At 67.8% G+C, this 113201-nt stretch carries 104 protein-coding genes and 1 pseudogene (2 of these 105 cut by a window edge); 57 read left to right on the top strand and 48 right to left on the bottom strand.

All coding sequences use genetic code 11. The features are described from left to right. From rapZ to kdsD, 10 genes are all read right to left on the bottom strand, one after another. On the bottom strand, window positions 1-253 hold the 5' portion of the coding sequence (gene rapZ, locus QZM35_RS20860; protein WP_069248889.1) for an RNase adapter RapZ. It extends 656 nt beyond the left edge of the window; the window shows 253 of its 909 coding nt (coding positions 1-253); the start codon lies at window positions 251-253; its stop codon lies off the left edge, out of view. Between the two features lie 74 nt (window positions 254-327). Continuing rightward, window positions 328-1296 (bottom strand): HPr(Ser) kinase/phosphatase, encoded by a 969-nt coding sequence (hprK, locus tag QZM35_RS20855; RefSeq protein ID WP_011353227.1) that lies wholly within the window; start codon window positions 1294-1296, stop codon window positions 328-330. 129 nt (window positions 1297-1425) lie between these two features. Beyond that, on the bottom strand, window positions 1426-1965 hold the full coding sequence (locus QZM35_RS20850; protein WP_089426657.1) for a PTS sugar transporter subunit IIA: 540 nt from the start codon (window positions 1963-1965) through the stop codon (window positions 1426-1428). Window positions 1966-2133: 168 nt separating this feature from the next. Next, entirely contained in the window at window positions 2134-2493 is a 360-nt protein-coding gene (raiA, locus tag QZM35_RS20845; protein WP_006477786.1) for a ribosome-associated translation inhibitor RaiA, read from the bottom strand. A gap of 159 nt (window positions 2494-2652) precedes the next feature. After that, on the bottom strand, window positions 2653-4158 hold the full coding sequence (locus QZM35_RS20840) for an RNA polymerase factor sigma-54 (protein WP_089431697.1): 1506 nt from the start codon (window positions 4156-4158) through the stop codon (window positions 2653-2655). A 159-nt stretch (window positions 4159-4317) separates the two neighbouring features. After that, window positions 4318-5094 carry an LPS export ABC transporter ATP-binding protein gene (gene lptB, locus QZM35_RS20835; protein ID WP_011353224.1) on the bottom strand — a complete coding sequence of 259 codons (777 nt, stop codon included), beginning with the start codon at window positions 5092-5094 and terminating at the stop codon, window positions 4318-4320. Continuing rightward, complete coding sequence (lptA, locus tag QZM35_RS20830; RefSeq protein ID WP_089426349.1) at window positions 5091-5756, bottom strand: lipopolysaccharide transport periplasmic protein LptA; 666 nt, start codon at window positions 5754-5756, stop codon at window positions 5091-5093. Before lptA ends, lptB begins: the two co-directional genes overlap by 4 nt. A 20-nt stretch (window positions 5757-5776) precedes the next feature. Beyond that, a complete protein-coding gene (gene lptC / locus QZM35_RS20825; RefSeq protein WP_089426348.1) occupies window positions 5777-6391 on the bottom strand; it encodes an LPS export ABC transporter periplasmic protein LptC in 615 nt (204 codons plus the stop codon). A gap of 3 nt (window positions 6392-6394) precedes the next feature. Next, complete coding sequence (locus QZM35_RS20820) at window positions 6395-6931, bottom strand: HAD family hydrolase (RefSeq protein WP_089426347.1); 537 nt, start codon at window positions 6929-6931, stop codon at window positions 6395-6397. After that, window positions 6931-7914 (bottom strand): arabinose 5-phosphate isomerase KdsD, encoded by a 984-nt coding sequence (gene kdsD / locus QZM35_RS20815; protein ID WP_039345999.1) that lies wholly within the window; start codon window positions 7912-7914, stop codon window positions 6931-6933. Before kdsD ends, QZM35_RS20820 begins: the two co-directional genes overlap by 1 nt. Window positions 7915-8039: 125 nt before the next feature. On the opposite strand from kdsD, the gene QZM35_RS20810 reads away from it, so the two are divergent. The 5 genes from QZM35_RS20810 (at window position 8040) to purU (ending at window position 13184) form a co-directional block, all read left to right on the top strand. Continuing rightward, a complete protein-coding gene (locus tag QZM35_RS20810) occupies window positions 8040-10046 on the top strand; it encodes a monovalent cation:proton antiporter family protein (protein WP_089426656.1) in 2007 nt (668 codons plus the stop codon). Window positions 10047-10128: 82 nt separating this feature from the next. Continuing rightward, a complete protein-coding gene (locus QZM35_RS20805; protein WP_301776713.1) occupies window positions 10129-10695 on the top strand; it encodes an adenine phosphoribosyltransferase in 567 nt (188 codons plus the stop codon). A gap of 43 nt (window positions 10696-10738) precedes the next feature. After that, window positions 10739-11353, top strand: coding sequence for a LysE family translocator (locus QZM35_RS20800; RefSeq protein ID WP_059233178.1), 615 nt, complete (start codon window positions 10739-10741; stop codon window positions 11351-11353). Window positions 11354-11359: 6 nt separating this feature from the next. Beyond that, window positions 11360-12226, top strand: coding sequence for an NUDIX hydrolase family protein (locus tag QZM35_RS20795; protein ID WP_089426345.1), 867 nt, complete (start codon window positions 11360-11362; stop codon window positions 12224-12226). 73 nt (window positions 12227-12299) lie between these two features. Further along, on the top strand, window positions 12300-13184 hold the full coding sequence (gene purU, locus QZM35_RS20790; RefSeq protein WP_089426344.1) for a formyltetrahydrofolate deformylase: 885 nt from the start codon (window positions 12300-12302) through the stop codon (window positions 13182-13184). Window positions 13185-13294: 110 nt separating this feature from the next. Here purU and QZM35_RS20785 read toward each other — a convergent pair whose 3' ends face one another. Together QZM35_RS20785 and uvrA are read right to left on the bottom strand one after the other, a co-directional pair. Continuing rightward, window positions 13295-14380 carry an AI-2E family transporter gene (locus QZM35_RS20785; RefSeq protein ID WP_174973068.1) on the bottom strand — a complete coding sequence of 362 codons (1086 nt, stop codon included), beginning with the start codon at window positions 14378-14380 and terminating at the stop codon, window positions 13295-13297. A 248-nt stretch (window positions 14381-14628) separates the two neighbouring features. Then, the gene (uvrA, locus tag QZM35_RS20780; protein WP_301776712.1) at window positions 14629-17514 is read right to left on the bottom strand and encodes an excinuclease ABC subunit UvrA; all 2886 of its coding nucleotides are present in this window, start codon (window positions 17512-17514) and stop codon (window positions 14629-14631) included. A 274-nt stretch (window positions 17515-17788) separates the two neighbouring features. Here uvrA and QZM35_RS20775 point away from each other — a divergent pair, with 274 nt between their 5' ends. The 9 genes from QZM35_RS20775 to QZM35_RS20735 all read left to right on the top strand — a co-directional run bounded on the left by QZM35_RS20775 (window position 17789) and on the right by QZM35_RS20735 (window position 25622). Next, complete coding sequence (locus QZM35_RS20775; protein ID WP_089426342.1) at window positions 17789-18976, top strand: MFS transporter; 1188 nt, start codon at window positions 17789-17791, stop codon at window positions 18974-18976. A 101-nt stretch (window positions 18977-19077) separates the two neighbouring features. Next, on the top strand, window positions 19078-19638 hold the full coding sequence (locus tag QZM35_RS20770) for a single-stranded DNA-binding protein (RefSeq protein WP_175016519.1): 561 nt from the start codon (window positions 19078-19080) through the stop codon (window positions 19636-19638). A gap of 120 nt (window positions 19639-19758) precedes the next feature. Next, window positions 19759-20307, top strand: coding sequence for a G/U mismatch-specific DNA glycosylase (gene mug, locus QZM35_RS20765; protein WP_089426341.1), 549 nt, complete (start codon window positions 19759-19761; stop codon window positions 20305-20307). Continuing rightward, a complete protein-coding gene (locus tag QZM35_RS20760; protein ID WP_301776711.1) occupies window positions 20294-20917 on the top strand; it encodes a DNA-3-methyladenine glycosylase in 624 nt (207 codons plus the stop codon). The genes mug and QZM35_RS20760 overlap by 14 nt, the downstream gene beginning before the upstream one ends. Before the next feature lie 102 nt (window positions 20918-21019). Then, window positions 21020-21784, top strand: a complete 765-nt coding sequence (locus tag QZM35_RS20755; protein ID WP_039345972.1) for a ParA family protein — start codon at window positions 21020-21022, stop codon at window positions 21782-21784. Window positions 21785-22286: 502 nt separating this feature from the next. Next, window positions 22287-22871, top strand: coding sequence for a TIGR01841 family phasin (phaP, locus tag QZM35_RS20750; RefSeq protein ID WP_089426339.1), 585 nt, complete (start codon window positions 22287-22289; stop codon window positions 22869-22871). Window positions 22872-23164: 293 nt separating this feature from the next. Further along, on the top strand, window positions 23165-24346 hold the full coding sequence (locus QZM35_RS20745; protein WP_301776710.1) for an acetyl-CoA C-acetyltransferase: 1182 nt from the start codon (window positions 23165-23167) through the stop codon (window positions 24344-24346). Between the two features lie 217 nt (window positions 24347-24563). Then, window positions 24564-25307: an acetoacetyl-CoA reductase gene (gene phbB, locus QZM35_RS20740; protein ID WP_041492959.1), complete on the top strand. Its 744-nt coding sequence runs from the start codon at window positions 24564-24566 to the stop codon at window positions 25305-25307. Window positions 25308-25415: 108 nt separating this feature from the next. Then, entirely contained in the window at window positions 25416-25622 is a 207-nt protein-coding gene (locus QZM35_RS20735) for a hypothetical protein (protein ID WP_089426338.1), read from the top strand. Window positions 25623-25709: 87 nt separating this feature from the next. Here QZM35_RS20735 and QZM35_RS20730 read toward each other — a convergent pair whose 3' ends face one another. The 10 genes from QZM35_RS20730 to QZM35_RS20685 form a co-directional block, all read right to left on the bottom strand. Continuing rightward, window positions 25710-26057, bottom strand: a complete 348-nt coding sequence (locus QZM35_RS20730) for a hypothetical protein (protein WP_089426337.1) — start codon at window positions 26055-26057, stop codon at window positions 25710-25712. After that, window positions 26041-26520, bottom strand: coding sequence for a hotdog family protein (locus QZM35_RS20725; protein ID WP_301776709.1), 480 nt, complete (start codon window positions 26518-26520; stop codon window positions 26041-26043). The genes QZM35_RS20730 and QZM35_RS20725 overlap by 17 nt, the downstream gene beginning before the upstream one ends. Next, window positions 26520-27335 carry a beta-ketoacyl synthase chain length factor gene (locus QZM35_RS20720; protein WP_301776708.1) on the bottom strand — a complete coding sequence of 272 codons (816 nt, stop codon included), beginning with the start codon at window positions 27333-27335 and terminating at the stop codon, window positions 26520-26522. The genes QZM35_RS20725 and QZM35_RS20720 overlap by 1 nt, the downstream gene beginning before the upstream one ends. Before the next feature lie 8 nt (window positions 27336-27343). Continuing rightward, window positions 27344-28555 (bottom strand): beta-ketoacyl-[acyl-carrier-protein] synthase family protein, encoded by a 1212-nt coding sequence (locus QZM35_RS20715; RefSeq protein ID WP_301776707.1) that lies wholly within the window; start codon window positions 28553-28555, stop codon window positions 27344-27346. A gap of 63 nt (window positions 28556-28618) precedes the next feature. Continuing rightward, window positions 28619-29512, bottom strand: a complete 894-nt coding sequence (locus QZM35_RS20710) for a polysaccharide deacetylase family protein (protein ID WP_301776706.1) — start codon at window positions 29510-29512, stop codon at window positions 28619-28621. After that, window positions 29509-31986: an MMPL family transporter gene (locus QZM35_RS20705; RefSeq protein WP_301776705.1), complete on the bottom strand. Its 2478-nt coding sequence runs from the start codon at window positions 31984-31986 to the stop codon at window positions 29509-29511. Before QZM35_RS20705 ends, QZM35_RS20710 begins: the two co-directional genes overlap by 4 nt. After that, window positions 31986-32642 (bottom strand): outer membrane lipoprotein carrier protein LolA, encoded by a 657-nt coding sequence (locus tag QZM35_RS20700; protein WP_301776704.1) that lies wholly within the window; start codon window positions 32640-32642, stop codon window positions 31986-31988. The genes QZM35_RS20705 and QZM35_RS20700 overlap by 1 nt, the downstream gene beginning before the upstream one ends. Then, window positions 32639-33622 carry an acyl-CoA synthetase gene (locus tag QZM35_RS20695; protein ID WP_301776703.1) on the bottom strand — a complete coding sequence of 328 codons (984 nt, stop codon included), beginning with the start codon at window positions 33620-33622 and terminating at the stop codon, window positions 32639-32641. Before QZM35_RS20695 ends, QZM35_RS20700 begins: the two co-directional genes overlap by 4 nt. Continuing rightward, a complete protein-coding gene (locus QZM35_RS20690; protein WP_301776702.1) occupies window positions 33619-35361 on the bottom strand; it encodes an acyl-CoA synthetase family protein in 1743 nt (580 codons plus the stop codon). The genes QZM35_RS20695 and QZM35_RS20690 overlap by 4 nt, the downstream gene beginning before the upstream one ends. A 50-nt stretch (window positions 35362-35411) precedes the next feature. Then, window positions 35412-36074 carry a hypothetical protein gene (locus QZM35_RS20685; RefSeq protein WP_301776701.1) on the bottom strand — a complete coding sequence of 221 codons (663 nt, stop codon included), beginning with the start codon at window positions 36072-36074 and terminating at the stop codon, window positions 35412-35414. A gap of 572 nt (window positions 36075-36646) precedes the next feature. On the opposite strand from QZM35_RS20685, the gene QZM35_RS20680 reads away from it, so the two are divergent. The 5 genes from QZM35_RS20680 (at window position 36647) to QZM35_RS20660 (ending at window position 40987) form a co-directional block, all read left to right on the top strand. Beyond that, window positions 36647-36907, top strand: coding sequence for a phosphopantetheine-binding protein (locus tag QZM35_RS20680; protein ID WP_039360173.1), 261 nt, complete (start codon window positions 36647-36649; stop codon window positions 36905-36907). 111 nt (window positions 36908-37018) lie between these two features. Next, the gene (gene fabG / locus QZM35_RS20675) at window positions 37019-37735 is read left to right on the top strand and encodes a 3-oxoacyl-ACP reductase FabG (RefSeq protein ID WP_089426328.1); all 717 of its coding nucleotides are present in this window, start codon (window positions 37019-37021) and stop codon (window positions 37733-37735) included. Window positions 37736-37822: 87 nt separating this feature from the next. Continuing rightward, complete coding sequence (locus tag QZM35_RS20670; protein WP_174973041.1) at window positions 37823-39121, top strand: endoribonuclease L-PSP; 1299 nt, start codon at window positions 37823-37825, stop codon at window positions 39119-39121. Window positions 39122-39246: 125 nt separating this feature from the next. After that, a complete protein-coding gene (locus QZM35_RS20665; RefSeq protein ID WP_174973039.1) occupies window positions 39247-40029 on the top strand; it encodes a glycosyltransferase family 2 protein in 783 nt (260 codons plus the stop codon). Between the two features lie 196 nt (window positions 40030-40225). After that, entirely contained in the window at window positions 40226-40987 is a 762-nt protein-coding gene (locus QZM35_RS20660; protein WP_089431686.1) for a M48 family metallopeptidase, read from the top strand. Window positions 40988-41087: 100 nt separating this feature from the next. Here QZM35_RS20660 and QZM35_RS20655 read toward each other — a convergent pair whose 3' ends face one another. From QZM35_RS20655 to QZM35_RS20640, 4 genes are read right to left on the bottom strand one after another with little or no spacing between them, the layout of a single operon-like run. After that, window positions 41088-42800, bottom strand: a complete 1713-nt coding sequence (locus QZM35_RS20655) for a lactate permease LctP family transporter (protein ID WP_301776700.1) — start codon at window positions 42798-42800, stop codon at window positions 41088-41090. Window positions 42801-42850: 50 nt separating this feature from the next. Beyond that, window positions 42851-44296 (bottom strand): LutB/LldF family L-lactate oxidation iron-sulfur protein, encoded by a 1446-nt coding sequence (locus tag QZM35_RS20650; RefSeq protein WP_301776699.1) that lies wholly within the window; start codon window positions 44294-44296, stop codon window positions 42851-42853. Further along, the gene (locus QZM35_RS20645) at window positions 44293-45027 is read right to left on the bottom strand and encodes a lactate utilization protein C (protein ID WP_301776698.1); all 735 of its coding nucleotides are present in this window, start codon (window positions 45025-45027) and stop codon (window positions 44293-44295) included. Before QZM35_RS20645 ends, QZM35_RS20650 begins: the two co-directional genes overlap by 4 nt. Continuing rightward, window positions 45024-45821: a (Fe-S)-binding protein gene (locus tag QZM35_RS20640; RefSeq protein ID WP_174973029.1), complete on the bottom strand. Its 798-nt coding sequence runs from the start codon at window positions 45819-45821 to the stop codon at window positions 45024-45026. Before QZM35_RS20640 ends, QZM35_RS20645 begins: the two co-directional genes overlap by 4 nt. Window positions 45822-45955: 134 nt before the next feature. Between QZM35_RS20640 and QZM35_RS20635 the strand changes: the two genes are divergently transcribed. From QZM35_RS20635 to QZM35_RS20610, 6 genes and pseudogenes are all read left to right on the top strand, one after another. Further along, window positions 45956-46672 carry a FadR/GntR family transcriptional regulator gene (locus tag QZM35_RS20635; protein ID WP_069248848.1) on the top strand — a complete coding sequence of 239 codons (717 nt, stop codon included), beginning with the start codon at window positions 45956-45958 and terminating at the stop codon, window positions 46670-46672. A 225-nt stretch (window positions 46673-46897) separates the two neighbouring features. Then, window positions 46898-48523: a phospholipase D family protein gene (locus QZM35_RS20630; protein ID WP_301776697.1), complete on the top strand. Its 1626-nt coding sequence runs from the start codon at window positions 46898-46900 to the stop codon at window positions 48521-48523. Window positions 48524-48721: 198 nt separating this feature from the next. Further along, a complete protein-coding gene (locus tag QZM35_RS20625; protein WP_006497398.1) occupies window positions 48722-49495 on the top strand; it encodes a class II aldolase/adducin family protein in 774 nt (257 codons plus the stop codon). Window positions 49496-49862: 367 nt separating this feature from the next. Beyond that, entirely contained in the window at window positions 49863-50297 is a 435-nt protein-coding gene (locus QZM35_RS20620; protein ID WP_046544429.1) for a CHRD domain-containing protein, read from the top strand. 17 nt (window positions 50298-50314) lie between these two features. Then, window positions 50315-50494 (top strand): annotated as a pseudogene (locus tag QZM35_RS20615) (zinc ribbon domain-containing protein); the annotation flags it as partial. A 137-nt stretch (window positions 50495-50631) separates the two neighbouring features. Next, window positions 50632-51594, top strand: a complete 963-nt coding sequence (locus tag QZM35_RS20610; protein ID WP_089426319.1) for an alpha/beta hydrolase — start codon at window positions 50632-50634, stop codon at window positions 51592-51594. Here the strand turns inward: QZM35_RS20610 and QZM35_RS20605 are convergent. Further along, window positions 51564-52406 (bottom strand): EcsC family protein, encoded by an 843-nt coding sequence (locus tag QZM35_RS20605; RefSeq protein ID WP_046544431.1) that lies wholly within the window; start codon window positions 52404-52406, stop codon window positions 51564-51566. The genes QZM35_RS20610 and QZM35_RS20605 overlap by 31 nt on opposite strands. 107 nt (window positions 52407-52513) lie before the next feature. Here QZM35_RS20605 and QZM35_RS20600 point away from each other — a divergent pair, with 107 nt between their 5' ends. Next, window positions 52514-54109, top strand: coding sequence for an MDR family MFS transporter (locus QZM35_RS20600; protein WP_089426317.1), 1596 nt, complete (start codon window positions 52514-52516; stop codon window positions 54107-54109). 26 nt (window positions 54110-54135) lie between these two features. Next, the gene (locus tag QZM35_RS20595) at window positions 54136-54582 is read left to right on the top strand and encodes a MarR family winged helix-turn-helix transcriptional regulator (RefSeq protein WP_039360135.1); all 447 of its coding nucleotides are present in this window, start codon (window positions 54136-54138) and stop codon (window positions 54580-54582) included. A 79-nt stretch (window positions 54583-54661) separates the two neighbouring features. On the opposite strand, the gene QZM35_RS20590 is transcribed toward QZM35_RS20595, so the two are convergent. Beyond that, window positions 54662-55243, bottom strand: coding sequence for a DJ-1/PfpI family protein (locus QZM35_RS20590; RefSeq protein ID WP_021161332.1), 582 nt, complete (start codon window positions 55241-55243; stop codon window positions 54662-54664). A 166-nt stretch (window positions 55244-55409) separates the two neighbouring features. Continuing rightward, window positions 55410-56690 (bottom strand): amino acid deaminase, encoded by a 1281-nt coding sequence (locus tag QZM35_RS20585; RefSeq protein ID WP_089431679.1) that lies wholly within the window; start codon window positions 56688-56690, stop codon window positions 55410-55412. Between the two features lie 132 nt (window positions 56691-56822). Here QZM35_RS20585 and QZM35_RS20580 point away from each other — a divergent pair, with 132 nt between their 5' ends. From QZM35_RS20580 to QZM35_RS20565, 4 genes are all read left to right on the top strand, one after another. After that, entirely contained in the window at window positions 56823-57761 is a 939-nt protein-coding gene (locus QZM35_RS20580; protein WP_089426315.1) for a MurR/RpiR family transcriptional regulator, read from the top strand. Window positions 57762-57763: 2 nt separating this feature from the next. Continuing rightward, window positions 57764-59245: an amidohydrolase family protein gene (locus tag QZM35_RS20575; protein WP_301776696.1), complete on the top strand. Its 1482-nt coding sequence runs from the start codon at window positions 57764-57766 to the stop codon at window positions 59243-59245. Window positions 59246-59321: 76 nt separating this feature from the next. Beyond that, window positions 59322-59708: a RidA family protein gene (locus QZM35_RS20570; RefSeq protein ID WP_011353171.1), complete on the top strand. Its 387-nt coding sequence runs from the start codon at window positions 59322-59324 to the stop codon at window positions 59706-59708. Between the two features lie 176 nt (window positions 59709-59884). Beyond that, window positions 59885-60304, top strand: a complete 420-nt coding sequence (locus QZM35_RS20565; protein ID WP_089431888.1) for a VOC family protein — start codon at window positions 59885-59887, stop codon at window positions 60302-60304. 124 nt (window positions 60305-60428) lie between these two features. On the opposite strand, the gene queF is transcribed toward QZM35_RS20565, so the two are convergent. Together queF and ilvA are read right to left on the bottom strand one after the other, a co-directional pair. Then, window positions 60429-61253 carry an NADPH-dependent 7-cyano-7-deazaguanine reductase QueF gene (queF, locus tag QZM35_RS20560; protein ID WP_301776695.1) on the bottom strand — a complete coding sequence of 275 codons (825 nt, stop codon included), beginning with the start codon at window positions 61251-61253 and terminating at the stop codon, window positions 60429-60431. A gap of 11 nt (window positions 61254-61264) precedes the next feature. After that, window positions 61265-62788 carry a threonine ammonia-lyase, biosynthetic gene (ilvA, locus tag QZM35_RS20555; protein WP_089426311.1) on the bottom strand — a complete coding sequence of 508 codons (1524 nt, stop codon included), beginning with the start codon at window positions 62786-62788 and terminating at the stop codon, window positions 61265-61267. 575 nt (window positions 62789-63363) lie between these two features. Between ilvA and QZM35_RS20550 the strand changes: the two genes are divergently transcribed. The 18 genes from QZM35_RS20550 to QZM35_RS20465 all read left to right on the top strand — a co-directional run bounded on the left by QZM35_RS20550 (window position 63364) and on the right by QZM35_RS20465 (window position 85454). Then, complete coding sequence (locus QZM35_RS20550; protein WP_089426309.1) at window positions 63364-67398, top strand: DUF3683 domain-containing protein; 4035 nt, start codon at window positions 63364-63366, stop codon at window positions 67396-67398. Between the two features lie 85 nt (window positions 67399-67483). Beyond that, complete coding sequence (locus tag QZM35_RS20545) at window positions 67484-67927, top strand: HIT family protein (RefSeq protein WP_089426308.1); 444 nt, start codon at window positions 67484-67486, stop codon at window positions 67925-67927. Continuing rightward, window positions 67924-68337, top strand: a complete 414-nt coding sequence (locus QZM35_RS20540) for a gamma-butyrobetaine hydroxylase-like domain-containing protein (RefSeq protein WP_089426307.1) — start codon at window positions 67924-67926, stop codon at window positions 68335-68337. The genes QZM35_RS20545 and QZM35_RS20540 overlap by 4 nt, the downstream gene beginning before the upstream one ends. A 53-nt stretch (window positions 68338-68390) precedes the next feature. Next, window positions 68391-69122: a bifunctional demethylmenaquinone methyltransferase/2-methoxy-6-polyprenyl-1,4-benzoquinol methylase UbiE gene (ubiE, locus tag QZM35_RS20535; protein WP_039360112.1), complete on the top strand. Its 732-nt coding sequence runs from the start codon at window positions 68391-68393 to the stop codon at window positions 69120-69122. Window positions 69123-69163: 41 nt separating this feature from the next. Continuing rightward, window positions 69164-70198: a Tim44 domain-containing protein gene (locus tag QZM35_RS20530; RefSeq protein ID WP_071335064.1), complete on the top strand. Its 1035-nt coding sequence runs from the start codon at window positions 69164-69166 to the stop codon at window positions 70196-70198. Between the two features lie 163 nt (window positions 70199-70361). Continuing rightward, a complete protein-coding gene (locus QZM35_RS20525; RefSeq protein ID WP_069248831.1) occupies window positions 70362-70988 on the top strand; it encodes an SCP2 domain-containing protein in 627 nt (208 codons plus the stop codon). A gap of 13 nt (window positions 70989-71001) precedes the next feature. Further along, entirely contained in the window at window positions 71002-72579 is a 1578-nt protein-coding gene (ubiB, locus tag QZM35_RS20520) for a ubiquinone biosynthesis regulatory protein kinase UbiB (protein ID WP_301776694.1), read from the top strand. 17 nt (window positions 72580-72596) lie between these two features. Further along, a complete protein-coding gene (locus QZM35_RS20515; RefSeq protein WP_301776693.1) occupies window positions 72597-73223 on the top strand; it encodes an SAM-dependent methyltransferase in 627 nt (208 codons plus the stop codon). Window positions 73224-73318: 95 nt separating this feature from the next. Beyond that, window positions 73319-73666: an FmdB family zinc ribbon protein gene (locus tag QZM35_RS20510; protein ID WP_089426304.1), complete on the top strand. Its 348-nt coding sequence runs from the start codon at window positions 73319-73321 to the stop codon at window positions 73664-73666. A 61-nt stretch (window positions 73667-73727) separates the two neighbouring features. Continuing rightward, window positions 73728-74378 carry a DUF502 domain-containing protein gene (locus QZM35_RS20505; protein ID WP_069248829.1) on the top strand — a complete coding sequence of 217 codons (651 nt, stop codon included), beginning with the start codon at window positions 73728-73730 and terminating at the stop codon, window positions 74376-74378. A gap of 67 nt (window positions 74379-74445) precedes the next feature. Further along, window positions 74446-76248: an aspartate--tRNA ligase gene (gene aspS / locus QZM35_RS20500; RefSeq protein ID WP_059820390.1), complete on the top strand. Its 1803-nt coding sequence runs from the start codon at window positions 74446-74448 to the stop codon at window positions 76246-76248. A 157-nt stretch (window positions 76249-76405) separates the two neighbouring features. Beyond that, complete coding sequence (gene nudB, locus QZM35_RS20495) at window positions 76406-76900, top strand: dihydroneopterin triphosphate diphosphatase (protein ID WP_089426303.1); 495 nt, start codon at window positions 76406-76408, stop codon at window positions 76898-76900. Continuing rightward, window positions 76897-78171: a cardiolipin synthase ClsB gene (gene clsB / locus QZM35_RS20490; RefSeq protein WP_089426302.1), complete on the top strand. Its 1275-nt coding sequence runs from the start codon at window positions 76897-76899 to the stop codon at window positions 78169-78171. The genes nudB and clsB overlap by 4 nt, the downstream gene beginning before the upstream one ends. 201 nt (window positions 78172-78372) lie before the next feature. Continuing rightward, a complete protein-coding gene (locus tag QZM35_RS20485) occupies window positions 78373-78972 on the top strand; it encodes a TetR/AcrR family transcriptional regulator (protein ID WP_006751498.1) in 600 nt (199 codons plus the stop codon). Window positions 78973-79029: 57 nt separating this feature from the next. Further along, complete coding sequence (locus QZM35_RS20480) at window positions 79030-80817, top strand: acyl-CoA dehydrogenase C-terminal domain-containing protein (RefSeq protein WP_124580733.1); 1788 nt, start codon at window positions 79030-79032, stop codon at window positions 80815-80817. A 113-nt stretch (window positions 80818-80930) separates the two neighbouring features. Beyond that, on the top strand, window positions 80931-83366 hold the full coding sequence (locus tag QZM35_RS20475) for a 3-hydroxyacyl-CoA dehydrogenase/enoyl-CoA hydratase family protein (RefSeq protein WP_301776692.1): 2436 nt from the start codon (window positions 80931-80933) through the stop codon (window positions 83364-83366). Between the two features lie 27 nt (window positions 83367-83393). Then, window positions 83394-84593 (top strand): acetyl-CoA C-acyltransferase, encoded by a 1200-nt coding sequence (locus QZM35_RS20470; protein ID WP_039360089.1) that lies wholly within the window; start codon window positions 83394-83396, stop codon window positions 84591-84593. A gap of 93 nt (window positions 84594-84686) precedes the next feature. Then, a complete protein-coding gene (locus QZM35_RS20465; RefSeq protein WP_089426299.1) occupies window positions 84687-85454 on the top strand; it encodes an enoyl-CoA hydratase in 768 nt (255 codons plus the stop codon). A 59-nt stretch (window positions 85455-85513) separates the two neighbouring features. Here QZM35_RS20465 and fdhD read toward each other — a convergent pair whose 3' ends face one another. Further along, a complete protein-coding gene (fdhD, locus tag QZM35_RS20460; RefSeq protein ID WP_089426651.1) occupies window positions 85514-86350 on the bottom strand; it encodes a formate dehydrogenase accessory sulfurtransferase FdhD in 837 nt (278 codons plus the stop codon). A 123-nt stretch (window positions 86351-86473) separates the two neighbouring features. Between fdhD and QZM35_RS20455 the strand changes: the two genes are divergently transcribed. Then, complete coding sequence (locus tag QZM35_RS20455) at window positions 86474-86956, top strand: nitrate reductase associated protein (protein WP_089426298.1); 483 nt, start codon at window positions 86474-86476, stop codon at window positions 86954-86956. Between the two features lie 44 nt (window positions 86957-87000). Here QZM35_RS20455 and QZM35_RS20450 read toward each other — a convergent pair whose 3' ends face one another. Beyond that, window positions 87001-87396, bottom strand: coding sequence for an acyl-CoA thioesterase (locus QZM35_RS20450; protein ID WP_041492954.1), 396 nt, complete (start codon window positions 87394-87396; stop codon window positions 87001-87003). Window positions 87397-87571: 175 nt separating this feature from the next. Here QZM35_RS20450 and QZM35_RS20445 point away from each other — a divergent pair, with 175 nt between their 5' ends. Next, entirely contained in the window at window positions 87572-89443 is a 1872-nt protein-coding gene (locus tag QZM35_RS20445; protein WP_046546241.1) for an ABC transporter ATP-binding protein/permease, read from the top strand. 199 nt (window positions 89444-89642) lie between these two features. Here QZM35_RS20445 and murU read toward each other — a convergent pair whose 3' ends face one another. Both murU and QZM35_RS20435 read right to left on the bottom strand, forming a co-directional pair. Continuing rightward, window positions 89643-90362: an N-acetylmuramate alpha-1-phosphate uridylyltransferase MurU gene (gene murU / locus QZM35_RS20440; RefSeq protein WP_301776691.1), complete on the bottom strand. Its 720-nt coding sequence runs from the start codon at window positions 90360-90362 to the stop codon at window positions 89643-89645. A gap of 31 nt (window positions 90363-90393) precedes the next feature. Then, a complete protein-coding gene (locus tag QZM35_RS20435; RefSeq protein ID WP_089426295.1) occupies window positions 90394-91443 on the bottom strand; it encodes an aminoglycoside phosphotransferase family protein in 1050 nt (349 codons plus the stop codon). Window positions 91444-91666: 223 nt separating this feature from the next. Between QZM35_RS20435 and QZM35_RS20430 the strand changes: the two genes are divergently transcribed. The 4 genes from QZM35_RS20430 to rsmA are packed head-to-tail and all read left to right on the top strand — an operon-like array spanning window position 91667 to window position 97315. After that, a complete protein-coding gene (locus tag QZM35_RS20430) occupies window positions 91667-94027 on the top strand; it encodes an LPS-assembly protein LptD (RefSeq protein WP_089426294.1) in 2361 nt (786 codons plus the stop codon). 51 nt (window positions 94028-94078) lie between these two features. Next, complete coding sequence (locus QZM35_RS20425) at window positions 94079-95437, top strand: peptidylprolyl isomerase (protein ID WP_301776690.1); 1359 nt, start codon at window positions 94079-94081, stop codon at window positions 95435-95437. Between the two features lie 11 nt (window positions 95438-95448). Next, a complete protein-coding gene (pdxA, locus tag QZM35_RS20420) occupies window positions 95449-96438 on the top strand; it encodes a 4-hydroxythreonine-4-phosphate dehydrogenase PdxA (RefSeq protein WP_089426292.1) in 990 nt (329 codons plus the stop codon). 49 nt (window positions 96439-96487) lie between these two features. After that, complete coding sequence (rsmA, locus tag QZM35_RS20415) at window positions 96488-97315, top strand: 16S rRNA (adenine(1518)-N(6)/adenine(1519)-N(6))-dimethyltransferase RsmA (RefSeq protein ID WP_047852199.1); 828 nt, start codon at window positions 96488-96490, stop codon at window positions 97313-97315. Between the two features lie 95 nt (window positions 97316-97410). Here rsmA and QZM35_RS20410 read toward each other — a convergent pair whose 3' ends face one another. Beyond that, window positions 97411-98346, bottom strand: a complete 936-nt coding sequence (locus QZM35_RS20410) for a DMT family transporter (protein WP_301776689.1) — start codon at window positions 98344-98346, stop codon at window positions 97411-97413. Window positions 98347-98755: 409 nt separating this feature from the next. Between QZM35_RS20410 and gloA the strand changes: the two genes are divergently transcribed. Next, complete coding sequence (gloA, locus tag QZM35_RS20405; protein WP_089426290.1) at window positions 98756-99145, top strand: lactoylglutathione lyase; 390 nt, start codon at window positions 98756-98758, stop codon at window positions 99143-99145. Between the two features lie 113 nt (window positions 99146-99258). On the opposite strand, the gene QZM35_RS20400 is transcribed toward gloA, so the two are convergent. Genes QZM35_RS20400 through glyQ form a run of 5 tightly spaced genes read right to left on the bottom strand, consistent with a single transcriptional unit; the run spans window position 99259 to window position 104701 of the window. Continuing rightward, window positions 99259-100146, bottom strand: a complete 888-nt coding sequence (locus QZM35_RS20400; RefSeq protein ID WP_089431672.1) for a M48 family metallopeptidase — start codon at window positions 100144-100146, stop codon at window positions 99259-99261. A 46-nt stretch (window positions 100147-100192) separates the two neighbouring features. Further along, entirely contained in the window at window positions 100193-100957 is a 765-nt protein-coding gene (locus QZM35_RS20395; protein ID WP_039360052.1) for a 1-acyl-sn-glycerol-3-phosphate acyltransferase, read from the bottom strand. Window positions 100958-101000: 43 nt separating this feature from the next. Then, complete coding sequence (gmhB, locus tag QZM35_RS20390) at window positions 101001-101564, bottom strand: D-glycero-beta-D-manno-heptose 1,7-bisphosphate 7-phosphatase (RefSeq protein ID WP_089426288.1); 564 nt, start codon at window positions 101562-101564, stop codon at window positions 101001-101003. 10 nt (window positions 101565-101574) lie between these two features. Beyond that, window positions 101575-103674, bottom strand: coding sequence for a glycine--tRNA ligase subunit beta (gene glyS, locus QZM35_RS20385; protein WP_301776688.1), 2100 nt, complete (start codon window positions 103672-103674; stop codon window positions 101575-101577). Between the two features lie 22 nt (window positions 103675-103696). Next, on the bottom strand, window positions 103697-104701 hold the full coding sequence (glyQ, locus tag QZM35_RS20380; RefSeq protein WP_011885965.1) for a glycine--tRNA ligase subunit alpha: 1005 nt from the start codon (window positions 104699-104701) through the stop codon (window positions 103697-103699). 321 nt (window positions 104702-105022) lie between these two features. Between glyQ and QZM35_RS20375 the strand changes: the two genes are divergently transcribed. Then, window positions 105023-106678, top strand: a complete 1656-nt coding sequence (locus tag QZM35_RS20375) for a hypothetical protein (protein WP_301776687.1) — start codon at window positions 105023-105025, stop codon at window positions 106676-106678. Between the two features lie 98 nt (window positions 106679-106776). Here QZM35_RS20375 and lnt read toward each other — a convergent pair whose 3' ends face one another. From lnt to miaB, 7 genes are all read right to left on the bottom strand, one after another. After that, entirely contained in the window at window positions 106777-108465 is a 1689-nt protein-coding gene (gene lnt, locus QZM35_RS20370; protein ID WP_301776686.1) for an apolipoprotein N-acyltransferase, read from the bottom strand. Window positions 108466-108517: 52 nt separating this feature from the next. After that, a complete protein-coding gene (locus QZM35_RS20365) occupies window positions 108518-109405 on the bottom strand; it encodes an HlyC/CorC family transporter (protein ID WP_089426284.1) in 888 nt (295 codons plus the stop codon). Window positions 109406-109714: 309 nt separating this feature from the next. Further along, a complete protein-coding gene (locus QZM35_RS20360) occupies window positions 109715-109867 on the bottom strand; it encodes a hypothetical protein (RefSeq protein ID WP_174972906.1) in 153 nt (50 codons plus the stop codon). 58 nt (window positions 109868-109925) lie between these two features. Further along, complete coding sequence (locus QZM35_RS20355) at window positions 109926-110558, bottom strand: gamma-glutamylcyclotransferase (RefSeq protein ID WP_089426283.1); 633 nt, start codon at window positions 110556-110558, stop codon at window positions 109926-109928. 12 nt (window positions 110559-110570) lie between these two features. Next, window positions 110571-111347: an rRNA maturation RNase YbeY gene (gene ybeY / locus QZM35_RS20350; RefSeq protein WP_089426282.1), complete on the bottom strand. Its 777-nt coding sequence runs from the start codon at window positions 111345-111347 to the stop codon at window positions 110571-110573. Window positions 111348-111494: 147 nt separating this feature from the next. Continuing rightward, window positions 111495-112541 (bottom strand): PhoH family protein, encoded by a 1047-nt coding sequence (locus tag QZM35_RS20345; RefSeq protein WP_089426281.1) that lies wholly within the window; start codon window positions 112539-112541, stop codon window positions 111495-111497. 29 nt (window positions 112542-112570) lie between these two features. Beyond that, window positions 112571-113201 carry the end of a tRNA (N6-isopentenyl adenosine(37)-C2)-methylthiotransferase MiaB gene (gene miaB, locus QZM35_RS20340; RefSeq protein ID WP_089426280.1) on the bottom strand. 743 nt of this gene lie beyond the right edge of the window, so only the last 631 of its 1374 coding nucleotides appear in the window; its start codon lies off the right edge, out of view; it ends in the stop codon at window positions 112571-112573.

Below are 113201 nucleotides of genomic sequence, written 5' to 3'. Positions count from 1 at the left end.
GGAACAGCACGCGCACGTCGTGCTCGCGCGACAGATCGCGGATCAGGCCGGGCATTTCGTCGAGCGACGCGCTCGAGCGCGCGTCGATCGCGACCGCGAGCCGGCGCTTGCCATCCTCGGCGAGGTAGCGGGCGAGTTCGGGAAGCACGTGCGGCGGCAGGTTGTCGACGCAGTAATAGCCTGCGTCTTCGAGCGCGTTCAGCGCGACGGACTTGCCTGAGCCGGAGATGCCGGTGATGAGGACGATGCGCATGGGAAGCAGAGAATCCTGACGTTTCATCATAGCACCGGCTCGACGCGTCGGCGTTGCGTGGCCGGCGCGTGCGGTTACACCAGTTTGCCGGGGAACTGACTGTCGGGATCTTGCATCGCGAGTCGTTGCCGATCCATGAAATCGCGCAACGTGTCGATTCCGCGCAACTGCAGGATCGTGTTCCGGACAGCAGCCTCGACGAGCACCGCGAGGTTGCGGCCGGCCGCGACCTGGATCGTGACCTTGCTGATCGGCAGGCCGAGCACGTCGACCGTCTGGCTTTCGAGCGGCAGGCGCTGGAATTCGCCGTCGGGGCGCCGCACGAGCTGGACGATCAGCTTCAGCTTCATTTTTCGCCGCACGGCGGTTTCGCCGAAGATCGTCTTGATGTCGAGCAGGCCCAGACCGCGCACTTCGAGCAGGTTCTGCAGCAGCGGCGGGCAGCGCCCTTCGACGAAATCGGGGCCAAGTCGGACGAAATCGACCGCGTCGTCGGCGACGAGGCCGTGGCCGCGGCTGATCAGCTCGAGGCCGAGCTCGCTCTTGCCGAGGCCCGAATCGCCGGTCAGCAGCACGCCCATCCCGAGGATGTCGATGAACACGCCGTGCAGCGTCGCGCGCGGCGCGAGGATGCGCGACATGTAGAGCCGCAGGCTGTCGATCACCGCGGCGGCCGACATCGGCGTGGTGAACAGCGGCGTCGACGAGCGCGTGCAGCGCAGCACGAGTTCGGGCGGCGCCGCGGCGCCGCCGGCGACGACGAGGAACGGCGGCTCAAGCGCGATCAGCTCGGCCATGTGGCGCGAGCGGTCTTCGTCGGTTTGCCGCTGGTAGTAGTCGATTTCGGCTTCGCCGAGCACCTGGATCCGGTTCGGGTGGATCAGGTTCAGGTGGCCGACCAGGTCGGCGCTCGAGGTTGCATTGCCGACGGTGTCGGCCGAAAAACCGCGCTCCCAGCCTTCATGCCCCGTCAGCCAGCTCAGTTTCAGCGTGGCCGCGTTGTCGTCGAAGATGCTCTGGGCGTTGATGCTGGACGTATCCATGACTCTCGTCACTCCAATGGGCCGGTGCGTGCGCGCGGCGACGGACGTCGCCATGCCGGGCCGGTGCCGGGCGGCCCTGAACGACGGCGTGTGCCGCCGCGTACGGGAAAATATTCCGCCCGGATCAACTCAAGGTTGCCACTGAGTGAGCAGGCGATGCAACTCGGCGATATCCGTTTCGTTGTGCAGACGCTCGCGTGCGTCGCGATCGGACAGCAGTTGCGCGATTTCCGACAGGATCTCGAGGTGCTGCTGGGTGGCTTGCTCGGGCACGAGCAGGAAGATCAGGAGACCGACCGGCTGGCCGTCGGGGGCTTCGAACGGGATCGCATCGGCGAGCCGGACGAACGCGGCGAGCGGGTGCTTGAGCCCCTTGATGCGCCCGTGCGGAATCGCGACGCCTTCGCCGAGCCCGGTCGAGCCGAGGCGCTCGCGCGCGAACAGGTTGTCCGTGACGGTGCTGCGGGCGATGCCGTTCTGATTCTCGAACATCAGCCCGGCTTGTTCGAACACGCGTTTCTTGCTGGTGACTGAGAGGTCGATGACGACGTTCTCTATGGGCAGGATTTTGGCTAGGCGATTCATGTTGGCAGGCGATTGGGCGGCCTGGGGTCTCCTTGCGGCGGCAGACTGACTATCCATGTTCGGCGATATCAAGGCGTTCGGCATCGGCAACCTGCAAGGCAGCTACCGCATCCAGCGCCCCCCGGCGATAACCGGAACATTATAGAGCACAGCCGCGTGCGTGGCGCAGCGCGGACGGACCGGTTGCACCCCTGCGCGGAGTCGCAAAAAAAACGCCCGGCGAACCGGGCGACGTGTGTGTTGCGGTGAAGGTTACTGCGGCGGCAGTTCGATCTGGTCGATCGACGGTTGAAGCTTGATCGGGTCGTGCGCGTGCGTTTGCAGACGCTCCATGTGCTTGACGACCTGGCGATCCAGCTTGTCGATCAGCAGGTCGATCGCTGCATACAGGTTACCGTTCGCGCTTTCGACGAAGATGTCCTTGCCCTTCAGGTGCAGGTTGATTTCCGCGCGCTGCTGCTTGTCCTTTTCCTTGTGGTTGTCGACCGAGAGGATCACAGTGCCATCGATCACCTGATCGCTATGCCGTAGCACCCGGTCCAGCTTGGTGATCACGTATTCGCGAATTGCAGGCGTGACTTCGAGATGATGTCCACTGATCTTCAGGTTCATAGTGCTTCTCCAAGCGAGTGACCACCCGGCCGCATCGAGGCGGCGCTCCGGTCGACTTGCCCGTGCCGCATGAAGGCGGCGTATCGCGGACAGGTCGCCCGGCCTGTTCCCCGTGTGCGCGGTGGTCGGGACACGCCTGCCGCCGGGCAGGCAGCAGGCTTAAAGAGACTTGCGCAGATTCACTGCCGGGATCTTGAGGGCTTCGCGATACTTCGCAACCGTGCGGCGCGCGACCACGAATCCCTGTTCTGCCAGCAGCTCGGCAATGCGGCTGTCCGAAAGTGGCGATTTAGGGTCTTCAGCTCCTATCAGTTGCTTGATGAGGGCTCGGATGGCTGTCGACGAAGCGGCGCCACCGGTGTCGGTCGAGACGTGAGATCCGAAGAAGTACTTAAATTCAAGCGTCCCGAACGGGGTCAGCATGTACTTCCCGGTTGTCACACGGCTGACAGTCGACTCGTGTAGGCCCAGCGTATCAGCAATTTCCCGCAAAACCAAGGGGCGCATGGCAATTTCACCGTGCGCAAAGAAGTTCTTTTGACGCTCGACAATGGCCTGCGCGACACGCAGGATCGTGTCGAAACGCTGCTGGATGTTCTTGATCAGCCAGCGTGCTTCCTGGAGCTGCTGCTTGAGCGAACCGGCCGACGGATCGCCGCGGCTGTTGCGCAGGATGTTCGCGTAAAGGTTGTTGATCCGCAGGCGCGGCACGACCTCCGGATTGAGCTCCGCGAGCCATCCCTGGCCGGCCTTCTTCACGATGATGTCGGGCACGACGTAGTCGGCCTCGGCCTTGCCGTATGCGGCGCCGGGGAACGGCTCCAGCGAGCGGATCAGCGTGTGCGCGTCGCGCAGCGCGTCGTCGCTCGCCTTCAGATGCTTGCGCAGCCGCGTGAAGTCGCGGGCGGCGAGCAGCTCGAGATGCTGCGACACGATCTCGAGCGCGAGCGTGCGTGTCGGGGACGGATCGAGGCGCAGCAACTGCAGCTTCAGGCATTCGGATGCCGAACGGGCACCGACCCCGGCCGGATCGAAGCTGTGCAGCAGCGCGAGCGCCGCGTTCAGTTCGTCGCAGTCGATCTCCAGCTCGGGCGGCAGGTCGGCGAGCACTTCATCGAGCGTGGCGGTCAGGTAGCCGTCGTCGTCGAGCGATTCGATCAGGAACATCACGAGCGCGCGGTCGCGCGGGCCGGCCTGCGTGACGCGCAACTGCGCGGACAGGTGGTCGCGCAGCGACGTCGCCGCTTCCTGCACCTGCAGCGGCGGGAGGTCGTCGTCGTCGGATGCGCCGCTCGAGCGGCCGTATTCGTCGAGGTTCCACTGCGGGCCGTCGTTGCCGTCGCCGGATGCATAACCGTCGTATTCGTCCGCGCCGGCCGGCTCGTCGCGCTCGGCACGATCGCTCGACGAACTGCTGCCGTTGGTCGCTGCGGGCTCGGTGTTCTGCGCGGGAGGCGTCTGCGCGATCAGCGATCCGTCCGCAGCGACACGCAGCGGGCTCGCGATCCATTCATCCTCGTTCTCGAGCAGCGGGTTCTGCGCGACGGCCATCGCGACTTCCTGCTGCAATTCGAGCGTCGACAACTGCAGGAGCCGGATCGACTGCTGTAGCTGGGGCGTCAGCGCCAGATGTTGCGACAGGCGGAGTTGAAGGCTGGCTTTCATGGCAAGGAGGGAGTCATACCGGCAGTTTGCCACGACCCAGGCGCGTTGAGCCATCCGCGATTACGCGCGGCGCGCCGCCCGGCCGCGGGCATGGCCGCGAAGCGGGGCGCGGCCCCGCGCGGCGACGCCGGACGGGGTGCAGCCAGCCACGAGGAGGAGTTACATCCGGAAGTGTTCGCCGAGGTACACGCGGCGTACGCTTTCGTTTTCGATGATTTCGCTTGGCGCGCCGGCGGCGAGCACCGAGCCGTCGCTGATGATGTACGCGTGGTCGCAGATGCCGAGCGTTTCGCGGACGTTGTGATCGGTAATCAGCACGCCGATGTTGCGCTGCTTCAGGAACTTGACGATCTTCTGGATCTCGAGCACCGCGATCGGGTCGACGCCGGCGAACGGTTCGTCAAGCAGGATGAAGTTCGGGTTGGTGGCCAGCGCGCGCGCGATTTCGACCCGGCGCCGTTCGCCGCCCGACAGCGACAGCGCGGGGTTCTCGCGCAGGTGGCCGATCTGCAGCTCGTCGAGCAGCGCTTCGGCGCGCGACGAGATCGCGTCCTTCGACAGCCGCTTGCCGTCTTCGCCGTGCTGCAGTTCGAGCACCGCGCGGATGTTCTCCTCGACGGTCAGCTTGCGGAACACGGACGCTTCCTGCGGCAGGTACGACAGGCCGAGCGACGCGCGCTTGTGGATCGGCAGCAGGCTGATCGAGCTGCCGTTCAGCGAGATCTCGCCCGCGTCGAGCGGCACCAGGCCGACGATCATGTAGAACGACGTGGTCTTGCCGGCGCCGTTCGGGCCGAGCAGGCCGACGACTTCGCCGCTCTTCACGTCGAGCGACACGTCCTTGACGACCGTGCGCGAGCCGTAGCGCTTCTTCAGGTTGCGGACGACGAGCGAGCTCGTCGTGCCGGCCGGCTGGCGGTTCGGTAGCGCGTTCATTGGCCCGGCGCCCCCTGGATCGTGGTCGACGGCGACAGCTTTGCGGGCGCGCCGTTCAGCGGCGCGGGGCCGCCGTTCTTCGGCGACAGCATCGCGCGCACGCGGCCGTTCGGGTTGCCCGGCGCGGCGACGTCCTTGCCGCCCTTCGCGGTGTAGAAGTCGCGCTGGCCGTCGTACGTGATCACGCTGCCGTGCACGGTATCGGCGACGGTCGACGTACCCTGCAGGCGGCGCACGGTCGCGGCGGTGGTCAGCGTGGTCAGGTCCTGCTTGCCGTCGTAGTCGATGCGCTCGGCGTCGCCGTCGATGTACTCGTCGAGGCCTTCGCGCTTCTGGCGGAACGTCGCGTGCTTCTTGCCGCTGCCGAACGAAGTGGCGTACTGATAGCCTTCCGGGTCCTGGCGCACTTCGACGCGATCGCCCTTGATGATGATCGTGCCCTTCGTGATCACGACGTTGCCGGTCGCGACCGTGACCTGCTTCAGGTCGTCATAGGTCAGGTTGTCGGCCTCGACGTTGATCGGCTTGCCTTGGTCGGCCTTCTCGGCATGGGCGAGCGGCGCCAGCCCGACCAGCGGGAGCGCCACGAGCGTCGCGGCAAGCGCGGCGCGGACGGCGCGCGCAGCGCCGCCGGAAATCTGTCGAGGGAACGATTCGTTCATGCAGTCACGTGAGGGATGCGTCACTTGGGTTGAGCTTTCGAGCCGCCGGACGTGTCCTGCGCGGCGATCGTGCCGCGCACGTTGCCGTAAAGCTCGATGACCCGGGTGACGTTGTTGTACTTCATGCCGTCGGTCGCGTTGACGAGCGACAGGCCGCGCTGAAGTTTAACCGGCTTTTCGGTCTGGATCACATCGTCATTGACGAAGATCCGGAAATGCTGGGAATCAGCCTGCATCTGCGGATCGCCGCCGCCGGCCGCGCGCAGGATGCGCGCGTCGTCGTACAAGTCGACGATCGACACGTCGCCGTTGACGGTGCCGCGCTTCGAGGTGGTCGTCACGACCGGCTTGCCGGGCTGGAACGCGCGCATGGCCGGATCGGTCAGATCGCTGTCTTCGGTGTCTTCGTAATGGATCAGCTTCGCGGCCGTCAGCCGGTACTGGGTCGCGCCCGACTGGTCGAGCTCGGTGACCGAGAAGTTGTCGGCGAAATAGTCGGGCGTGTGGCGCTTCGGCTGCACGGTGCCCTCGCCGGGCGGCGGCAGCGTGGCCTGCAGCAGCCACCAGGTGATGCCCGCGAGCGCGGCGACCGCGACGAGCGGCAGCAACTGGGTCCAACGGAAATGCGTGTTCATCCGTCAGGCTCCGCAGGCGGCCGCGAGCAGCGCGTCGTAGCGGCGCTGCGCGCGCAGGATCGCGTCGCAGACTTCGCGGACGGCGCCATGGCCGCCGCGGGCCTCGGCCACCCAGTGCGCGCGGGCGATCACCTCGGGATGCGCGTTCGCGGGGGCCGTCGCGAAGCCGCAGCGCAGCATCACGGGCAGGTCGGGCCAGTCGTCGCCCATGTAGCCGCACTGGTCGGCGGTGAGGCCGAGCGAGGCGATCAGGTCGGTGAACACGGTGAGCTTGTTTTCGACGCCCTGGAACAGGTGCGCGATCTTCATTTCCTTCGCACGCGCCGCGACGATCTCCGAGCGGCGGCCCGTGATGATCGCGGTCGCGATGCCGGCTTCGCCGAGCAGCTTCACGCCGTGGCCGTCGAGCGAATTGAACGACTTCATCGCGTCGCCGGCCGCGGTAAACAGCAGGCCGCCGTCGGTCAGCACACCGTCGACGTCGAAAATCATCAGCTTCACGCGGCTCGCGCGTTCGGCCGCAGTCAGCGCTGCACTCATCAGATCACCTTCTTCGAAAACAGGTCGTGCATGTTCAGCGCGCCGATCAGCACGCCGTCGGCATCGACCACCAGCATCTGGTTGATCCGATGGCGCTCCATCAGTTCCACGGCCTCGACCGCCAGGTGATCCGGTGCAACCGTGCGCGGGTCGCGCGTCATCACGTCGGTGATCGGCAGCGTGCGGAAGTCGCCGTCACGCGCGAGCACGCGGCGCAGGTCGCCATCGGTGAAGATGCCCGCAACCTTGCCGCCGGCGTCGACCACCGCGGTCATGCCGAGGCGCTTCGCGGTGATCTGGAACAGGGCGTCCGACAGTGTCGCGTCGAGCCCGACGGACGGGACGTCGTCGCCCGAGCGCATCACGTCGCGCACGTAGGTGAGCAGGCGCCGGCCGAGCGCGCCGCCCGGGTGCGAGCGCGCGAAATCTTCCGAGCCGAAGCCGCGCGCGTCGAGCACCGCCACGGCGAGCGCGTCGCCGAGCGCGAGCGCGGCGGTCGTGCTCGCGGTGGGCGCGAGGTTCATCGGGCAGGCCTCTTTCGAGACCGCGGCGTTCAGGTTCACGTCGGCGAGCGTGCCGAGGCTCGATTCCGCGCGGCCCGTGATCGCGATCAGCTTCGCGCCGATCCGCTTCACGAGCGGCAGGATCGCCACGAGTTCTTCGGATTCGCCGGAATAGGAGATGCCGATGAAGACGTCGTCGGAGGTGACCATCCCGAGGTCGCCGTGGCTGGCCTCGGCCGGGTGGACGAAGAAGGCCGGCGTACCGGTGCTGGCCAGCGTGGCCGCGATCTTGCGGGCGATATGCCCCGATTTGCCGATACCGGACACCACCACGCGGCCGCGGCAGCCGAGCAGCAGCGCGACGGCCTGGACGAAGCCGCCGTCGAGCTGGTCGCGCAGCGCGCGCACGGCGTCCGCCTCGATGTCGAGCACGTCGCGGGCGAGCGCGAGCGCCCGGTCATCATTGATTTTCGCTATCATGCGCGGAGTATAGCAAAGGCGTTTGTTCGCCGCGCCGGGCCTTCGGACTCGTCCGAGGTTGCCTGACCACCGCCACCACCCGCGCCCGCATTGCCGTGGCCCCGACGAACGAGGACGCTTCGCCCGTGATTTCCCCGCTCGAAATGACCCTGCTGCTGCTGCTGGCCTCAGTGGTGGGCGTCGTCGTATTCCGCTCGTTGAACCTGCCGCCGATGCTCGGCTACCTGACCGTCGGCATCCTGGTCGGCCCGCATGCGTTCGGCATCGCGGCGGATCTGGAGCGGGCCGAGCATCTCGCGGAATTCGGCGTGGTGTTCCTGATGTTTTCGATCGGCCTCGAGTTCTCGCTGGCGAAGCTGAGGGCGATGCAGCGGCTCGTGTTCGGGCTCGGGCTGCTGCAGGTTGTCGCGACGCTCGTGCTCGCGCTCGTGCTGGGCATGCTGTTCGAGCACTGGGTGCACATCACGTGGCAGGGCAGCATCGCGCTCGGCGGCGCGCTCGCGATGTCATCGACGGCGATCGTGTCGAAGATGCTCGCCGAGCGGCTCGAGATCGAGACCGAGCACGGCCGCAACATCTTCGGCGTGCTGCTGTTCCAGGATCTCGCGGTGGTGCCGCTGCTGATCGTGATCGCCGCGTTCGGCGCCGAATCGTCGAAGGACCTCGCGATCACGCTCGGCTTCGCGGCCGTCAAGATCGTGATCGCGCTCACGCTGCTGCTGGTCATCGGCCAGCGCTTCATGACACGCTGGCTCAACGTCGTCGCACGGCGCCGCTCGCAGGAACTGTTCGTGCTGAACCTGCTGCTCGTCACGCTCGGCGCCGCATTCATCACCGACCGCTTCGGCCTGTCGCTCGCGCTCGGTGCGTTCATCGCGGGGATGCTGATCTCCGAGACGCCGTTCCGCCATCAGGTGGAGGAGGACATCAAGCCGTTCCGCGACGTGCTGCTCGGCCTGTTCTTCGTGACGACCGGGATGCTGCTCGACCCGCGCGTGATCTGGGAGCACCCGTTCCTCGTGCTCGGTTTCTTCGTCGGGCAGATCCTGTTCAAGGGGACGATGATCGCCGGGCTCGCGCGGCTGTTCGGCGCGACACCGGGTGTGGCGATGCGCACCGGCATCGGGCTCGCGCAGGCCGGCGAATTCGGCTTCGTGCTGCTGAACCTGATCCTCGACCGGCATCTCGTCGATTCGACGCTGCTGCAGGCGATCCTCGCGTCGATGCTGCTGTCGATGCTCGCGGCGCCGTTCCTGATCCAGAACGCCGACCGGATCGTGATGCGGCTGTCGTCGACCGAATGGATGCAGCAGTCGCTGCAGATGACGCGGATCGCGACGCAAAGCCTCAAGCAGCGCGGCCACGTGATCATCTGCGGCTACGGCCGTGCAGGGCAGAACCTGGCGCGGATGCTCGAACAGGAAGGCATTTCGTACGTCGCGCTCGACCTCGACCCCGATCGCGTGAGCGCGGCCGCGGCGGCCGGCGAATCGGTCGTGTTCGGCGACGCGGCGCGCCGCGAGTCGCTGCTCGCGGCCGGTATCCACCGTGCGGCGGCGGTGGCGATCACCTATGCGAACACGCCGTCCGCGCTGCGCGTGCTGCATCACGTGCACGAACTCGAGCCGACGCTGCCCGCGATCGTGCGCACCGTCGACGACGCCGATCTCGAGAAGCTGCTTGCGGCCGGTGCGACCGAGGTGATTCCGGAGATCGTCGAGGGCAGCCTGATGCTCGCGTCGCACACGCTGGTGCTGGTCGGCGTGCCGATGCGCAAGGTCGTGCGGCGCGTCGAGGAGATGCGCGACGAACGCTACAGCCTGCTGCGCGGCTATTTCCGCGGCGCGGACGACGCGGACGACGACGACCACGAGCAGGTGCGGCTACAATCGGTGCCGGTCGATGCGCGCGCGGACGCGGTCGGGCGTTCGCTGGAAGAACTGGGGCTGTATGCACTCGGGCTCGAAGTCACGGCGATTCGCCGGCATGGTATCCGCGGCGTCGAACCCGATCCGCAAACCAAGCTGCGCGCGAGCGACATCGTCGTGCTGCGCGGGCTGCCCGAGGCGCTCGCGCTCGCAGAGGAGCGGCTGTCGCGCCATCGGCGCGAACCGCCAGCCGCGGCCGCCTGAGCCGCGCCTGGTTTGATAACCTGACCCGTATTTATTCGAAACGGTGCCCGATCTTCGCGCACCGTTTTTTTCGGAGAGTTTCATGCCGCATTCGTCGTCGGGCGCACCGCTCGATCCGGTCGCCTTCATTCACAGCCAGATCCGCACGGTGCCCGACTGGCCGCAGCCGGGCGTGATGTTCCGCGACATCACGACGCTGCTGCAGAGCCCGAAGGCGCTGCGCATCCTCGTCGACCTGTTCGTCGAGCGCTATGTCGATGCGAAGCTCGACTATGTCGCGGGCCTCGATGCGCGCGGCTTCATCATCGCGCCGATCGTCGCGTACGAACTGAGCGTCGGCTTCGTGCCGATCCGCAAGGTCGGCAAGCTGCCGTACAAGACGCGCTCGGAATCGTACGACCTCGAATACGGCAGCGCGACGGTCGAGATCCATGAAGATGCGTGCCGCCCCGGCGACCGCGTGATCATCATGGACGACCTGATCGCGACCGGCGGCACGATGATGGCGGGGCGCAACCTGCTGCAGCGGCTCGGCGCGGAAGTCGTCGAAGGCGCGGCGATCATCGACCTGCCCGATCTCGACGGCTCGGCGCTGCTGCGCAATGCGGGACTGCCGGTTTATACCGTCACCGAATTCGCCGGCCACTGAACGCCGGCCTGCCTGAGCTTCCACGTTACGCAGCGAGGTCACGATGCCCAACTTCATGCTGTTTCTCGCCACGTCCATCGCGATCACGTTCGCGCCGGGGCCCGACAACCTGCAGGTACTCGCACGCGGCATCTCGCAAGGCCGCGCGGCCGGCTTCGTCGCCGCGCTCGGCTTCACGGCCGGGATCCTGTTCCACACGACGCTCGCGGCGCTCGGCGTCGCGGCCGTGCTGCGTTCGTCGCCGGTCGCGTTCCAGATCCTGAAGCTCGCGGGCGCCGCATACCTCGTGTGGATCGGCATCAAGGCGCTGCGCAGCCAGGGGCTCTCGAATGCGCATGCGCGCCCGCCGCAGCCGCTCGGCACGATCTTCCGGCAAAGCGTGATCGGCAACCTGATGAACCCGAAGGTCACGCTGTTCTTCGTCGTGTTCCTGCCGCAGTTCGTCGATCCGCACGGCGCGCAGAGCGTCACGCTGCAGATGTTCGAACTCGGCGCGCTGTTCATGCTGCAGACGGCCGCGGTCTTCTCGCTGTTCGGCGTCGGCGCGGGCATGATCGGCGCGTGGCTGAAGCGCCGCCCGAAGGCCGGCGTGTGGCTCGACCGGATCGCCGGCGCGACGTTCATCGCGATCGGCATCCGCGTGGCGCTGAAGGACTGACCGACGATGACGTTTCCGTGCATTGCGGCCGCGCGCCGCTTCGATCCCGCTGCGCACCTGCGCTTCGAGATTGCCGGCCAGGCAGTCGGCTGGGTGCGCCGCCAGGACGTCGCGATGCTGGCGCGCTGGCCCGACGTGTTCGAGCTGGCCGATGAGCGCGTCGTGCTGTCGGCGCGCTACGATTCGGTCGACGCACGCAGCATGGCGCTGGCGAGCGCGATCGGCGCGCTCGCGGCCGAAGGCGCGATTCCCGGCTGGCGCGACGAGATCTACGCGATCCGTAACCGCTTCGACGATCCGCCGCTCGCGTACATCGAGCGCGCCGCATCGCGCTTCTTCGGCACGCAGACTTACGCGGTGCATCTGAACGGCATCGTAGAATATGCGGTTGCGCCGGGCGAGCCGTCCGCCGCGGCCGTCCCGCAAATGTGGCTCGGCCGCCGCAGCGAGACCAAGGCAACCGACCCCGGCATGCTCGACAACGTCGTCGCCGGCGGAATCGGCTGGGGCCTGGGCGTTCACGAGACGCTCGCGAAGGAATGCTGGGAAGAGGCCGGCATTCCGGCCGAACTGGCCGCGCGCGCGATCGCGGGCCGCGCGGTGCAGGTGCTGTGCTCGCTGCCGGAAGGCACGCAGTCCGAACTGATCTTCGTGTACGACCTGCCGTTGCCGCGCGACTTCGCGCCGCGCAACCAGGACGGCGAAGTGGCCGAGCACCTGCTGGCCGGCGTGCCCGAGGTGATCGGCTGGCTGCGCGCCGGCCGCGCGACGATGGATGCGAGCCTCGCGACGCTCGACACGCTGCTGCGCCACCGCTGGATCCCGGCGGCCGACGCGGCGGGCATCGACGCCCTGTTCGCACCGGCCGCGTGACGCGTGCCGCGCACGCAGCCTGGCGGCGCGAACGGGCAATTTGACGAATACGGAAACGAAGGGAGTAGCGGTCATGCCGACCGATCACAGCTTTATCTTGAAACTGTCGTGCCCCGACCGGCACGGCATCGTCCATGCGGTCTCGGGCTTCCTGTTCGAGCGCAGCAACAACATCCTCGATTCGGCGCAGTTCGGCGACAGCCGCACCAGCGAGTTCTTCATGCGCGTGCACTTCGAGCAGGACGGCGGCGGCGCGGATGCCGCGACGGCGCTCGACACGCTTCGCAAGGAATTCGCGCCGCTCGCCGAGCAGTTCTCGATGCGTTGGGAAATGCATGACGCGGCCGTGAAGCCGCGCGTCGTGATCATGGTGTCGAAGATCGGCCACTGCCTGAACGACCTGCTGTTCCGCTATCGCACCGGCCAGCTGCCGATCGAGATCCCGGCGATCGTGTCGAACCACAAGGAGTTCTACCAGCTCGCCGCGAGCTACAACATCCCGTTCCATCACTTTCCGCTGATCGGCGGCTCGTCCGATGCCGCGAAGGCCGCGCAGGAAGCGCGCGTGCTGGAAGTGATCGACGAGCACCAGGCCGATCTGGTCGTGCTCGCGCGCTACATGCAGATCCTGTCGCCGAACCTGTGCAAGCAGCTCGCCGGCCGCGCGATCAACATCCACCATTCGTTCCTGCCGAGCTTCAAGGGCGCGAAGCCGTACTACCAGGCGTTCGATCGCGGCGTGAAGCTGATCGGCGCGACCGCGCACTACGTGACGACCGATCTCGACGAAGGCCCGATCATCGAGCAGGAAGTCGAGCGCGTCGACCACAGCATGACGCCCGACCAGCTGACCGCGATCGGCCGCGACGTCGAATGCGTGACGCTCGCGCGTGCGGTGAAGTGGCACGTCGAGCACCGGATCGTGCTGAACGGGACGAAGACGGTCGTGTTCCGCTGATGTGTTGAATGCCGATTGCCGGCCGTCGGCTGGCGGGCAATCACAGACAAAAACGCCGCGCCCTTCACGGGGCGCGGCGTTTTTTTATCGCTGTTGGCGGGCGGGCTGCTTCAGATCAGCCGCAGCAGGTACAGCTCGCGCTTGAGATACGCGTAGAAGATCGGCGCGGCGATCACGCCCGGCAGCCCGAACGCGGCCTCCATGATCAGCATCGCCAGCAGCAGCTCCCATGCGCGCGACTCGATCTGGCCGCCGATGATCTTCGCGTTCAGGAAGTATTCGAGCTTGTGGATGACCACGAGGAACGCCAGCGACGCGATCGCGGTGCCCATGCTGACCGACAGCGACACGGCGACGATCAGCGTGTTCGAGATCAGGTTGCCGATCACGGGCAGCAGGCCGACGATGAACGTGACGAGCACGAGCGTTTTCGACAGCGGCAGCCGCTGGTGGAAGATCGGCAGCGCGACGAGCAGGTAGATGCCCGTGAACACCGCGTTGATCGCCGAGATCTTGATCTGCGCGAACACGATCCGGCGGAATGCGTCGGCGAAGCGCGACACGCGCGTGACGAGCGCGGTGGACAGCGGCCGGCGTACCTTGCCGTGCTCGACGCCGATCGCGATCATCGCGCCGATGATCATCCCGAACAGCACGTGGCCGAAGCCGCGCGCGACGCTCTTGCCGCTTTGCTGGAGCTGGTCCATGTGCGAGTGCATCAGCACGGCGGCCTTCGTCTTCATCTGCTCGACGTCGACCGGCAGCAGGTTCGCGATCCAGGCCGGCGTGCGGGCGCGGGTCTGCTCGACGATCTGCATCAGCTGGTCGAGCAGGCTTTGCAGGTTCGGCACCGTGCGCTCGAAGTGTTCGATGATGCCGATCGTCAGGCCCGTCAACGCGCCGACGATCGCGATCGACAGCAGCACGACGGCGACCCAGCGCGCGCGCATGCTCGTGGTGTGGCGTTCGATCACGGGGGCGATCGTATGGATCAGCTGGTAGACCAGCAGGCCGGCCAGCAGCCCGCCGAGCAGCTTGAGTTCGATCACGAGCCACATCGCGAGGATCGCGAACGCATAGCTGCCGATCTCGAGCGCCGACAGCTTCGGCAGGCTGAAGTCGCTCGTCAGCCGCACGCTGCGCAGGTGCGGTTCGCGATTCTGCGCATCGCGCGACGAGTCTGGTTGCTTCTCCATCGTGGATTCCTGTCGTTCGTGTGTCATGCCGCGGAATGCGCGGCAGAGCCGTGTTCGCCCGACGCCGCACCGGATTGGTGCGTACGGCGAACCTTACGACCGTAAAGTATAGCTGCCATTATGGTCCGCAACGGGGCCGTTTGGCGCATGGTGTAAACGCCGGAGGGAAAACGAGAAGGGGCCGGTTCGGCGGGGCGGAAGGGCGCGCGGCCGGGCGGCCGCGCGGGAGGGAAGGCAGGCGGGACGCGTCAGCCGGCCGCGACCTTGCGGGCCGTGCGCTTGAGCAGCGGCGCGAGGTATTTGCCGGTAAAGCTCGCCTTCGTTTTCGCGACCTGCTCGGGCGTGCCCTGCGCGATGATCTGGCCGCCGCCGGCACCGCCTTCGGGGCCGAGGTCGATCACCCAGTCGGCCGTCTTGATCACGTCGAGGTTGTGCTCGATGATCACGACCGTGTTGCCCTGGTCGCGCAGCCGGTGGATCACTTCCAGCAGCAGGGCGATGTCGTGGAAGTGCAGGCCGGTGGTCGGCTCGTCGAGGATGTACAGCGTGCGGCCGGTGTCGCGCTTGGAGAGTTCGAGCGACAGCTTCACGCGCTGCGCCTCGCCGCCCGACAGCGTCGTGGCCGACTGGCCGAGGCGGATGTAGCCGAGGCCGACGTCGAGCAGCGTCTTCAGCTTGCGCGCGATGACCGGCACCGCGCTGAAGAATTCGTACGCGTGCTCGACCGTCATGTCGAGCACTTCGCTGATGTTCTTGCCCTTGTATTGCACTTCGAGCGTTTCGCGGTTGTAGCGCTTGCCGTGGCACACGTCGCACGGCACGTAGACGTCCGGCAGGAAGTGCATTTCCACCTTCAGCACGCCGTCGCCCTGGCACGATTCGCAGCGGCCGCCCTTCACGTTGAACGAGAAACGGCCCGGATCGTAGCCGCGCTCCTTCGAGGTCGGCACGCCCGAGAACAGCTCGCGGATCGGCGTGAACAGGCCCGTATACGTGGCCGGGTTCGAGCGCGGCGTGCGGCCGATCGGCGACTGGTCGACGTTGATCACCTTGTCGAAGTGCTCGAGGCCCTCGATCGCCTCGTGCGGCGCCGGCTCGGCCGACGAGCCGTACAGGTGGCGCGCGACCGCGTGATACAGCGTGTCGTTGATCAGCGTCGACTTGCCGGAGCCCGACACGCCGGTGATGCAGGTCAGCAGGCCGACCGGCAGCTCCAGATCGACGTGCTTCAGGTTGTTGCCGTGCGCGTCGACGATGCGCAGCATCCGCTCCGGATCGGGCGCGAGCCGCTCGTCCGGGTACTCGATCATGCGTTTGCCGAGCAGGTACTGGCCGGTGAGCGACTGCGGATTCGACTGCACCTGCTTCGGCGTGCCCTCGGCCACGATCACGCCGCCGTGCTCGCCGGCACCCGGGCCCATGTCGACGACGTAGTCGGCGGTGCGGATCATGTCCTCGTCGTGCTCGACGACGATCACCGAGTTGCCGAGGTCGCGCAGGTGCTTGAGGGTCGCGATCAGGCGGTCGTTGTCGCGCTGGTGCAGGCCGATCGACGGCTCGTCGAGCACGTACATCACGCCCGTGAGGCCCGAGCCGATCTGCGACGCGAGCCGGATGCGCTGCGCCTCGCCGCCCGACAGGGTTTCCGCGCTGCGCTCGAGCGACAGGTAGTCGAGGCCGACGTTGTTCAGGAAGGTGAGGCGCGCGACGATTTCCTTGATGACCTTGTCGGCGATCTCGCGCTTCGCGCCGTCGAGCGACAGACCGTCGAAATAGCCGAGCGCGTCGCGCAGCGGCCAGCCGCTGATTTCGAAGATGCCGCGCGCGTAGTCGCCCGTGCCGATCCGCACGTGGCGCGCTTCGCGGCGCAGGCGCGTGCCGTCGCACGACGGGCACGGCTGATTGTTCTGGTACTTCGACAGCTCTTCGCGCACCGCGACCGAATCGGTCTCGCGGTAGCGGCGTTCGAGGTTCGGGATGATCCCTTCGAACACGTGCTCGCGGATCGTCGTGCGGCCGCGCTCGTTGATGTACGAGAACGGGATCGTCTGCTTGCCCGAGCCGAACAGCAGCACCTTCCGGATCTTTTCCGGCAGATCCTCGAACGCGGCGTCGATGTCGAATTCGTAGAACGCCGCGAGACTCTGCAGCATCTGGAAGTAGAACTGGTTGCGGCGGTCCCAGCCTTTCACGGCGCCGGCGGCGAGCGACAGCGACGGGTGCGCGACGACCCGCTTCGGGTCGAAGAACGTGATCTGGCCGAGGCCGTCGCATTCCGGGCACGCGCCCATCGGGTTGTTGAACGAGAACAGGCGCGGCTCGAGCTCCTGCAGCGAGTACGAGCAGATCGGGCACGCGAACTTCGAGCTGAACAGGTACTCGCGGTCGGTGTCCATCTCGAGCGCGATCGCGCGGCCGTCGGCGAGGCGCAGCGCCGTCTCGAACGATTCGGCGAGGCGCTGCTTCATGTCCGGGCGCACCTTGAGACGATCGACGACGACGTCGATCGTGTGCTTGTCGTTCTTCTTCAGCTTCGGCAGCGACTCGACCTCGTAGATCTTCGCGACGCCTTCGTTCGCGGCGCCGCCGCCCGAGCGCACGCGAAAGCGCACGAAACCCTGCGCCTGCATGTCCTCGAACAGCTCGGCATGCTCGCCCTTGCGATCCGCGACGACGGGCGCGAGGATCATCAGCTTGGTTTCCTCGGGCAACGCGAGCGCCGCGTCGACCATCTGCGACACGCTTTGCGCTTCCAGCGGGATGTCGTGGTCGGGACAGTACGGCGTGCCGACACGTGCGAACAAAAGTCGCAGGTAGTCGTGGATTTCCGTGACCGTGCCGACGGTCGAACGCGGGTTGTGGGACGTCGCCTTCTGCTCGATCGAGATCGCCGGCGACAGGCCTTCGATCAGGTCGACGTCGGGTTTCTCCATCAGCTGCAGGAACTGGCGGGCATACGCGGACAGGCTTTCGACGTAGCGGCGCTGGCCTTCGGCATAAAGGGTATCGAACGCGAGCGACGACTTGCCCGATCCGGACAACCCGGTAATCACGACCAGCTTGTGGCGCGGCAGGTCGAGATTGACGTTTTTCAGGTTGTGGGTACGCGCCCCACGGATGCGGATCTGTTCCATGAACCTGGCGAAAATGGAGGGAACCAAACCTGCTACTATAACGGCTTTTCGAGGCCGTCGTTTGGGGTCCCCAGCCTTAGCAGCAGGTGGCAGCAAGATGGCGCCTGCGCCGGGAAAAGTGGCCGCAGCGGCCGCGCCGCGCGGTTCCGGGCTGCCTGCGGGCTGCCTGAATCCTGCCCCGACGTGTTGCCGGCCAAGCCTCCCGGGCCGCTGGTCCTGATCTTCCGCCGCCCGGTGTCGGGCGGACATTCCGATCATTCGAAATTCATTCCCGATGTCCAATCCGTCTGCCACGTCTTCCCGCATGACCGCGCCCGAATTGCGCGCGACCACGTCGCTCGCGGCGATCTTCGCGCTGCGCATGCTCGGCCTGTTCATGATCATGCCGGTGTTCTCGGTCTACGCGAAAACCATCCCGGGCGGCGACAACGTGCTGCTCGTCGGCATCGCGCTCGGGGCTTACGGCGTCACGCAGTCGCTGTTCTATATCTTCTACGGCTGGGCGTCCGACAAGTTCGGCCGCAAGCCGGTGATCGCGACCGGCCTCGTGATCTTCGCGATCGGCAGCTTCGTCGCCGCGTCCGCGCACGACATCACGTGGATCATCGTCGGCCGCGTGATCCAGGGGATGGGCGCGGTGTCGTCCGCGGTGCTCGCGTTCATCGCCGACCTGACCTCCGAGCAGAACCGCACGAAGGCGATGGCGATGGTCGGCGGCTCGATCGGCGTGTCGTTCGCGGTCGCGATCGTCGGTGCGCCGATCGTGTTCCACTGGGTCGGGATGAGCGGGCTGTTCGCGATCGTCGGCGTGCTGTCGATCCTCGCGATCGGCGTCGTGCTGTGGATCGTGCCCGATGCGGCCAAGCCCGTGCACGTGCCCGCGCCGTTCGCCGAGGTGCTGCACAACGTCGAGCTGCTGCGCCTGAACTTCGGCGTGCTGGTGCTGCACGCGACGCAGACGGCGCTGTTCCTCGTCGTGCCGCGCCTGCTCGTCGACGGCGGCCTGCCGGTCGCCTCGCACTGGAAGGTCTATCTGCCGGTGATGGGGCTCGCGTTCGTGATGATGGTTCCGGCGATCATCGTCGCGGAAAAACGGGGCAAGATGAAACCGGTGCTGCTCGGCGGCATCCTGGCTATCCTGATCGGCCAATTGCTGCTGGGCAGCGCGCCGCATACCATCCTGATTGTGGCGGCGGTTCTTTTCGTCTACTTCCTCGGCTTCAACATCCTGGAAGCGTCGCAGCCGTCGCTCGTGTCGAAGCTCGCGCCCGGTTCGCGCAAGGGCGCGGCCACGGGCGTTTACAACACCACGCAGTCGGTCGGGCTCGCGCTCGGCGGTATCGTGGGCGGCTGGCTGCTGAAGCACGGTGGGGCCAATACGGTCTTCTACACGTGTTCGGGGCTCGTTGCCGCGTGGCTTATAATCGCGGCCAGCATGAAAGCGCCGCCGCGCAAGGCCTGAACTCATTTCGGGCAGGCCCCGGCGACTTTCGCCGGCTTGCCCGGCGGGCCGCACCGACAGCATGAGCGGGCGGCCCGGCATCGAATTTACTGGAGAAACACATGGCATCCGTCAACAAGGTCATCCTCGTCGGCAATCTCGGCGCCGATCCTGAAGTCCGTTACCTGCCGAGCGGCGACGCGGTTGCGAACATCCGTCTCGCGACGACCGACCGCTACAAGGACAAGGCTAGCGGCGATTTCAAGGAAATGACCGAGTGGCATCGCGTCGCGTTCTTCGGTCGTCTGGCGGAAATCGTCAGCGAGTACCTGAAGAAAGGTTCGTCAGTCTATATCGAAGGCCGCATCCGCACGCGCAAGTGGCAGGGTCAGGACGGCCAGGATCGTTACTCGACCGAAATCGTCGCCGACCAGATGCAGATGCTCGGCGGCCGCGGTGCGGGCGGCGGCGGCGGTGGTGGCGGTGACGAAGGCGGTTACGGCGGCGGCTACGGTGGTGGCGGCGGCGGTGGCCGTGGCGAGCAGATGGAGCGCGGCGGTGGCGGCGGCGGCGGTCGTGCCGGCGGCGCAGCGCGTGGCGGTGCAGGCGGCGGCGCGCAAAGCCGTCCGAGCGCACCGGCAGGCGGCGGCTTCGACGAGATGGACGACGATATTCCGTTCTGATCGGCAAGTCGGCATCCCGCATCACGATGGGCCCGAACGTCCGAGTCAAGCCAGTTGCTTGGCCCGGGCCTTCGGGCCTTGTTTCGTTTACGTCGATGTTCCTTGCGTGCCAGGCAAACCGTGGCTGACGAACTTCCCGACCTCATCGCTCCGCATCTCGACGTGCTGTTTTGCGGGATCAACCCCGGCTTGACCGCGGCCGCGACCGGGCATCACTTCGCCGGGAGAGGCAACCGCTTCTGGCGCGTGATCCATCTCGCGGGCTTCACGGCGGCGGAAATCTCGCCGCAGGACGATCATGCGATTCTTCAATATGGCTGCGGCCTGACCGCGGTGGTGAAGCGGCCGACCGCGAGCGCCGATCAGCTTTCGCGCGCGGAATTCATTGCCGCGGCTGCCGAGTTCGACCAGAAGCTGGCGCGCTACGCGCCGCGCTTCGTCGCCTTTCTCGGCAAGGCGGCGTACTCCGCGCTTTCCGGGCAGCGAGAAATCGAGTGGGGGCTGCAACCGGCCCGGATGCAGGGGGCGAGCGTCTGGGTGCTGCCCAATCCGAGCGGGCGAAACCTCGCGTTCAGTCTCGACGATCTGGTCGACGCATACCGTCAGCTTCGTCTGCAGGCGAGGGCCGTTTCCGGTCTCCAACTGGAGGGGCAGGATGCGGCGCGGTGAACCCTCGCCCCTGTGGCCGGGCACCGTGCTGCCCCGCGCATTCTTCGACCGAGTCGCCACCGACGTCGCGCCGCAACTGCTGAACAAGATCCTCGCGGCCGCGGACGGCCGTGCCGGGCGGATCGTCGAAGTGGAAGCCTATGCCGGTGCGATCGACCCGGCTGCGCATACCTACCGCGGCAAGACGCCGCGCAATGCGACGATGTTCGGGCCGCCGGGGCACCTGTATGTCTATTTCACGTATGGCATGCATTGGTGCTGCAACTGCGTGTGCGGCCCGGATGGCACGGGAACGGGCGTGCTGATCCGTGCGCTCGAGCCGCTGCACGGGCTCGAGCAAATGCGTGCGGCACGGCCGCCGCGGACGCGCGATCGCGACCTGTGCCGGGGGCCGGCGCGGCTGGCTCAGGCGATGGGGATCGGCGGTGCGCAGGACGGTGTCGACCTGATCGGTGCGCACGAAGGGTTCGCGATCGTCGACGATGGCATCGCGCCGCCCGCCGATCTGGCGGGCGGCCCGCGCATCGGCATTCGTGTCGGCACGGAACTGCCGTGGCGCTGGAGCGTCCCGGGCAACCAGTACGTCTCGGGGCCGGTGACGCGCCGCTGAGACACCCCGTGCCAGAATGCGCACAATTCGACCTGCGTCACGCGACCGCCATTATTGACCGGCTAAGCTTGCCTTTTCGACGTATTCGATCGAGGAGACACAATGCGGCGGGTCGTATTCAACCAGAAGGGCGGCGTGGGAAAATCGACGATCGTCTGCAACCTGGCGGCGATCAGCGCGAGCGAAGGGCTGCGCACGCTCGTCATCGATCTCGATGCGCAGGCGAACTCAACGCGCTACCTGCTCGGCGACGCCGCAGCCGACGCGCAGCCGGGTGTCGCCGATTTCTTCGAAACCGCGCTGACCTTCAACTTCCGCCCGGTCGACGTCGCGTCGTTCATTCATCCGACCCCGTTCGAAGGGCTCGACGTGATGCCCGCGCATCCGGAACTCGACACGCTGCACGGCAAGCTCGAGTCGCGCTACAAGATCTACAAGCTGCGCGATGCGCTGAACGAGCTCGACACCTACGACGCCGTGTACATCGACACGCCGCCCGCGCTGAATTTCTATACGCGCTCGGCGCTGATTGCGGTCGAGCGCTGCCTGATCCCGTTCGACTGCGACGATTTCTCGCGTCGCGCGCTGTACACGCTGCTCGAGAACGTGAAGGAAATCCAGCAGGACCACAACGCGGCGCTCGAGGTGGAAGGGATCGTGATCAACCAGTTCCAGCCGCGGGCGAGCCTGCCGCAGCGGCTGGTCGACGAACTCGTTGAGGAGGGGCTGCCGGTGCTCGCGTCGAGGTTGTCGGCGTCGGTGAAGATTCGCGAGTCGCATCAGCAGTCCAAGCCGGTGATCCATCTGGAACCCGGGCACAAGCTCGCGCAGGAGTTCCTCGCGCTGCATCGCGAACTGGCCGGCTGATTCCGCACCTGCCTGACGAATCCGCGGCCGCATCATGCGGCCGTTTTTTTATTGCGACCGTAATTCATCCGATCATTGATTTCGTCATTAATAATCCCGAAAACGATTTCATAATAAATCCAGAAAAAACGATTACATAAGTGACCGCTACATTTTCAATGCGCCCCGGTTTTCTAATAAACGGAATAATGGATTGGTAAATGTTGCGCGACGTCATGATCCGTTATCCTGTAAAAAGGTAAAAATGCATTGCGGGACCGAGTGAGGTGCGGGCATCGTCTGCGATGTCGGCGCATCACGGGTTCCAGCGGTCGCCTGGATGGAAATAAGGGTTTACACCTAGCATTAATGCCATTTAATTGACAATTAATCGATCTAGAATGGGCTCCTTCAACTTCCCGCACTCAAATAAGTGCCGGGTTGTCAATAAGGAAGCCTGCTGTCGATCCGGCTTCCAATTTTCTTTACGTCGTCTCTCGCATTGCTAACAGGAGCGTGCCCGATGTCCGTATTTGCCCCCGAAAAAATCAACGCCGAATATCAATCCGGTATTGCAGCGTGGTTCGCAATTGCCCGTCCGGCGATCCAAGGTTTCGAGGCTGTCGTCGAACTCAACCTGCAAGCGGCCCGGACGGCGCTCGAGGAATACGAGGACAAGCTGAAGAACGCATTCAACAGCAGCAACCCGGCCGTGGGCTTCGCGCAGCAGGTCGCCGCACCGCAGGAAGCGGCCGGCAAGGCCGTGTCGTACGGCCGCCATCTGTTCGACATCGCGGTGTCGACGCAGTCCGAATGGGCGAAGGTCGCGCAAGCGCAATACGAACAGAACGACAAGCGCCTGAAGGACGTGCTCGGCGAACTGTCGAAGCATGCGCCGGCCGGCTCGGCACCGGTGGTAGCCGCGCTGAACTCGGCGCTGTCGGCGGCGACCGCCGCAGCCGATTCGGTGCGCGCCGCGACCGGCCAGGCGATCGAAGCCGCGCAAAGCGGCTTCGATGCGGTCAGCGAAACGGCCACGCGTGGCGCGAAGCAAACGGCTGCCGTCGCACGCAAGGACGCCGCGGCCGCACGCGAATCGGCTGCGTAATCGCGTAGCCACGCAAGCACGTGTCGCGCACGGGCGCGACACGAATTGATCGGCGCCGGATGGTGCCGGACGCCGCGTGTGCCGCGTGGCGTCCGGCAAGTGTCCGGTTTGCCGCAAGACGCCGGTGAACCGGCGAGCCGTACCGGTGTGCCGCCCGTTCGAACGGGCGCCGCGCGCCCTACGGCGGCGTGCGATCGCTATCGCGCCGAATGGCCCGGGATGCGCGATCGCCAGCCGAGGCCGGCACGCGCCGGCGTCAAAACGACGAACTGATTTCGATGCAGGAACTGGACATGACGGATGTAGTGATCGTATCGGCCGCGCGGACCGCGGTCGGCAAATTCGGCGGTTCGCTTGCGAAGATTGCGGCGCCCGAGCTGGGCGCGACGGTGATCCGCGCGGTGCTGGAGCGTGCGGGCGTGAAGCCCGAGCAGGTCAGCGAAGTGATCATGGGCCAGGTGCTGACGGCCGGTTCCGGGCAGAACCCGGCGCGGCAGTCGCTGATCAAGGCCGGGCTGCCGACGGCAGTGCCGGGAATGACGATCAACAAGGTGTGCGGCTCGGGCCTGAAGGCCGTGATGCTGGCCGCGAACGCGATCGTCGCGGGCGATGCGGAGATCGTGATCGCGGGCGGCCAGGAGAACATGAGCGCGTCGCCGCACGTGCTGCCGGGCTCGCGCGACGGGTTCCGGATGGGCGATGCGAAGCTGGTCGACACGATGATCGTCGACGGCCTGTGGGACGTGTACAACCAGTACCACATGGGCATCACGGCGGAGAACGTCGCGAAGGAATACGGAATCACGCGCGAAGAGCAGGACGCGTTCGCGGCGCTGTCGCAGAACAAGGCGGAAGCCGCGCAGAAGGGCGGCCGCTTCGACGACGAGATCGTGCCGGTGGCGATTCCGCAACGCAAGGGCGAGCCGCTGCAGTTCGCCACCGACGAATTCGTGCGTCACGGCGTGACGGCGGAATCGCTGGCCGGGCTGAAGCCGGCGTTCTCGAAGGACGGCTCGGTGACGGCGGCGAACGCGTCGGGGCTGAACGACGGCGCGGCGGCGGTGCTGGTGATGTCGGCGCAGAAGGCGGCGGCGCTGGGCCTGACGCCGCTGGCGCGGATCAAGGCGTACGCGAACGCGGGCGTGGATCCGAGCGTGATGGGGATGGGCCCGGTGCCGGCATCGCGCCGGTGCCTGGAGCGCACGGGCTGGACGCCGGGCGACCTGGACCTGATGGAGATCAACGAGGCATTCGCGGCGCAGGCGCTGGCGGTGCACAAGCAGATGGGCTGGGACACGTCGAAGGTGAACGTGAACGGCGGAGCGATCGCGATCGGCCACCCGATCGGCGCGTCGGGTTGCCGGATCCTGGTGACGCTGCTGCACGAGATGGCCAAGCGCGATGCGAAGCGCGGGCTGGCGTCGCTGTGCATCGGCGGCGGGATGGGTGTCGCGCTCGCGGTCGAGCGCGCCTGAGCAGGGTCTGACGACTCGTCCCGCGGGCGGCAGCGGCCAGCACCGCACGCGGGCGAAGCGGTTTTCGCGCACGACAAGCAGTCAACAACAAGCGCGAGGTGCCGGTGCGTGCCGCACCCGCGACGCGGGCGGCTGCGCATCGAAGCGGTGGGGCGGCAGCGTGAGCGACGCCGCCGCTCCGCCTTGATCGATTACTTTTTTGTCGGTAATTAATAGGATGACTAAGCGAATTGCAGTAGTGACTGGTGGAATGGGCGGCCTCGGCGAAGCGGTCAGCATCAGGTTGAACGACGCGGGCCACCGGGTAGTCGTCACGTATTCGCCGAACAACACCGGCGCGGACCGCTGGCTGACCGAGATGCATGCGGCCGGCCGTGAGTTCCACGCGTACCCGGTGGACGTGGCCGATCACGATTCGTGCCAGCAATGCATCGAGAAGATCGCTCGGGACGTCGGCCCGGTCGACATTCTCGTGAACAACGCGGGCATCACGCGCGACATGACGCTGCGCAAGCTCGACAAGGTCAACTGGGATGCGGTGATCCGCACCAACCTCGATTCCGTGTTCAACATGACGAAGCCGGTGTGCGAAAGCATGGTCGAGCGCGGCTGGGGCCGCATCGTCAACATCTCGTCGGTGAACGGTTCGAAGGGTTCGGTCGGCCAGACCAACTATGCGGCCGCGAAGGCCGGCATGCACGGCTTCACGAAATCGCTCGCGCTCGAGATCGCGCGCAAGGGCGTGACGGTGAACACGGTGTCGCCGGGCTACCTCGCGACGAAGATGGTCACGGCGATCCCGCAGGACATCCTCGACTCGAAGATCCTCCCGCAGATTCCGGCGGGCCGGCTCGGCAAGCCCGAGGAAGTCGCCGCGCTGGTGGCTTACCTGTGCTCGGAGGAGGCCGGCTTCGTGACGGGCTCCAACATCGCGATCAACGGCGGCCAGCACATGCATTGACGCGTGGCGGCCCGGCGGCGTGCGCGCACCTGCCGGGCTGCGTTCCGCACTATCCAGTGCCAGGGCGGCGGCAGGCGCGCCGCTTCGGCTTCGCATTCCGGAGAAGGCATGGGCGATACCTGGATGGGACTTGTGATCGGCGGCACGGCACTGGCCGTCGCGCTGACGATGACAGTCTCGCTCTACTGGCTCGAGCGGCGCCGTGCGCGGCTGCTGCGGAACTTCGATCATCGCGATTGCTCGCTCGTCGCGTACGGCAGGTGCTTCGCACGCGGGCGGGCCCGGCCGGCACGCCGCCTGCGCGGCGCGCGTTGACGGCGGCATCGAGGCAGTGACGCGTCACGCTTGACGAGCGGTCGTGCATCGCGCGCATGCCTCCGGCGATGCGCGCGATGCCCTTGATCAATCGTTCTTTTCGCTCTTCCCGCCCGACTCGCCCGAGTCGTTCTTGTGGAAGATCCGCTTCGTCGTGCGCTTGGTGGCATCCCAGCCTTCGCGCGACGCGTGTGCGACCCCGTGCCCGACCGCCTTCGCGGCGCTCGCGGTCGCGTGGCCGAAGCTGCGGGCCGCCTCGCCGGTCTTGTGCGCGGCTTCCTTCGAATCGCGCTTGATGTCCTGCTTCACTTCCGACATGTCCGCGTGCGCGATCGGGCTGATCAGCGCCAGAACGAGCGCGGTGCCAATGAACTGACGAACTTTCACGACCTGGTTTCCTTCTCTTGAGTAAGCGGCTTCATCGAGGATTCGCATCGCCGGCTGCCAACGCGTCGAGCATCACCGCGGCGCGGCCGGACAGCAGCACGCGATCGCCGCAGCGCAGTGCGAAGCCGTACAGCACCGAGCGGGCGTCGCCGCTCACGCGTTCCGCTTCGACGACGAGCGGCTGCGCGAACGTGTCGAGCCGGTCGACGAATGCGTCGACGTTGCGCACGCTCGCCAGATAGCCGACGCGCGGGCGCGCTTCGTGCGCACCGAGCAGCGCGCCGTGCACGGCCATCGCCTGCGCCGCGTATTCGATCCCGCAGACGGAGGCAAGCCGTCCGTGCGAGCGCAGCGGGTTGTGCGGATCACGGTGGCTCGTCGCGGTGCAGCGGATTTGGGTGGCATCCCAGGCATCGACCGTATCGAGCACGCACATCGCGCCGCCGTGCGGAATGTGCGCGGCGATCCATGCATGGTCGAGCGGCGGCGCGAGCGGGATCGTCGCGGTCATCACGCGCGCTCCGCGAACGTATCCGGCATCGCGACGTCGACCTGCACGCGCGTATCGGCCAGGTAGTCGAGCACGACGCGCGTCGAACGTCGCGCGGCGATGGCGCCGAGCAGCGGCAGCACGCGCGCGGCCGGATTGCCGGCGCGCAGTGCGTCGAGTTCGGCACGCGCGAGCGGCGTGGCGGGCGCGTCGGCGAGCTGCACGTCGATGCGGGCGAGCGCGCGCTCGCTTGCTTCGGGCGCGAGCACGAGTGCCACGCCGAACGCGTCATCGATCGGGCGTACCGCGTGCAGCGGTTCCGGATAGTCGGTGTCGTACGCGATCAGCAGGGTCGGCACGCGATCGACCACGACCTGGCACAGGCTTTCCAGCAGGCCCGCGGCAAAGCTGCCGTCGTGCGCGCACAGCACGTTCGACGTCGCCATCGCGCGGGTCGCGATGCTCCAGTAGCCGGCAGGCGCGTTGTGCACGGAGTTGTGGAAGCGCGTCGGCGACAGCTGGCGATCGTCGCCCGCCAGCGTCTCGCAGATCGCGTGGCAATTCTGGCCGTCACCGCCCGACGCACTGAACACGGTTGCGAGCGTCGCGGCGTCGCGTCCGCTCGCGGCCACCGCTTCGTGGCCGACCGCGAGCGCCACGCGCACGACGGGGCCGGTGCGGCGGCGCTCGGCCGACGGCAGGCCGGCCGGCGGCGGCAGCTCGGTGCGGGCGGGCGCATACGGCACGCGGCCCGCGAGCACGTCGGCCGCGTGCGGCCAGTCGTTCAATCCGGGCCCGACGAGGCCGATGCTTTCGATGAAGGCGGTGAGTGTCATGGCGGGCCTCAACGGCGGGCGTGGTCGGCGCGGCCGAGGATCAGGCTGCAATTCGTGCCGCCGAAGCCGAACGAATTGGACAGGACGGCGCGCACGCGGGTATCGCGGCTCGCGAGCACGTAGTCGGCGGCGAGTGCCGGGTCGGGCTGTGTCGTGTTGACGCCGGCCGGCACGAACTGCTCGCGCAGCGCGAGCGCGGCGACGACGGCCTCGAGCGCACCCGCCGCGCCGAGCGTATGGCCGGTCGCGCCCTTCGTCGAGCTGCACGGCGTGCTGGCGAATAGCGCGCCGATCGCGCGGCTTTCGGCCGCGTCGTTGCTCGGCGTCGCGGTGCCGTGCAGGTTCACGTAGTCGATGTCGGTTGCACCCAGGCCGGCGGATGCAAGCGCCTGCTCGATCGCGACGCGTGCGCCGAGCCCGTCCGGATGCGGCGACGACATGTGATGCGCGTCGCTCGATTCGCCGATGCCGAGCAGCAGGACCGCTTCGGCGTCGAGTGCGACGGGCGGGTCGGGCATGCGTTCGACGAGCGCGAACGCGGCAGCCTCGCCGATCGAGATGCCGTCGCGCGCGACGTCGAACGGCCGGCACGGCTGGCGCGACAGCAGCTCGAGCGAATTGAAGCCGTACAGCGTCGTCAGGCACAGCGAATCGACGCCGCCGACGACGGCCGCGTCGATCAAGCCCGCCTCGATCATGCGGCGCGCGGAGCCGAACACTTTCGCGCCGGACGAGCACGCGGACGAGATCGCCATCGCCGGCCCGCGCAGCGCGAAAAACGCGCGCACGAACGCGGCCGGCGAATACGGGTTGTGCGTCTGTGCGTAGCGGAAGTCGGCGGGCAGCGCGCCGCTCGCCGGATCGCGGCGCTGGTATGCGTGCTCGGTTTCGAGGATGCCGGCCGTGCTCGTGCCGATGAACACGCCGACGCGTGCCGCCCCATAGCGCGCGACGGCCGCCGCGACGCGTGCGTCGAAGCCGTCCTGCGTGAGGCCGAGTTGCGCGAGGCGGTTGTTGCGGCACGCGAAGTCGGCGAGGTCGGCCCGCACGGGCTGCGCATCGACGCCGTCCACCGCGCCGATCCACGTGTCGAGATCCACACCTTCGAAGTGGCAGGGTGTGAGCCCGCCGCGCGCGTCGCGCAGCGCATCGAGGGTCGCATCGAGGCCGCGGCCGATGCAGCTGGTGGCGGTGAAGTGCGAGAGCAGGAGAGGTTTCACGAGGGTCGCATCCGGTGGCCGGAACGGGCGCCGCAGCAGGGCTGGCAGGCGCGCCGTTCGAGGTCAGATTTTATCAAACGGGGGGGCCGAATTGGCCGGCTCACCCGGCCCGCCGGGCGGCTGCGGCGCGAGCGCCGCGCGCAGCGTGGTCCAGTGCAATTGCGCATCGGCGGCCGCGCGCAGCACCGCTTGCAGCACGTCGAGCACGACCGGTTCGCCGCGCGCATCGCGCGCCGCGTGGCCGTCGTGCACGAGCAGGATGTCGCGCGCCGCGAGGCCGTGCAGCAGGCGGCGCGTGACGGTCGCCGCATCGCGCGTGCGTGTGTCGAAGCCGCGCCGCGTCCAGCTCGCCAGCTGCAGGCCGAGTTCGCACAGCACCGGCTCGAGAAACGGGTTGCGCAGGCCGGCCGGCGCACGGAAGAACAGCGGGCGCGTGCCGGAGAGCTCGGTCAGCGTCTGCTGCGCGGCCGCGATTTCGCGCTGCAGCGCGGCAGGCCCCGACAGCGAGAACGTGTGCCGGTGCCGCTGGCTGTGGTTCTCGATTGCGTGACCGCGCGCGACGATCGCCTCGATCCAGCGCGGATGACGGCGCGCGAGATCGCCGATGCAGAAGAACGTCGCGCGCGCATCGTAACGGTCGAGCAGGTCGAGCACGCGCGGCGTGACGTCCGGATCCGGGCCGTCGTCGATCGTCAGCGCGATGCGGCGGCCAGCGTTGGCCGGCAGGCGCGTCCAGTTCGGGCCGAGCAGCGTGCTGCGCGGCCACAGGCCGGCGGCGGTCAGCGCGAGATGCGACGCGACCACGCCGCCGACCGCCCACGGCCATGCGGCCGGCTGAGCGACGACGGCCGCCGCCGCGCCCGCATGCAGCGCGGCCGTGCCCGCGATCAGCGGCGTCGGCTTCCAGCGGCGCGTATCGCCGGGCTGTCGCGACGGGGCGGACGACGGCGCGTTCATGCGCGGCCTCCTCGATGACGGTTGATGGCTATACCGTCAGCCGCGCGCGGCGCGAGAATCGCCGCGAACGCGAGCGCGAGCATCGCGCCCGGGCCGACGGTCAGCCCGAAGGTTTCGAGCAGCGGCACGCGTGACAGCGCCAGCAGCCCGAAGCCGGCGACCGTCGCGAGGTTCGCGATCAGCAGCGACACGAGCGTGTACGGCGTGACGGGCTGCGCGTCGTCGCGCTTGCAGAAGAACAGCGCGTAGTTCGACCCGACCGCGACGATCAGCAGCATCCCGACGAGATGCAGGATCGTCAGCTGCACGCCGGCGAGCGCGAATCCGGCCGTCACGACCAGCACGGCCGCGACGAGCGGCGCGAGCGCGTGCACGACGCGGCGCGGCGAGCGCAGCGCGATCAGCAGCAGCACGGCGATCGCGGCGAAGCCCGCGAGCGACAGCCGGATGTCCTCGTGCACATAGCTCACGTACAGGCGATCGGCTTCGGCCTTCATGTCGACGAACAGCGCATCGGGCACGCCCGCACGGGCGACGGCTTCGCGAATCGGCGTGGCATCGAGGCTCGACGCCGGTTGCGCGGCGCGGGAGGCGTCCGGCGCGCGCAGCGGCAGCATCGCGCTCCAGCGGCCGTCGCGTTCGGTCAGCAGCGCATCGACGGCAAGCGCCATCGACGTGCCGCGCAAGTCCGCGCGCGTCAGCAGCGGTGCGTGGCGCGCGGCCCCGACATCGGTGATGAACGGTGCGAACAGGTCGGGCTTGACCGCGATCGGCTGGTTCGCGACGGCGTCGCGCATCCGCGCGGCGAGCACGTCGGTATCCGGCAGGCTTGCCTGGCGTGCGCGCTGTGCGGCCTCGCTCGGCAGGTAGCGCGCAGGGCTTTCGAAGCCGGCGAGTGCGCCCCGGTCGACCAGCGGCTGCAATTGCGCGGCCACCTTTTCGGCGCCTTCGAGCGCGGCCTGTTCGGTCGATGCGGAAATCACGACGAGATAGCGCACATCGGGTGCGCCGACATCGGCGCGCAGCCGCGCGTCGAGCGCTTGCGCTTGCGCCGGCACGGGGCTGAGCGCGGCGAGTTCGCGGCTCCACAAACCGTCGCGATGCAGCACGAGCGTCGCGACGGCGGCGATCACCAGCACGGCGAGCGGCCAGCGCAGCCGCGGCGCGGCGTCGGCCGCACGCGCGAGCACGGCGCCGACGCGCGACACGTCGCGGATCGCGACATGCTCGCCGCGCAGGTGCGGCAACACGAAGCGCGTGACGAGCGCGGCGGCCGCCAGCCCGACGATCGAATACAGCCCGAGCTGCACGAGGCCCGGGAATCCGGAGAACAGCATCGACGCGAACCCGCACACGGACGTCAGCACGCCGAGCCGGATCGTCGGCCAGTACGCGGCGACCCATGCGCGCGTCGCGTCGGCCGGGCGCGCCGTGCCGCGCGTGCCGGCCTGCGCCGATTGCACGAACAGGTAGATCGAATAGTCGACGGCTTCGCCGATCAGCGTCGTGCCGAAGCCGAGCGTCAGCCCGTGAACCGTGCCGAACGCGAGGCTGACCGCCGCGATGCCCGCAGCGACACCCGTCAGCACCGGCAGCAAGCCGAGCGCGAGCGTGCGCGGCGAACGGTACAGCGTCAGCAGCAGCGCGACGATCAGCACGACGCTCGCCGTCGACAGCCGCTCGACGTCGTGCCGGATCGTGTCGCGCGTGTCGACCGAGAACACGCCGGGGCCCGTCATCGCGAGCGTGGTCGCGGCGGTGTTCGGCACGGCCTGCTTGGCGGCGGCGAATGCATCGCGCACGGTGTGGATCGCGCGGGCCTGCGCGTCGGTGTCGGACCCGGCGGCGGCCGTCTGCACGACGAGCACTGCACGCGTGCCGTCGCGCGATGCCCACACGCCGTCGCGGCTCGCCGGTTCCGCCGCGCTGTCGAACTGGTCGACGAGCGTGGCAACTTCGCCGGTCGGGTCGCGCGGCAGCATCGCCTTGGCCACGAGGCCGGCCGACGAACTCAGCAGGTCGAGGCTGTCGCCGAGCGCCTGATGCAGGCCGGCGGCGCTGAAGCGCTGCGGCGTGACGGCCGGGCTCAGCAGGTAGCGGTGATCGAAGATGAGCTGGCGATCGCGCGCGTCGTTCGCGGCTTCGCCGTTGTGAACGGCCGCGAATTGCGGATCGGTGCGCAGCGCGCCGGCGACGCGTCGCGACAGCGCGGCGCGCGTCGTGGCATCGCCGCCGTCGATCGCGACCAGGATCAGCCGCGACACGACGCCGTCGCGCAACTGGTCGACGAGCACGCGCTGCCCGGCGCTCGGCGCGCTCGGCAGGAACGCGGACAGGTCGGCCGTGAAGTGCGCGCGCCCGATCGCGACGCCGCATGCGACGAGCGCGAGCAGCCACACGAGCACGGCACGCTGCCGCAGCGCGTGCAGGCGGCGCGCGACCCGTGACGCGGGGGGGCGGGTGCGTTCGTCCATCAGTTCGGGTTCGCCGGAACGGGTTGCAGCCGCATCACCGAGCGGTCGCCATCCGCCTGCCGGATCGCGACGCTGCGCAACACGTCGCGCGTGCCGTCGAGCGTGATCGTGCTGACGACCTTCAGCATCCGCGAGTCGAGCGGCGTGAGCGTCAGCGTCCAGTCGTCGCCGCGCCCGGCGAGCGCGACCTTGTACACCTGTTCGAGCGCGAAGCGGTTGCCGGCGAGCGTCGCGCGGATGCTGTCGATGAACGCGCCGAGTTCCGGATAGCGTGCGAGCGCGAGCGTGAACTTGCGGTTGTTGCGCTCGACGGTGAGCATGTCGCCGTCGACGACGAGGTGTTCGGGCTTCGGGCTCAGCGTGTGCTTCTCGAGATGGTCGGGCGCGACGAATACGAGTTCGCCCGACGACTCGACCGGCTGCGTCGCGATCGACAGGGTCTTCGTCTCGGTGAACGTCGCGCGCCCCGACTTGTGTTGCGCAAGCGTCGACATCAACCGGTCGAGGTTCCACGCCGGTGCCGTGTCGGCCGCCTGCGCGGGCGCGGCCGTCAGCGCGGTCATGGCGGCGGTTGCCGCGACGGCGACGGCCAGCGTGCGGACGGTACGACGCAGCGTGGACGGGAGCGTGGGCAGGCAGCGGCGAACGGCGGTCATGCGTCGGAATCCCTCGTGGCGGACAGGCCGGCACCGGCGCACGCAGTGTCGCTGCGAACGGTCACGGTCGCGGCATCGCCGCCTTGCCAGAAGTCGAAATAGTTGAACCAGTTGTACGGCGCCGCGCGGCAGTACCGGTCGAGCAGCGCGACGTAGCGCGCGAGTGCCGCGTCGACGGCCGCCGCGCGCGCGTCGCGCCGCACGTCGGAGAAATCGGCGAGCGTCTCGAAGTGCACATCGTAGCGGTTGCCGTCGCGATAGAGGCCCGTCATGAAGATCACCGGCCGCTTCAACATCGCGGCCATGTAGAGCGGCCCGAGCGGGAACGCGGCCGGCGCGCCGAGCAGCGGCAGCCGCCGCAGCGACGCGGCGGACTCGTCGAGCAGCGTGCGGTCGGCGAGCATGCCGACCATGCAGTTCGCGTCGAGACGCTCGCGCACCTTCAGCATCGAGTCGACCTGCCCGAGCGGAATCACTTCCGGCTGCGCGGCGGGGTTCACCGCGGCGAGCGTCGCGTTGATCTTGCGCGCGTTCTTCTCGTACATCGTCACGACGACGCGCAGGTCCGGGTGCGTGCGGCCGATCGCGCGCACGACCTCGAAGCTGCCGAGATGCGCACCCATCAGGAACGCGCCGCGTCCGCCCGCGAGCGCGTCATCGACGAGCGTCTCGCCGTGCAGCCGGATGTCGAACAGGTCGAAGCGCCCGTTCATCAGGTAGATGCGGTCGTGGATCGTCGCCGCGAACGTGAATACGTGCCGGTACACGTCGCGCCAGCGCGCGGGGCGGCCGAGCACGCGGCGCAGGTAGTCGCGCGACGCCGCGCACGCGACCGGCGAGAACAGCACGAAATACGTCGCGATCAGGTGCAGCACGACACGCGCGCGCGGTCGGCCGAAGCGCAGCGAGATCCACGTCATCGCGCGCAGCAAGCCCGCATTGCTGCGCTCCTGGCGTTCGGCCCACGCGGTGCGCTTCATGGCTGCGCGCCATCCTGCGTGGCCGGCGGCGCGGACAGCACGCCGCTCGCGACCTCGCGCGCTCCGGTGCGCAGCGTGAAGCGGATCGCACCGCCGGCGGCCGGGTCGAACGTGAGTTCGAGCGGTTCGCCGGGGGCGGCCGGGCTCAGGAATTTCGCGGAACCGAGCCGCCACGTGTGCAGCGGGCGGTTCAGCGCCGTGCCGATCGCATGGATCGCGTGATCGAGCAGCACGACGCCCGGCACGACCGGATGGCCGGGGAAGTGGCCGGGCAGTGCCGGGTGATCGGCGGGGATCGTGAACCCGAGCGCGGGCGTGCCGTCCGGGTCGCGCACGGGCGTCGGCGCGGCCGCGGCGCGCGCATGTTGCGCAACGAGTGCGGCGAGCACGTCGCGCGGCAGCTTGCCCGTTTCGTTGCGCGGCAGCGCGTCGACGAACACGAGCGGGCGCGGCATGAACGCGGGATCGATCCGCTCGCGCAGCGCGCGCTGCAGACCGGCTGCCGCGAGCGTCGGCGCGACGACCAGCGCAACGAGGCGCGTGACCGGTTCGAGGCCCGCGTCGGCATGCGCCGGTGCGGCTTCGTCGGGCATGAAGAACACGCCGTCGATCACGTCCGGAATCGCGTTGAGCTGATGGTTCAGGTACGCGAGCGACGTGCGCTTGCCGGCGATGTTGACGAGGTCGGCCTTGCGGCCGTGCAGCAGGAACCGGCCGTTGCCGAGCAGTTCGAGCGCATCGCCCATCGGCACGGGCGCTTCGACGTGCCCGCCCGACACCCAGATCGTCGGCTCGCCGTCGTCGCTCTCCGGTTCGTCGCGCGCGTCGAGCCGGATGCCCGGGAACAACGCCCAGGTCGCGCCTTGCGACGTGCGGCGGGTCGCGATCTGGCCGGTCTCGGTGCTGCCGTAGATCTCGACGAGCGGCGCGTCGAGTGCGGCTTCGGCTTCGCAAGCGAGCTTTTCCGACAGCGGCGCCGTGGCCGACAGCACGAGCGCCGCGGGCGGCAGCGCCTGGCCGGCCGCCAGCAGCGCACGTAGATGGATCGGCGACGTGACGAGCACGCGCGGCTGCGGGATCGCAGCGAGTTCGTCGCGAATGTCGACCGGGTAGAACGGCTGGCGATTGCTGAACGCGAGGCCGCCGATCAGCGCGAGCAGCACCGTCGACTCGAAGCCGTACATGTGCTGCGCGGGCACCGTGCCGATCAGCGTGGCCGCGCGGCCATCGAGCAGCCCGAGGCGGTCGGCTGCCGCGCGCACGCAGCCGACCAGGAAGCCCCAGGTCTTGCGGTGCGGCACCGGCGCGCCGGTCGAGCCGGACGTGAACACGTAGGCCATGATCCGCGCCGCATCGATCTGCGGCACGACGAACGGCGCATCGCTCGCGAGCGCGCCGGGGGCGGCATCGGGGTACGCGAAGCGCGGCAGGTCGATCGCGCAGTCGGGTGCGTCGTGCAGGCAGAACGCGTCGGGCGCGAACGATGCGAGCTGGCGCACCATTTCCGGCGTGTGCGTCGACGGCAGCAGGCTGATCTTGCCGGCAACGAGTGCCGCGCACAGGCTGACCGCGAAGCGGTAACGGTCGCGGCACACGTTGAACACGTGGCCGCCGGCGGGCAGCGCGGCGGCCACGCGCGCGACGTCGGCGACGAATGCGCGCACGGTGACGGGCGCGCCGTCGCGCCAGGCGATCGTCTGGTCCGGCGACGAATGGAAAACCAGCGGGTGAGTCGGCATAAATCGGTCGAAACGGGAGCGAAGGCCGGCGCGGCGCGCCGGCCGTGAATTCATCGTGACGGCTGCGATGCGTGCGTCGTCGCGCGATACGCGCGCACGGCATCGACCATGCGCGGCCGCGGTTCGTGCGGCAGTGCGAAGCGCCGGCACGCATGCTCGGCGGCGAACATCACGGCAACGAGCGGCAGCGACAGGTAGTTCGCGAACGTCGACCACGTGACGATCGGCGCGGTCGCGAACAGCAGCGTCGACACGGCGGCGATCGCGACGAAGAACAGCGTCCACGCAAGCGTGATCTGCCGGGTGTAGCGCGCGACGGCCGGCGTGATCGCGCCGTGGATCATCGTCGCGAAGCGCGTGCAAAGCGGCACCTGGCCGGCGGCGAGCGTGCGGCCGAACAGCAGCGCCATCGCGAGGTTGAAACTCGCGTGTTCCAGATACAGGCCCCATTCGAAATGCCGGGCGAGCGGCACGCGTGCGGCCCACAGCACGGCGGCGGCAAGCAGCCACGCCGGCACGAGCCATGCGCGATGCGGCGAGCGCAGCGCCGCGCCGAGCGCAAGCAGCAGCGGCGGCACCAGCGCCATCGCGAGGCCGAAGCCGTGCGCGCCGGGTGTCGCGGCCGCGTAGTGCGCGCCGGCCTGGTACGCCGCGACGGCGCCGACCGCGGCGATGCCGCGCGCGACAGGCGCGACGGGCAGCAGCCGGCTCATCGGCGGCCTCCGCGCACACGGCGCGCGAACGCATGCCCGGCGGCCGGGCGGCAGCGGGCGGACGGGCGAACCGGAACGGAGCGGAAGGACGGGCGCGGCATGACTGGCGACATCGGGCGGATCGTGGCCGGACGCGGTGGTCGGGCCGTCAAACATCATATGAATGGCGGCCGGGACGCAGGTCCGGGCCGGTGGTCGGGCACGCTCATTTTAGGGCCGCGGCACCGCGTGTTCGGGGCGGGCGCGAACGGGTTTTGTAACCGATTGTATGGCGCGGGACGAACGGTTTCGCGGGGTCGGTCCATTTCCATCCAAAGCGGCTCAAGCGTCTCATGCATTCAGGTCCTGAAACGGGCTGCGGAGCCGGCTCGCCAGTCTGTAACCATTGGCGGTATACGGCCCGATACCCGTTCGTCTAGAATCCGCGTAACTTTTACAAACAATCCCCCAATAAAGCAGGCGGGGAAGCCGGCAGACGCCGGAGGGACGGAGATTCGCACGCGCCGGGCGTGCACGGCGACAGCCGTTTCCGGGCGCCTTCCGCTGCCACGGGCCGCCTGCCCGCACGCATGATGAACGCACTGGAACAAGAGCTCGCCACGCTGATCATCGGCGAACTGAATCTCGAAGACGTCACGCTCGAAACCGTGACGGCCGAGACCCCGCTGTATGGCGAGGGTTTCGGGCTCGACTCCATCGACATCCTGGAAATCGCACTGCTGATCTCGAAGAAATACGGCTTCGAGCTGCGTTCGGACAATCCGGACAACCAGAAGATCTTTGCGACGCTCGGTGCACTGGCGGCGTACGTCGCCGCGCACCGCACGAAGTGACGGTGTCGCGCCACGGGCGCGACGCGCAGATGATGACGGCAGGCGGCCGCAATCGGCAGACGATACGCGGCCGCGTCGATCGAGGGGGAACGCGATGAACGGAGCAATTCGATGCGGGCTCTCGTGACGGGCGGCAGCGGCGCACTCGGGCAGGCGATCTGCACGGCGCTCGCGCAGGCCGGCCATGAAGTGTGGGTGCATGCGAACCGTCATCTCGCGCAGGCGGAGGCGGTCGCGCAGCAGATCGTCGCGGCCGGCGGCACCGCGCACGCGATCGCGTTCGACGTGACCGACGCCGATGCGACGCTCGCCGCGCTGCAGCCGTTCATCGACGATGCGCCGGTGCAGATCCTCGTCAACAACGCGGGCATTCACGACGATGCGCCGCTGGCCGGCATGTCGCGCCGGCAATGGCACAGCGTGCTCGACGTGACGCTCAACGGCTTCTTCAACGTCACGCAGCCGCTGCTGTTGCCGATGATCCGCACGCGGCGCGGCCGGATCGTCAACATCGCGTCGGTGGCCGGCGTGACCGGCAATCGCGGGCAGGTCAACTACGCGGCCGCGAAGGCGGGGCTGATCGGCGCGACGAAGTCGCTGTCGCTGGAGCTCGCGTCGCGCGGCATCACCGTGAACGCGGTCGCGCCCGGCATCATCGAATCGCCGATGGCCGGGCACGCGTTTCCCGCGGAACGCATCAAGCAGCTCGTGCCCGCGCAGCGCGCGGGCCGGCCCGACGAAGTCGCGGCGATGGTCGCGTACCTGGTGTCCGACGCCGCGGCCTATGTGACGGGGCAGGTGCTGTCCGTCAACGGCGGGCTCGCCTGACGAAGCGCGCAGCGTCGGCGTGACGTAACGCAACGCGGCGCAGGCCGCGAGGTTGCGCGGCCTGCGCCGCATAGTGAGGAAATCGAAGTGTCCGTGCATCCAGTCGACGCCGAACGGCGCCCGTGTTCCCTGTCGTCCTCTGCCGCGCCCGTCGTGCGCGGGCAGACAGCGGCCGGGCCGGTCGCATCGCGATCGGGCTTGCCGCTCGCGCATGGTGGCGGCCGCGCACTGCGGCTCGTCCGGATGAGCCATGCGCGGCTCGCTGCGTTGCTGCACGATGCGCGTGGTCGTGGCGAGGGATTCGAGCGCGCGTTTCCCGGCGCGTTGGGTGCGGTGTGCATTGGCGCGGACACGGCATCGCACGCCGAATCACGAGCGGACGCGGCAGCACGGATGCTGGCCGATGTCGTGCCCGACTTGCCGGTCGCCCCGGTGCCGATGACGCTGCTCGGCGCCGGCATCGCGCCGGACGACGCCGTCTGCGAAATCTGGCAATGCCATGCGCGCGACCTGCGCAGCGAACGGCGCGGCGCGCTGCACTATCGGTACAGCGAAACGGCGGGCCTCGTGTTCGGCAGCATCGTCGTGCACGAAGCAGCACTCGAGGCGAACGAATCGCACGACATCGGCACCCCGCTCGAACGCGCGACCCGCGACGCATACCGCACGCTGTTCGACGTGCTCGATTCGCTCGGCATGCCGCATCCGCTGCGCATCTGGAATACGGTGCCGGCGATCAATGCGGTGCAGTTCGGGATCGAGCGCTATCGTCAGTTCAATATCGGCCGCCAGCACGCGTTCGATGCGTGCCGCCGCGCACTGACGGGCGGCGTGCCGGCCGCATGCGCGCTCGGCTCGGTCGTGCCGGTCGCGGGCGATGCATCGCCGGCCGCGCCGCTCGCGATCCATTTCCTCGCGAGCCGCACGCCGGCCGATCCGGTCGAGAACCCGCGCCAGGTCAGCGCGTATCACTATCCGGCGGAGTACGGCCCGCGTGCGCCGACGTTCGCGCGTGCCGCCGCGTGGTCGCAACGCGATGCCGCGCCGGTGCTGTTCGTGTCGGGCACCGCGAGCATCGTCGGGCACCGCACCGTGCATCACGGCGACGTCGTCGCGCAAACGCGCGAGACGGTCGCGAACCTCGCCGCCGTGCTCGAGCAGGCCGCGCGCCAGGGGCACGGCCCGTTCTCGCTCGCCGACCTGAGCTATCGCGTCTACGTGCGCGACGCCGGCGATGCCGCGGCGCTGGCCGCGATCGAGCGCGTGTTGCGCGAGGCGGCCGGCCCCGGCGTGCGGCCGCTCGTCGTTCATGCGGACGTGTGCCGCGACGACCTGCTGGTCGAGATCGAGGCCAGCGCGGGTCATGAGGAGGCATGGTTGTCATGAAGCGGGAAAACCTCACGATCGAGCCACCGGCCCCGCACGCGGGCGACGTCGACGAAGCCTGCCGACGGTCGCCGGCAAGTCATAAACTTTTGTCAGGATCCCCGTCTTCGCAATCGGCCGTTTCCATGTCCAAGCTGCACGCCTCGCCCACCCATCTCGTCCTGATTCCGAGCTACAACCCGGGTGCCAAGGTCGACACGACCGTGCGCAATGCCCGCGCGCAGTGGAATCCGGTGTGGGTTGTCGTCGACGGCAGTACCGACGGCAGCGCCGAACGGTTGCAGGCGATGGCCGAGCGCGACCCGGGGCTGCGCGTGATCGTGCTGCCGGAGAACCGCGGCAAGGGCGCCGCGGTGCTCGCCGGGCTCGACGCGGCGGCCGCGAGCGGCTTCACGCATGTGTTGACGATGGATTCCGACGGCCAGCATCCGGCCGACCTGATTCCCGCGTTCATGGCCGCGTCGCAGGCCGCGCCCGACGCGATGGTGCTGGGCGTGCCGAAGTTCGACGCGAGCGCGCCGCAGTTGCGCGTGCAGGGGCGCCGCCTGTCGAACGCGTGGGCCGACCTCGAGACGCTGTGGGCCGGGATCGGCGATTCGCTGTACGGGTTTCGCGTGTATCCGGTTGCGCCGCTGGCCGCGATCATGCGCCGCCAGCCGTGGATGCGCGGCTTCGACTTCGATCCCGAGGCGGCCGTGCGGCTGTGCTGGGCCGGCGTGCGGCCGATCCGCATCGACGCGCCGGTGCGCTATTTCGGTCGCCACGAGGGCGGCGTCTCGCACTTCCATTACGGCCGCGACAACGCGCTGCTCGCGTGGATGCACCTGCGCCTGTTCACCGGCTTCGCGGTGCGGCTGCCGATGCTGGTCGCGCGGCGGCTGACGCGACGCCACGACCAGACGGCCTGAACTCGCCCGTTTCCCGTTCCGGTCGTCGCCCGGTTGCGGCGATTGCTCCGTTTTCCGTCGTCAATCCCGTGCCGACGCGCCGCTTCGTTCCTGTTCGTTGAGTAATCAACGTGTCATCTGATGTAAACATCTGGTAATTTTCTGCCGGATTATGCAAAATCGCCGCTCCCAAATACAACTATCGAGGGATTCCGGGATGCAACTCAAGAAAGCGGTGGCAGCGTGTGGCGTGGCGTTTCTGTTGAGCGCGTGCGGCGGGGTACAGAGCCTTGACGCGAACAGCCTGACGTCGGCGGGGACCAGCCTGTACAAGGCAGCGACGCTGTCGGACAGCGACATCGCCGCACTGTCGAACGACTCGTGCAAGGCGAGCGATGCCGAATCGAAGATCGCGCCGGCGAACAGCGCGTACGCGAAGCGCCTGACGAAGGTGATGAAGGGCTTCGGCGACATGACGCTGAACAGCCAGAAGATCAACTACAAGGTCTACATGACCAAGGACGTCAACGCGTGGGCGATGGGCAACGGCTGCGTGCGCGTGTACAGCGGCCTGATGGACATGATGAACGACGACGAGCTGCGCGGCGTGATCGGCCATGAAATGGGCCACGTTGCCCTGGGCCACTCGAAGAAGGCGATGCAGACGGCCTACGCGGTCAGCGCGGCGCGCACCGCGGCCGGCGCGGCATCGCCGGGCGTGGCGGCGCTGACGAGCTCGCAGCTCGGCGACATCACCGAGAAGTTCATCAATGCGCAGTTCTCGCAGTCGCAGGAAAGCGCGGCCGACGACTACTCGTTCGACCTGCTCAAGCAGAAGGGCATGAACCAGAAGGGTCTGGTCACGTCGTTCCAGAAGCTCGCGAAGCTGGACGGCGGCAAGAGCTCGATGATGGATTCGCACCCGTCGTCGGCGAGCCGCGCGCAGCACATCGAGGATCGCATCGCGAAGGGCAGCTGATCGCGCAACCGGTCGCCTGCCGCGGCGGGCGATCAACCGGCGACATGAAAAACCCCACGCTCTTCCGGGCGTGGGGTTTTGTTTTTGGGGCGGGCGCCGCTTACGGCACCATCCCCGGCAGCACGTACGCCTGCGCGAGCGTGATCAACCCGACGATCACCGCGAACAGCAGGCTGTGCCGCACCGTGAAGCGGAACAGCTCCGACTCCTTGCCGACGAGGCCCGTCGCCGCGCAGGCGACCGCGATCGACTGCGGCGAGATCATCTTCGCGGTCACGCCGCCCGTCGTGTTCGCGGCCACCGCGAGCGTCTCGGGCACGCCGAGCTGATGGGCCGTGGCCTGCTGCAACGAACAGAACAGCGCGTTCGACGACGTGTCCGAGCCCGTCAGGAACACGCCGAGCCAGCCGAGGAACGGCGAGAAGAACGGGAACGCGGCGCCGGTCGCGGCCAGCATCAACGCGAGCGTCGACGACATCCCCGAATAGTTCGCGACGAACGCGAACGCCAGCACGAGGCCGATCGACAGGATCGGGCGCGTCAGTTCCTTCAGCGTCTCGCCGAACGTGACGAGCGCGTCGCGCGGCTTCATCCGCAGCAGTGCCATCGAGATCAGCGCGGTCACGAGGATCGCGCTGCCCACCGCCGACACGAGATCGATCTTCAGCACCGCGTCGAGCGCCTTCGGCGTCGCGGCGATCGGCGCGGTCTTCACCACGAGCTGGTCGAGCCCCGCCACATGGAACTTCAGCACGGTCGACGCGAGCGCGCCGTGCGCGGCGAACAGCGCCTTGAACGGCGCGATGCTCCATACCGTGACGACGGCCGTCAGGATCAGGAACGGCGACCATGCGCGCACGGTCTGCGCGAGCGTGTACGGCGACGCCTGCCGGCTCGTGCCGGTGCCGAAGCCGTTGCGCGAGCCCGCGCCGCCGAAGCCCGCGAGCGCAGCGCCGCCGCCCGACGCGACGAGGCCGCCGGCCGTCTGCTGCGCGGTGCGCGGCTGCCAGACCTTCAGGAACGCGGCGAGCGCGACGAGGCTGACGAGCGACGACGTGATGTCCGGCAGCTCGGGCCCGATGTGGTTCGACGTGAAGTATTGCGTCACCGCGAAGCTGCCGCCCGCGACCAGCGCCGCCGGCCAGGTCTGCCGCACGCCGCGCAGCCCGTCCATCATGAACACGAGCCAGAACGGCACCGCGAGCGACAGCAGCGGCAGCTGGCGGCCGGCCATCGCGCCGATATGGAACGGATCGATGCCCGTCACCTGCCCGGCGACGATGATCGGAATGCCCATCGCGCCGAACGCGACCGGTGCGGTGTTTGCAATCAGGCACAGTCCTGCCGCGTGCAGCGGCTTGAAGCCGAGCCCGACGAGCAGCGCCGCCGTGATCGCGACGGGCGCGCCGAAGCCGGCCGCGCCTTCGAGGAATGCGCCGAACGAGAAGCCGATCAGCAGCATCTGCAGGCGCTGGTCGTCGGTGATCGACAGCACGGACGCGCGAATGATGTCGAACTGGCCGGTCTTCACGACGATCTTGTACAGGAACACGGCCGCGACGATGATCCACGCGATCGGCCAGATGCCGTACGCGAAGCCGAAGCCGGCCGCCGCGAGCGCCTGCGGCACGGGCATCCCGTACGCGAGGATCGCGACGCCGAGCGACAGCAGCAGCGTGATCGCCGCGGCGACGTGGCCCTTGAGCCGCAGCGCGGCCAGCGCGACGAAAAAGAAGATGATCGGGATTGCGGCGACGAACGCCGACAGCCCGAGGCTGCCGAGCGGCGTGTAGATCTGATGCCAGGCTTGCATGGATGTCTCCTCCATAGGTTTTTGTCGATACGGCTTGAGAAACGAAACGGCTATTCGGGCTGGCCGCGTGCGCGCAGCAGGTCGGACAGGCTGCGCGGCGCCGGTTCGAGCGGCGTGCGGTGCTGCGTCCAGCCCATCTGTTTTGCCGGCGTCAGCGCACGCAGCCGCGTCGCGGTCCAGCGGAACGCTCGGTACGCACGCGGATGCGCGAACGCCCCCGACCAGAAGCGCCACACGAGGTCTTCCGCTCGGTTGTAGTTCGCGCCCTGGCCGCGCAGCGGATGCGCGACGGGCTCGTTAGGCTTGCGGTTCGCTTCGGTGCGCAGCCGCACGAGCAGTTGCGGGATCGGGATCCGCACCGGGCACACCTCGCCGCAGGCCCCGCACAGCGTCGATGCGGTCGGCAGGTCGGCCGTCGCGTCGAGGCCGAGCAGGTGCGGCGAGATGATCTTGCCGATCGGGCCCGGGTAGGTCGTGCCGTAGGCGTGGCCGCCGATGCGCGTATAGACGGGGCAGTGGTTCATGCACGCGCCGCAGCGGATGCACTGCAGCGTCGCGCGCAGTTGCTCGTCCGCGTAGGCCTGCGTGCGGCCGTTGTCGAGCAGCACGAGATGCAGCTCGCGCGGGCCGTCGCGTTCGCCGTCGCGGCGCGGGCCCGAGATCAGGTTGAAGTAGGTCGTGATCGCCTGGCCGGTGGCCGAGCGCGTGAGCAGGCTCGACAGCGGCACGATGTGCTCGAGCTTCTCGACGACCTTCTCGATCCCCATGATCGCGACGTGCGTGTCGGGCACCGTCGTCGACAGGCGGCCGTTGCCTTCGTTCTCGACCAGCCACAGCGTGCCCGTGTCGGCCGCCGCGAAGTTCACGCCGGACAGGCCGATGTCCGCCTCGGCGAACGCGCGGCGCAGCGCGCGCCGGCCGGTCTGGATCAGCTCGTCGACGTCCTCGGTGTAGCGCGTGCCGGGGATGTGTGCCTCGAACAGCTCGGCGATGTCGCCGCGCGTCTTGTGGATCGCCGGCATCACGATATGCGACGGCTTCTCGCCCGCGAGCTGCACGATGAATTCGCCCATGTCGGATTCGATGCAGTCGACGCCGTGCTCCGCGAGGGCGTGGTTCAGCTCGATTTCCTCGCTCGCCATCGACTTGCCCTTGATCACGCGGCGCGCCTTTTTCGCCTGCGCGATGCCGAGCACGATCGCGTTCGCGTCGGCGGCCGTTTCGGCCCAGTGCACGTGCACGCCTGCTTCGGTGAGCTTCGTTTCCAGCCGTTCGAGCAGTGCGGGCAATTGCGCGAGCGCGTGCTGCCGCACGGCTTCGCCGAGGTCGCGCAGCTGTTGCAGCTCGGTGTCGTCGGGGAACTGCGTCGCGCGCTTGCCTTGCAGGAAGTCCATCGCGCCGCGAAAGCTCTTGCGCAGCGCGGGCTCGTCGAGCGCGGCGCGCGCGCGGGCCTTGAAGTCGCCGGGGGCAACGAATTGCACGGTGTGGTCGCTCATTGGGGGAGGTCCTCGCTGGCGGTGGCGGCCGGGCCGGCGGCGGCCGTATCAGTGACGATCACGACCCACAGGCGGCGCGGGCCGTGCGCGCCATAGGCGAGCGTCTGCTGGATGTCGGACGTTTTCGACGGGCCCGATACCAGCACGAGGTTGGTCGGCATGCCGGCGTGCCAGCGCTCCGCGTGCACGGCCGCATGCAGGTCAGGATGCAGCGTGCTCGCGTGAACGAGCGCGACGTGCAGCGGCGGCACCAGCGACACCGTGCGCGGCGTGCCGGCATCGGGTGCGAGCACGACGGTGCCGGTGGCCGCGATGCCCGAGCGCGCAACGGTGAAGCCAGCATCGATCGTGTCGAACAGTTCGGTCTTCCACGCGTCGATCGGCCGGTCGAACGGCACCGGCACGACCGTGTCGGGCAGCGCGTGGGCGAGCGCAGCGGATTCGGCGCGGGCCGGGTCGAGCAGCAGGCGGCGCACGCCAGCCTCGGCGAGCCGCACGGCGAGCTGCGCGGGCCATGCGGCGCCGGTCGCGCGCCAGACGTCCGCGTGCGACGCGGCGAGCGCGGCCTGCATCGTGAGGGCAAGTGCGTGCGGAACGTGTGCCGCTTCGGTTTGCATGCGGCGCATGTCGTAATGCGTGTCGATGCGAGCGTCGAGCGCGGCGGCGGCCTCGGCTGCGACACCCGGGGCGGCGGCGCGCAGCCGCTGGAGGATGGCGTCGCGCGCGCTCATGGCTTGTCTCCGCGCAGCGATGCGGCGCCGGCCGTGCGCCGCCACAGGAAGCTGGCGAGGTGCTCGACCGGCAGCGGCGCGCCGGATTGGTCGGCCGCATGGCCGATGTTCAGCAGGCAGCCGCAGTCGGCGGACACGAGCCGGTCGCAGCCCGTCGCGCAGGCCGATGCGACCTTGTCGCGCACCATCGCGCCGGAGATGTCGGGGTGCTTCAGCGAGAACGTGCCGCCGAAGCCGCAGCATTCGGATTCGCGTTCGTGTTCGATGCGCGTCACGCCCGGCAGCGCGTCGACGAGCGCGACGCCGTGCACACGCGTGCCCATCTCGCGGCGGGCCGCGCACGACGTGTGCAGCACCACGCGCTCGTCGGCGCCGGCCGGCGCGGTGAGTGCATCGAGCCGCACGTCGAGCACGTGTACGAGGAATTCGGTGAGTTCGTAGGTGCGTTCCGCGATCGCCCGCGCCTTGAGGCCGTGGACGGGATCGTCGGCGAACAGCGCCGGCCAATGGTGCCGGATCATGCCGCCGCACGAGCCGGAGGGCACGATCACGGGCCACGGTTCGGCGAACAGGTCGAGCTGCGCGGCCGCGACGCGGCGTGCCTCGTCGGGATTGCCGCTGCTGTAGGCCGGCTGCCCGCAGCAGCTCTGGCCGCGCGGATAGTGGACGGTCAGGCCCTCGCGTTCCAGCAGGCGGACCGCGTCGAGCCCGGCTTCGGGGACGAACAGGTCGACCAGGCAGGTCGCGAACAGGTAGACGTGCGCGGGGGCGGCGGGGTACTGCCGTTGGTTCATGTCTCGCTCCAGAGGCGACGGCCCGGCATGCGGATGCGGGACGACGATTTCGCTGCATAATTCCCGCGACGGCGCCGCAGCTCAAATTGGTTGGGCCAATCGGCGCGGAAGGCATGGCGCAGGGAGACGCGACGATGGCAGCGATGACGGCACGGGGCCGGACCGAAGTGGTGATGCGCAAGATCGAGACGGCGCTGCTCGACGGCACCTGGCCGGCCGGCGCGCGCCTGCCGGCCGAGCGCGTGCTTGCGCAGGAATACGGCGTGGCGCGCAATACGGTGCGCGAGGCGACCCAGCGGCTCGTCGCGCGCGGGCTGCTGCAGAGCCGGCGCGGCGCGGGTGTCTACGTGACGGACCAGTTGCGTGCCGGGATCGCGTCGCCGTGGGGCCAGCTGGTCGCCGATCATCCGGCGCTGCGCGACGACATCCTCGAGTTCCGCCGCGTGCTCGAAGGCGCGACCGCCTATTTCGCCGCGCTGCGCGCCGATGCGAACGACCGGCGCCGGATCCGGGCGCTGCTGCGCGAGCTCGAAACCGCGCACGCGAACGGCGCCGCGGCCGTCGAAGCCGCGACCGACGCGAAGCTGCACGAGGCGATTGCGCTCGCGTCGCACAACACGATGTTCCTGCACCTGCATACCAGCGTGATCGGGATGCTGCGCGAGCATATCTCGATCAACGTGGCGGGCATGACGACGCACGACGAGCAGGCGTCCGAGCTGCTGTTGCTGCAGCACCGCGTCGTGTGCGACGCGATCTGCGCGCAACGGCCCGAGGAGGCGCGCACCGCGATGCAGACGCATATCGACTATGTGCGCAGCCATTTCGAGCGCAGCGGCGATGGAGCATGAAATTGGTTGGGCCGCTTTGGCGCGTGACCCGTCCGGCGGCCGCTTCCGGCGCGGCGGGGCAGCGACGCCCGGCAGTCGGGGGCACGCTTGCTGCTCGAAGCTGCCGGCGCCGACCCGCGCGATTGACCGGTTCATCGGGCGCCCACTAGAATCGGCCGGAACCGCGCGCCAGCCGCGCGCCGCGGCGCATGCGGGCCTTTTGTTCCGCCAGTCGAGGAAGTTTCCGTGTTCACCTCTTTGATCCGGCGCGCACCGGCCGCGCTGTCGTGGCGCGCCGCATGCCGCCCGGCCCGCGCACTGGCCGTCGGTGTGCTGTTGTCGCTCGTCGCCGCCTGCGCGACGCATCCGCCCGCCACCACGCTCGATCGCCCGGTCTCCCACGCGTTGTCGGCCGATACCGCGACACCGTTGCGCGATGCGCTGGTCGCGCCGGAGGCCGCGCATCCGGGGCAGTCGGGCTTCCGGCTGCTGGCCGATGGCGCCACCGCGCTGCAGATGCGCATCGCGCTCGCGCGGGCGGCGACGAAGACGCTCGACATGCAGTACTACATCGCGACCGAGGACACGACCGGCAAGCTGCTGCTCGCCGCAGCGCTGTACGCGGCCGATCGCGGCGTGCGCGTGCGGATGCTGGTCGACGACCTGAACTTCCACGATATCGACCGCGTGATGGCCGCGCTCAACACGCACCAGAACATCGAGATCCGCGTGTTCAACCCGTTCGGCGCATCGCAGCGCGGCATGGTCGAGCGCACGGCCAACTTCTTCACGCGGATCGACAGCTTCACGCGCCGGATGCACAACAAGGCGATGATCGCGGACAACCAGCTCGCGATCGTCGGCGGCCGCAATCTCGGCGACGAATACTTCAGTGCGAGCCCGACACTGCAGTTCCGCGATCTCGACGTGCTGGCCGCCGGCCCCGTGACGAGCGACATCTCGAAGAGCTTCGACGACTACTGGGCGAGCGCGAGCAGCTATCCGTTGCGCGTGCTGAATCAGCAGACATTCGATCCGAAGGATCTCGACGCGATGCGCGACGAGTTGCGCGACCACTGGCGAAAGAATGCCGATCCGTACAACGCGAAGCCGCTGAACGCGACGCCGCTCGCGCGGCAGATCGCGCGCGACGAACTCGAACTCGTGTGGGCGCCGGCCGAATTCAAGGTCGATGCGCCGGACAAGGTCGCGCGGCCGACCGGCACGTACGTGAGCCCGCCGATGCAGCGCCTGGCCGAGCTGACGCGCGGCGCGCAAAAGGAATTCCTCGCGTTTTCGCCGTACTTCGTGCCGCACGACGCCGGCGTGAAGATCCTCGGCGACACGGTCGCGCGCGGCGTGCGCGTCGCGATCGTCACGAATTCGCTCGCGGCGACCGACGCGGTCGCGGTGCAGGCCGGCTATGCGCCGTACCGCGTGCCGTTGCTGCAGCGCGGCGTCGAGCTGTACGAATTCAAGTCGCAGCCGGACCAGCAGCCCGCGCGGCTGTTCGGCTCGCGCTCGCGTGCGAGCCTGCATGCGAAGGCGTACGTGATCGACCGGCAAATCGTCGTGATCGGTTCGCTGAACCTCGACCCGCGTTCCGCGTACCTGAACACCGAGCTCGCGCTCGTGATCCATAGCCCGGTGCTCGCGCAGCAGGCCGCGGCGATCTTCGCGCGCGTGACGCAGCCGGACGAAAGCTACCGCGTCACGCTCGCGAAGCGGACCGACGGCAGCCCGCCCGCGCTCGAATGGACGGGCACCGAAGGCGGTCAGGCCGCCACCTATCACGTCGACCCGCATGCGGGGCTGCTGCGCAACGTGATGACGGGCATCTTCACGCTGCTGCCGGTCGACGACCAGTTGTAAGGGCGGCAACGGCTCCGGCAAAACCCGCGATACCGGTGCGCGGGGAAAGGTGATAAGGTTGTGCGCGCAACCATATATGAATCGTGAAGGGCGCCGCCGGGCCGCTCGCACAATGCGGGTCGGAACGGCGCCGGCAGACGATGGACGATGCGCACCGCCGCTCGCCGTGGCCGCACACCCGCAACCGGAGTTCCCCCCATGCAACGTGTCCCGAACCAGCCGTTCACGCGCCCCGCCCGTTTCTCCGAAGCCGAATGGCAGGCGCGCGTACAGCTCGCGGCGGCTTACCGCATCTTCGATCACCTCGGCTGGACCGAGCTGATCTACAACCATATCTCGCTGCGCGTCCCGGGCGAGGACGGGCATTTCCTGATCAACCCGTTCGGGCTCCATTACCGCGAGGTGTGCGCGTCGAACCTCGTGAAGATCGATATCGACGGCAACGTGATCGGTCATTCCGACTGGCCGATCAACCCGGCCGGCTTCACGTTCCACAGCGCGATCCATGCGGCGCTGCCCGATGCGCACTGCGTGATGCACGTGCATACGACGCCGACGATGGCCGTGTGCTGTTCGCGCGACGGGCTGTCGTTCTCCAATTTCTATTCGGCGCAGCTGTACGGGAAGATCGCGTATCACGACTTCGAGGGCATCACCGTACATCTCGAAGAGGGGCGGCGCATCGTCGAAAGTGCAGGCGGGCGGCCCGTGCTGCTGCTGCGCAACCATGGGCCCGTGACGATCGGCGCGACGCTCGCGCAGACGTTCTCGCTGATGTGGCTGCTCAATCGTGCATGCGAGGTGCAGGTCGCCACGCATGCGATCGGCGACGCGTTGCCGATTGCGCCGCCGGTGCTCGAAGGGTGCGTGCGCGATTCGCTGAATTTCGATCCGAAGCATGGCGCGGGGCAGGACGCGTTCGACGCGCTGCAGCGGATCGTCGATCGCATCGATCCGGGCTATCGCGCGTGACCTGAAGCGGTGCAGTCGCTTCGTCATGCCTGATACGGGGTGAACCGGATCCGACGGCGGCGTGCGCAAAAAAAACGCGGCCGGGCGGCCGCGTGAATACTCGCAGACTCCTTCGGACGAAGGAAACAAGCAACTGTGAGACGAAGTGTAGCGAAAGGCCGCGCGCCGATTCAGTCATCCGGCTGCAAAGGTCCATTCCAGGTTGATGCAGACTGACGCGCCGTGCGCCGCGCGAGCGGGCCGGCCGGGTGCGGTGCGGCGATTCGCTGCATGGCCGTTCGGTCGACTCCCGGACCGGCGGCGATCGACTACCATCCTATCTGGCGCCCCCGCTCGGGCGGCGTACAACGTCGTACAAGGAGAGTCCATGCTCAAGCTGCGTTTGCTCCAGGTCGCGTTACTTGCGGGCGTGCTGGCCGCCGGCAGCGCCGCCGCCGAAACGGTGCGCCTGTCCGCCAATCTCCAGCCGTCGAGTGAAGTGCCGCCCACGGCGACCAAGGGCTCGGGCGACGTCGAGGCCACCTACGACACGGCCACGCACATGCTGCAGTGGAAGGTCACTTACGAACACCTCACGGGGCCGGCCACCGCCGCGCACTTCCACGGGCCGGCGCCGGTCGGCCAGAACGCGGGCGTGCAGGTGCCGATTCCGAAGGAGGAGCTGGCGAGCCCGATCAAGGGCTCGAAGGAACTCACCGACGCGCAGGTCACCGACCTGATGGGCGGCAAGTGGTACTTCAACGTCCATACGAAGGAGCACCCGGCCGGCGAGATCCGCGGCCAGGTGATGCCGGCGAACTGAGTGCCGGCGTTTGATCCGTGAGCGCCGGAAACCGGCAGACGCAGGCGGCATTCCGCTGTGTCGGGTGCGGGCATGAGGGCCATGCCGATGTGGTTGGTGCGATCAACATACTGGCGCGGGGGCACCGCGTTGCAGCCTGTGGAGAGCCGGTGCAGTCGGGCAGCTCCGTGAAGCAGGAACCCGCCGAGGCGATCTGAGACAAGCATCATCGTTTCAAACGCGGTAGGAATCCCGAGCCTTCAGGCGCGGGAGGATGTCAAGTAGAGGCACCTGTCGAGCGGTGCGGGAGCGATCGCACGTACCATCGTCACACTGTGATTACGGAGTGCGTCCGATGAGTTGGCAAAGCAAGTTCGCCTGCTGGCTGCTGCGCTGGCAGTTTCGTCCCGAGACCACGCGTGAGGTACTCGATCCCGCTCGCGCACGGCGCTTTACCGACTTGAGAATGTATGTGCCGCGCCGTGCGCCGTCGGGCTACCGGCTGCGCCAGTGCCATGGCCCGGGCGACGCGCCGCTGCGCGGCGAATGGCTCGAACGCACCGACTCGGTGGCGGGCCGCGGGCCCGGCCGCACGTTGCTGTACTTCCATGGCGGCGGCTATTACTTCTGTTCGACGAAGACCCACCGTCCGCTCGTGTTCGGCCTGACGAAGCGCGCGGGCGTGCGCTCGTTCTCGCTCGACTACCGGCTGGCGCCCGAGCACCGCTTCCCGGCCGCGCTCGACGATGCGCTGGCCGCGTACCGGCAACTGCTGGCGCTCGGCACGCCGCCCGAGTCGATCGTGCTCGGCGGCGATTCGGCGGGCGGCGGCCTCGCGCTCGCGACGCTCGTCGCGCTGCGCGACCGCGGCGAGCCGCTGCCGGCCGGCGCGATCCTGTTCTCGCCGTGGACCGACCTGGCCGCCACCGGCGCGACGCTGCGCACGAACGACGGCGCCGATCCGATGTTCGCGGGCGCGGCGCTGCCGAAGGCCGCGAAGCTGTATCTGGGCGACGAGCCGGGCACGAATCCGTACGCGTCGCCGCTCTATGCGGATTTCGCGGGCCTGCCGCCGCTGTATATCCAGGTCGGCAGCACCGAGGTGCTGCTCGACGATTCCCGCCGCGTCGCCGAGAAGGCCAAGGCGGCCGGGGTCGCGGTGGAGATCGAGGTGTGGCCCGACATGCCGCACGTGTGGCAGCTGTACGCGCCGATGGTGCCGGAAGCGCGTGACGCGCTCGACCGCGCGGCCGCGTTCCTGCGCCGCGTCGCGGTCGAGCGTGCGGTTCAGCGTGCCGGCGAGGCGTCGATCGCCTGATAGGCGGCCTTGACGGCCACCGAGCCGTACTTGCGCTCGAGCCGGCGCACGGTGAAGTGGCCGTGCGCCATCTGCTGGAAGTGGTCGATGAACAGCGTATTGACGGTCGCGCCGAGCACGGCGCCGATCGCCGGAATCGACTTCGCGGCCATTTGCTCGGTCACCTGCACCGAGAAGCGCGACGCCACCGTCTGCACGAGCTTGAACACGGCCGCCGAGCTGTGCGCGGCGATACCCTTCGTCGTGATGTCGGACGACGCCTTCGAAATCGCCTGCGCGAGCGCGCCGCGCAGCACGAAATAGCCGAGATCGGCGTCCTCTTCCTGCTTGTCCGGGTTGCCGCCCATGCCTAGCACGGCCAGGCATTGCAGCTGCGTGTCGACCGAGCCCAGGTCTTCACCCTCGCTGCGCGCGATGTCGCACACCGAGCGGAAGATCAGCGTCGTCGTCACCGGCAGCTCGACCGGCAGCGCGAGAAAGCCGAACGCGCCGCCCGCCGCGCCGGTCGTCGCCACCGCGAGCTTGTGCAGCAGGTTGCTCGGCTTGTCGGGTTCGGCGTCCGGCCCAGGCGGCTTGCCGAGCGTGCGCAGCGCGATGTTCAGGCACTTGCGCAGCGCGAGCTGCGTCGCGTCGTTGATCTTGCCGGTCGCAAAATCCGGCAGCCGGGCGATCATTTTCTCGACCGGCGCGCCGAGCATGCCCGTCAGCTTCATCGTCAGCGACGGGCTTTCCAGCACCTGCTTCGCGCGCCACAGCGCGTCCCGATCCTCCTGGGACAGCGTTGTCGCGGGGGTGATTGAAATCGGTTCCATCTTTCTCCTTGGCGGTCTGGTTCAGTTTGACCGTTGCCAGCCTAGATTACTCCGGCGTGCTAGAATTTTGAGATTATTTGACTCGTCAAAAGTTGCGCCGACAAAAAATGGCCGTCCATACTGCCGCCCACCATTCGAGCGGGCAAGTCCTGCCGTTCCGCGAATCGCTGCTGGCGATGATCGGGATCTCATTTGTCACCATGCTGGTCGCGCTCGACCAGACCGTCGTCGGCACCGCGTTGCCGACCATCGTCGCCGAGCTTCGCGGTTTCGACCTGTACGCGTGGGTCGCGACCTCGTACCTGCTCAGTTCCGTGATCACGGTGCCGATCTTCGGCCGGCTCGGCGATTATTACGGCCGCAAGCCGTTCGTCATCGCGTCGATCGTCGTGTTCACCGGCGCGTCCGTGCTGTGCGGGATGGCGAACGACATGCTGATGCTCGTGCTCGCGCGCGGGCTGCAGGGGATCGGCGGCGGGATGCTGGTCGGCACCGCGTTCGCGTGCATTCCCGACCTGTTCCCCGATTCCGTCGTGCGCCTGCGCTGGCAAGTGCTGATGAGCTCCGCGTTCGGCATCGCGAACGCGGTCGGCCCGTCGCTCGGCGGCGTGCTGACCCAGTCGTTCGGCTGGCGCTCGGTGTTCTACGTGAACCTGCCGGTCGGGCTGCTGTCGCTGCTGTTCGTGTGGCGCTACCTGCCGCACCTGCGCCACGTCGAGCACGATCGCAAGATGCGGCTCGACTGGCCGGGCGCGCTGCTGATCGCGCTGTCGCTCGGCGCGCTGCAGCTGTTCGTCGAATGGCTGCCGAAGTACGGCGTCGCGAGCTGGGCGTCGCTGCTGCTCGTCGTCGCGGTCGCGGCCGGTTTCGGCCTGTGGCACTGGGAGAAGCGTTGCGCGCAGCCGATCTTGCCGTTCGACATGTTCGGCAACCGCGCGCTGTCGGCACTCTTCGTGCTGGCGATCCTCGCCGGTTTCTCGATGTTCTCGCTGCTGTTTTACGCGCCGCTGCTGTTCCAGGGCGGGTTCGGGATGTCGCCGAAGGAGGCGGGGCTCGTGATCACGCCGCTCGTCGTGTTCATCACGATCGGCAGCATCATGAACGGCCGGGTCGTCACGCGCATCCGCAACCCGAACGCGATGCTGCACGTCGGCTTCGTGCTGTTCGCGATCACCTGCGCGGGCATCGTCGTGTCGACCCACACGACGCCGAAGTGGCTGCTGATGGCGCTGATGGTCGCGGGCGGCATCGGGCTCGGCTTCGTGCTGCCGAACCTCACCGTCTTCGCGCAGCAGACGGCCGGCCGCGAGCATCTCGGCATCGCGACGGCGTTGCTGCAGTCGCTGCGGATGGTTGGCGGGATGGTCGGCACCGCGCTCACCGGCACGCTCGTCAACCAGATGTATTCGAGCGGCGTGCGCAATGCGCTGTCGGCCGACCAGGCGATGCAATGGCATGCGCGGCTCGCCGATCCGCAGATCCTGATCGATCGCGCTGCGCAGGGTGGTCTCGTCGCGGAGCTGACGCGCGCCGGGCATAATGGCGCGCTGCTGCTGGAAGCGGCCCGCGAATCGCTCGTCGGCGCGATTCACCTGGGCGTCGCGATGGCGGCGGTCGTCGCCGTGGTGTCGGTGTGGCAGTGCCGCCGCGTGCCGCCGATCGCGCTGCGGCACAAGATCGAACCGCATGTCGCGGCCGACTGAACGATTGAACGAGTAGAACTGAGCGCATGGAAGAACAGGACCGCGTCGCGATCTTGCAGCAATTCGGACGCACGTATCGCGCGTTCATGACCGCGTTCGAGGCGCACGTCGGGCAACCGATGCCGCGCTGGCGCATCATGGTCGCGTTGCACACGATGGGCGGCCATTCGTCGCAGAAGAAGCTCGTCGAAGTGCTGCGCGTCGATCCGGGCGCGCTCACGCGCCAGTTGAAGTCGCTCGACGCGCTCGGCTGGATCCAGCGTGAATCCGACGCACGCGACAATCGCGTGACCAACGTGACGCTGACGGACGACGGCCGCGCCGCGTTCGACGCATGCCTGCCGCGCCGCAAGGCGTTCCTCGAACAGACGATGGCGCAATTGCCGGACGACGTGCTGAATGCGCTGTCGGGCGCGCTGGCGATGCTGGAGTCGCGGATCGCGGACGTCGGCTCGACGCCGGCGGCGCGCTGAAGCGCGGGCAGGGCGGCGCGCATCCGCCGCCGGCCCGGCCCTTCATCTCATCTCAATTCACTGTCGGTCAGAAGCGGGTTCAAAGCTCGATGCGCGTGCCCAGCAGCGCGAGGAACTGCGCGAGCCAGGCCGGATGCGCGGGCCACGCGGGCGCGGTGACGAACGGCGCATCGGTCACGGCCGCATCGACCGGGATATCCGCGTATTCGCCGCCTGCGAGCTTCACCTCGGGCGCGCAGGCCGGGTAGGCCGAGATGCGCTTGCCGCGGATCACGTCGGCGGCCGCGAGCAGTTGCGCCGCGTGGCAGATCGCCGCGATCGGCTTGCCGGCTTCGGCGAACTCGCGCACGAGCGAGATCACCTTCGGATCGAGTCGCAGGTATTCGGGCGCGCGGCCGCCCGCGATCGCGAGCGCGTCGTAGCGCGATGCATCGACGTCGTCGAACGCCGCGTTCAGCGTGAACTGGTGGCCGGGCTTCTCGGTGTAGGTCTGGTCGCCCTCGAAATCGTGGATCGCGGTCTTGATCTTGTCGCCCGCGCGCTTGCCCGGGCAGACTGCATCGACGTGGTGGCCGACGGCCTGCAGCGCCTGGAACGGCACCATCGTTTCGTAGTCTTCGGCGAAATCGCCGGTCAGGAACAGGATCTTCTTCGCGGCCATGGCTTTCTCCAGTGGAGCTGCGTTGAGGGCCCGCGCGACAGGCAAGTGCCACGCCCGCGTGGGGCCCCGAGGACGAGAGCGCAGTGTACTCCGGCCGCTTGAAGCGCGCGTGACGGCCGCCCCGCGCGAGCGGCGGGGCGGTGGTGCACGTTGTGCGCGACGGGCGTCAGAAGAAGGTTTCGACGACTTCCGTTACGCTGAACTGCGGATCGAGCACGAGCACCTGGCGCCACTTGTCGAACGTCAGGCACGGGTGCGAGATGTCGAACGCGACCATGTCGCCCACTTTCACGTCTGCGCCCGGCGGGATCTGCAGGTACGCGTGCTGGTCCATCATCCCGGTGACGGCCCAGCCTTCGGTGGCGGCGACGTCGCGCGGCGCGGTGTCGCGGCCCGGGCGGAAGTGGCGCGCCGGCTCCGGCAGCCCCGCGTCGAACGCCGCGTCGCGCTTGCCGAGCGCGACGATCGCGCGGTCCGCCTCCGGCACCGACTGCACGTAGGCCCACAGCTGCAGCGCGGGCAGCAGCCCTTCGCCCATCGTGCGTGCGATCGGGTTGCGCGCGAACACGTCGGTCTGCGCCTTCTTGTAGATGCCGACGTCGTGCGTCAGGTAGCAGCCCGGACGCAGCACGACTTCCGCGAAGCCGGCGTTCGACGCCTTCGCGAATTCCTCCGCGACCACGTCGTACCACGCCGAACCGGCGCCCGACAGGATTGCCGGCGTACGCGCGAAGCGGCCTGCTTCGGCGAGCTCGCGCGTGAGCGCGACCGCTTCCTGCAGGAACGTGCGGATCTCGCCTTCTTCCTTCAGCACACCTTCATAGAGTTCGATCCCGGCCAGCTTCAGCGTGTCCGGATAGTGCGCGATCGCGGCGAGCACGGCCTCGCGTTGCGCGGCGTCGCGCACGCCCGCGCGGCCGCCCGGCACGCCGAGCTCGAGCAGCACGTTCAGCGGCTTCTTCAGCGCACCGAAGAAGCGGCCGAGCTGGTCGACGCTCTCCGCCGAATCGACGAGACAGAAGAATTCGAAGTCGGGATCGGACAGCAGCCCGGCGATGATCGTCATGTTCTGGCGGCCGACCAGCTGGTTCGCGAGCAGCACGCGCCGCACGCCGCCGTGATACGCGGCCTGCGTCTGGTGCGCGGTCGCGAGCGTGATACCCCACGCGCCGGCGTCGAGCTGGCGGCGGAACAGTTGCGGCGCCATCGTCGTCTTGCCGTGCGGCGCAAACTTGACGCCGTACTTCTGCACGAAGGCCTGCATCCAGTTCAGGTTGTGTTCGATGCGGTCCTCGTAAAGCACGGCGGCCGGCAGGCTGACGTCTTCCGCCAGCAGGTTCCACTCGAGACGGCCTGCTTCGCCGAGCGGCACGCTCGCGCTGGGCAGATTGCCGAGGCCCTTGCCGAACGGATCGATCGTCGCTTCCTGATAGTTTGTAACTTTCATGTCATCCCGCTCCATCATCACTATGCATTGCACTGAAGTTGACACGCCGATGGTACAGAAAGTAGCATCGGCGCGGTGATGTTATTTAGTAACATCGAGCTTCGCACCCTCGAGCTTCGCCCCTTTTTGCAGATGAATACGCCTGCCACCCCGTCCACCCCGCTCGCACCCGAGCTTCATCCGGCGCCGGCCGCTCCGCCGGTGCTCGACATCGTCGCGCGGATCGCCGAATGTGCGCCCGAGCTGCGCGAAGCCGAGCGCAAGGTCGCCGCGTTCATCCTCGCCGACCTGGCGCGCGCCGCGCATGCCAGCATCGGCGCGCTGGCACGCGACGCGGAGGTCAGCGTCGCGACGGTCACGCGTTTCGCGAAGGCGGTCGGCTGCCGCGACGTGCGCGAGCTGAAGGTGCTGGTCGCGCAGGCGGCGGCCGTCGGCCAGCGCTTTCTGGTGCCGTCCGACGACGCGCCGGCCGACGATACGAGCCCCGCGTCGATGGTCTACGACGAGATCCGCGTGGCGCTCGCGCACAACCATCAGTTGCTGCGCAACACGTCGTTCGAGGCAGCCGCCGACCTGCTCGCCGCCGCGAAGATGACTTATGTGTACGGGCAGGGCGGCGGCTCGACCGCGCTCGCCGACGAGTTGCGCTTCCGGCTGGTGCGCTTCGGCCGTCCGGTCGCGAGCTACCAGGACAGCGTGCTGCAGCGGATGGTGGCCGCGACGCTGTCGCGCGACACCGTCGTCGTCGCGCTGTCGGTGAGCGGCCGCGTGCCCGAGCTGCTCGAGAGCTGCCGGCTCGCGAAGCGCTACGGCGCGAAGCTGATCGCGATCACCGCGCCGGCGTCGCCGCTCGCGAAGCTGGCCGACCACCTGATTCCGGTCGTCGCGTTCGAAACCGATTTCATTTACAAGCCGTCGACATCGCGCTACGCGATGATGATGGCGATCGACGTGCTCGTCACCGGAGTCGCATTGCGGCTCGGCGATGCGGGCCGAGAATCGCTGCGTCGCATCAAGCACGCGCTCGATGCGCATCGCGGCGGCGGAGACCGTCAACCGGTAGGAGACTGACCATGCATTCGCATCCCGAAGCCGCCGATACGCTGATCGTCGGCGCGCAGCTTTACGACGGTACCGGCGCGCCGCCCGTCACGCGCGACGTCGCGATCCGCAACGGCCTGATCGCGGCGATCGGCAACCTGTCGAACTGGCTGGCCGAGAATGTCGTCGATGCGAACGGCCGCGCGCTCGCGCCGGGCTTCGTCGACGTGCACACGCACGACGACACGCACGTGATCCGCGCACCGGAGATGATCCCGAAGATCTCGCAGGGCGTGACGACCGTGATCGTCGGCAACTGCGGGATCAGCGCGTCGCCGGTGACGCTCGCGGGCGATCCGCCCGATCCGATGAACCTGCTCGGCGAGCGCGGTGCGTTCCAGTACCCGACCTTCGCCGACTACGTCGCGGCCGTGAACGGCGCGCGTCCGGCCGTAAACGTCGCGGCGCTCGTCGGCCACACGGCGCTGCGCAACAACCAGATGGACCGCCTCGACCGCGCGGCGACCGACGGCGAGATCGCCGGCATGCGCGCGCAGCTCGAGGAGGCGCTCGCGAACGGCGCGCTCGGCCTGTCGTCGGGCCTCGCGTACGGCTCCGCGTTCGCGGCGCCGGCCGAAGAGGTGATGGCGCTCGCCGAGCCGCTCGCGAATGCGGGCGCGCTGTACACCACGCACATGCGCACCGAGTTCGACGCGATCCTCGATGCGATGGAAGAGGCGTACCAGGTCGGCCGCCACGCGCGCGTGCCGGTCGTGATCTCGCACCTGAAGTGCGCGGGCCCGTCGAACTGGGGGCGCAGCACCGAGGTGCTCGCATCGCTCGAAGGCGCGCGCCGCTACCAGCCGGTCGGCTGCGACTGCTATCCGTACAGCCGCAGCTCGTCGACGCTCGACCTGAAGCAGGTGACGGGCGACATCGACATCACGATCACGTGGTCGGAGCCGCACCCGGAAGTGGCGGGCAAGCTGCTGAAGGCGATCGCGGCCGAGTGGGGCGTGACCGAGCAGGAAGCCGCGCAGCGCATCCGCCCGGCGGGCGCGGTGTACCACAACATGTCCGAGGACGACGTGCGCCGGATCCTGTCGCATCCCGCGACGATGGTCGGCTCCGACGGCCTGCCGAACGATCCGCTGCCGCACCCGCGGCTGTGGGGCGCGTTCCCGCGCGTGCTCGGCCATTACGTGCGCGACACGAACCTGCTGCCGCTCGAGGAAGCGATCCGCAAGATGACGTCGCTGTCCGCGCGCCGCTACGGGATTGCGCGGCGCGGCGAGGTGCACGTGGGTTACCACGCGGATCTCGTGCTGTTCGACCCGGCGCTCGTGATCGACGCCGCGACGTTCGAGAAGCCGCAGCAGCCCGCGCACGGGATCGACGCCGTGTGGGTGAACGGCGTGCTCACTTATGAAAACGGCCAGCCGACCGGCGAGCGCGCCGGCGGCTTCGTCGCGCGCGGCGAGCGCGTGCCGGCGAGTGCCGACGCCGCGTTCTGAACGCGGCGGTTGTTCCGATCTGCCGCGCGCGCCATCGTCGGTGCGCGCATCCGTAACCGAAACAAGGAGTGAAACGATGAAGCGATATGGCGTAGGCGAAGCGAAGGGCACCGGCGGCCAGGTGATGCCGTTCGCACGCGCGGTCGAGGCCGACGGCTGGCTGTACGTGTCGGGCCAGACGCCGATGGTGAACGGCGAGGTCGTCGAAGGCGGCATCGTCACGCAGTCGAAGCAGACGATCGAGAACGTGATCGCGATCCTGAAGGAAGCCGGCTACGGCCTCGAGCACGTCGTGCGCTGCGGCGTGTGGCTCGACGACGCGCGCGATTTCGCGTCGTTCAACAAGGTGTTCATCTCGTACTTCGGCGAGCATCCGCCGGCACGCGCGTGCGTGCAGTCGAGCATGGTCATCGACTGCAAGGTGGAAGTCGACTGCATCGCGTACAAGGCGCCGGCGAAGTAACGCGGCCACGGCGAGCCGCTACGCAACGGGCCCGGCGCATTTACATGCGCCGGGCCCGTTTTTTTTATGTGCGGGGCACTGCTCGACCGGTCGGCGGTGTTCCCGAGGCCGCAATCGTCGCAACACATCCCGACCGTTCATGTAAGGTGCCGCATGAGCATACGGGGAGGATGTGCATGGAATGGGCTGCGCTGGTGCCGGAGCTGATTTGCTCGGACCTTGCCGGGAGCATTCGCTTCTATTGCGACGTGCTCGGATTCCGGATTCGCTTCGAGCGTCCGGAAGACGGGTTCGCCTATCTCGAGCTCGGGGGCGCTCAGCTGATGCTCGAGCAGCACAGCCCGGAGGGCTGGTTGACCGGCCCGCTGGAGCCGCCGTTCGGGCGCGGGATCAATTTTCAGATCGAGGTCGATGCACTCGATCCGATCCTCGAGAGGATTCGCGCCGCGGGCGTGACGCTGTTCGTCGAGCCGCGCACGTCCTGGTATCGGGAGGGCGAGATCGAGCATGGCCAGGTCGAGATGCTGGTGCAGGATCCCGACGGCTATCTGTTGCGCCTGGTGGAGCTTCTTCCGGAGCGGCCGGTGAAAGGTTGACCGTGGGCCGGCCGCGTTTCTCCGCGCAATGAAAAACAGCCCGGCCGGTTGAACCCGGTCGGGCTGTTTCATCAGGGGATACCGCCGTGCGTTGCCAACTGCGAACCGCGGCCACCCGCCGCCGTTACTGCCGCGCGTTGCGCGCGTTGTCCGGCATCGGCTGGTTGTAGTTGGTGCGGAACGGATTGATGTCGAGCCCGCCGCGGCGCGTATAGCGCGCATATACCGCGAGCTTCACCGGTTTGCATGCGTGCAGGATGTCGAGGAAGATCCGCTCGACGCACTGCTCGTGAAAGCCCGTGTGATTGCGGAACGAGATGATGTAGCGCAGCAGGCCCGCGTGGTCGATCTGCGGCCCGACATAGTGGATCTGCACGCTGCCCCAGTCGGGCTGGCCGGTGACCGGGCAGTTCGAGCGCAGCAGGTCGGATACGAGCGTCTCCTCGACCGGCGCTTCGTCTTCAGCGGCCGACAGCAGCGACGGATCGGGTTCGTACACGTCGGTGTCGAGGTCGAGCCGGTCGAGCGACAGCCCGTCGAGTTCGTCCATTTCGAGCTTGCCGAAATCGTGCGGCGATACGAGTTGCACGGAGACGGTCGCGCCGCACGCGGCCGAGACGTCGCGCTTCAGCGTGTCGCGCACCGCGTCGATCGAGTCGAATTTGGTTTGCGCGAACGAGCCGAGATACAGCTTGAACGACTTCGACTCGACGATGTTCGCCGATTCGGCCGGCACGTAGAAAGTCGCCACCGCGATCTGCGGCTTGCCGCGCGCGTTGAGCCACGACAGCTCGTAGGCGTTCCAGATGTCGGTGCCGAAGAACGGCAGCGCCGACGTGATGCCGAGCTGCTCGCGCGCGCCGGCGCGCGGGATCGGGAACAGCAGCGACGCGTCGTACTGGGCGGCGTAGACGGTGGCCTTGCCGAGCGGGGAATGTTCGGGATTCATGCGTGACGCCTTTACGACAGAAAGAGGCGGTAAGCCGGGTTGGCGCTCTCCTCGACATACGGATAGCCGAGTGCCGCGAGGAAGCGTTCGAATTCGGCGCGATCGGCCTGCGGCACCTGCAGCCCGACGAGGATCGAGCTGTAGTCCGCGCCCTGGTTGCGGTAGTGGAACAGGCTGATGTTCCAGTCCGGCGCCATCGACGACAGGAACTTCATCAGCGCGCCCGGGCGCTCCGGGAATTCGAAGCGGAACAGGCGCTCGTCGAGCGCGAGCGGCGAGCGGCCGCCCACCATGTAGCGGATGTGTTCCTTCGACAGCTCGTCGTGCGTCAGGTCGACGCTCTTGAAGCCATGCGACTCGAAGTTCGCGGCGATCTCGGCCGATTCGCCGCGACGCTTGATCTGCACGCCGACGAAGATGTGCGCGGCCTGCGCATCGGCGATCCGGTAGTTGAACTCGGTGACGTTGCGGTCGCCGACGAGCGAGCAGAAGCGCTTGAAGCTGCCGCGCTCCTCGGGGATCGTGACCGCGAACACGGCTTCGCGCGCTTCACCCACTTCCGCGCGCTCGGCCACGAAGCGCATCCGGTCGAAGTTCATGTTCGCGCCGGACGTGACCGCGACGAGCGTCTGGTTCTCGATGCCTTCGCGCTCCGCGTAGAGCTTCGCGCCCGCGACCGCGAGCGCGCCGGACGGCTCGAGCACGCTGCGCGTATCCTGAAAGACGTCCTTGATCGCTGCGCACAGTGCGTCGGTGTTCACCGTCACGACGCCGTCGAGGTATTCGCTGCAGAGCCGGAAGGTTTCCTCGCCGACCAGCTTCACGGCGGTGCCGTCCGCGAACAGGCCGACCTCGCTCAGCTCGACGCGCTTGCCGGCTTCCAGCGACTGCGCCATCGCGCACGAATCCTCGGCCTGCACGCCGATCACCTTGATCTCCGGGCGCACCGCCTTCACGTAGGCCGCGACGCCGGACGCGAGCCCGCCGCCGCCGATCGGCACGAAGATCGCGTGGATCGGGCCCTGGTGCTGGCGCAGGATTTCCATCGCGATCGTGCCCTGGCCTGCGATCACGTACGGATCGTCGAACGGGTGGACGAACGTGAGGCCGCGCTCTTCCTGCACCTTGACCGCGTGTGCATACGCGTCGCTGTACGACTCGCCGGCCTGGATCACCTCGACGCTCGGGCCGCCGTGCGCACGCACCGCATCGACCTTCACCTGCGGCGTCGTGACGGGCACGACGATCACGGCCTTGACGCCCATCCGCGCCGCCGAGAACGCCACACCCTGCGCGTGGTTGCCGGCCGACGCCGTAATCACGCCGCGCGCGAGCGCTTCCGACGGAATGTGCGCCATCTTGTTGTACGCGCCGCGCAGCTTGAACGAGAACACCGGCTGGTTGTCCTCGCGCTTCAGGTAGACGGCGTTGCGCAGGCGGGCCGACAGGTTGCGGGCGGATTCGAGTTCCGTCTCGATCGCGACGTCGTAGACGCGCGCGGTGAGGATTTTCTTCAGGTAATCGTGGGATGCCATGGGCGCTCGCGTGCAGTGCGGAAAGCAGACGGTAAAGGATCAATGATAGCGCCAAGGGTCTGCCTGCATGCAAGCGGCGTGCCGAGCCGGTGCTCGCGGGGCCGTGCGGGCGGGGCGTCGGCGGGCGCGCGCTGCCTTTTTTACCGGCTTAACCGCACGGTTACCGACCGGACGGACGGCGAATGATCGCGCGAAATCGCGCCGAGCCAGGCCTGGCGCGGCTCGCGGGGATAGCCCCACGACCTGTCCGACGTGTCACGCGTGGCCCGATCATGGGTTAGAATTCCGTTTTGAATCAAGGATCGGAAGATGCAGAGGCACCCTCGGATCGCACCGTTGAAGCCGACGCCGCGCGCAGCCAGCCCCGCGGCCGAACGGCATGCGCGCCGCGCGCGATCGTGCTGATCGTTCCGAGTGCCGCCAGGCCCTGTCGCCGGCCAGGAGGGGCGAGTCGCCCGCTCCGGCCCCATGAAGGACAGCCGCGCGCCTGGTAACAGAACAGATTTCCCCAAGATTGCGCCCACGCGCTTGCCGACGCCCGTGCACGGTGTATCGGCCCTCCGAGTCGTCCGAACATGAACGCACCACAAGTTTTCGATCCGCATGGCGCGGCCGCCGCCGTCGCCGCCGACCCCGCGCCCCGTTTGCGCGAGATTCCCTACAACTACACGTCCTTCTCGGATCGCGAGATCGTGATCCGCCTGCTCGGCGAAGAGGCGTGGTCGGTGCTCGACGAACTGCGCGCCGAGCGCCGTACGGGCCGCTCGGCACGGATGCTGTATGAAGTGCTCGGCGACATCTGGGTCGTGCGCCGCAACCCGTACCTGCAGGACGACCTGCTCGACAACCCGAAGCGCCGCGCGCTGCTGATCGAGGCGCTGAACCACCGCCTCACCGAAATCGGCAAGCGCCGCAGCGCGGATCTCACCGAGCACCGCGACGACGCGGGCCGCGAGCGCGCATCGCGCGTCGAGATGCTCGAAACCGCCGCGCAGCGTGCGGTCAACGAGTTCGCCGACGAATTCGAGAAGATGGCCGACCTGCGCCGCCGCGCGACCAAGGCGCTCGGCCGCTGCACGCAGAAGGACAACATTCGTTTCGACGGGCTGTCGCGCGTGTCGCACGTGACCGACGCGACCGACTGGCGTGTCGAATACCCGTTCGTCGTGCTGACCCCCGATAGCGAAGCCGAGATCGCCGGCCTGATCAAGGCCTGCTTCGAGCTCGGCCTGACCGTGATCCCGCGCGGCGGCGGCACTGGCTACACGGGCGGCGCGGTGCCGCTCACGCCGTTCTCCGCCGTCATCAACACCGAAAAGCTCGAACAGCTCGGCGCGGTCGAGCTGACCGAGCTGCCGGGCGTCGCGCACAAGGTGCCGACGATCTTCTCCGGCGCGGGCGTCGTCACGCGCCGCGTGACCGAGGCGGCGGAAGCGGCCGGCTACGTGTTCGCGGTCGATCCCACCTCACTCGACGCATCGTGCATCGGCGGCAACGTCGCGATGAACGCGGGCGGCAAGAAGGCCGTGCTGTGGGGCACCGCGCTCGACAACCTGGCCTGGTGGCGGATGGTCGACCCGGACGGCAACTGGCTCGAAGTCACGCGCCACGAGCACAACCAGGGCAAGATCCACGACATCGCGGTCGCGCGTTTCGAGCTGAAGTGGTTCGACGGCGCCTACGCGCCGGGCGAGAAGCTGCTGCGCACCGAAATGCTCGAGATCGAAGGGCGCCGGTTCCGCAAGGAAGGGCTCGGCAAGGACGTGACCGACAAGTTCCTCGCCGGCCTGCCGGGCGTGCAGAAGGAAGGCTGCGACGGGCTCATCACGTCCGCGCGCTGGGTGCTGCACAAGATGCCCGCGCACACGCGCACCGTCTGCCTCGAATTCTTCGGCCAGGCGCGCGAGGCGATCCCGAGTATCGTCGAGATCAAGGATTACCTGTTCGAAACGTCGAAGCAGGGCGGCGCGATCCTCGCGGGCCTCGAGCACCTCGACGAGCGCTACCTGCGCGCGGTCGGCTATGCGACCAAGAGCAAGCGCAATGCCTTCCCCAAGATGGTGCTGATCGGCGACATCGTCGGCGACGATGCCGATGCGGTCGCGCACGCCACGTCCGAAGTGATCCGGATGGCGAACGGCAAGAGCGGCGAAGGCTTCGTCGCGGTCAGCGCGGAGGCGCGCAAGCGCTTCTGGCTCGACCGCAGCCGCACGGCCGCGATCGCGAAGCACACGAACGCGTTCAAGATCAACGAAGACGTCGTGATCCCGCTGAACCGGATGGGCGAGTACACCGACGGCATCGAGCGGATCAACATCGAGCTGTCGCTGAAGAACAAGCTGCAGCTCGTCGACGCGCTGGAAGCGTTTTTCCGTGCCGGCAACCTGCCGCTCGGCAAGACCGACGATGCGAACGAGATCCCGAGCGCCGAACTGCTCGAGGACCGGGTCCAGCAGGCGCTGGAGCTGCTCAAGCGCGTGCGGGCACGCTGGGAATTCGTGCGCGACCGGCTCGACCAGCCGCTGCGCGAGGCGCAGCATTACCTCGTGCAGCTCGGCTACGAGGCGCTTGCCGAGAAGTTCGCCGATCGCGCGGACGATCAGCCGGGCGCGACCGTGTTCCACATCACGCAGGACCGCACGGTCCGCATCTCGTGGAAGCAGGAAATCCGTGCAGAGCTGCGCGCGATCTTCAACGGCGGCGCGTTCAAGCAGATCCTCGACGAGGCGCAGGCGATCCACAAGCAGGTGCTGCGCGGCCGCGTGTTCGTCGCGCTGCACATGCACGCGGGCGACGGCAACGTCCACACCAACCTGCCGGTCAACTCCGACAACTACGAGATGCTGCAGGACGCCCACGCGGCGGTTGCACGCATCATGACGCTCGCGCGTTCGCTCGACGGCGTGATTTCCGGCGAGCACGGCATCGGCATCACGAAGCTCGAGTTCCTGACCGACGACGAGATCGCCGAATTCCGCGCGTACAAGCAGCGCGTCGACCCGAACGGCCGCTTCAACAAGGGCAAGCTGCTCGAAGGCGCCGATCTGCGCAACGCCTATACGCCGAGCTTCGGGCTGATGGGGTACGAGTCGCTGATCATGAAGCAGTCCGACATCGGCGCGATCGCCGATTCGGTGAAGGACTGCCTGCGCTGCGGCAAGTGCAAGCCGGTGTGCGCGACGCACGTGCCACGCGCGAACCTGCTGTACAGCCCGCGCAACAAGATCCTCGCAACCTCGCTGCTGGTCGAGGCGTTCCTGTACGAGGAGCAGACGCGCCGCGGCGTGTCGATCAAGCACTGGGACGAGTTCAACGACGTGGCCGACCACTGCACGGTGTGCCACAAGTGCGCGACGCCGTGCCCGGTGAAGATCGACTTCGGCGACGTCACGATGAACATGCGCAACCTGTTGCGCAAGATGGGCAAGAAGAAGTTCAACGCCGGCAATGCGGCGGGCATGTTCTTCCTGAACGCGACCAACCCGCAGACGATCAACGTCGCGCGCAGCGTGATGATGGGCGCCGGCTACAAGGTGCAGCGCTTCGCGAACGACATGCTGAAGAAGGTCGTGACGAAGCAGACGCAGCACCCGCCGGCGACGGTCGGCAAGCCGCCCGTGGTCGAGCAGGTGATCCACTTCGTCAACAAGAAGATGCCGGGCAACCTGCCGAAGAAGACGGCGCGCGCGCTGCTCGACATCGAGGACAACAAGATCGTGCCGATCATCCGCAACCCGAAGTCGACCACGGTCGATTCGGAAGCGGTGTTCTACTTCCCGGGCTGCGGCTCCGAGCGCCTGTTCTCGCAGGTCGGCCTCGCCACGCAGGCGATGCTGTGGGAAGCCGGCGTTCAGACGGTGTTGCCGCCGGGCTACCTGTGCTGCGGCTATCCGCAGCGCGGCTCGGGCCAGTACGACAAGGCCGAGAAGATCGTCACCGACAACCGCGTGCTGTTCCACCGGGTCGCGAACACGCTGAACTACCTCGACATCAAGACGGTGGTCGTGTCGTGCGGCACCTGCTATGACCAGCTCGCCGGCTACGAATTCGACAAGATCTTCCCGGGCTGCCGGATCATCGACATCCACGAGTTCCTGCTCGAGAAGGGGATGAAGCTCGATGGCGTGACGGGCACGCGCTACATGTATCACGACCCGTGCCACACGCCGATCAAGACGATGGACCCGGTGAAGCTCGTCAACGAGCTGATGGGCGCCGAGAAGGACGGCTACAAGATCGAGAAGAACGATCGCTGCTGCGGCGAATCGGGCACGCTCGCGGTCACGCGCCCGGACATTTCGACGCAGGTCCGCTTCCGCAAGGAAGAGGAGATCCGCAAGGGGGCCGCGAAGCTGCGCAGCATCCCGGTCGTGGCCGGCAACGCGCCCGGGTCGGCTGCAGCGGCCGCCGCGGCCGCGAACGGCCCGGACGTGAAGATCCTGACGAGCTGCCCGTCGTGCCTGCAGGGCCTGTCGCGCTACAGCGAGGACGCGAACCTCGAAGCCGACTACATCGTGGTCGAAATCGCGCGCCAGGTGCTCGGCGAGAACTGGATGGCCGATTATGTCGCACGTGCGAACAATGGCGGGATCGAGCGCGTGCTGGTCTAATGCGGGCATGACGACCGCCCGACCGGGCCAGGAATGAGCGGGCGCCGGCGCGGCAATGCCGGCGCCCGTCCACATGGGAGCGACGATGGAATGCGTGTTTTGCCGTGAAGACGGCGGCGAGGTGCTCTGGCAGGACGATGCGGTGCGTGTCGTCCTCGCGACGGGCGAGCACGACTACCCGGGCTTCTGCCGGGTGATCTGGGGCGCGCACGTGGCCGAATTCTCCGATCTCGGCGAACCGGAGCGGGCACATCTGATGCGCGTGGTCTATGCGGTCGAGCGGGCCGTGCGCCGCGTGATGCAGCCGAACAAGGTGAATCTCGCGAGCCTCGGCAACATGGTGCCGCACGTGCATTGGCACGTGATCCCGCGCTTTTCCAACGACGCACACTTCCCGCAGCCCGTATGGGCGCCGCGCCAGCGCAGCGTGTCCGAGGCGCTGCTGCGCTCGCGCGCAGCGCAGGCCTCGCTGCTGCACAATGCGGTGCGCGAGGAAATTCAACGCATGACCGATTCGAGGCAGCCATGAGCGGTTTGACTTCCACGACGCCGATTCCGTCCGGCGTCGTCGTGCACGCGGTATCGCGCGTGCTCGAATTGCAGTACCCGAACGGCGACAGTTTCCGGATTCCGTTCGAGCTGATGCGCGTGTATTCGCCGTCGGCCGAGGTGCGCGGCCACGGGCCCGGCCAGGAGACGCTGCAGACGGGCAAGCGCGAAGTGACGATCACCGCGCTCGAGGGCGTCGGCCACTACGCGCTGCAGCCGACGTTCTCCGACGGCCATTCGACCGGCATCTACTCGTGGGACCTGCTGTACGAGCTGGCCACGCAGCAAGACGCGCTGTGGCGCGACTATTTCGACAAACTGAAGGCGGCGGGCGTCGAGCGCGATGCCCCGATGCCGGCGGCGAATGCGTCGCACGGCCACTGCCACTGAAATTCGACGGCGCCCGCTCGGCGCCGTCTTGCCATTTACTGAGGATCAACGCGATGAGCAAAACCCACTTCGGCTTCGAAAGCGTCGAGGAAAACGAAAAAGCGAAGAAAGTGGCGGGTGTGTTCCATTCGGTCGCGAGCAACTACGATCTGATGAACGACCTGATGTCGGCGGGCATGCACCGCGCGTGGAAGGCGTTCACGATCGCGCAGGCGAACGTGCGCCCCGGCTTCAAGGTGCTCGACTTGGCGGCCGGCACCGGCGACCTGACCCGGTCGTTCGCGAAGGCGGCCGGGCCCACCGGCGAGGTCTGGCATACGGACATCAACGAATCGATGCTGCGCGTCGGCCGCGACCGGCTGCTCGACAAGGGCATCGTGACGCCGTCGCTGCTGTGCGACGCGGAGAAAATTCCCTTTCCGGACAACTACTTCGATGTGGTCACGGTCGCGTTCGGGCTGCGTAACATGACGCACAAGGATGCCGCGCTGGCGGAGATGCGCCGCGTGACGAAGCCCGGCGGCCGCGTGATGGTGCTGGAGTTCTCGAAAGTCTGGGATCCGCTGAAAAAAGCGTACGATCTGTATTCTTTCAAAGTATTACCGTGGCTTGGCGACAAGTTCGCGAAAGATGCTGAAAGTTACCGGTATCTTGCCGAATCTATTCGGATGCACCCCGATCAGGACACGCTGAAGACGATGATGGAACAAGCAGGCCTCGATGCCGTCAAATATTACAATTTGTCAGGTGGCGTGGTAGCTTTACACATGGGAGCCAAGTATTAAGGGGCTCTTTCCATACATTTGTCTTACATCTGGAGAAACTGATGTTCGAATCGCGTTCGTTGTTCAACCGTAGCAAGCCGTCGAAGCCGTGGGCTCGACGGGTCGGCACGCTGCTGATGGTCGGCCTGCTCACGGCCGGCACGTTCGCATCGCTCGACGCCGAAGCCAAGCGCATGGGCGGCGGGCGCAGCATCGGCCGCCAGAACTCCACGGTCACGCAGCGCCAGGCCACGCCGCCCGCGCAGCAACCGATGCAGCAGGCCGCGCCGTCGCAGGCGCAGCGGGCGAATCCGGCCGCGCCCGCGCCGGCCGCACAGCCCAACCGCTCGCGCTGGCTCGGGCCGATCGCCGGCCTCGCGGCTGGTCTCGGTATCGCGGCGCTGCTGTCGCACTTCGGCCTGGGCGGCGCATTCGCGAGCATGATGGCGAACGTCATCGTGATCGCGCTGCTCGCGGCGGTCGGCATCTGGCTGATCCGCAAGTTCATGAACCGCCGTCGTCCGCAGGAGCCGGCCTACTCGGTCGGCGGCTCGGCGTCGTCGTCGGGCGGCTACTCGCAAAGCCCGTCGTTCCAGCAGGGCGGCACCGGCAGCAACTACTCGGGTAGCGGCAGCAGCTACGCGAACGAAGCGCAAGGCGTGTTCGGCGGCGGTGCCGCGGCCACCGGCGCGGCAGCGGCTGCTGCGGCAGCACCGCTCCAGGTGCCGGCCGGCTTCGACACCGAAGCGTTCCTGCGCAGCTCGAAGGTCTATTTCGTGCGCCTGCAGGCCGCGTGGGACCAGGGTAACCTGGCCGACATCCGCGAGTTCACGACGCCGGAAATGTTCGCCGAGATCAAGATCGACCTCGATTCGCGCGGCAACGAGTCGAACCAGACCGACGTCGTGCAGCTCGACGCGGAACTGGTCGCGATCGAGGATCGCGGCATCGAGCAGTCGGCGAGCGTGCGCTTCCACGGCCTGATCCGCGAATCGGCGAATGCATCGGCCGCGCCGTTCGACGAGGTGTGGAACCTGTCGAAGTCGGGCAGTCAGGGCTGGCTGCTCGCGGGCATCCAGCAGATCAACACGCACTGAGCGTGACCGGCGGCCCGCGCCGCCGGCACCCGGGCGACGGCCGCCGCACTGCGACCGCTTGCCGCCCGGGTGTGCGGTCAGGCACGGTCTGCCGACGATCCGACGTTACAATAGAAACCCGCGTAGGCGCCCGGCCTGCGCGGGTTTTTTCTTTCCCAGCCCGATGACCTTTGCCGCCAAGCCTTTTGCTGCTGCTGTCAATCACCTGCTCGCCCGCGAATCGTGGGCGCGCGACCGCCTGATTCCCTATTCGGGCAAGACTGCCCGGATCGACGTGCCCCCGGTGACGCTGACGCTGCTGGTGCAGCCCGACGGCTATCTGTCGGCCGTCGACGCGCACGATGCGCAACAGGTCGACGTGTCGATCGCGCTTGCCGGCGACACGGTCGCCGCGTTCCTGCAGGGCGGCCAGGCGGCCGTGATGAAGCACGTGAAGATCGAGGGCGACGCGGAGTTCGCCACGCAGATCGCGAAGCTGGCCGAGCACCTGCGCTGGGAACCTGAAGAAGATCTCGCGAAGCTGGTCGGCGACGCGGCGGCATACCGGATCGCGACGGTCGTGCGCGACGCCGGCGCGCGCGCGCGCCGCACCGGCCGCAACGTGCTCGATTCCGTCGCCGAATACTGGCTCGACGAGAACCCGCAAGTCGTCCGGCGCGCGTCGCTCGGCGGCTTCGATGCCGAACTGGCGCGCGCACGCGATGCGCTTGCACGGGTCGAAAAGCGGGTCGAGCGACTCGAACAAAAAATCGGCGCGCGCACGGGTTCCGGCCCGCGCGGCGCGCACTGAGGGGCCGCAGGGCATGCGCATTTTCCGTTTCATCAAGATTGTCTATACCGTCATCCGCTTTGGTCTCGAGGAAGTGATGCTGTCCCGGATCGACGACCGGCGCGTGAAGCTGCTGTTGCGGATCACGACGATCGGCCGCCGCTATTCCGATCCGCCCGCCGTGCGGCTGCGTCACGCGCTCGAAAGCCTCGGCCCGATCTTCGTGAAGTTCGGCCAGGTGCTGTCGACGCGCCGCGACCTGCTGTCGGTCGATTTCGCGAATGAACTCGCGAAGCTGCAGGACCAGGTGCCTCCGTTCGATTCGGCGGTCGCGATCGGGATCATCGAGAAGTCGCTCGGTGCGCCGGTCGACGAGCTGTTCGACGAATTCGAGCGCGAGCCGGTCGCGAGCGCGTCGATCGCGCAGGTGCATTTCGCGAAGCTCAAGCAGGGCCAGCACGCGGGCAAGGCCGTCGCCGTCAAGGTGCTGCGCCCGAACATGCTGTCCGTGATCGATTCCGACCTCGCGCTGATGCGCGACATCGCGATCTGGACCGAGCGCATGTGGGCCGACGGCCGGCGCCTGAAGCCGCGCGAGGTCGTCGCCGAATTCGACAAGTATCTGCACGACGAGCTCGACCTGATGCGCGAGGCCGCCAACGGCAGCCAGCTGCGCCGCAACTTCGCGGGCCTCGACCTGCTGCTCGTGCCCGAAATGTTCTGGGATTTCTCGACGTCGCAGGTGCTCGTGATGGAGCGCATGACCGGCGTGCCGATCAGCCAGGTCGAGACGCTGCGTTCGGCCGGCGTCGATATCAAGAAGCTCGCGCGCGAAGGCGTCGAGATCTTCTTCACGCAGGTGTTCCGCGACGGCTTCTTCCACGCGGACATGCACCCGGGCAACATCCAGGTGAGCCTCGATCCGAATACGTTCGGCCGCTACGTCGCGCTCGATTTCGGGATCGTCGGCGCGCTGTCCGATTTCGACAAGAACTACCTCGCGCAGAACTTCCTCGCGTTCTTCAAGCGCGACTACCACCGCGTCGCGACGCTTCACCTCGAGTCGGGCTGGGTGCCGCCCGAAACGCGCGTCGAGGAACTCGAAAGCGCAATCCGCGCGGTATGCGAGCCGTATTTCGACCGCGCGCTGAAGGACATCTCGCTGGGCCAGGTGCTGATGCGGCTGTTCTCGACGTCGCGCCGCTTCAACGTCGAGATCCAGCCGCAGCTCGTGCTGCTGCAGAAGACGATGCTGAACGTCGAGGGCCTCGGCCGTTCGCTCGACCCCGAGCTCGACCTGTGGAAGACCGCGAAGCCGTACCTCGAGCGCTGGATGACCGAGCAGATCGGCCTGCGCGGCTGGTACGAGCGCTTCAAGGTCGAGGCGCCGCAGTGGAGCAAGACGCTGCCGCAACTGCCGCGCCTGATCCATCACGCGATGGCCGCGCGCCATGACGCGCCGCGTGCCGCGAGCGAAGAGCTGATGCGCCAGATCCTCGTCGAGCAGAAGCGGACGAACCGGTTGATGCAGGCGCTGCTGATCTTCGGCCTCGCGGTCGGCGTCGGGGCGCTCGTCGCGCGCGTGCTGCTGGCGCTCGCGTACGGCACATGACCGAAAGGAGCAGGGCGATGTCCGATCCGAAGCAACCCGCTATACCGTCAGCCGCCGATTTCACGACGCGCGATCCCGGCAACCCATCGTTCTGGGACGAGCGTTTCGAGCGTGGCGTGACGCCGTGGGAATTCGGTGGCGTGCCCGAGGGTTTCAGCGTGTTCGCGCATCGGCTCGAGCCGTGCGCGGTGCTGATTCCCGGCTGCGGCAGTGCGCAGGAAGCCGGGTGGCTGGCCGAAGCCGGCTGGCCCGTGCGTGCGATCGATTTCGCCGCGCAGGCGGTGGCGGCCGCGAAGGCGCAGCTCGGCGCGCACGCGGAAGTCGTCGAGCAGGCCGATTTCTTTGCGTACCGGCCGCCGTTCGACGTGCAGTGGGTGTACGAGCGCGCGTTCCTGTGCGCGCTGCCGCCGGCCATGCGTGCCGGCTATGCGGCGCGCATGGCCGAGCTGCTGCCCGTGGACGGATTGCTGGCCGGCTATTTCTTCCTGATGGCGAAACCGAAGGGGCCGCCGTTCGGAATCGAGCGTGCCGAACTCGATGCGCTGCTCACGCCGCACTTCGAACTGATCGAGGATTTGCCCGTGACCGATTCGCTCGCGGTGTTCGAAGGACACGAGCGCTGGCTCACGTGGCGTCGCCGCTGATGCGCGCGTGTCGCGGCCGTTGCCGGAGCGCGGCAGGGTTTCGGCTATAATTCAAGGTTTTGCAAGCCGTTTCCAGTTTCCGCGGGAAAAATATCATGCCGATCTACGCCTATCGATGCGAAGCGTGTGGTTTCGCGAAGGACGTGCTCCAGAAGATGAGCGACGCGCCGCTGTCGCAGTGCCCGGAATGCGGGAAGGATGCATTTCGCAAGCAGGTCACTGCCGCGGGCTTCCAGCTGAAGGGTTCGGGTTGGTATGTCACCGATTTCCGTGGCGGTTCGGGCGGCACCAGCGCACCGGCGACGGCGTCGGGCGATGCAGCCCCGGCTGCATCGACGGAAGCCGCGCCCGCCGCGGCCGCGCCGGCTGCATCGAGCAGTTCCGAAAGCACGACGACGAGCGCGGCGCCCGCCCCGGCTGCAGCGCCCGCCGCCAGCAGTTGACCGTCGCGGCCCGGCCGGGCTGCGACCAACCCGCGCCGCCGGCGCGGTTCATTGACGGCAGATGATGAAAAAGACGACCCTGAAATCGGTGTTTCTGACCGGCCTGCTGGTTCTCGTCCCGCTCGCGATCACGCTGTGGGTGCTTGGTCTCATCATCGGCACGATGGACCAGACGCTGCTCCTGCTGCCCGAATCGTGGCAGCCCGAGCGGATGCTCGGCTTCCATCTGCCGGGGATCGGCGCGGTGCTGACGCTCGCGTTCATCTTCGTCGTCGGGCTGGCCACGCAGAACTTCATCGGCCAGAAGCTCGTCACGTGGTGGAACGCCGTGGTGCGTCACATCCCGGTCGTCGGGCCGATCTACACGAGCGTCAAGCAGGTGTCGGACACGCTGCTGTCGAGCAGCGGCAACGCGTTCCGCAAGGCGCTGCTGATCGAATACCCGCGTCGCGGCTCGTATACGATCGCGTTTCTGACCGGCACGCCGGGCGGCGACGTGCTCAATCATCTGACGGAAGAATACGTGAGCGTCTATATCCCGACGACGCCGAACCCGACGTCGGGCTTCTTCCTGATGCTGCCGAAGAGCGAAGTCATCGAACTCGACATGTCGGTCGATGCCGCGCTCAAGTACATCGTCTCGATGGGCGTGGTGGCGCCCCCGGCGCCGGCTCCGGCGCCTGCACGCCGCCCCGTCGAGCCGCCGCTGTAAGTAAAGAATCATCGCCCGGGCCGCGCGTTGCGGCGCCCGTTGATCAAACCGAACGAAAGCAAACATCATGTCGATGCGTACTGAATACTGCGGTCTCGTGACCGAACACCTGCTGGGCCAAACCGTGTCGCTGTGCGGCTGGGTGCAGCGCCGCCGCGATCACGGCGGTGTGATCTTCATCGACCTGCGCGATCGTGAAGGCCTCGTGCAGGTGGTGTGCGACCCGGATCGCGCGGAAATGTTCGCGACCGCCGAAGGCGTGCGCAACGAGTTCTGCGTGCAGATCAAGGGCCTCGTGCGCAACCGTCCGGACGGCACGGTCAACGCCGGCCTGAAGAGCGGCAAGATCGAGGTGCTGTGCCACGAACTGAACGTGCTGAACGCGTCGGTCACGCCGCCGTTCCAGCTCGACGACGACAACCTGTCGGAAACGACGCGTCTGACGCACCGCGTGCTCGACCTGCGCCGCCCGCAGATGCAGCACAACCTGCGCCTGCGCTACCGCGTGGCGATCGAAGCGCGCAAGTACCTCGACGAGCAGGGCTTCATCGACATCGAAACGCCGATGCTGACGAAGAGCACGCCGGAAGGCGCGCGCGACTACCTCGTGCCGTCGCGCGTGAACGCGGGCCAGTTCTTCGCGCTGCCGCAGTCGCCGCAGCTGTTCAAGCAGCTGCTGATGGTCGCGAACTTCGACCGTTACTACCAGATCACCAAGTGCTTCCGCGACGAAGACCTCCGCGCCGACCGTCAGCCGGAATTCACGCAGATCGACTGCGAAACGTCGTTCCTCGGCGAGCAGGAAATCCGTGACCTGTTCGAAGACATGATCCGCCACATCTTCAAGACGACGATCGACGTCGAGCTCGACGCGAAATTCCCGGTGATGCCGTACTCGGAAGCGATGGCGCGTTTCGGTTCGGACAAGCCGGACCTGCGCGTGCAGCTCGAATTCACCGAGCTGACCGACGCGATGAAGGACGTCGACTTCAAGGTGTTCAGCACGCCGGCCAACGCGAAGGACGGCCGTGTCGCGGCACTGCGCGTGCCGAAGGGCGGCGAGCTGTCGCGTGGCGACATCGACGGCTACACCGAATTCGTGCGCATCTACGGCGCGAAGGGCCTCGCATGGATCAAGGTCAACGAGAAGGCGAAGGGCCGTGACGGCCTGCAGAGCCCGATCGTCAAGAATCTGCACGACGCATCGATCGCCGCGATCCTCGAGCGCACCGGCGCGGAAGACGGCGACATCATCTTCTTCGCGGCCGATCGCGCGAAGGTCGTCAACGACAGCCTCGGCGCGCTGCGCCTGAAGATCGGCCATTCGGAATTCGGCAAGGCGAACGGTCTCGTCCAGGCCGGCTGGAAGCCGCTGTGGGTCGTCGACTTCCCGATGTTCGAATACGACGACGAAGATGCGCGCTACGTCGCGGCTCACCACCCGTTCACGAGCCCGAAGGACGAGCATCTCGAGTACCTCGAGACGGATCCGGGCCGTTGCCTCGCGAAGGCCTACGACATGGTGCTGAACGGCTGGGAAATCGGCGGCGGCTCGGTGCGTATCCACCGCGAGGAAGTGCAGAGCAAGGTGTTCCGCGCGCTGAAGATCGGTGCGGAAGAAGCGCAGCTCAAGTTCGGCTTCCTGCTGGACGCGCTGCAGTACGGCGCGCCGCCGCACGGCGGTATCGCATTCGGTCTCGACCGCATCGTCACGATGATGGCCGGCGCCGATTCGATCCGCGACGTGATCGCGTTCCCGAAGACGCAGCGTGCGCAGGATCTGCTTACGCAGGCGCCGAGCCCGGTCGACGAGCGTCAGCTGCGCGAACTGCACATCCGTCTGCGTCAGCCGGAACAGCCGAAGGCGTAACGCGCCTCGTACCCGGTCGTGTGTGCGTTCGCGCACACGGCGCACATGAAAAAGGCGCAGCGATGCGCCTTTTTCGTTTTTTGCGGTACAGTCGCAGCACTTGCCGCCCGTTCGGAGCATTTGCCCGGCACGCGGCCCTGTGCTGCATGAAACAAAGATGACGAAGCCGCCGAAAATCCCCGAATCCGTTCTTGTCGTGATCTACACGCCCGACCTCGATGTGCTCGTGATCAAGCGTGCCGACCAGCCTGATTTCTGGCAATCGGTGACCGGCTCGAAGGACGCGCTCGACGAGCCGCTCGCGCTCACTGCCGCGCGCGAAGTGGTCGAAGAGACCGGCATCGCAGTCGGCACGCCGGACGTGCCGGCGAGCGCGCTCGTCGACTGGCGCCACAAGATCGAATACACGATCTATCCGCAATACCTGCACCGCTACGCCCCGGGCGTCACGCGCAACGTCGAGCACTGGTTCGGCCTGTGCGTGCCGCATCGCGTCGACGTGACGCTGTCGCCGCGCGAGCATGTCGACCATGCGTGGCTGCCGTTCCGCGAGGCGGCCGCGCGCTGCTTCTCGCCGTCGAACGCCGAGGCGATCCTGCAACTGCCCGCGCGCGTGGCACTGTCGCGCGCGCCGCACGGCTCGTCCGCATGACGGCGGAAGCCCGCAAGCGCTTCGCGCAATTGCGGCAGATGTTCCTGCAGGAACGCGGTTCCGCGTCGCGGCTCGCCTTCACGTCGGGCAATACCGTGCGATTGTGCGAGACCGGCGGCGAGTTCTTCCGGGCGCTGATCGAGCGGATCGATGCCGCCCGCGAGCAGGTGATGCTCGAAACCTACATCTTCTGCGACGACGCGGCCGGCCGGCCGGTGTCGGACGCGCTGATCCGCGCGGCGCAGCGCGGCGTGCGCGTGCGCGTGATCACCGACGGCATCGGCACCGCGCGCCTGCCGTTGTTCGACACGTGGGTGGCAGCCGGCGTCGAGCACTGCATCTACAACCGTTACCTGTTCGGCCGCTTCGGCTTCTCGCGTACGCATCGCAAGCTCGCGGTGATCGATCACGTGGTCGCGTTCTGCGGCGGCATCAACATCGTCGACGACTACACGCAGGGCAGCGCGACGCTGCCGTTCCCGCGCTGGGATTTCGCGGTCGAGATGGCCGGGCCCGCGGTGTCCGACGTGCGCGCCGCGTTCGAGTTGCAGTGGCACCGGATCCAGTTCGGCCACAAGCCGTACGCGCAGTACGCGGCCGGGCTGCACGGCGGCGAAGCGTTCCCCGACATGTTCCGGCGCTGGATGCGCAGCCATCGATGGATCAAGGCCGGCGCACTGCGGGTCGTGACCGAGCCGAGCGTCGCGTTCGTCGCGCGCGACAACGTCGTGAACCGCCGCGCGATCGAGAAGGCGTATCTCGCGGCGATCGGCCAGGCGCGCCAGCGGATCCTGCTCGCGAATCCGTATTTCATGCCGGGCCGCAAGCTGCGCCGCGCGCTGACGGGCGCGGCCCGCCGCGGCGTCGACGTGCAGGTGCTGATCGGTCGCAAGGAATTCACGGCGCTCGATACGGCCGTGCCGTTCCTGTATCACTCGCTGTTGCGGGCGGGCGTGCGCGTTGCCGAATACGACAAGACGATCCTGCACGGCAAGGTCGCCGTGATCGACGATAACTGGGCGACGGTCGGCTCGTCGAACCTGGACGCGCTGAGCCTTATGCTGAACAATGAAGCGAACGTCGTGCTGGTGCGCTACGATGCAGTGACGAACCAGTTGCGCGACGCGATCGCGACCGCGTTCGCCGAAGGCCGGGAGATCGATGCCGCGCGCTACGCCGCGCGCCCGCGCATCGAGCGGCTGCTGAACTGGCTTGCGTACAACACGTACCGCCTCGTGATGAAGGCGCTGACGGTCGGCGGTTACGACTGAACGCAGACTAAGTATTCGCTTCAAAAAATCTGTCCGCACGTTCGTGCGGAAAAGCCGCTCCGGTCCCGCCGGAATCGCGCAAAATAGCGGCTCGGTTAGACACCGGTTTCTAATAATTTCCTTGTTTCGCGAGCGGCCGCACTCAATAATAGTACGGCCGTTCGATTTTATTCGAACCCCCGAACGGTTACAGAAATAGCTATGCGAAAAGGCGAACAGACGCGTGCCGCGATACTTGAAGCTGCTTTGGACCTCGCCAGCCGTGACGGGCTGGAGGGGCTGACGATCGGCCTGCTGGCCGAGCGCATGCAGATGAGCAAGAGCGGTGTGTTCGCGCACTTCGGATCGCGTGAGGACCTGCAGGTCGAGGTTGTCCGCGAGTATCACCATCGTTTCGAAAACGAGGTGTTCTTTCCGAGCCTGCGCGAGCCGCGAGGCTTGCCGCGCCTTCGGGCGATGCTGGCCCGCTGGACGGAGAAGCGCATCCAGGAGGTGACGACCGGATGCATCTACATCAGCGGTGCGGTCGAGTACGACGACCGGCCTGACAGCCCCGTGCGCGAGCAGTTGATCGCAAGCGTGACGGCCTGGCGTGCCGCAATGCTGCGTGCCATTTCGCAGGCGAAGGAAGAAGGCCATCTGCGTGCGGATACGGATCCGGACCTGATGCTCTTCGAGTTGTACAGCTTCACGCTCGGCCTGCATCACGACGCCCGCTTCCTGCATTCGCCGGACGCCGTGCGCCTCACGTGGGCCGCGCTGGAAAAGACGATTGTTTCGTATCAGAGCGAGAGCCGTTAGCGGCGCGTGATCCGCCCGCCAGGAGCTCGAGCCGTTTGCCCACCTTTGGAGAGAGTCATGGGACAGTACGCCGCGCCGCTGCGCGACATGCAATTCGTGTTGCACGAGCTTCTGAACGTCGAAGCCGAAGTCAAGCAAATGCCCAAGCATGCGGACCTCGACGCCGACACGATCAACCAGGTCCTCGAGGAAGCGGGCAAGTTCTGCTCCGAGGTGCTGTTCCCGCTGAACCAGGTCGGCGATCGCGAAGGCTGCACGTATGAAGGCGACGGCGTCGTGAAGACCCCGACCGGCTTCAAGGAAGCCTACCAGCAGTACGTCGAGGCCGGCTGGCCGGCGCTCGGCTGCGATCCGGACTATGGCGGCCAGGGCCTGCCCGCGTTCGTGAACAACGCGCTCTACGAAATGCTGAACTCGGCGAACCAGGCCTGGACGATGTATCCGGGCCTGTCGCACGGCGCCTACGAGTGCCTGCACGCACACGGCGCACCGGAACTGCAGCAGCGCTACCTGCCGAAGCTCGTGACGGGCGAATGGACGGGCACGATGTGCCTGACCGAGCCGCACTGCGGCACCGACCTCGGCATCCTGCGCACCAAGGCCGAACCCAACGGCGACGGCTCGTACTCGATCAGCGGCACGAAGATCTTCATCTCGAGCGGCGAGCACGACATGTCGAAGAACATCATCCACCTCGTGCTCGCGCGCCTGCCGGACGCGCCGCAGGGCACCAAGGGGATCTCGCTGTTCATCGTGCCGAAGTTCATCCCCGACGCAGCAGGCGAGCCGGGCGAGCGCAACGGCATCAAGTGCGGCTCGATCGAGCACAAGATGGGCATCCACGGCAACTCGACGTGCGTGATGAACCTCGACGGCGCGAAGGGCTGGATGGTCGGCGAGCCGAACAAGGGCTTGAACGCGATGTTCGTGATGATGAATGCCGCCCGCCTTGGCGTCGGCATGCAGGGCCTCGGCCTCACGGAAGTCGCGTACCAGAACTCGCTCACCTATGCGAAGGAGCGCCTGCAGATGCGCTCGCTGACGGGCCCGAAGGCACCGGACAAACCGGCCGACCCGATCATCGTGCACCCGGACGTGCGCCGCATGCTGCTCACGCAGAAGGCCTACGCCGAAGGCGCGCGCGCATTCACGTACTGGTCCGCGCTGCAGATCGACAAGGAACTGTCGCACGGTGACGAAGCGGTGCGCAAGGAAGCGGCCGACCTCGTCGCGCTGCTCACGCCGATCATCAAGGCGTTCCTGACCGACAACGCGTTCGAGTCGACCAACCACGCGATGCAGATCTACGGCGGCCACGGCTTCATCTCCGAGTGGGGCATGGAGCAGTACGTGCGCGACGCGCGGATCAACATGATCTACGAAGGCACGAACTCGATCCAGTCGCTCGACCTGCTGGGCCGCAAGGTGCTCGGCGACATGGGCGCGAAGCTGAAGAAGTTCGGCAAGCTCGTCACGGAATTCGCGGAAGCCGAAGGCGTGAAGCCGGAAATGGCCGAGTTCATCAACCCGCTCGCCGACATCGGCGACAAGGTGCAGAAGCTGACGATGGAAATCGGCATGAAGGCGATGCAGAACCCGGACGAAGTCGGCGCTGCCGCCGTGCCGTACCTGCGCACCGTCGGCCACCTGGTGTTCTCGTACTTCTGGGCGCGCATGGCGCGCCTCGCACTCGACAAGGAAGCGTCGGGCGATCCGTTCTACAAGTCGAAGCTCGCGACCGCCCGCTTCTACTTCGCGCGCCTGCTGCCCGAGACGGCGTCGACGATCCGCGCGGCGCGCGCCGGTTCGAAGACGCTGATGGAAGTCGACGAATCGCTGTTCTGACGCGAGTCCGGGCGGGGCGCGAGGCGCGCCGCCCGAACGCAACGGTTCCTGGTACTCACTTCGCCGTGCAGCCCTCACATTCCGCGCTGCACGACACTATCCGGAGACATCCCGTGAGCAATTTCCTGATTCGCAAGGTCGCCGTGCTGGGCGCCGGCGTGATGGGCGCGCAGATCGCCGCGCACCTCATCAACGCGCGCGTGCCGGTGCTGCTGTTCGACCTGCCGGCCAAGGAAGGCCCGAAAAACGCGATCGCGCTGAAGGCGATCGAGAACCTGAAGAAGCTGTCGCCCGCGCCGTTCGGCGTGAAGGACGACGCGAAGTACCTCGAGGCAGCGAACTACGAAGACGACATCGCGAAGCTCGCCGAATGCGACGTCGTGATCGAGGCGATCGCCGAGCGGATGGACTGGAAGCACGACCTGTACAAGAAGGTCGCGCCGCACATCGCGCCGAACGCGATCTTCGCGACCAACACGTCGGGCCTGTCGATCACGAAGCTGTCCGAAGGGTTCTCGGACGAGCTGAAGTCGCGCTTCTGCGGCGTGCACTTCTTCAACCCGCCGCGCTACATGCACCTCGTCGAGCTGATCCCGACCGCGCATACGCGCCCGGAGATCCTCGACCAGCTCGAAACCTTCCTGACGAGCATCGTCGGCAAGGGCGTCGTGCGCGCGAAGGACACGCCGAACTTCATCGCGAACCGCGTCGGCATCTTCTCGATCCTGGCCGTGATCACCGAGGCCGCGAAGTTCGGCCTGCGCTTCGACGAAGTCGACGACCTGACGGGCAGCCGCCTCGGCCGCGCGAAGTCGGCGACGTTCCGCACCGCGGATGTGGTCGGCCTCGACACGATGGCGCACGTGATCAAGACGATGCAGGACAACCTCGCCGACGATCCGTTCTTCCCGGTCTACCAGACGCCTGCCGTGCTCGCCGAACTGGTGAAGCAGGGCGCGCTCGGCCAGAAGACGGGCGGCGGCTTCTACAAGAAGGAAGGCAAGGCGATCAAGGTGCTCGACGCGAAGACGGGCACCTACGTGGATTCGGGCGCGAAGGCGGACGAAACCGTCGGCCGCATCCTGAAGCGTCCGCCGGCGGAACGCCTGAAGCTGCTGCGTGAAACGGACCATCCGCACGCGCAGTTCCTGTGGTCGATCTTCCGCGACGTGTTCCACTACATCGGCGTGCATCTCGAATCGATCGCCGACAACGCGCGCGACGTCGACCTCGCGATCCGCTGGGGCTTCGGCTGGAACGAAGGCCCGTTCGAAGGCTGGCAGGCCGCCGGCTGGAAGCAGGTCGCCGAGTGGGTGCAGGAAGACATCGCGGCCGGCAAGGCGCTCGCGAACGTGCCGCTGCCGTCGTGGGTGCTCGAAGGCTCGGTGGCGGAAAAGGGCGGCGTGCACACGGCCGAAGGTTCGTGGGCGCCGGCAGCGAAGCGCTTCGTGCCGCGTTCGGACCTCGCGGTCTACGACAAGCAGGTATTCCGCGCGCCGCTGCTCGGCGAAGCCGGTGCCGATCCGAAGACGTACGGCAAGACGCTGTTCGAGACCGATGCCGTGCGTGCATGGGTCGACGACCGTGCGGGTGAAGACGACGTCGTGATCGTGTCGTTCAAGTCGAAGATGAACACGATCGGACCGAGCGTGATCGACGGCCTTGTGCAGGCCATCGAACTCGCGGAGAAGGACTACAAGGGCGTCGTGATCTGGCAGCCGACGTCGCTGAAGCTCGGCACGCCGGGCGGCCCGTTCTCGGCCGGTGCAAACCTCGAAGAGGCGATGCCCGCGTTCATGATGGGCGGCGCGAAGGGCATCGAGCCGTTCGTGAAGAAGTTCCAGGAAGGCATGCTGCGCGTGAAGTACGCGAACGTGCCGGTCGTTGCAGCCGTGTCGGGCATCGCGCTCGGCGGCGGGTGCGAGCTGATGCTGCACAGCGCGAAGCGCGTCGTGCACGTCGAGAGCTACATCGGTCTCGTCGAAGTGGGCGTCGGCCTCGTGCCGGCGGGCGGCGGCCTGAAGGAAGCCGCGCTGCGCGCAGCGGATGCCGCAACGGCCGCGAACGCGACCACCGACATCCTGAAGTTCGTCACGAAGTCGTTCGAGAACGCGGCGATGGCGAAGGTGTCGGCGTCCGCGCACGATGCCCGTGCGATGGGCTACGTGAAGCCGTCCGACACGATCATCTTCAACGTGTTCGAACTGCTCGACACCGCGAAGAAGGAAGCGCGCGCGCTGGCCGCAACCGGCTACCGCGCACCGCTGCGCGCGAAGGACGTGCCGGTCGCCGGCCGTTCGGCGATCGCGACGATCAAGGCATCGCTCGTCAACATGCGTGACGGCCGCTTCATCAGCGATCACGACTACCTGATCGCGAGCCGCATCGCCGAAGCCGTGTGCGGCGGCGACGTCGAAGCCGGCAGCCTGGTCGACGAGCAGTGGCTGCTCGCGCTGGAGCGCCGTGCGTTCGTCGAGCTGCTCGGCACGCAGAAGACGCAGGAACGGATCATGGGCATGTTGCAGACCGGCAAGCCGGTGCGTAACTGAGCGAGCGGATAAGGCAAGGAGTCTCAAATGAGCAAACAATTGCAAGACGCATACATCGTCGCCGCCAGCCGCACGCCGATCGGCAAGGCCCCGCGCGGTGTCTTCAAGAACACGCGCCCGGACGAGCTGCTGGTCCACGCGCTGAAGTCGGCGGTGGCGCAGGTGCCCGGCTTCGACACGAAGCTGATCGAAGACGCGATCATCGGCTGTGCGATTCCGGAAGCCGAGCAGGGCCTGAACGTCGCGCGCATGGGCGCGCTGCTCGCAGGCCTGCCGCAGACGGTCGGCGGCGTGACGGTCAACCGCTTCTGCGCGTCGGGCATCACGGCGCTGGCGATGGCGGCCGACCGCATCCGCGTCGGCGAATCGGACGCGATCTTCGCGGGCGGCTGCGAATCGATGAGCATGGTGCCGATGATGGGCAACAAGCCGTCGATGTCGCCGCACATCTTCGATCGCAACGAAGACTTCGGCATCGCGTACGGGATGGGCCTGACGGCCGAGCGCGTCGCGGAGCAGTGGAAGGTGAGCCGCGAAGACCAGGACGCGTTCTCGGTCGAGTCGCATCGCAAGGCGCTTGCCGCCCAGCAGGCCGGCGAGTTCAACGACGAGATCGCCGCGTACACGATCACCGAGCGTTTCCCGAACCTCGCGACCGGTGAAGTCGACGTGAAGACGCGCGAGATCAAGCTCGACGAAGGTCCGCGTGCGGATACGTCGATCGAAGGCCTCGCGAAGCTGCGCACGGTGTTCGCGAACAAGGGCTCGGTCACGGCCGGCAACAGCTCGCAGACGTCGGATGGCGCGGGCGCGCTGCTCGTCGTGTCGGAGAAGGTGCTCAAGGAATTCAACCTGACGCCGCTCGCACGCTTCGTGAGCTTCGCGGTGCGTGGCGTGCCGCCGGAAATCATGGGCATCGGCCCGAAGGAAGCGATTCCGGCCGCGCTGAAGGCTGCCGGCCTGAAGCAGGACGATCTCGACTGGATCGAGCTGAACGAAGCGTTCGCCGCGCAATCGCTGGCGGTGATGCGCGATCTCGGCCTCGACCCGTCGAAGGTCAACCCGATGGGCGGCGCGATCGCACTCGGCCACCCGCTCGGCGCGACCGGCGCGATCCGCGCGGCGACCGTCGTGCACGGCCTGCGTCGCCGCAACCTGAAGTACGGGATGGTCACGATGTGCGTCGGCACCGGCATGGGCGCCGCGGGCATCATCGAACGCCTGTAAGCGGAGCACGACGACAAGCTACGACGGTGCGCGGGCCACGAGCTCGCGCACCGTTTTTTTCATTCCGATAGAGGAAAGTCAAAGGAGACGGTTGTGGCCGAAATTCAAGTGGAACGCGCCGATGGCGTGATGACGATCACGATCGCGCGCCCGGCGAAGAAGAACGCGCTGACGGCGGCGATGTACCAGACGATGGCCGACGCCCTCGCCGAAGCGCAGGAAGACAAGGCGGTTCGCGTGATCCTGCTGCGCGGTGGCGACGGCAATTTCACCTCGGGGAACGATCTCGAGGATTTCCTGAAGTCGCCGCCGAAGGACGACACCGCGCCGGTGTTCCAGTTTCTCGCACGGATCAGCAGCGCGAGCAAGCCGATCGTGGCCGCGGTGCCGGGCCTGGCGATCGGCGTCGGCGTGACGATGCTGCTGCACTGCGATCTGGTCTACGCGGCCGACACCGCGACGTTCTCGCTGCCGTTCACGCAGCTCGGGCTGTGCCCGGAAGCCGCGTCGAGCGCGCTGCTGCCGCGTCTGGCCGGCCATCAGGTCGCGGCCGAGAAGCTGCTGCTCGGCGAAGCGTTCGACGCGCTGGAAGCGCACCGGATCGGCATCGTCAACCGTGTGCTGCCTGCGGCCGAGCTCGACGCGTTCGCGGCGAAGCAGGCGGCAAAGCTCGCGGCGCTGCCGGCGGCATCGCTGCGTGTGACGAAGGCGCTGCTGAAGGATACGGGCGGGGTGGCGACGCAGGCGCGGATGGCCGAGGAAGCGGGTCACTTCGCTACGATGCTGCGCGCGCCGGAAGCGCGCGAGGCGATGACGGCGTTCTTCGAGAAGCGCAAGCCGGATTTCCGTCAGTTCGACTGACCGTCTGACGGAGCAGGGCGCGCCGGCGGTGGACAGCCGGCGCGCTCCCGCGATCGCGATCAGGCCGTGCCGTAGTCGACGTGGCCGGTTTCGCGGCAGAAGCTGACGAGCCGCAAGCCGGCCGCTTTCGCGATCTCGATCGCGAGCGACGACGGCGCGGAGATCGTCGCCACCATCGGGATGCCGACCCGTGCGGCCTTGCGCACGAGCTCGTAGCTCGCGCGGCTCGACAGGAACACGAAGCCGTCGGTCGCGTCGGCGCGCGACAGCACGAGCGAGCCGATCAGCTTGTCGAGTGCGTTGTGGCGGCCGACGTCCTCGAATGCCATCCGGATCGCGCCTGTTGCGTCGCACCACGCGGCCGCATGCAGGCCGCCCGTGAGCCGCGTGAGTGCCTGGTGAACCGGCAGCGCCTGCGCCGCACGCGTCAGCGCGTCGGGGGCGAGGCGTGCGAGAAAGCCCGTATCGGGCACGCGTTCGGGCGCGAGGTCGAGCAGGTCGATGCTTTCGATCCCGCAGACGCCGCAGCCGGTACGCCCCGCGAGCGCACGTCGCCGGTCCTTCAGCGCGGCGAACGCCTGCTGGACGACCTCCAGGTGGACTTCCGCATGCGGCAGCGGCGCGTCGGCGTTCAGGATCACCTCGATGTCCTTGATGTCGCTGCCGCGCGCGACGATCCCTTCCGAGATCGCGAAACCGACCGCGAACGCTTCGAGGTCGCACGGCGTACACATCATCACCGCATGCGAGATACCGTTGAAGACGAGTGCGACGGGCCATTCCTGGCCGACGTAGTCGTGTGCGGTTTCGACGGCGCCGCCGCGCGTGCGGCGCACGGACAGTTCGATCGCGCCGCGCGGTTCGTCGCGCAGGTCGCCGGATTCGGTCGGATTCACGAGCACTCCCGTTGATTCGGCGCACGGGGCCGGCGGCAATCGTATCCGCCACCCGCGCGCAGAGGTTCTAAAATACCCCAGGCAAGCCGGCCGCGCCGGTATCCGCCACATCAGGTAACGATCATGGGACTCAGCGACGCTCCACTGCTATTCGCCTTCGAACACGCTTCGTCGGAAAACTTCACGTACATCCCGATGATCGTGCGTTTCAATCTCGACCGTTTCGGTCTGCGGATCTCATTGGAGCAGTGGCAGTTGCTGCCGCTCGAGGACCGCAAGCTGCTCGCGCGCTTTCCGGCCGACGAGGACACCGCGATCGAGCCCAACTTCGATCACGCGCTGTTCGAAATGCTGCGTACGCACGCGGACCTGGAGCCCTCGTGGTTCCAGCCGGACGAGCAGCCGGCCTGGCGCGCCACCGACATCGTGCCGGAGTCGCTCGTGCAGCAGAGCGCGCTGGCCGGGCTGATGGCGCCCGAGCTCGCGCAGTGGCAGCGGCTCGCGCCGTTCCAGCGCTACGTGCTGGTGAAGCTGTCGCGCAAGCCGAAGCTGAACCACGATTTCCTGCCCGCGATGCGGGAGTTCGGGCTGACGGCCACGCACTGAGGTGGCCGAAGGCAGGGCAAGCGCCGCCGTGCTGCGCTTGCCCGTCAGAGCGGCGGCAGTTGCCGCGGCTTGCGGTCAGTGCCGGTCGCGACGTAGGTGAGCGTCGCTTCGGTGACCTTCACGACTTCACCCATCAGGCGCATGCGCTGCGCGTACACCTCGACGTCGACCGTGATCGACGTGTTGCCGGTACGCGTGATGGTCGCGTAGAAGCTCAGCAGATCGCCGACGAACACCGGCTGCTTGAACACGAACGAATTGACCGCGACCGTCGCGACGCGACCGTTCGCGCGCTGGCTCGCGGGGATCGAGCCGGCGATGTCGACCTGCGACATGATCCAGCCGCCGAATACGTCTCCGTGGACGTTCGCGTCGTGCGGTTGCGGGACGACGCGCAGCGCGGGCTGCTTTTGCGGGAGTTCGAGGGTCGAATCGGTCATGGCGGGGGCTTTCATCCTGTAATAATTGCGCCGCCGCGCGCAGGCCGGCCGGCGAGGGCGCCGGCAGCGGCGCGAGGCGGCTTCTGCGACAATACAACGTTCGCAAATTGTACGAGAAAGTGAGCGAGCCGGCCGCCGATGCATGTGTCCGGCACCGCCGCCGATCCTTCCCCCCATGCGCCGATTTCCTGCTTCCGGCGAGCCCGCGCCGGCTTCGACCGGGCCCCGCAACGACTGGCAAACCATCCGGTCGCTGCTGCCGTACCTGACCACCTACAAATGGCGCGTCGCGCTCGCGCTCGGCTGCCTGATCGGCGCGAAGGTCGCGAACCTCGGTGTGCCGGTCGTGATGAAGCGCATCGTCGACCACCTGTCCTACGTCCAGCAGATCACCGCGATCGGCCGCGCCGAACAGTCGGCCGGCATCGTGCTCGCGGGCGGCGTGGGGCTGCTGGTCGTCGCGTATGCGCTCGTGCGGCTGTCCACTTCACTGTTTACCGAGCTGCGCGAGATCCTGTTCTCGAAGGTCACCGAGAGCGCGGTGCGCCAGCTCGCGTTGCAGGTGTTCCGGCACCTGCACGGGCTGTCGCTGCGGTTTCACCTGGAGCGCCAGACCGGCGGCATGTCGCGCGACATCGAGCGCGGCACGCGCGGCATCCAGCAGCTGATTTCGTATTCGCTGTACAGCATCCTGCCGACGCTCGTCGAGGTCGGGCTCGTGCTCGGCTTCTTCGTGGTCAAGTACGAGGCCTATTACGCGTACGTGACGTTCGCGGCGCTGGTCACCTACATCGTGTTCACGGTGAAGGTCACCAACTGGCGCACGCATTTCCGCCGCACGATGAACGAACTCGATTCGCGCGCGAACTCGCGGGCGATCGATTCGTTGATCAACTACGAGACGGTCAAGTATTTCGGCAACGAGGAGTGGGAAGCGCAGCGCTACGACGAGAACCTGAAGCGCTACCGGAAGGCCGCGATCCGTTCGCAGAATTCGCTGTCGGTGCTGAACTTCGGCCAGCAGGCGATCATCGGCACGGGGCTCGTGTTCATCCTGTGGCGCGCGACGCAGGGCGTGCTCGCGGGCAAGCTGACGCTCGGCGACCTGGTGCTGATCAACACGTTCATGCTGCAGCTGTACATTCCGCTCAACTTTCTCGGTGTCGTCTATCGCGAGCTGAAGCAGAGCCTGACCGACATGGATCGCATGTTCGGGCTGCTGTCGGCCGCGAAGGAAGTGGCCGATTTGCCCGATGCGCGGCCGCTCGCGGTGGCCGGCGCGCAGGTGCGCTTCGAGCACGTGAATTTCGCGTACGAGCCGGCGCGGCAGATCCTGCACGACGTGTCGTTCACGATCGATGCGGGCACGACGACCGCGGTGGTCGGCCACAGCGGCTCCGGGAAGTCGACACTGTCGCGGCTGCTGTTCCGCTTCTACGATCTCGACCGGCAGGCGGGCGGCGCGATCCGGATCGACGGCCAGGACATCCGCGACGTCACGCAGGACTCGCTGCGCGCGTCGATCGGGATCGTGCCGCAGGACACCGTGCTGTTCAACGACTCGATCTACTACAACATCGCGTACGGCCGGCCGACCGCGACCCGCGACGAGGTGATCGCGGCCGCGCGTGCCGCGCACATCCACGATTTCATCGAAAGTTTGCCGAAGGGTTATGACACGCCGGTCGGCGAGCGCGGGCTGAAGTTGTCGGGCGGCGAGAAGCAGCGCGTCGCGATCGCGCGCACGCTGTTGAAGAACCCGCCGGTGCTGCTGTTCGACGAAGCGACGTCGGCGCTCGATTCGCGCTCGGAGCGCGCGATCCAGCACGAACTCGACCAGATCGCGCGGCATCGCACGACGCTCGTGATCGCGCACCGGCTGTCGACGGTCGTGCACGCGCAGCAGATCCTGGTGATGGACCACGGGCGGATCGTCGAGCGCGGCACGCACGACGAACTCGTGCGCGCCGACGGGTTGTATGCGCAGATGTGGGCGCTGCAGCAGCAACGCGCGGCGGCGGGCGGGGAAGAGGCGGAAGCCGCGTGAGCGGCGGGGCGGCGCGCGGGGCGCGCGCAGCAGGACGGGGCACGTTTGATGGGCGGGAGTCGGGCCGGCATGGTGGCCCGACAGGCGCCCGGGCCCTCTGGTCAGCCAGGCCGACGCGGCCAGTTCGCCGGTCAGCCAGCTAGCCAGCCAGTCAGCTAACCGGCCGTTTGATCAATCAGCGCGAGGGCCCGTCAGCCGGTCACTTCGCGGCGCGCAGCCGCGCATCCAGATCGCCGAGCTGCGCGGGCGTGCCGACGTTCTCCCAGATACCTTCATACAGTTCGCCGCTCGCGCGGCCGGCCTCGATCGCCGCGCGATAGTACGGCGTCAGCGCGCGCCGCGTGCCGGGCGCGAGATCGCGGAACATCCGCGTGTCGTACAGGCCGATGTTGCCGAACGTGAAGCGCGCGGCGCCGTCGAGCGCAAGGCGGCCGTCGTCGCCGAGCGCGAAGTCGCCGGCCGGATGGAACGGCGGATTCGGCACCATCACGAGGTGCATCGCCGGCGTGTCGAGCGCGGCCATCCGGGCGGCGCGCGGCGCGAGCGACCGGTAGTCGAACGCGCAGTAGACGTCGCCGCTGACCGCCGCGAACACGGCCGGCTGCCCGTTGCGCTCGAGCAGCGGCAACGCCTGTGCGATGCCGCCGGCCGTTTCCAGCGCGTCGCCTTCGGCCGAATACACGAGCCGCACGCCCCAGCGCGAACCGTCGCCCAGCGCAGCCTCGATCTGCTCGCCGAGCCACGCGTGGTTGATCACGATCGTCTCGATGCCCGCGCGGGCGAGCGCCTCGATCTGCCACACGATCAGCGGCTTGCCGCCCGCTTCGAGCAGCGGCTTCGGGCGGGTGTCGGTGAGCGGGCGCATCCGTTCGCCGCGCCCGGCGGCGAAGATCATCGCCGTGGTCAGGGTGTTGCTCATGTTCGGCCGGGTGTCAGGAGAGTCGGAACGATCAGAACGTATAGCCCACGTCGGCCGGTGCGTTGCCCTCGAGCTCGTCGAGCAGCTTCGCGAACGGCACGAGCGGGCGATAGCGCAGCGCGACCTTGCGCGCATACGCGATGAAGCGCGGCAGGTCGTTCAGGTAATGCGGCTTGCCGTCGCGGTAATTGATACGCGCGAACAGGCCGAGCACCTTGATGTGGCGCTGCAGCCCCATCCATTCGAGCTGGCGGTAGAACTCGCCGAAATCGGGGTCGACCGGCAGGCCGGCCTTTTTCGCCTTTTCCCAGTAGTACGCGAAGCAGTCGAGCTCGAACTCCTCGTCCCAGCTGATGAAGGCGTCGCGCAGCAGCGACACGACGTCGTACGTCAGCGGCCCGTAGACGGCATCCTGGAAATCGAGGATGCCCGGGTTCGGCTCGCACACCATCAGGTTGCGCGGCATGAAATCGCGCAGCATGAAACCCTGCGGCTGTGCGTGCGCGCTGGCGACCAGCAGCGCGAAGGTGCGGTCGAGCGTGCCGCGCATCGCGTCGGTGACCGGCTTGCCGAGGTGGCGGCCGACGAACCATTCGGGCATCAGCTCCATCTCGCGGCGCAGGAACGCCTCGTCGAACGGCGGCAGCACGTCGGGCTTCGACGTGAGCTGGAAGCGGATCAGCGCGTCGAGCGCGGCGCGCATCAGCGGTTTTGCGGCGGCCGGGTCGGCCGGATCGAGCACCGAGATGTATGACGTGCGGCCGAGATCGGTCACGAGCATGAATCCCGCGTCGAAATCGTGGGCCAGCACGTCCGGCACGTGGTCGCCGGCTGCGGCGAGCAGTTGCGCGACCTGGACGAATTCACGGCACTTTTCGGGCGGCGGCGCGTCGACGGCGATCAGCGTGCCGCCGGCGCTCGTGGCCGACGCGACACGGAAATAGCGGCGGAAACTGGCGTCCGACGAGGCGGGCGCGAGGGTCGACAGGTCGAGCGCGTAGCGTTCGGCGAGCGGGTGCAGCCACGCGGTGAGCGCGTCGAGGCGGGCGTCGGGCTGGGATGCGGCGGATGGGGGCGTCATGAAACTCGGCGGAGGGGGGAACGTCTTGCCATATAATACCCCACGACTTTTTTGACGCGCCCCGCGTCAGCTTTCCGCCGTGCAGGCCCGCCGCCTGTCGCGCGGTCGCCCGAACGCCTCCCCGGTTTGCGCTCAGCCGCAGTCGCGGTGCGACGGTGCGGCCTGCCGCGCGCGCATGTGCCGCGACGGCGCGGTTGACAAGGGGCGATTCGCCAAACGATAGATGCCGCCCAAACCGCTATTCCCGAATGTTTTCCCCGGTGACGGGGCGCCGCGCAAACGGCGGCTCGCGCTCGCGCTCCTGGCCGTGCCCGGCCTCGTGCCGGCCGTGTCGTACGCGCAGCTGTCGGGCGCGGCCGCGCAGCCGCAGCCGCTCGACTCGCCGTGGGATCTGCGTCTCGCGCCCCAGCTCGAGGATCATCCGCTGAAGGACGGCGCGAAACCGGCCGCCTTCGTGATCGCCGACCACACGAGCGGCACGGCCGAGCAGGATCTCGCCGCGAAGGGTTCGGCCGAGCTGCGGCGCGGTGACGCCGTCGTGAAGGCCGACGCGATCCACTACGATCAGGATACCGACATGGCCGATGCGTACGGCCAGGTCAGGATCAACAATGCCGGCACGTCGTTCGCGGGCCCCGAGGCGCACCTGAAGATCGAGGCGAACCAGGGCTTCATGACGGCGCCGAAGTATCACTTCAACGTGACGGGTGGCTCGGGCAGCGCGGAACGCGTCGACATGGTCGACAACGAGCGCTCGGTGTTCGTCAACGGCACCTACACCGCGTGCCAGTGCTCGACGAACCCCGCGTGGTACATCAAGGGCAGCCGGTTCGACTTCGATACGGGCGCCGACGAAGGCACCGCGCGCAACGGCGTGCTGTTCTTCCAGGGCGTGCCGATCTTCGCGAGCCCGTGGATGACGTTCCCGCTGTCGGGCGAGCGGCGCAGCGGCCTGCTGCCGCCGACGTTCTCGATGGACTCGAAGAATGGCTTCGAGTTGACGCTGCCGTACTACTTCAACATCGCACCGAATCGCGACCTGACGCTCACGCCGCGCATCATCTCGCGGCGCGGCGTGATGGCCGAGGCGACGTTCCGCTACCTGTCGCCGTCGTATTCGGGCACGTTTACGGCCAATTACCTGCCGGATGACCGGCTCGCGCACCGCAACCGCTACGCGATCTACTGGCAGCACCAGCAGAATTTCGGCGGCGGCTTCGGCGGCTACGTCTACTACAACAAGGTCTCGGACAACACGTATCCCGAAGACCTCGGGTCGGCGAACCAGTTCATCAACGGCACGCAGACGCTGTACCAGCAGGAAGCCGGTGTCACGTACAACAACGGCCCCTGGTCGGTGCTCGCGCGCTACCAGCACTGGCAGACGCTGCCGCCGTCGATCGCGCCGTACAGCCGCGAGCCGCAGTTGAACGTGAAGTACACGAAGTACAACGTCGGCGGCTTCGACTTCGGCGCGGAAGCCGACTATTCGCGGTTCCGCATCACGACGGCCGATGCGACGGAAGGCGACCGGATCGTCTTCAATCCGTACATTGCGTACGGCGTGTACGGCCCCGGCTACTTCGTCGTGCCGAAGGTCCAGTACCACTTCGCGTCGTACGACCTGAACTACCTGTCGTCGACCACGCCGAACAGCCCGAAGCGCTTCACCGAGTCGATCCCGACCGTGAGCTTCGATACGGGGCTGATCTTCGACCGCTCGGTGCGCCTGTTCGGCCAGGACTTCATCCAGACCCTCGAGCCGCGCCTGTACTACGTGTACACGCCGTATCGCGACCAGTCGAACGCACCGCTGTTCGACACCGCGGAGTCGGACTTCGGCCTCGCGGAGATCTACCAGCCGAACACGTTCGTCGGCAACGACCGGATCGCCGATGCGAACCGGATCACGGCCGGCCTCACGTCGCGCTTCATCGATCCGCGCACCGGCGACGAGCGTGCGCGTTTCGTGATCGCGCAGCAGTACTATTTCGCCGATCAGCGTGTCACGCTGAATTCCGGGCAGTCCGCCGTGCAGGCGCGTCACTCCGACCTGATCGTCGGCGCCGCGCTGAAGCTCGGCTCGGGCTTCATGTCGGAGACGGCGTTCCAGTACAACCAGAACAACAACCAGCTCGTGAAGTCGAGCGTCGGTTTCGGCTACAGCCCGGGCGAGCGCCGCGTGATCAACGTCGGCTACCGCTACACGCGATCGAACACCACGCTCGACAACCAGCCGATCAACCAGTTCCTGGTGTCCGCGCAATGGCCGCTCACGCGCCGCCTGTATGCGATCGGCCGCTTCAACTACGACCTCGCCGGCGATCGCGTGGTCGACGGTCTGGTCGGCTTACAATACGACGCGGACTGCTGGGCGCTCGGGGTCGGGGTGCAACGGGCGGCGAACGGCATCAATTCGTCGGGACAGCAGAGTTCGTCGACGCGAGTCATGATGCAGCTGACGCTCAAGGGCCTGTCGACCGTCGACAACGGCCTCGTGTCGGCGTTCCGCGCCGGGGTGCCGGGCTACACGCCGCTGCCGCCGCCGCCGCCGCCGATGTCCCGCTTCAGCAACTACGAGTAACGCCGGCTTGTCTGCACCGGTCAGCACGATTTCAATGGAGTTCCAGTGGCAATGAAGAAAACCCTTCGTTTCGCGGCAGTCGTGTCCAGCCTCGCTGCGGCCTCCGCGCTGCTCGCCGCCGCGCCGGCCACGGCGCAGGCGCTCGGTTCGCAAGGTGCGCAGCTCGCCGACGAAGTCGTCGCGGTCGTCAACAACGACGTGATCACGGGCCGCGAACTCGACCAGCGTGCCGGCCTGATCGCGCGCCGGCTGCAGCAGCAGAACGCACCGGTGCCGCCGACCGACCAGTTGCGCGCGCAGGTGCTGAACCAGATGGTGCTCGAGCGTATCCAGGTGCAGAAGGCCAAGGACGACGGGATCCGCATCGACGATGCGACCGTGCAGGCCACGCTGCAGCGTCTCGCGCAGGCGAACGGCATGACGCTCGAGCAGTACCGCGCGCGTCTCGAGGCGCAAGGCGTGCCCTGGAGCATCTTCACGAGCGACGCGCGTACCGAACTGATGCTGTCGAAGCTGCGCGAGCGCGAGGTCGACGGCAAGATCACCGTGTCGGACGCCGAGGTCGCGAACTACATCGCGAGCCAGCGCGGGCCGAGTGCGTCGCAACAGCAGGACCTGCGCTTCCAGCACATCTTCATCAAGGCGCCGACCAACGCGCCGCAGGCCGACATCGAAGCCGCGCAGAAGAAGGCTGACGCGCTGCTGCAGCAGGCGAAGTCGGGCGCTGATTTCGAGAAGCTCGCGAAGAGCAATTCGGAAGCGAACGACGCGAAGAAGGGGGGCGACCTCGGCTTCAAGGCGCCGAGCGCGCTGCCGGCCGACGTCGTCGACGCCGCATCGAAGCTGCGCCCGGGCCAGGTCAACCCGACGCTGATCCGCGTGCCGGACGGCTTCGAGATCGTGCGCCTCGTCGATCGTCGCCAGAGCCAGGGCGCGTCCGCCGCGGCACCGAAGATCGTCCAGACGCACGTACGCCACATCCTGTTGCGCGTGGGCGAAGGCAAGTCGGAAGGCCAGGCGCGCCAGCAACTGGCCGACATCCGCAACCAGGTCGAGGCCGGCGGCGATTTCGCGAAGTTCGCGCGCACCTACTCGCAGGACGGTTCGGCGTCGCAAGGCGGCGATCTCGGCTGGATCAGCCCGGGCGAGACCGTGCCGGAATTCGAGCGCGCGATGAACAACCTGCAGGACGGCCAGGTCAGCCAGCCGATCCGTACCGAGTACGGCTATCACCTGATCCAGGTGCTGAGCCGCCGCGAAGCGGAAGGCTCGGTGCAGCAGCAGATGGATATCGCGCGTCAGGCGATCGGCCAGCGCAAGGCCGAGCAGGCCTATGCCGACTGGCTGCGCGAGCTGCGCGATTCGTCGTACGTGCAGTACAAGATCGGCGGCGTCGGCCCGGCGAACTGAGCGAGCTTCAGATGACCGCACCCGCGCTGCAGATCGCGATCACGACTGGCGAACCCGCGGGGGTCGGCCCGGAGTTGACCGTGCAGGCGCTGCGTGATGCCGCGCAGCGCTGGCCCGATGCGCATTTCACCGTGCTCGGCGATGCGGCGCTGCTCGATGCGCGCGCGGCGGCCGTCGGCGCCGACCGGGCCACGCTGGCCGGCAGCGGGCCGGTGTCGGTCGCGCATCACGCGCTCGCCGTGCCCGTGCAGGCGGGCAAGCTGGACGCCGCGAACGGCCCGTATGTGCTCGGGTTGCTCGACGCGGCGATCGACGGTGCGCTGGCAGGCCGGTACGATGCGATCGTCACCGCGCCGCTGCAGAAGAGCACCATCAACGATGCGGGCGTGCCGTTCACCGGCCATACCGAATACCTGGCGGAGCGCACGCATACGCCGCGGGTCGTGATGATGCTGGCCGGTACCGGCCACCAGCCGCTGCGCGTCGCGCTCGCGACCACGCACCTGCCGCTGAAGGACGTGTCCGCCGCACTTACGGTCGACGGGCTCGTCGAGACACTCGCGATCATCGATCGCGACCTGCGGCGCGACTTTGGTCTCGCCGCACCGCGCATTCTCGTGACGGGCCTGAACCCGCACGCGGGCGAGAACGGCTATCTCGGCCGCGAGGAGATCGACGTGATCTCGCCGGCGCTGGCCCGCGCGAACGCGCAGGGCATCGACGCGCGCGGCCCGTATCCGGCCGACACGCTGTTCCAGCCGCGCCATCTCGCGGACGCCGATTGCGTGCTCGCGATGTTCCATGACCAGGGCCTGCCCGTGCTGAAGTATGCGACGTTCGGCGAGGGCATCAACGTGACGCTCGGGCTGCCGATCATCCGGACGTCGGTCGATCACGGCACGGCACTCGATCTGGCCGGCACCGGCCGCGCGGATCCGGGCAGCATGATCGCCGCGCTCGACACGGCCGTCACGATGGCGCGTCATCGCCGCACGGCCTGACGCGGCCCGGCTTCACCTCTTTCGTCGTATTTTTCGTTTTACTCAGTCGATGTCGAACAGCAGACAGCACCAAGGCCATTTCGCGCGCAAGCGCTTCGGGCAGAACTTCCTCGTCGATCACGGCGTGATCGACTCGATCGTCTCGACGATCGGCCCCGCGCGCGGCCAGCGCATGGTCGAGATCGGCCCCGGGCTCGGCGCACTGACCGAGCCGCTGATCGAGCGCCTCGCGACGCCCGAGTCGCCGCTGCATGCGGTCGAGCTCGACCGCGACCTGATCGGGCGCCTGCAGCAACGCTTCGGCGCGCTGCTCGAACTGCATGCCGGCGACGCGCTCGCGTTCGACTTCCGGTCGCTTGCGGCGCCCGGCGACAAGCCGTCGCTGCGGATCGTCGGCAACCTGCCGTACAACATTTCCAGCCCGCTGCTGTTTCACCTGATGACGTTCGCCGATGCGGTCATCGACCAGCATTTCATGTTGCAGAACGAAGTCGTCGAGCGGATGGTCGCGGAGCCGGGCACGAAGGCGTTTTCGCGTCTGTCGGTGATGCTGCAGTACCGCTACGTGATGGAGAAGATGCTCGACGTGCCGCCGGAATCGTTCCAGCCGCCGCCGAAGGTCGATTCGGCGATCGTCCGGATGATTCCGTACGAACCGCATGAACTGCCGGACGTCGATCCCGTGCTGCTCGGCGAAATCGTCACCGCCGCGTTCTCGCAGCGCCGCAAGATGCTGCGCAATACGCTCGGCGACTATCGCGAGACGATCGATTTCGACGCGCTCGGCTTCGATCTCGCACGTCGTGCGGAGGATGTGAGCGTGGCCGAATACGTCGGCGTCGCGCAGGCGCTCGCGGCGGTGCGCAAGGCCGGTTGAGGCCGGTCACGCGAGCCGGACCGGATGGGAACAAGAGGCTGCCCTGCGAGGCAGCCTTTTTTATTGCGTGGGTGCGCGCGTGCTGCGCCGGGTCGTCAAGCCCGCCGGCGCGGCGGCGCGTTGACGAGCGCGATGCCGGTCAGCACGAGCGCGGCCGCGGACATGAAGCGCCAGCCGACCGATTCGCCGAGCAGCAGCACGCCGAACGCGACGCCGAACAGCGGCGACAGGAACGTGAAGACGGACAGCCGCGACGCACTGTAGCGCGTCAGCAGCCAGAACCACGACAGGTAGCTGACGAACGCGACGATCACCGACTGGTATGCGAGGCTTGCCACCGCAACCGGCGTGACGTGCGCAAACGACATCTGGCCGAACAGGGCGGCAAGCGCGACCAGCACGACCGCCGATACCGCGAGCTGGTAGAACAGCGTCTTGCTTGCACTCGCCCGCGCGAGCGCCGTCGAGCGCACGACGACCGTCGTCGCGGCCCACATCGCGCCGCCGAGGATCCCGAGCGCGTCGCCGGCGAGCCCGGCCAGCACCGATGCGCCGGGTGCGCGCGGTTTCAGGAAGCCGTCCGCGAATGCGAGCGCGATGCCGGCGAATGCCAGGCCGACGCCGGCCCACTGCGTGCGCTGCAGCCGTTCGCCCGGGGCGAACAGGTGCAGGCCGAGCGCGGTGAAGCAGGGCGCCGTGTACAGGAAGATCGCCATGTGCGACGCACTCGTCAGCGTCAGCCCGAAGAACACGCAGATGAATTCGCCGGCGAACAGTGCCCCGGCCGCGAGGCCCGCGCCGAACGTGCCGTCTGCCTGGAACAGCGGCGTACCGCGCGAGCGGGCCCAGCCCCACAGCAGCACCGCCGCGATCACCGAGCGCAGCCCGGCCTGGAACATCGGCGCAATCGCGGCGTTCGTGCTCTTGATCGCGACCTGCTGGAAGCCCCAGATCGCGCACAGCAGCAGCATCAGGCCGACGGCGCGCATGTCGAGCGCGCGGCGCATGGGGACGGCGGCGAGCGTGGTCATCGGCGAGCCTCGCCGGTTCGGCGCGGCGGCTGCAAGGTCGGGAGGGCGGCGCATCCGGCGCGCTCGAATCGGCGGTTTCGCACGGCAGTGTGGCTGTCTCGGGGAAGGAGTGGTCGCGTTCGGGCAGTGGGTCGCATGCCCGTTTTTGGTGCGAGGTGGAAGGATGTTACCCGATCGGCGCAATAGCCGGGCGAGCCGGATCGTGCCGTTTTACGCCGTCGTGCTCGCGCCGGTTGGCGACGATGGGCCATATCGGCCGCGTTCGGGCGAGGCGCCTCCTGCTGGTCGCCCATGGATGGCCCCGGCTAAGTGTCCCCGGCTAGGCGCCCCCGGCTAGGCGCCCCCGGCGAAATTCACCCGACTCTGGTAGAGTTCCCGGTTCTGGAAAGTCCCCACAGGAGTACAACACATGCGATTGCTGCATACGATGCTGCGAGTCGGCGATCTCGACCGCTCGATCAAGTTCTACACCGAATTGCTCGGCATGAAGGTGCTGCGCCGCGACGACTATCCGGAAGGCAAGTTCACGCTCGCATTCGTCGGCTACGGCGATGAAAGCGACAACACGGTGATCGAGCTGACCCATAACTGGGATACGCCGGCCTACGATCTCGGCAACGGCTTCGGCCACCTCGCGCTCGAAGTCGACGATGCGTACAAGGCCTGCGAGCAGATCAAGGCGCAAGGCGGCAAGGTCACGCGCGAAGCGGGCCCGATGAAGCACGGCACGACCGTGATCGCGTTCGTCGAGGATCCGGACGGCTACAAGATCGAGTTCATCCAGAAGAAGGCTCAGTGAGCGTCGGATGAGCGGACTGCAGCGTGCGATGTGCGCCGCGGCAGCAAAAAAGGGCGATGCGGGGTGATCCGCATCGCCCTTTTTCGTTGGCGGAGACGCCGACGCCGTGCGCATCAGAGCGACGGCAGCAACTCGGGCGGGTGATGCTTGAGCGTGTGCCGTGCTTCGCGGAACTCGGGGAAGATCGATTCGACGGTCTGCCAGAAGGCCGGGCTGTGGTTCATTTCGCGCAGGTGCGACAGCTCGTGCGCGACGACGTAGTCGATGATCGACATCGGGAAATGGATCAGCCGCCAGTTCAGCCGGATCTTTCCGTCGCTCGAGCAGCTGCCCCAGCGCGTCGCGGCCGACGACAGCGCGTACATCGAATACGTGACCCCGAGTTTCTCTGCGTAGACCGCGAGGCGTTCGCCGAAGATCCGCTTGGCTTCGCCCTGCAGCCAGCCCTGCACGCGATCCTTGATCTGCTGCATGTCGGCCTGCACGGGCAGCGGCAGCGAGAGCCGCAGAGCATCGACATCGAACGCGACGGCGCCCGCGCCGAGCGCGATCGTCACTGTCTTGCCGAGATAGGGAAGCGCCGCGCCGTCGCGCCAGTCGATCTGCGGCAGCGCGCGCTGCTCGGTGCGCGTCTTCCACTCCGCGAGCTTCGCGAAGATCCAGCGCTGTTTCTCGGAGATCGCGGCTTCGATGTCGGCGAGGGTGACCCAGCGCGGCGCGGTGATCGACAGCCCGCTGCCGTCGATCGTGAAGCCGATCGTGCGGCGCGCGGAGCGCTTCAGGCGGTATTCGAGCACGCGGCTGTCGAGTGCGAACGTGCGCACGCGCGAGCGGTCGGGTGCCGGGCCTGGATCGAGGGGCGCCGCGGGTGCCGCTTCGGGCGGCGCCGGCGGCGTGGCGGGCGCCGACGGTGCGGCGGCCGGCCCGTCGAAGAGCGGCAGGTCCATCTGGCGATGATCGAGGGCCACGACGGCAGGCCGTGGCCGCGGACGCTGTTTCATCAGTTCGCTTCTTTTTGTCGTACGCAACGGCTGCAACCTGGGGGCGTCAGACACGCGCGGCATCGCGCGTGCCCGCATTGCCCGCCTGGCGATACGAATCGGGATCGATCCGGCGCATTTCCGCTTCGATCCATGCTTCGACCTGCGAGTTCAATGCATCGGGCGTCAGCCCCTCGCTGGGAATCGGCTTGCCGATCGACACGGTGACGACGCCCGGGAATTTCGTGAACGAGTTGCGCGGCCACACCCGACCTGCATTGTGCGCGATTGGCACGACCGGTGCGCCGGTTTCGATCGCGAAGCGCGCGCCGCCCGTCTTGTACTTGCCTTGCTTGCCGACCGGCGTGCGCGTGCCTTCCGGGAACATGATCATCCATGCGCCTTCCGACAGGCGCTTCTTGCCCTGGCGGATCACCGACGTGAACGCGTTCTTGCCTTCCTTGCGGTTGATGTTGACCATGTGCAGCATCCCGAGCGCCCAGCCGAAGAACGGCACGTACAGCAGCTCGCGCTTGAACACGTAGCAAAGCGGCCTCGGCATCAGCGCCGGGAACGCGAGCGTCTCCCACGCGGACTGGTGCTTCGACAGCAGCACCGCCGGGCCGTCGGGCAGGTTCTCGTACCCTTCGATCCGGTAGCGGATGCCGTTCAGCCAGCGCACGACCCACAGCGTCGACTTGCACCAGCCGGCGGCCATCCAGTAGCGCGCGTCGGAACGCATGAACGGAAAGGCGATGAAGCACGCGGTGGCGTACGGCACCGTGTACAGGACGAAGTAGATCAGCAGCAGCAGGGAGCGGACGAAGCGCATCGGCGTAAGTCTGGCGTTAGGGAGGATGCGCGCGGCGGCTGCATCACTCGTGTTCGTGTGAAAGGAAATCGAGCGCGAACGCGCGCAGGTCGTCGTGGACCTTCGTGCCGGGCGGCAGGTTGCCGGCGGCGAGCGTTTTCTTGCCCTTGCCGGTGAGCACGAGGTGCGGCTGGAAGCCGACCGCGACGCCGGCCTGCAGGTCGCGCAGCGAATCGCCGACGACCGGCGTGTGATCGGGATCGATCTCGAAGCGCTCGGCGATCATCTGCATCATGCCGGGTTTCGGCTTGCGGCAGTCGCAGTGATCCTCGGCCGTGTGCGGGCAGAAGAACACCGCGTCGATGCGTGCGCCGACCGCGGCCGCCGCGCGATGCATCTTCAGATGCATCTCGTTGAGGGCGGCCATGTCGAACAGCCCGCGACCGATGCCGGACTGGTTGGTCGCGACCACCACGCGATACCCCGCGTGGTTGAGCCGGGCGATCGCCTCGAGGGCGCCGGGCAGCGCGATCCATTCGTCGGGCGTCTTGATGAACGCATCCGAATCGACGTTGATCACGCCGTCCCGGTCGAGGACGACGAGCTTGCGGTTGGGGCTGGTCGGCATCGTGCGGCCCTTATGCGGCGAGCTTCGAGATGTCGGCGACGCAGTTCATCTGCTGGTGCAGCGCGGACAGCAGCGCGAGTCGGTTCGCGCGCAGTGCCGGATCTTCCGCGTTGACCATCACGTCGTTGAAGAACGTGTCGACCGGTGCGCGCAGCGCGGCGAGCGCCGACAGCGCGCCCGTGTACGCACGCGCCTCGAGCTGCGACTGCACGTGCGGCGTCACGGCCGCGAGCTGTTCGTGCAGCGCCTTCTCGGCGGCCTCGACGAGCAGCGTCGGCTGCACCGTGCCGTTCGCGCCGCCTTCCGACTTCTTCAGGATGTTCGAGATCCGCTTGTTCGCGGCCGCGAGCGCTTCGGCTTCCGCGAGGCGCGTGAACTCGCGCACCGCGTCGAGGCGCGCGACGAGATCGTCGACACGCGTCGGGTTCAGGCTCAGCACCGCGTCGATTTCACCGGCCGAGTAGCCGCGCTCGCGCAACAGGCCGCGCAGGCGGTCCATGAAGAACGCGAGGATCGCATCGGTCGATTCGGCCACGCCCGGCACGCCTTCGAAGCGTGCATGGGCCGTGCGCAGCAGCGACACGAGATCGAGCGGCAGCTGCTTCTCGAGCAGCAGGCGCAGCACGCCGAGCGCGTGGCGGCGCAGCGCGAACGGATCCTTCTCGCCGGTCGGCGCGAGGCCGATGCCCCAGATGCCGACGATCGTCTCGAGCTTGTCGGCCAGCGCGACGGCGGTCGACACGGGCGTGGTCGGCAGTGCGTCGCCGGAGAAGCGCGGCTGGTAGTGCTCGGCGCAGGCGAGCGCGACGTCGTCGGCTTCGCCGTCGTGGCGCGCGTAGTACGTGCCCATCGTGCCCTGCAGTTCCGGGAACTCGCCGACCATGTCGGTCAGCAGGTCGGCCTTCGCGAGACGCGCGGCGCGCTTCGCGTGCGTGGCGTCGGCGCCGATCGCGGGGGCGATCTCGCCGGCCAGCGCCTCGAGGCGCTCGACGCGTGCGAGCGCCGAACCGAGCTTGTTGTGATACACGACGTTCGCGAGCTGCGGCACGCGGTCGGCGAGCGGCTTCTTCTTGTCCTGCTCGAAGAAGAACTTCGCATCGGCGAGGCGCGGGCGCACGACGCGCTCGTTGCCTTCGATGATCTCGCCCGGCGTCTTCGTCTCGATGTTCGACACGATCAGGAAGCGCGAGCGCAGCTTGCCGGCGACGTCGGTCAGCGCGAAGTACTTCTGGTTGGTTTGCATCGTGAGGATCAGGCATTCCTGCGGGACCTGCAGGAATTCGTCCTCGAAGCGGCACGGGTAGACGACAGGCCATTCGACCAGCGACGTCACTTCGTCGAGCAGCGACTCGGGCATCACGACGGTATCGCCGTTCGCGTGCTCGTTCAGCTGCGTGCGGATCGTTTCGCGGCGATCGGCGAAGTGCGCGATCACGCGGCCCTTGTCGCGCAGCGTGTCGGCGTAGCTGCGCGCATGCTGGATCGCGACGAGGCCGTCGGACAGGAAGCGGTGGCCGAGCGTGGTGTCACCGGCGTCGACGCCGAATGCGGTGACGGGCACGATGCGATCGTCGTGCAGCACCGTCAGGCGATGCACGGGGCGCACGAACTTCACGTCGGAGCCGTCCGGGCGCTGGTAGGTCATCACCTTCGGGATCGGCAGCTTCTCGAGCGTTTCGTCGAGCGCGGCCTGCAGGCCGTCGGCGAGCGTCGCGCCGGCTGCCGAATAGTTGAGGAAGAACGCTTCGGCCTTGCCGTCCTGGGCGCGCTCGAGATCGGCGATCGACAGGTTCGGGTGGCCGAGCGCCGCGAGCTTCTTCGCGAGCGGCGCGGTCGGCTTGCCTTCGGCGTCGAGCGCGACCGACACGGGCAGGACCTTTTCGCGGACCTGCTTTTCAGGGGCGACGGCGCGCACGTTCTGCACGACGACGGCGAGGCGGCGCGGCGTGGCGTAGCGTTCGAACACGAGTTCGCCTTCGATGAGGTCGCGCGCCGCGAGGCGTTGCGCGAGACCTTCGGCGAATGCGTCGCCGAGGCGCGCGAGAGCCTTCGGCGGCAGCTCTTCGGTCAGCAGTTCGACGAGCAGGGGGGCGGGATGATTGTGCGTCATGTTTGGAGTGAATCTCGTCTCGTCAGTCCTGATCGATCTTGCGTTCGACCTTGAGCGGCGGCGCCCACGCCGGCTGTGCGGCGTCCTGGGCGTCGGTGGTGAGGCCCGGCACGCCCGGCGGGTTGCCGAGCATCGGGAAGCCGAGCTTCTCGCGCGAGTCGTAGTAAGCCTGCGCGACGAGACGCGACAGCGCGCGGATGCGGCCGATGTATGCCGCGCGCTCGGTGACCGAGATCGCGCCGCGCGCATCGAGCAGGTTGAACGTGTGGCCGGCCTTCAGCACGAGCTCGTACGCGGGCAGCGCGAGCTGCGCGTCGATCATCTTCTTCGCTTCCGCTTCGTAGCTGTTGAAGAACGTGAACAGCAGGTCGACGTTCGCGTGCTCGAAGTTGTAGGTCGATTGCTCGACCTCGTTCTGGTGGTAGACGTCGCCGTACGACAGGCGGCGCAGCTCGGGGCCGTTCGGGCCTTGCTCCTCCCACTCGGTCCACACGAGGTCGTACACGTTCTCGACCTTCTGCAGGTACATCGCGAGGCGCTCGAGGCCGTACGTGATCTCGCCGAGCACCGGCTTGCAGTCGAGGCCGCCGACCTGCTGGAAATACGTGAACTGCGTGACTTCCATCCCGTTCAGCCACACTTCCCAGCCGAGGCCCCACGCGCCGAGCGTCGGGTTTTCCCAGTCGTCCTCGACGAACCGTACGTCGTTCTGCTGCAGGTCGAAGCCGAGCGCCTCGAGCGAGCCGAGGTACAGGTCGAGGATGTTTTCCGGCGCCGGCTTGAGCACGACCTGGTACTGGTAGTAGTGCTGCAGGCGGTTCGGGTTCTCGCCGTAACGGCCGTCCTTCGGGCGGCGCGACGGCTGCACGTACGCGGCGCGCCACGGCTCGGGGCCGACCGCGCGCAGGAACGTGTGGACGTGCGAGGTGCCCGCGCCGACTTCCATGTCGATGGGCTGGAGCAGGGCGCAACCCTGCTTGTCCCAGTAGGACTGCAGCGTCAGGATGATTTGCTGAAACGTAAGCATGAAGAGCCTTCGTGGCGCTGGCGCTCCGTTGCGGGCGGCGCTCCGGGCGGGGCCCGGAGGGTCGGCTCGCGCGGCGGCGCGGCTTGTTAGTGTGCTGAAACGCGTAATTTTACCGGATCGGCGAGCGGATGCGGCCGGAACGCGGGCGGGCACACCGTCGGCCCCGTCCGGGCGGCCCGCACGGGCGTGACCGATGCCCGCCGGGCGGCCGCGCGCGGCCTGTCGTGACGCGCGTGCCGCGCGGCTTCGCGCGGGCGTTAAGATGCGCGTATTGCGGTGCGCGCGACGCGTGCCGCGCCACCGCTAGCCGATTCCGACTGCATGGACGATCCGACCGATATCCTCATTCCGCTGCTTCCGCCCTTCCTCGCGCTGCTCGGGCAGGCCGCCGATGCGCAGGCGCGCGGCGAGCACGCCGCGCACGATCTGTGGCTTGCCGCCGCCGCGCATCTGCATGCGGTCGACGCCGACGCGCTCGCGCAACTCACCGGCGCGCTCGTCTCGCGGCAGCGTACGGCCGATGCGCTCGCGCTCGCCGAATGCGCGGCGCGCGTGCAACCGGGCGCGACCGCGTACTTCAATCACGGCTACGTACTGCAGATGGCGGGCCGCCACGCGGACGCCGTGGCGCCGTATCGCGCGGCGCTGGCGCTCGATGCCGACCGGCCATCGCTGCGCAACAACCTCGCGATCGCGCTGCGGCTGTCGGGTAGCGGCCGCGCGGAGGAGATCGCGCTGCTCGAAGCGGCGGTGCGCTTCGATCCACGCGACGTGCAGGCGTGGATCAATCTCGTCGTCGCGCGGCTCGCGACGCACGACCTGGACGCCGCGCTCGCGTGCGCGGCGCGGCTCGTCGAGCTCGCGCCCGACAACGCGCTCGCGATGAACAACGTCGCGCTGGCGATGAAGGAGGCGCAGCGCTGGGACGACGCCGAGCGCTACGCGGCGCGCGCGTGCGAGCTGGCGCCCGACGACGCGTCGTTCCGCTTCAACCTGGCAATCATCCAGCTCGTGCGCGGCAACGTCGCGGCCGGCTGGCGCGGCCACGAGGCGCGCTGGGACGGCGCGGGCGAGTTGCGCGGCCGCCGGCCGGTGCTGCCGGGCCCGCGCTGGCAGGGCGAGCCGCTCGCCGGCAAGACGCTGCTCGTGTGGGGCGAGCAGGGGCTCGGCGACGTACTGCAGTTCTGCCGCTTCGTCGCGCCGCTCGCCGAGCGCGTGCATCGCGAGGGCGGCCGGCTCATCTGGAATACGTTCCCGCTGGTGGGCACGCTGATGCAGCGCAGCCTCGGCGCGCATGCGGACGCATTCAGCGCGGGCGGCGGCATCGAATTGCTGCCGGCCTTCGATTACGAAGTGCCGCTGATCGGCCTGCCGCTGATGCTCGGCATGGAAGCGTCGACACTCGCGTCGTCGGTGCCCTACCTGCGGGCCGATCCGCATGCGCGCGAGGCGTGGCGCGCGCGACTCGCGGGCGACCGCCGGCTGAAGGTCGGGCTCGTGTGGACGGGCAGCGCGGGGCACCAGCGCAATCCGTTCCGGCGGGTCGGGCTCGAGCGCTATGCCGACGCGTTCCGCGGGATCGACGACGTCGCGTTTTTTTCGCTGCAGCCGGGCGCGAACGCGGATGTCGAGGCGGCGCGCGCGGCGGGCTTCGCGATCGAGGATGTCACGGCGGAACTGACGAGCTTCGACGATACGGCCGCGTTCATCGGCGCGCTGGATCTGGTGATCACCGTGTGCACGTCGGTCGCGCACCTGGCGGGTGCGCTCGGCGCGCGCACCTGGGTGCTGCTCGACGTGAATCCGCACTGGCCGTGGCTGCTCGAACGCAAGGACAGCCCGTGGTACCCGACCGCGACGTTGTACCGGCAACCGGTGTTCGGCGCGTGGGCGCCGGTGATGGAGGAGGTGAGCCGCGACCTGCGGCGTCTGGCCGCGCAGCCGGTTCAATCGGAGGAGTCGACCCGGCAGGCTTGAGCGGCCGGCCGTTTCGCGGCTGCGGGCCGCTGCCGCATGTTGCAGCATGTTGGATTCGACGGCGGCCGCCACGCACTGCGCGGCGGCCGCCCGTTGCGTCATTCCGGCTGGTCGTCGCCGTTCTTCTTGCCGTTGCGCCGGCGCAGCCCGGGGCCGAACGTGAAACCGAACGCGAGCAGCACGAGCGACACCGCGAGCACGATGTTGTTGCCGCTCGTCACGTAGGGCGTGAAGCCGCTGGTGCCTTCGATCCGCACGTCGAGCGAGCCGATCGTGAACGGCTTCAGCTGTCCGAGCACGCGGCCGCGCGCATCGATCGCGGCCGTCATCCCCGTGTTGGTCGCGCGCAGCATCGGCCGGCCCGTCTCGAGCGAGCGCATCCGCGCGATCTGCAGGTGCTGGTCGAGCGCGATCGTGTCGCCGAACCACGCGAGGTTCGTCACGTTGACGAGCACGCCGGGCGGCTGCGGATTGTCGCGGATCGTCGCGGCGATTTCCTCGCCGAACAAGTCCTCGTAGCAGATGTCGGCCATCACGGGCTGGTTGTGCACGAGGAACGGCTTCTGCACGGGGGCGCCGCGCGCGAAGTCGCCGAGCGGCATCTTCATCAGGTCGACGAACCACCGGAAGCCCCACGGGATGAATTCGCCGAAGGGCACGAGGTGGTGCTTGTCGTAGTGATAGATGTCGCGCGAATTCGGCGTCACACCGTACAGGCTGTTCGTGTAGTCGACGTAGTGGCCGTCCTCGGTCACCGATGCGCCGACCGCGCCGAACAGCACGGCCGAGCCCGTCGTGTCGCTGAACTTGCGGATCGCGACGGCGAACGGCTCGGGCAGCTCCTGGATCATCACCGCGATCGCGGTTTCGGGCGTGACGATCAGGTCGGCCGGCTTCTCGATGATCATCTGCGTGTACATCTTGATCGCCGCGTCGATGCCCGCTTCCTCGAACTTGATGTCCTGCTTCACGTTGCCCTGCAGCAGCCGCACGGTGAGCGGCTTGTTCGCCGGCACGGTCCACGTGACCTGCGACAGGCCGAGACCGGCCGCGATCAGCGCGAGCGCGATGCCGGCCGGCGCGGCGATGCGCACGCGCGCATCGCCGGCGCGGGGCTCGGCAAGCGGCGACGGCCGGGCGGCGGCGAGCGCCTGCACGACGAGCGCGGCGAACAGCGCGAGCACCCACGCGATCCCGTACACGCCGGCGACCGGCGCGAAGCCCGCGAACGGGCCGTCGACCTGCGGATAGCCGCTGGCGAGCCACGGGAAGCCGGTGAGGACGGTGCCGCGCAGCCATTCGCCGAGCGCCCACGCGCTCGCGAACGCGAATGCGCCGTGCCAGGTCGGCGAGAACGGCCGCGGGTCGGGCGTGCGGCGATGCCACGCATGGCCCGCGCAGAACGACCACAGCCCGGCGGAGAACGCCGGGTACAGCGACAGGTACAGCGAGAACAGCACGAGCGCGCCGCCCGCGAGCGGCGCGGCCATCTCGCCGTACACGTGCATGCTGATGTAGAGCCACCAGACGCCGGTGATGAAGTTGCCGAAGCCGAACGCGCCGCCGGTGAGCGCGGCGCTGCGCCAGCTCGCGGTGCGCGTGAGCTGCGCGAAAAACCAGACGAATACGACGAGTTGCAGCCAGCCGCCATGCGGCGTCGGTGCGAAGCTGAGCGTATTGGCTGCACCGGCGAGCAGCGCGGCCGGGTAGTGCCAGCGCGGCATCGCGCGGCCGGGAGTCGGCGCGAGCAGGCCGCCAGCCGGGCGGGACAGGATCGGATCGTCCATGTGAAGCGGAAGTGGGCGAGCGGTTGTGGAACGCGCGGCTGGCGCGCGACGGTCAGTCCTCGTGCGAGGTTTCGGCGCGACGGCTGGCGAGCGGATTGCGGCGCACCAGCAGTACGTGGACCTGGCGCGCATCGCCGCGCTGGATCTCGAACACGAGGTTGCCGAGCTGCAGCTTTTCGCCGCGATGCGGGACGCGGCCGAAATGATGCGTGATCAGCCCGCCGATCGTGTCGACTTCGTCGTCGGGGAAATCGGTGCCGAACGTCTCGTTGAACTGCTCGATCTCGGTGAGCGCGCGCACGCGATAGCGGCCGTCGGGCCCCGAGATGATGTTGCCGGCTTCCTCGTCGAAGTCGTATTCGTCCTCGATGTCGCCGACGATCTGCTCGAGCACGTCCTCGATCGTGATCAGGCCCGCGACGCCGCCGTATTCGTCGACGACGATCGCGAGGTGGTTGCGGTTCACGCGGAAGTCGTGCAGCAGCACGTTCAGGCGCTTCGATTCGGGAATGAACACGGCCGGGCGCAGCATCCCGCGCACGTCGAATTCCTCTTCGGCATAGAAACGCAGCAGATCCTTCGCGAGCAGCACGCCGATGACGTTGTCGCGGTTCTCCTCGTACACGGGGTAGCGCGAGTGCGCCTTCTCGAGGACGAACGGGATGAAATCTTCGGGCTTGTCGGCGATGTTGATCGCGTCCATCTGGGCGCGCGGCACCATGATGTCGCGTGCGCACAGGTCGGATACCTGGAACACGCCTTCGATCATCGACAGCGAATCGGCGTCGATCAGGTTGCGCTCGTGGGCGTCCTGGAGGATTTCCAGCAGCTCGCCGCGGGATTCGGGCTCGGGCGAGATGAAGTCGGTCAGGCGCTCGAGCAGCGAGCGCTTTTCTTGCGGTTTGTCGGTTAGCTTACGACTGGGATACGAATCGTTCATGGTGGTGCGCCCGGGTCATGCCGGAGCGCGCTGTCACGGAGTAGGCAAGGATACACCAAGGGCACGACGCGACCGTGTCACACCGGCCGCACGGCCAGGGTGGGCGGCTCGCGCGGGCCCCGCTCGCGGACGCCCGCGCCGGGCGCGGCATCGTCCTCGGTTCCATCCTATCCCAGAAAGGCGCGGTGGGGCAGCGGCGGCAAAAAACGGGTGCGGAAGGGGTGGGGCGCCGTGACGCGGGAAAACGTCCGGCGGAGGCGGCCTGGGGCGGCATTCTGACGCACGCGGGTTTTGTCGCCGCGCCGCGGTTCAGAACCGCATGCCGGCCGAGCAGCCGCCGGCGGCCGCGCCGTTGGTCGCGGCGCCGCCGCAGCCCAGGATGCCGCAGCCGGACAGCGCGACGCTCGCGGCAACGAGCAGCGCGGCAATCCTGCAACGCGACCAGCGTGACGGTTTCATCATCGGGCGTGCCCTCGTTCGAATGCGCACGCGGCGCGGCAGCGCGTGGCGCCAGGCCGCGTCACCGGCATCGCGCGAGCAGGCCTTCAAGTGCGCGATCGGGGATGCCGCTCGCGCGCAGCGCGTCGACCGTGCGGCTCACGTAGTCGAGCGTCGTGCCGTAGCGGCCGGCCGCGCAGCTGAACACTTCCTTCACGACGGGATCGGTCAGCTTGCCCGTGTAGGTCGGCGCGTCGCGGCGCATCACGAACGCGAGCGCGTTCACGCGTTCGCCGCTTTCCAGCGAGCACGGCAGCCACGCGGGCCGGTACGAGCCCATCGGCATTTCGCGCTTCCACAACGTTTCGAGGTGCGGTTGCGCGGTCGGGCCCGCGAGCCGGAACGCGATGCCCGAGCAGGAGCCGCCGCGATCGAGCGCGAGCACGAGGCCCGGGCGTTCGGGCGTGCCGCGGTTCACGCGCGACCACAGGTAGAGCCCGCGATGATAGCCATGCACCTTGCCGCGCACCGCGGCGACGGTCGGCAACCCCGGGTTCCAGATCAGCGAGCCATAGCCGAACAGCCAGAGATCCTGCTGGCCGTCCCAGTCGCGCATCGTATGCGCGAGCGAGGCCGCGAGCTCGTCTTCCGTCAGCAGGCGCCCGGCGCCGATCGACGGCGGGTAGGCGGGCGGGAGCGTCGCGGCGTTGCGCATCGTGCGGAGGGCTTACTGGTACGGGTTCGGGAAGCCCAGCTTCGCGAGGATGTCGACTTCGAGCGCTTCCATTTCGGCTGCGTCCTCGTCGCTCGTCTCGTGGTCGTAGCCCTGCGCGTGCAGCGCGCCGTGCACCAGCAGGTGCGCGTAATGGGCCGTGAGCGGCTTGCCCTGATCGTGCGCTTCCTTCTCGACGACCGGGCAGCACAGCACGAGGTCGCCGATCACGGTGCCGTCGGGTGCCGCGTCGTACGCGAAGGTCAGCACGTTGGTCGGGTAGTCCTTGTGGCGGTAGCCGGCGTTCAGCGTGCGGCCTTCTTCGTCGCCGACGAAGCGCACCGTGAGCTGCGCGCTGGCGAACAGCGCGGGCTCGATCCACTCGGCGATCAGCTTGCGCTTGGGCAGCGTCTTGCGCACGTCGCTCGTGATTTCGTCACCGTATTGCACGGACAGGTCGAGCTCCGGCTCGCGCAGCGCGTCCTCGGCGTCGTCTTCGCGCGGGGCGGGCTCGGCGCCCACGTGCAGCGTCACGCTGTCGTAGTGCTCGGGCTGCAGCGCGAGCTTCGCGCGCATGGCCGGATCGTTGTGCTGCGCGACGATCGCGACGGCGGCTTCTCCCGAACTGCCCGACAGGTCGAACATCAGGCTGCGGCCATCCGGGAAGTCGATTCGCAGCCCTTGCGCGTTGACGGTCCGGGCCTTGCCCTTCGCATCGAACAGCGACAGGCGGGGGGAGGCGGGCGCGGCCGGCTGGGCGCGCCCGGACTTGCGGGAACGGGAGGATTTCATGACGCGTACGGCGATTAGGACGCGTTGAGGATACACCAAACGGCCGATCGCACCCGAATTCGCACAGGCGAAAAAAAGCCCGGCGCGCCGTGTGGCGGGCCGGGCCGGGCTGTCGGGCCGGGGCGGCGTACGGGTGCCGCCGGCCGGTCAGCCGTCCTGGTGCTGCGCGTGGAATTCGTCGTACGCCTCGACGATGCGCGCGACGAGCGGATGGCGCACGACGTCCGCGCTCGTGAAGCGCGTGAGCGCGATGCCGCGCACGCCGCCGAGCACCTGCTGCGCCTCGACGAGGCCGCTCTTGTGGCCGCGCGGCAAGTCGACCTGGCTCGTATCGCCGGTCACGACGGCCTTCGAGCCGAAGCCGATCCGCGTGAGGAACATCTTCATCTGCTCGGGCGTCGTGTTCTGCGCCTCGTCGAGGATGATGAACGCGTGGTTCAGCGTGCGGCCGCGCATGTACGCGAGCGGCGCGATCTCGATCATCTGGCGCTCGAACATCTTCGCCGTCTTGTCGAAGCCGAGCAGGTCGTACAGCGCGTCGTACAGCGGACGCAGGTACGGGTCGACCTTCTGCGCGAGATCGCCCGGCAGGAAGCCGAGCCGCTCGCCGGCCTCGACGGCCGGGCGCGTCAGCACGATCCGCTTGACCTGGTCGCGCTCGAGCGCGTCGACCGCGCACGCGACCGCGAGGTAGGTCTTGCCGGTGCCGGCCGGCCCGATGCCGAACGTCACGTCGTGCGACAGGATCTGCTTCAGGTACTCGCGCTGCGCCGGCGTGCGGCCGCGCAGGTCGGCGCGCCGCGTGTAGAGCTTCGGCGCGGGCTCCTCGTCCGGCTCGCTGGCGTCGAGCTGCACGACGGGCTCGTCGAACGGATGGTCGGGGTCGCCGCGAAAGCGCACGTCGAGCGTGTCCTGGCGGCCGTTGCCGGACGTATGGCGCACTTCGACCAGCGCGAGCTGGATGTCGTCGACCGACAGCGCATCGCGCGCGCGGTTGTAGAAGTTCTCGAGTGCGGCGAGCGCGAGCTTGGCGCCGCGCCCGCGGATCGCGATCCGGTGGCCGCGTCGCGACAGCGTGACGTCGAGCGCCTGTTCGATCTGCCGCAGGTTCTCGTCGAGCGGGCCGCAGAGGTTGGCGAGGCGCGCGTTGTCGTCGCGCGGCGCGACGAATTCCAGTGCTTGGGTCGGCTTCAAAGTGGCGTCGGGCTCCTGTTGAGCGTCAGTCAGTGCGTGGCCGCGCTCGCGTCGTCGCTGACGAGCACGAGCTCGCCGCGCAGCGAATGCGGGTAGGCGTGGTTGATCTTCACGTCGATCATCTGGCCGATCAGGCGCGGGTGCGACGCGAGCGGCGCCGGGAAATTCACGACCCGGTTGTTCTCGGTACGGCCCGCGAGTTCGTTCGGGTCCTTGCGCGACGGGCCCTCGACGAGGATCCGCTCGACCTTCCCGACCATCGACTCGCTGATGCGCGCGACGTTTTCCTCGATGGTCGCCTGCAGATGTTGCAGGCGTTTGAGCTTCACGTCGCGCGGCGTGTCGTCATGCAGGTTCGCGGCCGGCGTGCCGGGGCGCGGGCTGTAGATGAACGAGAAGCTGGTGTCGTAGCCCATCTCGTGCACGAGCGCCATCATCTTGTCGAAATCGTCCTCGGTCTCGCCGGGGAAGCCGACGATCATGTCGGTCGACAGCGACAGGTCCGGGCGGATCGCGCGCAGCTTGCGGATCACCGACTTGTATTCAAGCACCGTGTAGCCGCGCTTCATCGCCATCAGGATGCGGTCGGAGCCGTGCTGGACGGGCAGGTGCAGGTGGCTCACGAGCTTCGGCACCTTCGCGTAGGTGTCGATCAGGCGC

It is taken from the genome of Burkholderia sp. AU45274, assembly GCF_030482505.1.
GTDB lineage: Bacteria > Pseudomonadota > Gammaproteobacteria > Burkholderiales > Burkholderiaceae > Burkholderia.
This window is presented reverse-complemented; position numbering and strand designations above follow the sequence as displayed.

Excerpts from the sequence above, each read along its gene's own strand:
- hprK (WP_011353227.1), bottom strand. The coding sequence starts at position 1,296 with ATGGATACGTCCAGCATCAACGCCCAGAGCATCTTCGACGACAACGCG.
- QZM35_RS20850 (WP_089426657.1), bottom strand. The coding sequence starts at position 1,965 with ATGCCGAACGCCTTGATATCGCCGAACATGGATAGTCAGTCTGCCGCC.
- raiA (WP_006477786.1), bottom strand. The coding sequence starts at position 2,493 with ATGAACCTGAAGATCAGTGGACATCATCTCGAAGTCACGCCTGCAATT.
- QZM35_RS20840 (WP_089431697.1), bottom strand. The coding sequence starts at position 4,158 with ATGAAAGCCAGCCTTCAACTCCGCCTGTCGCAACATCTGGCGCTGACG.
- lptB (WP_011353224.1), bottom strand. The coding sequence starts at position 5,094 with ATGAACGCGCTACCGAACCGCCAGCCGGCCGGCACGACGAGCTCGCTC.
- lptA (WP_089426349.1), bottom strand. The coding sequence starts at position 5,756 with ATGAACGAATCGTTCCCTCGACAGATTTCCGGCGGCGCTGCGCGCGCC.
- lptC (WP_089426348.1), bottom strand. The coding sequence starts at position 6,391 with ATGAACACGCATTTCCGTTGGACCCAGTTGCTGCCGCTCGTCGCGGTC.
- QZM35_RS20820 (WP_089426347.1), bottom strand. The coding sequence starts at position 6,931 with ATGAGTGCAGCGCTGACTGCGGCCGAACGCGCGAGCCGCGTGAAGCTG.
- kdsD (WP_039345999.1), bottom strand. The coding sequence starts at position 7,914 with ATGATAGCGAAAATCAATGATGACCGGGCGCTCGCGCTCGCCCGCGAC.
- QZM35_RS20805 (WP_301776713.1), top strand. The coding sequence starts at position 10,129 with ATGCCGCATTCGTCGTCGGGCGCACCGCTCGATCCGGTCGCCTTCATT.
- QZM35_RS20800 (WP_059233178.1), top strand. The coding sequence starts at position 10,739 with ATGCCCAACTTCATGCTGTTTCTCGCCACGTCCATCGCGATCACGTTC.
- QZM35_RS20795 (WP_089426345.1), top strand. The coding sequence starts at position 11,360 with ATGACGTTTCCGTGCATTGCGGCCGCGCGCCGCTTCGATCCCGCTGCG.
- purU (WP_089426344.1), top strand. The coding sequence starts at position 12,300 with ATGCCGACCGATCACAGCTTTATCTTGAAACTGTCGTGCCCCGACCGG.
- QZM35_RS20785 (WP_174973068.1), bottom strand. The coding sequence starts at position 14,380 with ATGGAGAAGCAACCAGACTCGTCGCGCGATGCGCAGAATCGCGAACCG.
- uvrA (WP_301776712.1), bottom strand. The coding sequence starts at position 17,514 with ATGGAACAGATCCGCATCCGTGGGGCGCGTACCCACAACCTGAAAAAC.
- QZM35_RS20775 (WP_089426342.1), top strand. The coding sequence starts at position 17,789 with ATGTCCAATCCGTCTGCCACGTCTTCCCGCATGACCGCGCCCGAATTG.
- QZM35_RS20770 (WP_175016519.1), top strand. The coding sequence starts at position 19,078 with ATGGCATCCGTCAACAAGGTCATCCTCGTCGGCAATCTCGGCGCCGAT.
- QZM35_RS20760 (WP_301776711.1), top strand. The coding sequence starts at position 20,294 with ATGCGGCGCGGTGAACCCTCGCCCCTGTGGCCGGGCACCGTGCTGCCC.
- QZM35_RS20755 (WP_039345972.1), top strand. The coding sequence starts at position 21,020 with ATGCGGCGGGTCGTATTCAACCAGAAGGGCGGCGTGGGAAAATCGACG.
- phaP (WP_089426339.1), top strand. The coding sequence starts at position 22,287 with ATGTCCGTATTTGCCCCCGAAAAAATCAACGCCGAATATCAATCCGGT.
- QZM35_RS20745 (WP_301776710.1), top strand. The coding sequence starts at position 23,165 with ATGACGGATGTAGTGATCGTATCGGCCGCGCGGACCGCGGTCGGCAAA.
- phbB (WP_041492959.1), top strand. The coding sequence starts at position 24,564 with ATGACTAAGCGAATTGCAGTAGTGACTGGTGGAATGGGCGGCCTCGGC.
- QZM35_RS20735 (WP_089426338.1), top strand. The coding sequence starts at position 25,416 with ATGGGCGATACCTGGATGGGACTTGTGATCGGCGGCACGGCACTGGCC.
- QZM35_RS20730 (WP_089426337.1), bottom strand. The coding sequence starts at position 26,057 with ATGCGAATCCTCGATGAAGCCGCTTACTCAAGAGAAGGAAACCAGGTC.
- QZM35_RS20725 (WP_301776709.1), bottom strand. The coding sequence starts at position 26,520 with ATGACCGCGACGATCCCGCTCGCGCCGCCGCTCGACCATGCATGGATC.
- QZM35_RS20720 (WP_301776708.1), bottom strand. The coding sequence starts at position 27,335 with ATGACACTCACCGCCTTCATCGAAAGCATCGGCCTCGTCGGGCCCGGA.
- QZM35_RS20710 (WP_301776706.1), bottom strand. The coding sequence starts at position 29,512 with ATGAACGCGCCGTCGTCCGCCCCGTCGCGACAGCCCGGCGATACGCGC.
- QZM35_RS20705 (WP_301776705.1), bottom strand. The coding sequence starts at position 31,986 with ATGGACGAACGCACCCGCCCCCCCGCGTCACGGGTCGCGCGCCGCCTG.
- QZM35_RS20700 (WP_301776704.1), bottom strand. The coding sequence starts at position 32,642 with ATGACCGCCGTTCGCCGCTGCCTGCCCACGCTCCCGTCCACGCTGCGT.
- QZM35_RS20695 (WP_301776703.1), bottom strand. The coding sequence starts at position 33,622 with ATGAAGCGCACCGCGTGGGCCGAACGCCAGGAGCGCAGCAATGCGGGC.
- QZM35_RS20690 (WP_301776702.1), bottom strand. The coding sequence starts at position 35,361 with ATGCCGACTCACCCGCTGGTTTTCCATTCGTCGCCGGACCAGACGATC.
- QZM35_RS20685 (WP_301776701.1), bottom strand. The coding sequence starts at position 36,074 with ATGAGCCGGCTGCTGCCCGTCGCGCCTGTCGCGCGCGGCATCGCCGCG.
- QZM35_RS20680 (WP_039360173.1), top strand. The coding sequence starts at position 36,647 with ATGAACGCACTGGAACAAGAGCTCGCCACGCTGATCATCGGCGAACTG.
- fabG (WP_089426328.1), top strand. The coding sequence starts at position 37,019 with ATGCGGGCTCTCGTGACGGGCGGCAGCGGCGCACTCGGGCAGGCGATC.
- QZM35_RS20665 (WP_174973039.1), top strand. The coding sequence starts at position 39,247 with ATGTCCAAGCTGCACGCCTCGCCCACCCATCTCGTCCTGATTCCGAGC.
- QZM35_RS20660 (WP_089431686.1), top strand. The coding sequence starts at position 40,226 with ATGCAACTCAAGAAAGCGGTGGCAGCGTGTGGCGTGGCGTTTCTGTTG.
- QZM35_RS20655 (WP_301776700.1), bottom strand. The coding sequence starts at position 42,800 with ATGCAAGCCTGGCATCAGATCTACACGCCGCTCGGCAGCCTCGGGCTG.
- QZM35_RS20650 (WP_301776699.1), bottom strand. The coding sequence starts at position 44,296 with ATGAGCGACCACACCGTGCAATTCGTTGCCCCCGGCGACTTCAAGGCC.
- QZM35_RS20645 (WP_301776698.1), bottom strand. The coding sequence starts at position 45,027 with ATGAGCGCGCGCGACGCCATCCTCCAGCGGCTGCGCGCCGCCGCCCCG.
- QZM35_RS20640 (WP_174973029.1), bottom strand. The coding sequence starts at position 45,821 with ATGAACCAACGGCAGTACCCCGCCGCCCCCGCGCACGTCTACCTGTTC.
- QZM35_RS20635 (WP_069248848.1), top strand. The coding sequence starts at position 45,956 with ATGGCAGCGATGACGGCACGGGGCCGGACCGAAGTGGTGATGCGCAAG.
- QZM35_RS20625 (WP_006497398.1), top strand. The coding sequence starts at position 48,722 with ATGCAACGTGTCCCGAACCAGCCGTTCACGCGCCCCGCCCGTTTCTCC.
- QZM35_RS20620 (WP_046544429.1), top strand. The coding sequence starts at position 49,863 with ATGCTCAAGCTGCGTTTGCTCCAGGTCGCGTTACTTGCGGGCGTGCTG.
- QZM35_RS20610 (WP_089426319.1), top strand. The coding sequence starts at position 50,632 with ATGAGTTGGCAAAGCAAGTTCGCCTGCTGGCTGCTGCGCTGGCAGTTT.
- QZM35_RS20605 (WP_046544431.1), bottom strand. The coding sequence starts at position 52,406 with ATGGAACCGATTTCAATCACCCCCGCGACAACGCTGTCCCAGGAGGAT.
- QZM35_RS20600 (WP_089426317.1), top strand. The coding sequence starts at position 52,514 with ATGGCCGTCCATACTGCCGCCCACCATTCGAGCGGGCAAGTCCTGCCG.
- QZM35_RS20595 (WP_039360135.1), top strand. The coding sequence starts at position 54,136 with ATGGAAGAACAGGACCGCGTCGCGATCTTGCAGCAATTCGGACGCACG.
- QZM35_RS20590 (WP_021161332.1), bottom strand. The coding sequence starts at position 55,243 with ATGGCCGCGAAGAAGATCCTGTTCCTGACCGGCGATTTCGCCGAAGAC.
- QZM35_RS20585 (WP_089431679.1), bottom strand. The coding sequence starts at position 56,690 with ATGAAAGTTACAAACTATCAGGAAGCGACGATCGATCCGTTCGGCAAG.
- QZM35_RS20580 (WP_089426315.1), top strand. The coding sequence starts at position 56,823 with ATGAATACGCCTGCCACCCCGTCCACCCCGCTCGCACCCGAGCTTCAT.
- QZM35_RS20575 (WP_301776696.1), top strand. The coding sequence starts at position 57,764 with ATGCATTCGCATCCCGAAGCCGCCGATACGCTGATCGTCGGCGCGCAG.
- QZM35_RS20570 (WP_011353171.1), top strand. The coding sequence starts at position 59,322 with ATGAAGCGATATGGCGTAGGCGAAGCGAAGGGCACCGGCGGCCAGGTG.
- QZM35_RS20565 (WP_089431888.1), top strand. The coding sequence starts at position 59,885 with ATGGAATGGGCTGCGCTGGTGCCGGAGCTGATTTGCTCGGACCTTGCC.
- queF (WP_301776695.1), bottom strand. The coding sequence starts at position 61,253 with ATGAATCCCGAACATTCCCCGCTCGGCAAGGCCACCGTCTACGCCGCC.
- ilvA (WP_089426311.1), bottom strand. The coding sequence starts at position 62,788 with ATGGCATCCCACGATTACCTGAAGAAAATCCTCACCGCGCGCGTCTAC.
- QZM35_RS20550 (WP_089426309.1), top strand. The coding sequence starts at position 63,364 with ATGAACGCACCACAAGTTTTCGATCCGCATGGCGCGGCCGCCGCCGTC.
- QZM35_RS20545 (WP_089426308.1), top strand. The coding sequence starts at position 67,484 with ATGGAATGCGTGTTTTGCCGTGAAGACGGCGGCGAGGTGCTCTGGCAG.
- QZM35_RS20540 (WP_089426307.1), top strand. The coding sequence starts at position 67,924 with ATGAGCGGTTTGACTTCCACGACGCCGATTCCGTCCGGCGTCGTCGTG.
- ubiE (WP_039360112.1), top strand. The coding sequence starts at position 68,391 with ATGAGCAAAACCCACTTCGGCTTCGAAAGCGTCGAGGAAAACGAAAAA.
- QZM35_RS20530 (WP_071335064.1), top strand. The coding sequence starts at position 69,164 with ATGTTCGAATCGCGTTCGTTGTTCAACCGTAGCAAGCCGTCGAAGCCG.
- QZM35_RS20525 (WP_069248831.1), top strand. The coding sequence starts at position 70,362 with ATGACCTTTGCCGCCAAGCCTTTTGCTGCTGCTGTCAATCACCTGCTC.
- ubiB (WP_301776694.1), top strand. The coding sequence starts at position 71,002 with ATGCGCATTTTCCGTTTCATCAAGATTGTCTATACCGTCATCCGCTTT.
- QZM35_RS20515 (WP_301776693.1), top strand. The coding sequence starts at position 72,597 with ATGTCCGATCCGAAGCAACCCGCTATACCGTCAGCCGCCGATTTCACG.
- QZM35_RS20510 (WP_089426304.1), top strand. The coding sequence starts at position 73,319 with ATGCCGATCTACGCCTATCGATGCGAAGCGTGTGGTTTCGCGAAGGAC.
- QZM35_RS20505 (WP_069248829.1), top strand. The coding sequence starts at position 73,728 with ATGATGAAAAAGACGACCCTGAAATCGGTGTTTCTGACCGGCCTGCTG.
- aspS (WP_059820390.1), top strand. The coding sequence starts at position 74,446 with ATGTCGATGCGTACTGAATACTGCGGTCTCGTGACCGAACACCTGCTG.
- nudB (WP_089426303.1), top strand. The coding sequence starts at position 76,406 with ATGACGAAGCCGCCGAAAATCCCCGAATCCGTTCTTGTCGTGATCTAC.
- clsB (WP_089426302.1), top strand. The coding sequence starts at position 76,897 with ATGACGGCGGAAGCCCGCAAGCGCTTCGCGCAATTGCGGCAGATGTTC.
- QZM35_RS20485 (WP_006751498.1), top strand. The coding sequence starts at position 78,373 with ATGCGAAAAGGCGAACAGACGCGTGCCGCGATACTTGAAGCTGCTTTG.
- QZM35_RS20480 (WP_124580733.1), top strand. The coding sequence starts at position 79,030 with ATGGGACAGTACGCCGCGCCGCTGCGCGACATGCAATTCGTGTTGCAC.
- QZM35_RS20470 (WP_039360089.1), top strand. The coding sequence starts at position 83,394 with ATGAGCAAACAATTGCAAGACGCATACATCGTCGCCGCCAGCCGCACG.
- QZM35_RS20455 (WP_089426298.1), top strand. The coding sequence starts at position 86,474 with ATGGGACTCAGCGACGCTCCACTGCTATTCGCCTTCGAACACGCTTCG.
- QZM35_RS20450 (WP_041492954.1), bottom strand. The coding sequence starts at position 87,396 with ATGACCGATTCGACCCTCGAACTCCCGCAAAAGCAGCCCGCGCTGCGC.
- QZM35_RS20445 (WP_046546241.1), top strand. The coding sequence starts at position 87,572 with ATGCGCCGATTTCCTGCTTCCGGCGAGCCCGCGCCGGCTTCGACCGGG.
- murU (WP_301776691.1), bottom strand. The coding sequence starts at position 90,362 with ATGAGCAACACCCTGACCACGGCGATGATCTTCGCCGCCGGGCGCGGC.
- QZM35_RS20435 (WP_089426295.1), bottom strand. The coding sequence starts at position 91,443 with ATGACGCCCCCATCCGCCGCATCCCAGCCCGACGCCCGCCTCGACGCG.
- QZM35_RS20430 (WP_089426294.1), top strand. The coding sequence starts at position 91,667 with ATGCCGCCCAAACCGCTATTCCCGAATGTTTTCCCCGGTGACGGGGCG.
- QZM35_RS20425 (WP_301776690.1), top strand. The coding sequence starts at position 94,079 with ATGAAGAAAACCCTTCGTTTCGCGGCAGTCGTGTCCAGCCTCGCTGCG.
- pdxA (WP_089426292.1), top strand. The coding sequence starts at position 95,449 with ATGACCGCACCCGCGCTGCAGATCGCGATCACGACTGGCGAACCCGCG.
- rsmA (WP_047852199.1), top strand. The coding sequence starts at position 96,488 with ATGTCGAACAGCAGACAGCACCAAGGCCATTTCGCGCGCAAGCGCTTC.
- QZM35_RS20410 (WP_301776689.1), bottom strand. The coding sequence starts at position 98,346 with ATGACCACGCTCGCCGCCGTCCCCATGCGCCGCGCGCTCGACATGCGC.
- gloA (WP_089426290.1), top strand. The coding sequence starts at position 98,756 with ATGCGATTGCTGCATACGATGCTGCGAGTCGGCGATCTCGACCGCTCG.
- QZM35_RS20400 (WP_089431672.1), bottom strand. The coding sequence starts at position 100,146 with ATGAAACAGCGTCCGCGGCCACGGCCTGCCGTCGTGGCCCTCGATCAT.
- QZM35_RS20395 (WP_039360052.1), bottom strand. The coding sequence starts at position 100,957 with ATGCGCTTCGTCCGCTCCCTGCTGCTGCTGATCTACTTCGTCCTGTAC.
- gmhB (WP_089426288.1), bottom strand. The coding sequence starts at position 101,564 with ATGCCGACCAGCCCCAACCGCAAGCTCGTCGTCCTCGACCGGGACGGC.
- glyS (WP_301776688.1), bottom strand. The coding sequence starts at position 103,674 with ATGACGCACAATCATCCCGCCCCCCTGCTCGTCGAACTGCTGACCGAA.
- glyQ (WP_011885965.1), bottom strand. The coding sequence starts at position 104,701 with ATGCTTACGTTTCAGCAAATCATCCTGACGCTGCAGTCCTACTGGGAC.
- QZM35_RS20375 (WP_301776687.1), top strand. The coding sequence starts at position 105,023 with ATGGACGATCCGACCGATATCCTCATTCCGCTGCTTCCGCCCTTCCTC.
- lnt (WP_301776686.1), bottom strand. The coding sequence starts at position 108,465 with ATGGACGATCCGATCCTGTCCCGCCCGGCTGGCGGCCTGCTCGCGCCG.
- QZM35_RS20365 (WP_089426284.1), bottom strand. The coding sequence starts at position 109,405 with ATGAACGATTCGTATCCCAGTCGTAAGCTAACCGACAAACCGCAAGAA.
- QZM35_RS20360 (WP_174972906.1), bottom strand. The coding sequence starts at position 109,867 with ATGATGAAACCGTCACGCTGGTCGCGTTGCAGGATTGCCGCGCTGCTC.
- QZM35_RS20355 (WP_089426283.1), bottom strand. The coding sequence starts at position 110,558 with ATGCGCAACGCCGCGACGCTCCCGCCCGCCTACCCGCCGTCGATCGGC.
- ybeY (WP_089426282.1), bottom strand. The coding sequence starts at position 111,347 with ATGAAATCCTCCCGTTCCCGCAAGTCCGGGCGCGCCCAGCCGGCCGCG.